The sequence below is a fragment of the Bosea sp. PAMC 26642 genome (assembly GCF_001562255.1).
Lineage (GTDB): Bacteria > Pseudomonadota > Alphaproteobacteria > Rhizobiales > Beijerinckiaceae > Allobosea.
The window spans coordinates 4,158,331-4,271,178 of record NZ_CP014301.1 but is presented as its reverse complement, the minus strand read 5'-3'; the positions used below and the strand labels follow the sequence as shown (position 1 = coordinate 4,271,178).

Annotated in this window: 110 protein-coding genes, 1 tRNA gene, 1 other RNA gene and 2 pseudogenes (2 of these 114 cut by a window edge); 43 read left to right on the top strand and 71 right to left on the bottom strand. The window is 62.6% G+C overall.

The features are described 5' to 3' along the window. The 8 genes from recQ to AXW83_RS20505 form a co-directional block, all read right to left on the bottom strand. Positions 1–897, bottom strand: the beginning of a protein-coding gene (recQ, locus tag AXW83_RS20540; protein WP_066616600.1) for a DNA helicase RecQ. 936 nt of this gene lie to the left of the window's left edge; 897 of the gene's 1,833 nt are visible here — the first part of the coding sequence; its start codon is at positions 895–897; the stop codon falls past the left edge of the window. A gap of 84 nt (positions 898–981) precedes the next feature. Beyond that, on the bottom strand, positions 982–1,635 hold the full coding sequence (locus tag AXW83_RS28305; protein WP_442855255.1) for a methyl-accepting chemotaxis protein: 654 nt from the start codon (positions 1,633–1,635) through the stop codon (positions 982–984). Positions 1,636–2,391: 756 nt separating this feature from the next. Next, on the bottom strand, positions 2,392–3,519 hold the full coding sequence (gene recF / locus AXW83_RS20530; protein WP_066616595.1) for a DNA replication/repair protein RecF: 1,128 nt from the start codon (positions 3,517–3,519) through the stop codon (positions 2,392–2,394). A gap of 15 nt (positions 3,520–3,534) precedes the next feature. After that, a complete protein-coding gene (gene dnaN / locus AXW83_RS20525; RefSeq protein ID WP_066620949.1) occupies positions 3,535–4,650 on the bottom strand; it encodes a DNA polymerase III subunit beta in 1,116 nt (371 codons plus the stop codon). 159 nt (positions 4,651–4,809) lie between these two features. Next, complete coding sequence (dnaA, locus tag AXW83_RS20520; protein ID WP_066620946.1) at positions 4,810–6,297, bottom strand: chromosomal replication initiator protein DnaA; 1,488 nt, start codon at positions 6,295–6,297, stop codon at positions 4,810–4,812. Between the two features lie 861 nt (positions 6,298–7,158). Then, positions 7,159–7,425, bottom strand: coding sequence for a 30S ribosomal protein S20 (gene rpsT / locus AXW83_RS20515; protein WP_066616593.1), 267 nt, complete (start codon positions 7,423–7,425; stop codon positions 7,159–7,161). 184 nt (positions 7,426–7,609) lie between these two features. Continuing rightward, complete coding sequence (locus tag AXW83_RS20510; protein WP_066616590.1) at positions 7,610–8,608, bottom strand: threo-3-hydroxy-L-aspartate ammonia-lyase; 999 nt, start codon at positions 8,606–8,608, stop codon at positions 7,610–7,612. A gap of 122 nt (positions 8,609–8,730) precedes the next feature. Then, a complete protein-coding gene (locus tag AXW83_RS20505) occupies positions 8,731–9,504 on the bottom strand; it encodes an enoyl-CoA hydratase (protein ID WP_066616587.1) in 774 nt (257 codons plus the stop codon). 205 nt (positions 9,505–9,709) lie between these two features. Between AXW83_RS20505 and AXW83_RS20500 the strand changes: the two genes are divergently transcribed. Next, positions 9,710–10,264, top strand: coding sequence for a lipocalin family protein (locus tag AXW83_RS20500; protein ID WP_066620938.1), 555 nt, complete (start codon positions 9,710–9,712; stop codon positions 10,262–10,264). An 11-nt stretch (positions 10,265–10,275) separates the two neighbouring features. On the opposite strand, the gene mutM is transcribed toward AXW83_RS20500, so the two are convergent. Beyond that, entirely contained in the window at positions 10,276–11,178 is a 903-nt protein-coding gene (gene mutM / locus AXW83_RS20495; RefSeq protein WP_066616584.1) for a bifunctional DNA-formamidopyrimidine glycosylase/DNA-(apurinic or apyrimidinic site) lyase, read from the bottom strand. Positions 11,179–11,289: 111 nt separating this feature from the next. Between mutM and ubiE the strand changes: the two genes are divergently transcribed. Beyond that, a complete protein-coding gene (gene ubiE, locus AXW83_RS20490) occupies positions 11,290–12,051 on the top strand; it encodes a bifunctional demethylmenaquinone methyltransferase/2-methoxy-6-polyprenyl-1,4-benzoquinol methylase UbiE (RefSeq protein ID WP_066616581.1) in 762 nt (253 codons plus the stop codon). Positions 12,052–12,154: 103 nt separating this feature from the next. Next, positions 12,155–13,711, top strand: coding sequence for a 2-polyprenylphenol 6-hydroxylase (gene ubiB / locus AXW83_RS20485; RefSeq protein ID WP_066620936.1), 1,557 nt, complete (start codon positions 12,155–12,157; stop codon positions 13,709–13,711). A 107-nt stretch (positions 13,712–13,818) separates the two neighbouring features. Here ubiB and typA read toward each other — a convergent pair whose 3' ends face one another. The 4 genes from typA to AXW83_RS20465 all read right to left on the bottom strand — a co-directional run bounded on the left by typA (position 13,819) and on the right by AXW83_RS20465 (position 19,604). Continuing rightward, complete coding sequence (gene typA, locus AXW83_RS20480; RefSeq protein ID WP_066616579.1) at positions 13,819–15,642, bottom strand: translational GTPase TypA; 1,824 nt, start codon at positions 15,640–15,642, stop codon at positions 13,819–13,821. A gap of 164 nt (positions 15,643–15,806) precedes the next feature. Then, positions 15,807–17,006, bottom strand: coding sequence for an O-antigen ligase family protein (locus AXW83_RS20475; protein WP_066616575.1), 1,200 nt, complete (start codon positions 17,004–17,006; stop codon positions 15,807–15,809). Between the two features lie 10 nt (positions 17,007–17,016). Beyond that, positions 17,017–18,216: a glycosyltransferase family 61 protein gene (locus AXW83_RS20470; RefSeq protein ID WP_066616565.1), complete on the bottom strand. Its 1,200-nt coding sequence runs from the start codon at positions 18,214–18,216 to the stop codon at positions 17,017–17,019. Positions 18,217–18,317: 101 nt separating this feature from the next. Next, the gene (locus AXW83_RS20465) at positions 18,318–19,604 is read right to left on the bottom strand and encodes a TAXI family TRAP transporter solute-binding subunit (RefSeq protein WP_066616563.1); all 1,287 of its coding nucleotides are present in this window, start codon (positions 19,602–19,604) and stop codon (positions 18,318–18,320) included. A 105-nt stretch (positions 19,605–19,709) separates the two neighbouring features. On the opposite strand from AXW83_RS20465, the gene AXW83_RS20460 reads away from it, so the two are divergent. The 3 genes from AXW83_RS20460 (at position 19,710) to AXW83_RS20450 (ending at position 22,470) form a co-directional block, all read left to right on the top strand. Further along, the gene (locus AXW83_RS20460; protein ID WP_066616560.1) at positions 19,710–20,396 is read left to right on the top strand and encodes a phosphoribosylanthranilate isomerase; all 687 of its coding nucleotides are present in this window, start codon (positions 19,710–19,712) and stop codon (positions 20,394–20,396) included. After that, the gene (trpB, locus tag AXW83_RS20455) at positions 20,393–21,613 is read left to right on the top strand and encodes a tryptophan synthase subunit beta (RefSeq protein WP_066616558.1); all 1,221 of its coding nucleotides are present in this window, start codon (positions 20,393–20,395) and stop codon (positions 21,611–21,613) included. Before AXW83_RS20460 ends, trpB begins: the two co-directional genes overlap by 4 nt. Before the next feature lie 122 nt (positions 21,614–21,735). Continuing rightward, positions 21,736–22,470 carry an SIMPL domain-containing protein gene (locus AXW83_RS20450; RefSeq protein ID WP_066616556.1) on the top strand — a complete coding sequence of 245 codons (735 nt, stop codon included), beginning with the start codon at positions 21,736–21,738 and terminating at the stop codon, positions 22,468–22,470. Positions 22,471–22,477: 7 nt separating this feature from the next. Here the strand turns inward: AXW83_RS20450 and AXW83_RS20445 are convergent, their stop codons facing one another. Both AXW83_RS20445 and AXW83_RS20440 read right to left on the bottom strand, forming a co-directional pair. After that, the gene (locus tag AXW83_RS20445) at positions 22,478–22,930 is read right to left on the bottom strand and encodes a PIN domain-containing protein (RefSeq protein ID WP_066616554.1); all 453 of its coding nucleotides are present in this window, start codon (positions 22,928–22,930) and stop codon (positions 22,478–22,480) included. Positions 22,931–22,933: 3 nt separating this feature from the next. Then, positions 22,934–23,179, bottom strand: a complete 246-nt coding sequence (locus tag AXW83_RS20440) for a type II toxin-antitoxin system Phd/YefM family antitoxin (RefSeq protein ID WP_066616552.1) — start codon at positions 23,177–23,179, stop codon at positions 22,934–22,936. A 103-nt stretch (positions 23,180–23,282) separates the two neighbouring features. On the opposite strand from AXW83_RS20440, the gene AXW83_RS20435 reads away from it, so the two are divergent. The 6 genes from AXW83_RS20435 (at position 23,283) to AXW83_RS20410 (ending at position 28,561) form a co-directional block, all read left to right on the top strand. Then, on the top strand, positions 23,283–23,669 hold the full coding sequence (locus AXW83_RS20435; RefSeq protein ID WP_066616550.1) for a DUF488 domain-containing protein: 387 nt from the start codon (positions 23,283–23,285) through the stop codon (positions 23,667–23,669). Between the two features lie 49 nt (positions 23,670–23,718). Then, positions 23,719–24,564 (top strand): tryptophan synthase subunit alpha, encoded by an 846-nt coding sequence (gene trpA / locus AXW83_RS20430; RefSeq protein ID WP_066616547.1) that lies wholly within the window; start codon positions 23,719–23,721, stop codon positions 24,562–24,564. A 37-nt stretch (positions 24,565–24,601) separates the two neighbouring features. Continuing rightward, positions 24,602–25,498 carry an acetyl-CoA carboxylase, carboxyltransferase subunit beta gene (accD, locus tag AXW83_RS20425; RefSeq protein ID WP_066616543.1) on the top strand — a complete coding sequence of 299 codons (897 nt, stop codon included), beginning with the start codon at positions 24,602–24,604 and terminating at the stop codon, positions 25,496–25,498. Between the two features lie 41 nt (positions 25,499–25,539). Then, entirely contained in the window at positions 25,540–26,862 is a 1,323-nt protein-coding gene (locus AXW83_RS20420) for a bifunctional folylpolyglutamate synthase/dihydrofolate synthase (protein ID WP_066616536.1), read from the top strand. Between the two features lie 46 nt (positions 26,863–26,908). Further along, positions 26,909–27,754, top strand: coding sequence for an aldo/keto reductase (locus tag AXW83_RS20415; RefSeq protein WP_066616534.1), 846 nt, complete (start codon positions 26,909–26,911; stop codon positions 27,752–27,754). Between the two features lie 174 nt (positions 27,755–27,928). After that, positions 27,929–28,561, top strand: a complete 633-nt coding sequence (locus AXW83_RS20410) for a L,D-transpeptidase (protein ID WP_082767282.1) — start codon at positions 27,929–27,931, stop codon at positions 28,559–28,561. Positions 28,562–28,565: 4 nt separating this feature from the next. On the opposite strand, the gene AXW83_RS20405 is transcribed toward AXW83_RS20410, so the two are convergent. The 3 genes from AXW83_RS20405 to AXW83_RS20395 all read right to left on the bottom strand — a co-directional run bounded on the left by AXW83_RS20405 (position 28,566) and on the right by AXW83_RS20395 (position 32,094). Then, positions 28,566–29,456, bottom strand: a complete 891-nt coding sequence (locus AXW83_RS20405; protein ID WP_066616532.1) for an aldose epimerase family protein — start codon at positions 29,454–29,456, stop codon at positions 28,566–28,568. 86 nt (positions 29,457–29,542) lie between these two features. After that, positions 29,543–30,754, bottom strand: a complete 1,212-nt coding sequence (gene hemA / locus AXW83_RS20400; RefSeq protein WP_066616531.1) for a 5-aminolevulinate synthase — start codon at positions 30,752–30,754, stop codon at positions 29,543–29,545. Positions 30,755–30,834: 80 nt separating this feature from the next. Then, the gene (locus AXW83_RS20395) at positions 30,835–32,094 is read right to left on the bottom strand and encodes an allantoate amidohydrolase (RefSeq protein ID WP_066616530.1); all 1,260 of its coding nucleotides are present in this window, start codon (positions 32,092–32,094) and stop codon (positions 30,835–30,837) included. A 220-nt stretch (positions 32,095–32,314) separates the two neighbouring features. On the opposite strand from AXW83_RS20395, the gene AXW83_RS20390 reads away from it, so the two are divergent. After that, entirely contained in the window at positions 32,315–32,692 is a 378-nt protein-coding gene (locus AXW83_RS20390; RefSeq protein WP_066616529.1) for a glyoxalase superfamily protein, read from the top strand. Between the two features lie 60 nt (positions 32,693–32,752). On the opposite strand, the gene AXW83_RS20385 is transcribed toward AXW83_RS20390, so the two are convergent. Continuing rightward, positions 32,753–33,499 (bottom strand): SDR family NAD(P)-dependent oxidoreductase, encoded by a 747-nt coding sequence (locus tag AXW83_RS20385; protein WP_066616526.1) that lies wholly within the window; start codon positions 33,497–33,499, stop codon positions 32,753–32,755. 343 nt (positions 33,500–33,842) lie between these two features. On the opposite strand from AXW83_RS20385, the gene AXW83_RS20380 reads away from it, so the two are divergent. Continuing rightward, positions 33,843–34,679, top strand: coding sequence for a WecB/TagA/CpsF family glycosyltransferase (locus AXW83_RS20380; protein ID WP_236841726.1), 837 nt, complete (start codon positions 33,843–33,845; stop codon positions 34,677–34,679). Beyond that, positions 34,676–35,569, top strand: coding sequence for a DUF6492 family protein (locus AXW83_RS20375; protein WP_066616524.1), 894 nt, complete (start codon positions 34,676–34,678; stop codon positions 35,567–35,569). Before AXW83_RS20380 ends, AXW83_RS20375 begins: the two co-directional genes overlap by 4 nt. 15 nt (positions 35,570–35,584) lie before the next feature. Here the strand turns inward: AXW83_RS20375 and AXW83_RS20370 are convergent, their stop codons facing one another. Continuing rightward, complete coding sequence (locus AXW83_RS20370; RefSeq protein WP_066616521.1) at positions 35,585–36,847, bottom strand: lipopolysaccharide biosynthesis protein; 1,263 nt, start codon at positions 36,845–36,847, stop codon at positions 35,585–35,587. A gap of 122 nt (positions 36,848–36,969) precedes the next feature. Between AXW83_RS20370 and AXW83_RS20365 the strand changes: the two genes are divergently transcribed. From AXW83_RS20365 to AXW83_RS20355, 3 genes are all read left to right on the top strand, one after another. Beyond that, on the top strand, positions 36,970–38,025 hold the full coding sequence (locus AXW83_RS20365) for an endo-1,4-beta-xylanase (protein WP_066616519.1): 1,056 nt from the start codon (positions 36,970–36,972) through the stop codon (positions 38,023–38,025). A 100-nt stretch (positions 38,026–38,125) separates the two neighbouring features. Beyond that, complete coding sequence (locus AXW83_RS20360; RefSeq protein ID WP_066616516.1) at positions 38,126–40,570, top strand: exopolysaccharide transport family protein; 2,445 nt, start codon at positions 38,126–38,128, stop codon at positions 40,568–40,570. Then, positions 40,567–41,871, top strand: coding sequence for an O-antigen ligase family protein (locus AXW83_RS20355; protein ID WP_066616514.1), 1,305 nt, complete (start codon positions 40,567–40,569; stop codon positions 41,869–41,871). The genes AXW83_RS20360 and AXW83_RS20355 overlap by 4 nt, the downstream gene beginning before the upstream one ends. A 16-nt stretch (positions 41,872–41,887) precedes the next feature. Here AXW83_RS20355 and AXW83_RS20350 read toward each other — a convergent pair whose 3' ends face one another. From AXW83_RS20350 to AXW83_RS26735, 9 genes are all read right to left on the bottom strand, one after another. Further along, positions 41,888–42,865, bottom strand: coding sequence for a type II secretion system F family protein (locus AXW83_RS20350; RefSeq protein WP_066616511.1), 978 nt, complete (start codon positions 42,863–42,865; stop codon positions 41,888–41,890). A 10-nt stretch (positions 42,866–42,875) separates the two neighbouring features. Next, positions 42,876–43,853 carry a type II secretion system F family protein gene (locus AXW83_RS20345; protein WP_156640239.1) on the bottom strand — a complete coding sequence of 326 codons (978 nt, stop codon included), beginning with the start codon at positions 43,851–43,853 and terminating at the stop codon, positions 42,876–42,878. 28 nt (positions 43,854–43,881) lie between these two features. Next, positions 43,882–45,330: a CpaF family protein gene (locus AXW83_RS20340; RefSeq protein WP_066616509.1), complete on the bottom strand. Its 1,449-nt coding sequence runs from the start codon at positions 45,328–45,330 to the stop codon at positions 43,882–43,884. Between the two features lie 94 nt (positions 45,331–45,424). Further along, the gene (locus AXW83_RS20335) at positions 45,425–46,684 is read right to left on the bottom strand and encodes a CpaE/TadZ family protein (protein WP_066616507.1); all 1,260 of its coding nucleotides are present in this window, start codon (positions 46,682–46,684) and stop codon (positions 45,425–45,427) included. Beyond that, the gene (locus tag AXW83_RS20330) at positions 46,684–47,427 is read right to left on the bottom strand and encodes a CpaD family pilus assembly protein (RefSeq protein WP_066616505.1); all 744 of its coding nucleotides are present in this window, start codon (positions 47,425–47,427) and stop codon (positions 46,684–46,686) included. The genes AXW83_RS20335 and AXW83_RS20330 overlap by 1 nt, the downstream gene beginning before the upstream one ends. Positions 47,428–47,462: 35 nt before the next feature. Beyond that, complete coding sequence (locus tag AXW83_RS20325; RefSeq protein WP_066616502.1) at positions 47,463–48,914, bottom strand: type II and III secretion system protein family protein; 1,452 nt, start codon at positions 48,912–48,914, stop codon at positions 47,463–47,465. Beyond that, a complete protein-coding gene (gene cpaB, locus AXW83_RS20320) occupies positions 48,911–49,684 on the bottom strand; it encodes a Flp pilus assembly protein CpaB (protein ID WP_066616496.1) in 774 nt (257 codons plus the stop codon). The genes AXW83_RS20325 and cpaB overlap by 4 nt, the downstream gene beginning before the upstream one ends. A 134-nt stretch (positions 49,685–49,818) precedes the next feature. Continuing rightward, on the bottom strand, positions 49,819–50,331 hold the full coding sequence (locus AXW83_RS20315) for an A24 family peptidase (RefSeq protein ID WP_066616493.1): 513 nt from the start codon (positions 50,329–50,331) through the stop codon (positions 49,819–49,821). Positions 50,332–50,453: 122 nt separating this feature from the next. Further along, complete coding sequence (locus tag AXW83_RS26735) at positions 50,454–50,630, bottom strand: Flp family type IVb pilin (RefSeq protein ID WP_082767280.1); 177 nt, start codon at positions 50,628–50,630, stop codon at positions 50,454–50,456. A 465-nt stretch (positions 50,631–51,095) separates the two neighbouring features. On the opposite strand from AXW83_RS26735, the gene AXW83_RS20310 reads away from it, so the two are divergent. Next, the gene (locus tag AXW83_RS20310; protein WP_156640584.1) at positions 51,096–51,572 is read left to right on the top strand and encodes a pilus assembly protein N-terminal domain-containing protein; all 477 of its coding nucleotides are present in this window, start codon (positions 51,096–51,098) and stop codon (positions 51,570–51,572) included. Positions 51,573–51,714: 142 nt separating this feature from the next. Here the strand turns inward: AXW83_RS20310 and AXW83_RS20305 are convergent, their stop codons facing one another. The 14 genes from AXW83_RS20305 to rpmH all read right to left on the bottom strand — a co-directional run bounded on the left by AXW83_RS20305 (position 51,715) and on the right by rpmH (position 63,516). Beyond that, a complete protein-coding gene (locus tag AXW83_RS20305) occupies positions 51,715–53,214 on the bottom strand; it encodes a phosphomannomutase/phosphoglucomutase (protein ID WP_066616490.1) in 1,500 nt (499 codons plus the stop codon). Between the two features lie 216 nt (positions 53,215–53,430). Beyond that, positions 53,431–54,339: a ribokinase gene (locus tag AXW83_RS20300; protein ID WP_066616487.1), complete on the bottom strand. Its 909-nt coding sequence runs from the start codon at positions 54,337–54,339 to the stop codon at positions 53,431–53,433. Continuing rightward, positions 54,336–55,220, bottom strand: coding sequence for a 2-dehydro-3-deoxygalactonokinase (locus tag AXW83_RS20295; protein ID WP_066616484.1), 885 nt, complete (start codon positions 55,218–55,220; stop codon positions 54,336–54,338). The genes AXW83_RS20300 and AXW83_RS20295 overlap by 4 nt, the downstream gene beginning before the upstream one ends. 97 nt (positions 55,221–55,317) lie before the next feature. Next, positions 55,318–56,511, bottom strand: coding sequence for an O-succinylhomoserine sulfhydrylase (locus tag AXW83_RS20290; RefSeq protein ID WP_066616478.1), 1,194 nt, complete (start codon positions 56,509–56,511; stop codon positions 55,318–55,320). Between the two features lie 117 nt (positions 56,512–56,628). Continuing rightward, complete coding sequence (locus AXW83_RS20285) at positions 56,629–57,366, bottom strand: pyrimidine 5'-nucleotidase (RefSeq protein WP_066616475.1); 738 nt, start codon at positions 57,364–57,366, stop codon at positions 56,629–56,631. A gap of 216 nt (positions 57,367–57,582) precedes the next feature. Next, a complete protein-coding gene (gene argB, locus AXW83_RS20280; protein ID WP_066616471.1) occupies positions 57,583–58,479 on the bottom strand; it encodes an acetylglutamate kinase in 897 nt (298 codons plus the stop codon). 103 nt (positions 58,480–58,582) lie between these two features. After that, on the bottom strand, positions 58,583–58,870 hold the full coding sequence (locus AXW83_RS20275; protein WP_066616464.1) for a BrnA antitoxin family protein: 288 nt from the start codon (positions 58,868–58,870) through the stop codon (positions 58,583–58,585). Continuing rightward, positions 58,821–59,102 carry a BrnT family toxin gene (locus AXW83_RS26730; RefSeq protein ID WP_082767278.1) on the bottom strand — a complete coding sequence of 94 codons (282 nt, stop codon included), beginning with the start codon at positions 59,100–59,102 and terminating at the stop codon, positions 58,821–58,823. Before AXW83_RS26730 ends, AXW83_RS20275 begins: the two co-directional genes overlap by 50 nt. A 58-nt stretch (positions 59,103–59,160) precedes the next feature. Then, positions 59,161–59,532 carry a DUF423 domain-containing protein gene (locus AXW83_RS20265; protein ID WP_066616458.1) on the bottom strand — a complete coding sequence of 124 codons (372 nt, stop codon included), beginning with the start codon at positions 59,530–59,532 and terminating at the stop codon, positions 59,161–59,163. Positions 59,533–59,536: 4 nt separating this feature from the next. Continuing rightward, positions 59,537–60,202, bottom strand: a complete 666-nt coding sequence (gene yihA, locus AXW83_RS20260) for a ribosome biogenesis GTP-binding protein YihA/YsxC (RefSeq protein WP_066620925.1) — start codon at positions 60,200–60,202, stop codon at positions 59,537–59,539. A gap of 99 nt (positions 60,203–60,301) precedes the next feature. After that, positions 60,302–60,934: a CatB-related O-acetyltransferase gene (locus AXW83_RS20255; RefSeq protein ID WP_066616456.1), complete on the bottom strand. Its 633-nt coding sequence runs from the start codon at positions 60,932–60,934 to the stop codon at positions 60,302–60,304. An 86-nt stretch (positions 60,935–61,020) separates the two neighbouring features. Continuing rightward, complete coding sequence (gene yidC / locus AXW83_RS20250; protein ID WP_066620922.1) at positions 61,021–62,883, bottom strand: membrane protein insertase YidC; 1,863 nt, start codon at positions 62,881–62,883, stop codon at positions 61,021–61,023. Positions 62,884–62,921: 38 nt separating this feature from the next. Beyond that, positions 62,922–63,329 carry a ribonuclease P protein component gene (gene rnpA / locus AXW83_RS20245; RefSeq protein WP_066616450.1) on the bottom strand — a complete coding sequence of 136 codons (408 nt, stop codon included), beginning with the start codon at positions 63,327–63,329 and terminating at the stop codon, positions 62,922–62,924. 52 nt (positions 63,330–63,381) lie between these two features. Beyond that, entirely contained in the window at positions 63,382–63,516 is a 135-nt protein-coding gene (rpmH, locus tag AXW83_RS20240; protein ID WP_066616447.1) for a 50S ribosomal protein L34, read from the bottom strand. 226 nt (positions 63,517–63,742) lie between these two features. On the opposite strand from rpmH, the gene ffs reads away from it, so the two are divergent. The 4 genes from ffs to recR all read left to right on the top strand — a co-directional run bounded on the left by ffs (position 63,743) and on the right by recR (position 66,924). Then, an RNA gene (ffs, locus tag AXW83_RS20235) (signal recognition particle sRNA small type) lies at positions 63,743–63,839 on the top strand. An 88-nt stretch (positions 63,840–63,927) separates the two neighbouring features. Further along, positions 63,928–65,781, top strand: a complete 1,854-nt coding sequence (locus tag AXW83_RS20230; RefSeq protein WP_066616445.1) for a DNA polymerase III subunit gamma/tau — start codon at positions 63,928–63,930, stop codon at positions 65,779–65,781. Between the two features lie 18 nt (positions 65,782–65,799). Continuing rightward, the gene (locus AXW83_RS20225; protein WP_066616442.1) at positions 65,800–66,120 is read left to right on the top strand and encodes a YbaB/EbfC family nucleoid-associated protein; all 321 of its coding nucleotides are present in this window, start codon (positions 65,800–65,802) and stop codon (positions 66,118–66,120) included. A 198-nt stretch (positions 66,121–66,318) separates the two neighbouring features. Further along, a complete protein-coding gene (gene recR / locus AXW83_RS20220; RefSeq protein WP_066616439.1) occupies positions 66,319–66,924 on the top strand; it encodes a recombination mediator RecR in 606 nt (201 codons plus the stop codon). Position 66,925: 1 nt separating this feature from the next. Here recR and AXW83_RS20215 read toward each other — a convergent pair whose 3' ends face one another. Then, positions 66,926–67,630 carry an outer membrane protein gene (locus AXW83_RS20215; protein ID WP_066616437.1) on the bottom strand — a complete coding sequence of 235 codons (705 nt, stop codon included), beginning with the start codon at positions 67,628–67,630 and terminating at the stop codon, positions 66,926–66,928. Positions 67,631–67,888: 258 nt separating this feature from the next. Between AXW83_RS20215 and AXW83_RS20210 the strand changes: the two genes are divergently transcribed. From AXW83_RS20210 to AXW83_RS20200, 3 genes are all read left to right on the top strand, one after another. Then, positions 67,889–68,938, top strand: a complete 1,050-nt coding sequence (locus AXW83_RS20210; protein ID WP_066616435.1) for a YihY/virulence factor BrkB family protein — start codon at positions 67,889–67,891, stop codon at positions 68,936–68,938. Between the two features lie 4 nt (positions 68,939–68,942). Further along, positions 68,943–70,184, top strand: coding sequence for an NAD(P)/FAD-dependent oxidoreductase (locus AXW83_RS20205; protein ID WP_066616432.1), 1,242 nt, complete (start codon positions 68,943–68,945; stop codon positions 70,182–70,184). A 121-nt stretch (positions 70,185–70,305) separates the two neighbouring features. Continuing rightward, positions 70,306–71,169 carry a VOC family protein gene (locus tag AXW83_RS20200; protein ID WP_066616430.1) on the top strand — a complete coding sequence of 288 codons (864 nt, stop codon included), beginning with the start codon at positions 70,306–70,308 and terminating at the stop codon, positions 71,167–71,169. Positions 71,170–71,171: 2 nt separating this feature from the next. Here the strand turns inward: AXW83_RS20200 and AXW83_RS20195 are convergent, their stop codons facing one another. The 7 genes from AXW83_RS20195 to apaG all read right to left on the bottom strand — a co-directional run bounded on the left by AXW83_RS20195 (position 71,172) and on the right by apaG (position 76,557). Then, positions 71,172–71,627 carry a GNAT family N-acetyltransferase gene (locus AXW83_RS20195; protein WP_066616428.1) on the bottom strand — a complete coding sequence of 152 codons (456 nt, stop codon included), beginning with the start codon at positions 71,625–71,627 and terminating at the stop codon, positions 71,172–71,174. Beyond that, positions 71,624–72,610, bottom strand: a complete 987-nt coding sequence (cysK, locus tag AXW83_RS20190) for a cysteine synthase A (protein WP_066616425.1) — start codon at positions 72,608–72,610, stop codon at positions 71,624–71,626. Before cysK ends, AXW83_RS20195 begins: the two co-directional genes overlap by 4 nt. Positions 72,611–72,696: 86 nt before the next feature. Then, positions 72,697–73,149, bottom strand: a complete 453-nt coding sequence (locus AXW83_RS20185; protein ID WP_066616422.1) for an RrF2 family transcriptional regulator — start codon at positions 73,147–73,149, stop codon at positions 72,697–72,699. Further along, the gene (gene dut / locus AXW83_RS20180; RefSeq protein WP_066616419.1) at positions 73,146–73,628 is read right to left on the bottom strand and encodes a dUTP diphosphatase; all 483 of its coding nucleotides are present in this window, start codon (positions 73,626–73,628) and stop codon (positions 73,146–73,148) included. The genes AXW83_RS20185 and dut overlap by 4 nt, the downstream gene beginning before the upstream one ends. A gap of 5 nt (positions 73,629–73,633) precedes the next feature. Then, entirely contained in the window at positions 73,634–74,899 is a 1,266-nt protein-coding gene (gene coaBC / locus AXW83_RS20175) for a bifunctional phosphopantothenoylcysteine decarboxylase/phosphopantothenate--cysteine ligase CoaBC (protein WP_066616417.1), read from the bottom strand. Between the two features lie 90 nt (positions 74,900–74,989). Further along, positions 74,990–76,120, bottom strand: coding sequence for an acetylornithine deacetylase (argE, locus tag AXW83_RS20170; protein WP_066620914.1), 1,131 nt, complete (start codon positions 76,118–76,120; stop codon positions 74,990–74,992). A gap of 44 nt (positions 76,121–76,164) precedes the next feature. After that, positions 76,165–76,557 (bottom strand): Co2+/Mg2+ efflux protein ApaG, encoded by a 393-nt coding sequence (apaG, locus tag AXW83_RS20165; RefSeq protein ID WP_066616414.1) that lies wholly within the window; start codon positions 76,555–76,557, stop codon positions 76,165–76,167. Positions 76,558–76,678: 121 nt separating this feature from the next. Between apaG and AXW83_RS20160 the strand changes: the two genes are divergently transcribed. The 3 genes from AXW83_RS20160 to AXW83_RS20150 all read left to right on the top strand — a co-directional run bounded on the left by AXW83_RS20160 (position 76,679) and on the right by AXW83_RS20150 (position 78,761). Further along, the gene (locus AXW83_RS20160; protein ID WP_066616411.1) at positions 76,679–77,284 is read left to right on the top strand and encodes a CDP-alcohol phosphatidyltransferase family protein; all 606 of its coding nucleotides are present in this window, start codon (positions 76,679–76,681) and stop codon (positions 77,282–77,284) included. Between the two features lie 70 nt (positions 77,285–77,354). Continuing rightward, positions 77,355–78,527: a 2'-deoxycytidine 5'-triphosphate deaminase gene (locus AXW83_RS20155; RefSeq protein ID WP_066616408.1), complete on the top strand. Its 1,173-nt coding sequence runs from the start codon at positions 77,355–77,357 to the stop codon at positions 78,525–78,527. A gap of 159 nt (positions 78,528–78,686) precedes the next feature. After that, positions 78,687–78,761: transfer RNA gene (locus AXW83_RS20150), tRNA-Gly, on the top strand. A 161-nt stretch (positions 78,762–78,922) separates the two neighbouring features. Here AXW83_RS20150 and AXW83_RS27885 read toward each other — a convergent pair. Then, positions 78,923–79,120, bottom strand: a pseudogene (locus AXW83_RS27885) (helix-turn-helix domain-containing protein); the annotation flags it as partial. Between the two features lie 247 nt (positions 79,121–79,367). Between AXW83_RS27885 and AXW83_RS20140 the strand changes: the two are divergent. Next, on the top strand, positions 79,368–79,730 hold the full coding sequence (locus AXW83_RS20140; protein ID WP_156640237.1) for a hypothetical protein: 363 nt from the start codon (positions 79,368–79,370) through the stop codon (positions 79,728–79,730). Between the two features lie 88 nt (positions 79,731–79,818). On the opposite strand, the gene AXW83_RS28300 is transcribed toward AXW83_RS20140, so the two are convergent. After that, positions 79,819–80,202, bottom strand: coding sequence for a BLUF domain-containing protein (locus AXW83_RS28300; RefSeq protein ID WP_442855254.1), 384 nt, complete (start codon positions 80,200–80,202; stop codon positions 79,819–79,821). 149 nt (positions 80,203–80,351) lie between these two features. Further along, positions 80,352–80,552, bottom strand: a complete 201-nt coding sequence (locus AXW83_RS27250; RefSeq protein ID WP_156640235.1) for a hypothetical protein — start codon at positions 80,550–80,552, stop codon at positions 80,352–80,354. Positions 80,553–80,646: 94 nt separating this feature from the next. Between AXW83_RS27250 and AXW83_RS20135 the strand changes: the two genes are divergently transcribed. The 3 genes from AXW83_RS20135 (at position 80,647) to AXW83_RS20130 (ending at position 85,389) form a co-directional block, all read left to right on the top strand. Then, positions 80,647–80,958 (top strand): DUF6894 family protein, encoded by a 312-nt coding sequence (locus tag AXW83_RS20135; RefSeq protein ID WP_066616402.1) that lies wholly within the window; start codon positions 80,647–80,649, stop codon positions 80,956–80,958. A gap of 1,762 nt (positions 80,959–82,720) precedes the next feature. Then, positions 82,721–83,512 (top strand): alpha/beta hydrolase, encoded by a 792-nt coding sequence (locus AXW83_RS28295; protein WP_082767273.1) that lies wholly within the window; start codon positions 82,721–82,723, stop codon positions 83,510–83,512. A 29-nt stretch (positions 83,513–83,541) separates the two neighbouring features. After that, positions 83,542–85,389, top strand: a complete 1,848-nt coding sequence (locus tag AXW83_RS20130) for a tetratricopeptide repeat protein (RefSeq protein WP_236841977.1) — start codon at positions 83,542–83,544, stop codon at positions 85,387–85,389. 114 nt (positions 85,390–85,503) lie between these two features. Here the strand turns inward: AXW83_RS20130 and AXW83_RS20125 are convergent, their stop codons facing one another. From AXW83_RS20125 to AXW83_RS27235, 6 genes are all read right to left on the bottom strand, one after another. Continuing rightward, positions 85,504–86,148, bottom strand: coding sequence for a hypothetical protein (locus AXW83_RS20125; RefSeq protein WP_156640230.1), 645 nt, complete (start codon positions 86,146–86,148; stop codon positions 85,504–85,506). A 272-nt stretch (positions 86,149–86,420) separates the two neighbouring features. Beyond that, positions 86,421–87,380 carry a tyrosine-type recombinase/integrase gene (locus tag AXW83_RS20120; RefSeq protein WP_066616393.1) on the bottom strand — a complete coding sequence of 320 codons (960 nt, stop codon included), beginning with the start codon at positions 87,378–87,380 and terminating at the stop codon, positions 86,421–86,423. Next, the gene (locus AXW83_RS20115; protein WP_066616390.1) at positions 87,371–88,147 is read right to left on the bottom strand and encodes a TIGR02391 family protein; all 777 of its coding nucleotides are present in this window, start codon (positions 88,145–88,147) and stop codon (positions 87,371–87,373) included. The genes AXW83_RS20120 and AXW83_RS20115 overlap by 10 nt, the downstream gene beginning before the upstream one ends. A gap of 276 nt (positions 88,148–88,423) precedes the next feature. Further along, a complete protein-coding gene (locus tag AXW83_RS27245; protein WP_156640228.1) occupies positions 88,424–88,867 on the bottom strand; it encodes a hypothetical protein in 444 nt (147 codons plus the stop codon). Between the two features lie 131 nt (positions 88,868–88,998). Further along, positions 88,999–89,262, bottom strand: coding sequence for a hypothetical protein (locus AXW83_RS27240; RefSeq protein ID WP_156640226.1), 264 nt, complete (start codon positions 89,260–89,262; stop codon positions 88,999–89,001). A 737-nt stretch (positions 89,263–89,999) separates the two neighbouring features. Continuing rightward, positions 90,000–90,512, bottom strand: coding sequence for a hypothetical protein (locus AXW83_RS27235; protein ID WP_156640224.1), 513 nt, complete (start codon positions 90,510–90,512; stop codon positions 90,000–90,002). 180 nt (positions 90,513–90,692) lie between these two features. Here AXW83_RS27235 and AXW83_RS27230 point away from each other — a divergent pair, with 180 nt between their 5' ends. After that, positions 90,693–91,205 (top strand): hypothetical protein, encoded by a 513-nt coding sequence (locus AXW83_RS27230; RefSeq protein ID WP_156640221.1) that lies wholly within the window; start codon positions 90,693–90,695, stop codon positions 91,203–91,205. A gap of 52 nt (positions 91,206–91,257) precedes the next feature. After that, a complete protein-coding gene (locus AXW83_RS20110; protein ID WP_082767272.1) occupies positions 91,258–93,324 on the top strand; it encodes a caspase family protein in 2,067 nt (688 codons plus the stop codon). A 1,163-nt stretch (positions 93,325–94,487) separates the two neighbouring features. Here the strand turns inward: AXW83_RS20110 and AXW83_RS27880 are convergent. After that, positions 94,488–94,752: pseudogene (locus AXW83_RS27880) on the bottom strand (IS5/IS1182 family transposase); the annotation flags it as partial. A 946-nt stretch (positions 94,753–95,698) separates the two neighbouring features. Here AXW83_RS27880 and AXW83_RS26710 point away from each other — a divergent pair. From AXW83_RS26710 to AXW83_RS28285, 3 genes are all read left to right on the top strand, one after another. Then, positions 95,699–95,890, top strand: coding sequence for a caspase family protein (locus AXW83_RS26710; protein WP_168166124.1), 192 nt, complete (start codon positions 95,699–95,701; stop codon positions 95,888–95,890). After that, on the top strand, positions 95,857–96,015 hold the full coding sequence (locus tag AXW83_RS28290) for a hypothetical protein (protein WP_442855199.1): 159 nt from the start codon (positions 95,857–95,859) through the stop codon (positions 96,013–96,015). The genes AXW83_RS26710 and AXW83_RS28290 overlap by 34 nt, the downstream gene beginning before the upstream one ends. Positions 96,016–96,280: 265 nt before the next feature. Beyond that, entirely contained in the window at positions 96,281–96,679 is a 399-nt protein-coding gene (locus AXW83_RS28285) for a DUF4189 domain-containing protein (protein WP_156640219.1), read from the top strand. Between the two features lie 212 nt (positions 96,680–96,891). Here the strand turns inward: AXW83_RS28285 and AXW83_RS20105 are convergent, their stop codons facing one another. From AXW83_RS20105 to AXW83_RS20095, 3 genes are all read right to left on the bottom strand, one after another. Then, positions 96,892–97,458: a hypothetical protein gene (locus AXW83_RS20105; protein WP_156640217.1), complete on the bottom strand. Its 567-nt coding sequence runs from the start codon at positions 97,456–97,458 to the stop codon at positions 96,892–96,894. 293 nt (positions 97,459–97,751) lie between these two features. Next, on the bottom strand, positions 97,752–98,159 hold the full coding sequence (locus AXW83_RS20100) for a tautomerase family protein (protein ID WP_066616379.1): 408 nt from the start codon (positions 98,157–98,159) through the stop codon (positions 97,752–97,754). Between the two features lie 848 nt (positions 98,160–99,007). Continuing rightward, positions 99,008–101,599: an ATP-binding protein gene (locus tag AXW83_RS20095; RefSeq protein ID WP_066616377.1), complete on the bottom strand. Its 2,592-nt coding sequence runs from the start codon at positions 101,597–101,599 to the stop codon at positions 99,008–99,010. 362 nt (positions 101,600–101,961) lie between these two features. Between AXW83_RS20095 and AXW83_RS20090 the strand changes: the two genes are divergently transcribed. The 3 genes from AXW83_RS20090 (at position 101,962) to mddA (ending at position 104,008) form a co-directional block, all read left to right on the top strand. Further along, positions 101,962–102,240: a DUF4242 domain-containing protein gene (locus tag AXW83_RS20090; RefSeq protein WP_066616374.1), complete on the top strand. Its 279-nt coding sequence runs from the start codon at positions 101,962–101,964 to the stop codon at positions 102,238–102,240. Positions 102,241–102,331: 91 nt separating this feature from the next. Beyond that, on the top strand, positions 102,332–102,835 hold the full coding sequence (locus tag AXW83_RS26705; protein ID WP_082767269.1) for a GNAT family N-acetyltransferase: 504 nt from the start codon (positions 102,332–102,334) through the stop codon (positions 102,833–102,835). 378 nt (positions 102,836–103,213) lie between these two features. Then, the gene (gene mddA / locus AXW83_RS20080; RefSeq protein ID WP_066616369.1) at positions 103,214–104,008 is read left to right on the top strand and encodes a methanethiol S-methyltransferase; all 795 of its coding nucleotides are present in this window, start codon (positions 103,214–103,216) and stop codon (positions 104,006–104,008) included. Positions 104,009–104,727: 719 nt separating this feature from the next. On the opposite strand, the gene AXW83_RS20075 is transcribed toward mddA, so the two are convergent. The 6 genes from AXW83_RS20075 to AXW83_RS20055 all read right to left on the bottom strand — a co-directional run bounded on the left by AXW83_RS20075 (position 104,728) and on the right by AXW83_RS20055 (position 110,263). Continuing rightward, positions 104,728–106,344 (bottom strand): globin-coupled sensor protein, encoded by a 1,617-nt coding sequence (locus AXW83_RS20075; protein WP_066616367.1) that lies wholly within the window; start codon positions 106,342–106,344, stop codon positions 104,728–104,730. Between the two features lie 61 nt (positions 106,345–106,405). Next, the gene (locus tag AXW83_RS26700; RefSeq protein ID WP_082767268.1) at positions 106,406–106,555 is read right to left on the bottom strand and encodes a hypothetical protein; all 150 of its coding nucleotides are present in this window, start codon (positions 106,553–106,555) and stop codon (positions 106,406–106,408) included. Between the two features lie 186 nt (positions 106,556–106,741). After that, positions 106,742–107,077 carry a hypothetical protein gene (locus AXW83_RS20070; protein ID WP_066616365.1) on the bottom strand — a complete coding sequence of 112 codons (336 nt, stop codon included), beginning with the start codon at positions 107,075–107,077 and terminating at the stop codon, positions 106,742–106,744. Positions 107,078–107,853: 776 nt separating this feature from the next. Next, the gene (locus AXW83_RS28280) at positions 107,854–107,988 is read right to left on the bottom strand and encodes a hypothetical protein (RefSeq protein WP_442855253.1); all 135 of its coding nucleotides are present in this window, start codon (positions 107,986–107,988) and stop codon (positions 107,854–107,856) included. A 355-nt stretch (positions 107,989–108,343) separates the two neighbouring features. Further along, positions 108,344–109,558: a site-specific integrase gene (locus tag AXW83_RS20060; protein ID WP_168166123.1), complete on the bottom strand. Its 1,215-nt coding sequence runs from the start codon at positions 109,556–109,558 to the stop codon at positions 108,344–108,346. A gap of 447 nt (positions 109,559–110,005) precedes the next feature. Continuing rightward, a complete protein-coding gene (locus AXW83_RS20055) occupies positions 110,006–110,263 on the bottom strand; it encodes a DUF6894 family protein (protein ID WP_066616359.1) in 258 nt (85 codons plus the stop codon). A 325-nt stretch (positions 110,264–110,588) separates the two neighbouring features. On the opposite strand from AXW83_RS20055, the gene AXW83_RS20050 reads away from it, so the two are divergent. Next, positions 110,589–111,014 (top strand): DUF1236 domain-containing protein, encoded by a 426-nt coding sequence (locus AXW83_RS20050; RefSeq protein ID WP_066616357.1) that lies wholly within the window; start codon positions 110,589–110,591, stop codon positions 111,012–111,014. A 174-nt stretch (positions 111,015–111,188) separates the two neighbouring features. Then, the gene (locus tag AXW83_RS20045) at positions 111,189–111,638 is read left to right on the top strand and encodes a BLUF domain-containing protein (protein WP_066616355.1); all 450 of its coding nucleotides are present in this window, start codon (positions 111,189–111,191) and stop codon (positions 111,636–111,638) included. A 30-nt stretch (positions 111,639–111,668) separates the two neighbouring features. Here the strand turns inward: AXW83_RS20045 and AXW83_RS20040 are convergent, their stop codons facing one another. Continuing rightward, a protein-coding gene (locus tag AXW83_RS20040; protein ID WP_066616353.1) for an OpgD/OpgG family glucan biosynthesis protein crosses the window boundary here: on the bottom strand, positions 111,669–112,848 show its 3' portion. The gene runs 491 nt beyond the window's last position; 1,180 of the gene's 1,671 nt are visible here — the last part of the coding sequence; the start codon falls outside the window, past its right edge; the stop codon is at positions 111,669–111,671.

Below are 112,848 nucleotides of genomic sequence, written 5' to 3'. Positions count from 1 at the left end.
GGGCTTGTTGATGCCCATGCCGAAGGCGATCGTGGCGCAGACGACGACGCCGTCCTCCTGCAGGAAGATGTCCTGGTTTCTGTTGCGCTGCGTCTGCTCCATCCCGGCATGATAGGGATAAGCCTTGTAGCCCAGCTCGCTCAGGCCCTGCGCCAGCTTTTCCGTGCGGTTGCGCGACGAGCAGTAGACGATGCCGGAGCCGCCGCGATGGCGCTTCAGGAAATCCGCGATCTGGCGGCGCGGCTGGTCCTTCGGAGCGAAGGCGAGCTTGAGATTGGGCCGGTCGAAGGAATGGACGACGCTGTGCGGCAGCTTAGGAAAGAGCTGCTGGGCGATGTCCTCGCGCGTCTGACGGTCGGCGGTCGCGGTCAGCGCCGTGACCGGCACACCGCCCAGCGCCTCGCGCGCCTTGGCGAGCAGGCGGTATTCAGGCCGAAAATCATGGCCCCATTGCGAGACGCAATGGGCCTCGTCGATGGCGAGCCGCGTCACGCCGAGCCGGCGCAGCCGCGAGACCAACCCCTCGCCGGCCAGCCGCTCCGGCGAGACGAAGAGCAGTCGCAGATCCCCGGCGTTGAGCCTGTTCCAGGCTTCGGTCGCCTCGGATTCGGTGTTCATGGAATTGAGCGAGGCCGCGGCGACACCGGCCCGGGTCAATTGCCCGACCTGATCGCGCATCAGTGCGATCAGCGGCGAGACCACCAGCGTCAAACCGCCGGCGACGAGGGCCGGCAGCTGATAGCACATCGATTTGCCCGAGCCCGTCGGCATCACGGCGAAGACGTCGCGGCCATCGAGCGCGGCCTCGATCACCTCCCACTGTCCGGGGCGGAAATCGTCATAGCCGAAGACGGATTTGAGGATCGCGCGGGCGTCTGATTCGCGGGATTGCGGCATGGGCAAGGGGTTTGCCGGAAACGCGAGCGGATGGCCAGCCGGGGCACAGGCCACACCGGCTCAACCGCAGCCGATCCAGAGGATTTATCGAACCAGCTTGTGGACAGCGGGGCGATGCTTGTCGGCCCGTGCCTGCGCGACATCGCCGAGGAAGGTGCCGATCGAGCGCTCGAGTTCGCGGGTCAGCGCCGAGGTCGCCTGGACGCGCTCGTCCATCTGATGCGCCAGCGTGGCGGCCTCGCCGGCAAGGCCTTCGACCAAGGCGGCGTTGCGGGCGATCGCGTCGACCCCTTCCGACGAGCTTTCGGCTTTTGCGGCGATCGCATTGATGCGGCCGGCCTGGTCGGCGGCGGAATGGGCGACGACGCGGGCGCTGTCCTGCATCGCCTGCATGGTCAGCGTCAGCTGCGCCACGGCGCTGTCGATCGCGAGCCCCGCGCTGACGACCTCGTTCACGCCGTGGCGGATCGTTTCGGTTGCGCCATTGGTCGCGGTCGCCAGCGTCTTCACCTCGGCAGCGACGACGGCGAAGCCGCGCCCCGCTTCGCCGGCCCGCGCAGCCTCGATCGTGGCGTTGAGCGCAAGCAGATTGGTCTGGGCGGCGAGGTTGCGGATCATCTCCACCACGCTGGCGATGCGCTCGTTCGCCTGCTGCAGCATGGCGACGTTTTGCGTGATGCCGCGGCATTCCGCGCCCGCCTCGTCGGCGGCCGTGCTGGAGGTGGCGGTTTCGATCATGATCTCGGAACAGGAGGAACCGAAGGCGCGCGTCGCCGCCACGATTTCGGCTACAGAGGCTGCGACCTGCTCGGGCCGGCGCTGCGTCATTCCGACGGCCGAGAGGGTTTCGCTCGCCTTCGCCGAGAGATGACTGGAAAAACCCGAGACGTCGCTCATTCGGGCCTCGATGGCGGAAATACGCTCGGCGATGCCGTTGCGAAAGGCGCTCTCGATGCCGTTGAGGCGTTCGCCCATCTCGACCTCGATCGCTTCGTCGAAGCAGGCGAGCGAGAACGAGATATCCGTCAGCATCAGCCTGGAAAAGACGCTCAAGGCTTCGTCGACCGGTCCCCAGCGCCGTTTCCAGCGCGCCACGATCACGCTGAGAAACTTGGAAAAATCCTCGGCGAAGAACTGGGGATAATCGGCCAGATTGACCTTTTTGCTGTTTGCCCGTGTCACGATCCGCAGCTTGGCGGCGACATATTCGTCGTCCATCTCCAGCAGGAACAAGCGGCGGTATTTCATCGCCTCGTCGAGATAGGTCTCGGGCTGGCGGACGATCGCCGGGTTGCCGAACTTCTGGATATAGAGCTTGCGCACCGAGGCATCGAAATGCGGCTCCAGAATCTCAAGCAGACGGCTTGCGATTCTCGATTCCGACGCTGAGAAGCTTGGTCTGGCGGGTTGCATCGCCCGAACAGTAGCTAAAACTGGTTAAGCATCCCTCAAGGCCGCAATCGGGGCGTGCAGCACCTGCCGACGCAACTCGGTTTAGTCGATCGGCGAAATATGTCCCGGCTGCACTGCCAGCCGCAGCGCTCCGGCAGGCAAATCGGAAAACAGCGCCGGGTCGGCCCCCGTCATCCAGATCTGGCAGCCGAGCCCGATCAGCCCGTCATAGAGCGCAGCGCGCCGGCGCGGGTCGAGATGCGCGGCGATCTCGTCGAGCAGCACCAATGGCGGCAGCCCGCTCATCGCCGCGACGAGCCGCGCATGGGCGAGGACGAGCCCGATCAGCAGCGCCTTCTGCTCGCCCGTCGAGCCGAGTTCGGCCGGCAGGTTCTTCTGCGCATGACGGACCTTGAGGTCCGACGCCTGCGGCCCGACCAGTGTGCGCCCCGCCGCACGGTCGCGCGGTCGGCCCTGGCGCAGCAGCAGCCGATAGCCGTCCTCGGCATCCAAGGCCGAGCGGCTCATCACCAGGGCATCGATCTCGCCTTCGAGTGCGATGGATGCGTGCGGGAACGGTGAGGCGTCGTCGGCTGTCTCGCCGATGATCGCCGACAGCCGCGCCACCGTCTCGGCACGCGCGGCAGCGACCGCGACACCGAGTTCGGCGATCTCGCGCTCGACCGCCTCCAGCCATTGCCCCTCCTGCGGTGTTTCCTCGAGGATGCGGTTGCGCGACCGCAGCGCCCGCTCCAGCGCGTTCGAGCGGGTGGCGTGGCCGGGGTCGACCGCCAGCACCAGGCGATCGAGAAAGCGGCGGCGCTCGCCGGCCGAGCCACGGAACAGCCCGTCGAGATCGGGCGTCAGCCAGACGATGCGCAGATGGTCGCTGAAGGCGAGCGCTGAGCCCACTGCGACGCCGTCGATCCGCGACAGGCGGGATCGCCTGCCCTCCACATCGGCCGGGCCCAGACCCATGCCGAGACGATGGCCATCCTCGCCAAGCGCGATCGAAACGGCAAAGCCGCCCGCTCCGCCCTGGCGCGCCATGTCAGGTAGATCGGTGCGGCGCAGGCCGCGGCCGGGCGCGAACAACGAGAGGGCTTCCAGGATATTGGTCTTGCCCGCACCGTTTTCGCCGACGAGCGCAACGATTTGGCCCTCGACGAGAAGGTCGAGGGCCTCATAGGAGCGGAAATCCTGAAGGATCAGGCGCGCGACGGCGGCCACTGGCGAGCTTTGCGCCTAGACGCGCATCGGCATCAGCACATAGAGCGCCGAGGCCCCCTCGCGGTCCTGGATCACGGTGGGCGAACCAGGGTCGGCGAGCTTGAGCAGGGCGGTATCGCCGTCTAGCTGCGCTGCGATATCCATCAGATATCGGGCGTTGAAGCCGATATCGAGCGGGCTCGCATCATAATCGACCTCGATCTCCTCGGTCGCCGAGCCAGAATCCGGGTTGGTCACCGAGAGCGTCATGCGGCCATCGGCCATGGAGAGCTTCACGGCCCGGCCACGCTCCGACGAGATCGTGGAAACACGATCGACGGAGGCCGCAAAATCGCCCCGGTCGACGGTCAGCCGCTTGTCGTTGCCGCTGGGGATGACGCGCTGGTAGTCCGGGAAAGTGCCGTCGATCAGCTTCGAGGTCAGCACGACGTCCTGCGTCGCGACCCGGATTTTGGTCGCCGACAGCTCGATCGTCACCTGGCTCTCGCCATCCTCCAGCAGCTTCTGGATCTCGGCGACGGCCTTGCGCGGCACGATCACGCCGGGCATGCCGGCAGCCCCCGCGGGCGCCGCCATGTCGACGCGGGCGAGCCTGTGGCCGTCGGTCGCGACGGCGCGCAACAGGCTGCGGCCTTCGACCTCGATGGCGTGGAGATAGATGCCGTTGAGGTAGTAGCGCGTCTCCTCGGTGGAGATCGCAAACTGCGTCTTGTCGATCAGGCGCTTGAACTCGCCTGCCGGCAGCGTGAAGCGATGCGCCATCTCGCCGGCTGTGATGTCGGGAAAGTCGCTTTCCGGTAGCGTCTGGAGCTGGAAGCGCGAGCGGCCCGAGCGCAGCACGAGCCCGGTCTCGCCGGTCGTCTCCAGCGAAACCTGCGCGCCGTCAGGCAGCTTGCGGACGATGTCGTATAGGGTGTGCGCGGGCACCGTCGTCGCGCCGGGCTCGGCCACGTCGGCGGGCACCGTCTCGACGACCTCGATATCGAGGTCGGTCGCCTTCAGCTTCAGGCCGGCCTCGGTGCCGCTCAAAAGCAGATTCGACAGGATCGGGATCGTGTTGCGGCGCTCCACCACGCGATGCACGTGGCCCAGCGACTTCAGCAGGGTGGAGCGTTCGACGGTAACCTTCATCGTCTTCAGTCTTCTGGCGTGCTTGCGCCCGAACGCGATCTGCGCGGGCGGCGGAATGGCCCGCGACATTGCCGGAGGCGTGCCAGCGGCGCAAGGGCGTCGCGATCGGCAATCACAGTCAAAACGCCGCCTGCCGAACGCGGCAAGCGGCGCGGTCGCTCATTCCTGCAGCATCCGCTTGAGCAGATCGACCTCGTCATGCAGCGAGCGATCTTCGGTGATCTGCTTTTCGATCTTCCGCACCGCATGCAGCACGGTGGTGTGGTCGCGTCCACCGAAGCGGCGGCCGATCTCCGGCAGCGAGCGCGGCGTCAGCGCCTTCGACAGATACATCGCGATCTGGCGCGGCTTGACCACGGCCGCCGTGCGGCGCTCCGACAAGATATCGGCCCGGCTGACATTGTAGCGGGTCGCGACCAGCTTCTGGATATCCTCGATCTTGACGCGGCGCGGCTCGCGGGTGCGCACCAGATCGCGGATCGCGGCCTCGGCCGTCTCCATCGTAACCGGTTGGCCCGACAGCGTGGCGTGCGCCAGCAGGCGGTTGGCGGCGCCGTCGAGATCGCGCCCATTGGTGGCGACGACGCGGGCGACATAGGTCACCACCTCGGGATTGACCTGGAAATTGGCGTGAGCCGCCTGCAGTGTCGCCAGCCGCGAGGTCAGGATCTTCGCGCGCAGGGTCTCGTCGAGATCGCCGACCTCAACCACGAGCCCGCCGCCGAGCCGCGACCGGATGCGCTCGTCGAGCGCCTCCAGATCATTGGCGAGGCGGTCTCCCGCCACGACGATCTGCTTGCCGGCGTCGATCAGCGCATTGATGGTGTGACCGAACTCCTGCTGGATCGACTTGCCCTGAATGAACTGAACGTCGTCGACGACGAGCAGGTCGATGCCGCGCAGCTTCTCCTTGAAGGCGAGCGCGGTTTGCGATTTCAGCGCCGCGACGAAGCCGTACATGAAGCGGTCTGCGGTGAAATAGGCGACGCGCTTGCCGCCATTGCGTGCCTCCTGGGCGATCGCCTGCAGAAGATGCGTCTTGCCGAGGCCAACTCCGGCATGGATGTACAGTGGATTATAGGGCGCCGAACCCGCGGGGGCCGCCGCGATCCGCTCGGCCGCCGCAAAGGCGAGCTGGTTCGATTTTCCGGTGATGAAGCTCTCGAAGTTCATGCGCCGGTCAAGCGAGGTGCCGCAGGCATCGACGAGATCGCGTTCGCCCGGCGCTTCGCTCCCGACGGCCGGCTGAGGAGCGCCGGCGAAGCGCATCTCGACGGCAGCGGAGCCGGGCCTAGCGGCTTGACGCACCGGAAGGACGGAGGAGGCACCGGGCATCGGGGCCGCCTCGCGCGACACCTGGCGCACCGACAGGACCAAGCCATTGGGGGCCGGAAGCTCGGCCGTGCAGTTGACCCGCAGCCGCTCGGCGTAGTGCGCCTCGAGCCAGCTCTTCAGAAAGCGGGTGGGAACGGTCAGATAAGCGACGCCGTCGGCGATGCCACCGAGTTCGACGCGGGCGAACCAGCTCGAAAAGACGTCTTCGCCGAGTTCGGCCCGCAGGCGCCGCCTGACACGATCCCAGGCTTCGGTGAGAAACGCCTCGGTCGGCACGGCCTGGCTGATGTGCACGTCGTTCGCCTCCGCCATCAGAGCCGCGACGACCGGCGTCGCAACCGCCGTTACATCGATGCCCTCGCCCCTGTCCTGCCGTTCAAACATCCATCTGCCCCATCTTGAAAAATCTGATCGTGCCGGATCTTCAGCGGCCGCGATGCGGCCGCTGCGCCAACACTTGTGACTTGCGAACGGGGGTGCCGGTCCCGTGTGGCGCTTCCTGCCCCACAGGTTCGGCAAATCCCGGTCTGATCGATTACGCTTGGAAGGCCCGCCGATGAACGAGGCCGCGTTTCATCTCAACGCATCAAGACAAAAGGCAGCATCCTCCAACCCTCCTCCGGTCGCGAGCCAAACACCGATACTTTCGGAAATCCCCGGCGGTCATTGCTGCCCGACCGGCGATGAAAAGACCTTACAGGGCGCTCTCGAACGGGAGCAATATGCTTGCCGCGCGGCGCCCCTGACTCAAGGCCATCGCGGCCCTAGCTGACCGACCGGCAGGCGCCCTGCAATTGGTTGGGGAACTTAAGGATTTCTTTACCAGGGGCTCGTGGTGGCGTGCCTGAATCTTTTTTTTCCGATCAGGCGGCGGGCGGGCGGCGGGCTCGTGCGAATCCCTGCCTGCAAATCCTTTGCCCGCTAAGATCATGAAAAATATGGGCTTTATCTGCGCGGTCAAAACCCAGGCAAGGGCCCGATTCGCGCCCGAAAATCGCCTCGAGAGTCAAGCGCGCAAAGCAGTGGAAAGATTGCGAAATCGCCTTGTCTCGGCACGAATTTCTGGTCTCGGCGCAGTGTGGCGGTGGGGCCACATCACATCTGCAGCCAACGAAAAACCCGGCCTCGCGGCCGGGTTTGCAACAGTCGAAAACAGTCCTGGTCGGGCTGGCTTCAGGAGGCGAGAGCGCTGACCCGATGCGCCAGACGCGAGACTTTCCGCGAAGCCGTGTTCTTGTGAACCACACCCTTCTGGGCGGCTCGCATGATCTCCGGCTGGGCGGCCTTCAGGGCGTCGGCCGCGGCGCTCTTGTCGCCGGAGGCGATCGCCTCCTCGACCTTGCGCAGGAAGGTGCGCATCCGCGAACGGCGCGCCTTATTGACCTCGGTGCGACGCACGATCTTGCGCGTGGCCTTTTTGGCCGACGTCGTATTGGCCATCGAATACGTCCTCGTTGTCATCGCGTCCGCGCGCCTTCGGCTCTGCGCCTGGCGGGGTCGGAACGCGACCGTGATGGAAAATCCTAGGCAGCGGCCGATGCTTGCGCAGGCCGTTGCGAGAGGCTGGCGTATAGTCGCTCGAATGCGCCCCGTCAACGCCGGAATGACATCGGGCGGCGGGATTTCACGCAGGCGGCGCGATGAAGCGGGCGAAGCTCGCCAGATCGACATTGCCGCCGCTCAGGATGACGCCGACGCGATTGCCTTTCACCGGCACCGCGCCGGTGAAAGCGGCGGCTGCCGCCAAGCAGCCCGTCGGCTCGACCACGAGCTTCATGCGCTCGGCGAAAAAGGCCATGGCCTCGACCAGAGCGGCGTCGCTGACGGTAACGATATCCTCGACAAGAGCCTGGATGATCGGAAAGGTATAATCGCCGAGGAACGGCGTCTGCGCCCCGTCGGCGATGGTCTTGGGCACCGCGATCTTGACGATTCTGCCGGAGCGGAAGGATTGCTGGCCGTCATTGCCCGCCTCGGGCTCGACGCCATAGACCTTGCAGGCCGGGTTCAGCGCCTTGGCGGCGAGCGCCGCGCCCGCCAGCAACCCGCCGCCGCCCAGGCAGACCAGAAGGATGTCGAGCGGGCCGGCATCCTCGATCAGCTCCTTCGACGCCGTACCTTGGCCGGCGATGACGTCGGGGTGGTCATAGGGCGGGATCAGGCTGAGGCCGCGTTCGGCGGCGAGCCTGGTGCCGATTTCGAGACGATCCTGCGTATAGCGGTCGTAGAGCACGATCTCGCCGCCATAGGCCCTGGTCGCGGCGACCTTCGCAGCCGGGGCGTCCTCCGGCATGATGATGGTGGTCGGCACGCCGAGAAGCTGCCCCGACAGGGCGATCGCCTGGGCATGGTTGCCCGAGGAGAAGGTCAGCACGCCGGCCTTCTTCTGCGCCGGCGTCAGCGCCGAGATCGCGTTAAAGCCACCGCGGAACTTGAAGGCGCCCATGCGCTGCAGGTTCTCGGGCTTGAAGACGAGGCTCGCGCCCGTCCGCTCGTCGGCGGTGCGCGAGGTCAAGGCCGGCGTATGATGGGCGACGCCCCTGATCCGGCCGGCGGCAATCTCGACATCGGCATAGGTCGGCAAGACGAGGCCGCTCGGGGCGGAGGCAAGCGCGGCAGTCATGACGATAATCCTGCTTGGAATCTGAGGCCGCCATCGTGCCGGCAGAAGACGGGACGGTTCAAGTCAAAGAACGTCACGCCCGCCATGCATGATGGTGATCGGTCGCAACCTTCGAACGCCGATTACCGGTTCTTGAACTCGGGCTTCCGCTTCTCGACGAAGGCGGCCATGCCTTCCTTCTGATCCTGCGTCGCAAACAGCGACGAAAACACACGGCGCTCGAAGCGCAGGCCCTCGTTCAGCGTCACCTCGAAGGCGCGGTTGATCGCCTCCTTCGCCATCACGACGGAGGGCAGGGATTTCGATGCGATCGCCTCGGCGGCCTTCATTGTCTCCGCCATCAGTTCGGCCAACGGCACGATCCGCGCGACGAGGCCGGCCCGCTCGGCCTCGGTCACGTCCATCATCCGCCCGGTCAGGCACAGATCCATCGCCTTGGCCTTGCCGATCGCATGGGTCAGGCGCTGGGTGCCGCCGGCGCCGGGAATGACGCCGAGATTGATCTCGGGCTGGCCGAATTTCGCGTTGTCGGCGGCAATGATGAAATCGCACATCATCGCGAGTTCGCAGCCGCCGCCGAGCGCAAATCCCGCAACCGCGGCGATGATGGGCTTGCGGCGCTGACCGATGCGGTCCCAATCGGCGAAGCGGTCGTCGAGATAAGTCTCCGGGTAGGTCCGATTCTGCATCTCCTTGATATCGGCGCCGGCGGCAAAGGCCTTCTCGGAACCCGTGATTACGATGCAGCCGATGCCGGCATCGGACTCGAAGCCGTCTATCGCCGCATTGACCTCGCCGATGAGCTGGCCGTTCAGCGCGTTCAGGGCCTGTGGGCGGTTCAGCGTGACGACGCCGACCTTGCCCTTCGTCTCGACGAGAATGGTCTCATAAGCCATGGCGGCCTCCCGGATGCTTGCTGTTGAGCGAGCTTTAGCGGGGAGAGCGCGTCCAAGTCCATGCGCGCCCGCGCAAGGCAGGCTGCGCCATCGCGGACGAGCCGGGCAAGGGGCGATGGATCCGAAGACCGCCTTCGCGCGTAAATCTGATGAAGAACAGTGGCCGATCCGGTCGCCGGCGCTGGGGGCAGCGGAGAATTTCTCGATGAAGCGACACATCCTCACAGCCCTTGCCGCCGGGATGCTGCTGGCGGGCTGCGCCGGCGGCGCCATGCCCGAAGCGGTTGCGCCGCAGCCGGCCAGGGCTATCGATGCCGGCCGTCTCTATACGGGCCTCTGGCACGAGATCGCGCGCCGCCCGATGGCGATCACCGATGGCTGCGTCGCTGGCGCGACCGAATACAAGCGCAGCGCGCTAGGCCGGATCGAGGTGCTCGATTCCTGCCGGATGGGCACGCCGGCCGGCGAGCCGAAGACGATCGGCGGCCCCGGCGAGATCCTCGACCCCGGCACCAATGCCAAGCTGCGCGTGACCTACACCGTGCTCGGCGTCGTGCCGGTCGTGCGCGACTACTGGATCCTCGATCGCGCCGCCGACTACAGCTGGTTTATCTCGGCCGACCCGACCCTCAAGGATCTCTATATCTTCACCCGCAACCCGCAGATCGGCGAAGCGCAGCGCCAGCGGCTGGTGAAACGCGCGAGCGAACTCGGCTACCACGTCTCGAAGCTCGAATTTCCGGAACAGCCGAAGCGCTGAGTATCGGCCTGTCAGCCGCGCTTCGCCGCGCGCGGCTGACAGCTCTCGCAATAGAAGGTCGAGCGGCCGGACTGGACCAGGCGCTTCACTGCCATGACGCAGCCCGGCGCCGTGCAGGGCTGCCCCTCGCGGTCGTAGACCTTGAAGCGATGCTGGAAATAGCCGAGCGAGCCGTCCGTCTGGGCGAAGTCGCGCAGCGTCGAGCCGCCCGACAGGATCGCCTCCTCCAGCACCTCGCGGATGATCCGCGCCAGCTCATGGGCCGCCGGACGCGGCCGGCCCGTGGCTGTCGCGATCGAGCCGGCCGGCGCTTCCGGATGGAGGCCTGCGCGGAACAGCGCCTCGCAGACATAGATGTTGCCCAGGCCCGCCACCAGCCGCTGGTCGAGGAGCGCCGCCTTCAGCGGCGCGAATTTTCCGGCGAAGAGTTTCGCCAGCGTCTCGCCGGAAAGCTCGTTGCCCAGCGGCTCGATGCCCATGCCCGCAAAATGCTTCGAGGCGGTGAGATCGGCGCGCGGCACCAGGTCCATGAAGCCGAAGCGGCGCACGTCGTTATAGGTGACGCGCGCGCCCGAGCCGAGATGGAAGACGACATGATCGTGCTGCAGGTGCCGGCCGATCTCGTTGTAATAGGCGCCGGGCTCGACCGGCGGCGTACCGGGCGCCTCGACGACGAAGCGCCCGCTCATGCCCAGATGCATGATCAGCGCCTGCCCGTCGTCGAGATCGGCGATCAGGTATTTCGCGCGACGCGAAAGCGCCTCGACCTTGCGGCCGGTCAGGCGCTCGACGAAGCGCTGCGGCAGGGGAAAGCGCAGATCGGGCCGGTTCTGCTCGATGCGCGCGAAGACCTGTCCGAGCATGGCGGGCTCCAGCCCGCGCCGGACGGTCTCGACCTCGGGAAGTTCGGGCATTCCGGTTCACTCTGTAGGCTGCGTCGAGACGGGCCGCGACAAGCCCCGCTCGTTTGGCTATTCATCGCATCGGGCGAAAACAAGATAGTCTTGCACAAGAGCAGCCGAGCCGTGACAGCAGCCTCCGACACCACCCATTTCGGCTTCGAGACCGTGAAGCTCGACGAGAAGCAGGCCAAGGTCGACGACGTCTTCCACAAGGTCGCGGGCCGCTACGACCTGATGAACGACCTGATGTCGGTGGGCCTGCACCGGCTCTGGAAGGACGCGCTGATCACCACGCTGAAGCCCGCCAAGGACCGGCCCTTCCGCCATCTCGACGTCGCCGGCGGCACGGGCGACGTCGCCTTCCAGGTGCTGGATGCGGGCGGCCCGCAGACCGACGTCACCGTGCTCGACATCAATGCGGAGATGCTGGCCGTCGGGCGCGAGCGTGCCGAAAAGCGCTTTCCCGGCGACGAGCGCATCCGCTTTGTCCAGGGCAATGCGGAAGAGCTCGGCCTGCCCGACGCTCATTTCGACGCCTACACCATCGCCTTCGGCATCCGGAACGTGCCGCGCATCGACAAGGCGCTGGCCGAGGCCTTTCGCGTGCTCAAGCGCGGCGGGCGGTTCCTCTGCCTCGAATTCAGCCATGTCGATGTGCCCCTCCTCGACAAGGTCTACGAGGCCTATTCCTTCAACGTCATTCCGCCGATGGGGCGGATGGTGACGGGCGAGGCCGAGCCCTACCAGTACCTCGTCGAGTCGATCCGCAAGTTTCCAAGGCCGCAGGCCTTCGCCGCCATGATAGAGGATGCCGGCTTCCGGCGGGCGAAGTTCACGCCGATGACCGGCGGGGTCGTGGCGCTGCATTCCGGCTGGAAGCTGTGAGGATGGCCATGGCGTCATGGTCGGGCTCGACCCGACCATCTCGGTCAGGCGGCCTCTTGCGGAGGGAGATGGTCGGATCGAGCCCGACCATGACAATCCGCGCATGATCACCTCGCTCTTCCATCTCGCCCGCACGGCGCGCGTCGGCTTCGTGCTGGCGCGCGAGGGCGCGCTTGCGTTGGTCGATCCGTCCGTGCTGCCGCCGCTGGCGCGGGGCGCGATCCGGCTCGGGCGGCTGATCGAGCGCAAGGGCGCGGGCTCCTCGGCGACAAGGCTCGCGGCTGCGCTGACGCGGCTGGGCCCGTCCTACGTCAAGTTCGGCCAGTTCCTGGCGACGCGGCCCGATGTCGTCGGCATGAAGATCGCCTCGGATCTCTCGGCACTGCAGGACCGGATGGCCCCGTTCCCCATCGAGCAGGCACGGGCCGCGATCGAGGCCGCCCATAACCGGCCGGTCGAGGCGATTTTTGCCGCGTTCGGGCCGCCGGTCGCCGCGGCTTCCATCGCGCAGGTCCATCGCGCCCGGCTGCAGGACGGCTCAGAGGTCGCGGTCAAGGTGCTCAGGCCCGGCATCCGCGACCGCTTCCACCGCGATCTCGCCGCGATGCGCTTCGGCGCGGAACTGGCGGAAGCGCGCTCGGCCGAGGCGCGGCGGCTTCGCTTTTCCGGCATCGTCGAGACGCTGGCGCGCTCGGTGACGATGGAGATGGATCTGCGGCTGGAGGCGGCCGCCCTTTCCGAATTCGCCGAAAACACGAAGGACGACAGCGATTTTCGCGTGCCGGTGCCCGACTGGCAACTGACCGCCCGCGAGATGCTGGTCGACGAATGGATTGACGGCACGCGGCTGTCGGATGTCGAGGGGCTGGTCGCGGCGGGCCACGATCTCCAGGTGCTGAGCCGCACCGTGATCCAGTCCTTCCTGAAACATGCCATTCGCGACGGCTTCTTCCATGCCGACATGCATCCCGGAAACCTGTTCGTCGATCCCCAGGGGCGGCTGGTCGCCGTCGATGGCGGCATCATGGGCCGGCTCGGCCTGAAGGAACGGCGCTTCCTCGCCGAAATCCTGCTCGGCTTCATCACCCGCGACTACACCCGCGTGGCCGAGGTCCATTTCGAGGCCGGCTATGTCCCGGCCCATCATGCGGTCGCGGACTTCGCCCAGGCGATCCGCGCCGTCGGCGAGCCGATCCACGACAAGAGCGCCGACCAGATCTCGATGGCGAAAGTCCTGACCCTGCTCTTCGAGATCACCGGCCTGTTCGACATGGCGACCCGCACCGAACTGGTGATGCTGCAGAAGACCATGGTCGTGGTCGAGGGCGTGGCCCGCACGCTCGATCCGCAGCTCGACATGTGGACGACTGCCGAGCCGGTGGTGCGCGACTGGATCACCCGCAATCTTGGTCCGCTCGGCCGGATCGAGGAGGCAGGGCGGGGCGCGCGTTCGCTCGCCTTCAGTCTGGCGTCCCTGCCGGAGACGGTCGGCCGGGCCGAGCGCGTGCTGGGACAGCTCGAAGAATCCTCGCGCCACGGCTTCTCGCTCGATGAACGCTCAATCGCCGCGATCGGGCGTGCCGAGGCGCAGCGCAACCGCTGGGGCAACTGGGCGCTGTGGCTGATCGCGGCGCTGCTGGCCTGGGCGGTGTTCGCGTAGGCCGGCATTCCCGTCTTCGCCGGGCATCCCAAAAACGAAAATGGCCGGGACGAGCCCGGCCATGACGTGGGAACTGCCGTAACCGGCAGCTCGCGCTGGAAAGTCGCTTACGCCACTTCCTGCTTCATCTTCTGCGAGCGCTTGCGCTCGTTGGGGTCGAGCACGCCCTTGCGCAGGCGGATCGACTTCGGCGTCACTTCGACAAGTTCGTCGTCGTCGATCCAGGCCAGCGACCGCTCCAGCGTCATCCGGATCGGCGGGGTCAGGCGCACCGCCTCGTCCTTCGAGGTGGTGCGGATGTTGGTGAGCTTCTTGCCCTTGAGAACGTTCACCTCGAGATCGTTCTCGCGGGTGTGCTCGCCGACGATCATGCCCTGATAGACCTTCCAGCCGGGCTCGATCATCATCGGGCCGCGGTCTTCCAGGTTCCACAGCGCATAGGCCACGGCCTCGCCGGTCTCCATCGCGATCAGCACGCCGTTGCGGCGGCCGCCGATCTCGCCCTTGTAGGGGAGATACGCATGGAACAGCCGGTTCATGATCGCCGTGCCGCGCGTGTCGGTCAGGAGTTCGCCCTGATAGCCGATCAGGCCGCGCGTCGGGGCGTGGAAGACCAGCCGCAGGCGGTTGCCGCCCGAGGGACGCATCTCCAGCATGTCGGCCTTGCGCTCGGACATCTTCTGCACGACGACGCCGGAATGCTCCTCGTCGACGTCGATGATGACCTCCTCGATCGGCTCCAGCAGCTGACCGCCCTCGTCGCGCCGCAGCACCACGCGCGGACGCGAGACGCCGAGCTCGAAGCCCTCGCGGCGCATCTGCTCGATCAGGATGGCAAGCTGCAATTCGCCGCGGCCGGAGACGATGTAGCTGTCCTTGTCCTTGGCCTCCTCGATCTTCAGCGCGACATTGCCCTCGGCCTCCTTGAGGAGGCGATCGCGGATGACGCGGGTGGTGACCTTGTCGCCCTCGGTGCCGGCCAGCGGGGAATCGTTGACCATGAAGGTCATCGACACCGTTGGCGGATCGATCGGCTGGGCTTTGATCGCGATCTCGACGCTCGGATCGCAGAAGGTGTCGGCGACCGAGCCCTTCACCAGCCCGGCGATGGAAACGATGTCGCCGGGGATGGCTTCCTCGATCGGCGTGCGCTCGAGGCCGCGGAAGGCCAGGATCTTGGTGATGCGGCCGCTCTCGACCAGCGTGCCGTCGCCCGACAGCACCTTGATCTGCTGGTTCGGCTTGGCCGAACCCGAGACGACGCGGCCGGTGATGATGCGGCCGAGATAGGGGTTGGCTTCGAGCAGCGTGCCGAGCATCCGGAACGGGCCTTCCTCGATGCGCGGCTCGGGCACATGGCTGAGGATGAGGTCGTACATCGGGGCGAGGCCCTGATCTTGCGGACCGGCGGGGTCATGGGCCATCCAGCCCTGCTTGCCCGAACCGTAGAGGATCGGGAAATCGAGCTGCTCGTCATTGGCGTCGAGCGCGGCGAAGAGGTCGAAGACCTCGTTGATGACTTCGGTGACGCGGGCGTCGGGCTTGTCGACCTTGTTGATCGCCACGATGGGCCTGAGGCCGAGCTTCAGCGCCTTGGAGACCACGAACTTGGTCTGCGGCATCGGGCCCTCGGCCGCATCGACCAGCACGATGGCCGAGTCGACCATGTTCAGGATGCGCTCGACCTCGCCGCCGAAATCGGCGTGGCCGGGGGTGTCGACGATGTTGATGCGAACATCCTTCCAGACGACCGAGGTCGCCTTGGCCAGGATGGTGATGCCACGCTCCTTCTCCAGCTCGTTGGAGTCCATCACGCGCTCGATCACGCGCTGGTTGTCGCGGTAGGTGCCCGACTGCTGAAGGAGCTTGTCGACCAGCGTGGTCTTGCCGTGGTCGACGTGGGCGATGATGGCGATATTGCGCATGGACATGCGGGTAAGGGCCTTTGTCATGGCCACAAGCCGGCGAGGATCAAAGCCCTGCCGGCGCAGCCCGTTCACGAGGAATCTGGAATTCGCTGCGCTGCACATAAACGCTGGAGGCCGTTTGGGCAACGGCATAGGCGGAATTTGCGCATCCCGCCTCGCGCATTGCCTTAACGGGCAGCGGAGTAAGCGGCCGGTGCGGCGTTTTCCGCCGGCGCCGCGAGGCCGAAGGCGAGCGGCAGCCAGAGAAACAGATAGTGCATGTTGGCGAAGGCGAAGGGGTTCGAGAGGTCCGATCCCATATAGCCGAAGCTGAAGATCACCGCACCGGAAGCAAAAATGCCGATCTCGGCGCTGCGGCTGGCGAGATGGCGGCTGTAGATCAGCGCCAGCGCAAGAAACAGCGCCAGTCCGGGGATGCCGAAGAACATCATCGTTCCCAGCAGCCCGTTATGGGGATGGTTGAAGGTCGAATCGTCGAAGCGGTAGACCGGCGTCAGGCCGAAGATCGGGTTACGGACGACATGGTCGGCGACCCAGCCCCAGATCTGCAGCCGCGCCGACGGCCGGCAGAAATTGATCTCGTCGATACACAACAGAGAGCGCAGATAGGGATCGGCAAAGATCAACCCCGTCACCAGCGCCCAATTCACCAGTGCCAGGATCGCGAGCCGGCCGGCCGACAGCCGCCATGGCGCCAGCATCGCGACAAGCGCGACAGCCACCGCGATCATCGGTCCCCGGCTCTGGGTCATGACCACGGCCGTCACAATCGGAACCAAAGCTGCTAGCAGCAGTGACCGCCGGCCCGGCGAGAGATGCCAGAGGCCGCGCAGCACTGTCGCTGCCGCGATCAATGCGAGGCACAGCCCGCCGGCGCCGGGAATGGCGTTGCCCGGACGTCCGAGCGGTGTCAGCCGGCCTGTCCACCCCTGCCCCTCCAGAAGGTGTAGCCCGATCGACGCCAGCGCGCTCAGGGAGGCGACGGCGATGATCGAGAGGCAGATCATGCGCAGTCCGCAACAGGCGATCAGGCGTCGTCCTGCCAGAATGACGATCCCCAGCAGCAGGAAGCTCGCGACGACCTCGCCGGCGCGGCCCCATGCGGTGCCATTGGCGATCAGGCCCAGCATCGACCAGGCCGCAAAGGCGGCAAGGCCGAACAGGCCCGCAGCGACCGCGCGCGGCAGGCGATCGCGCAGCAAGGTCGCATCCGTCGCGACGATGACGACCAGCGCGGCGATCATCAGCTTGGCCGAGGTGTTCTTGCCGATGAAATAGGCGAAGACGAGCAGGCTCAGGAAGGCCGCCATGCAAACGATATCACGCAGCGGAGCGCCCGCCGGCAGATAGAACCGCTTCATCGTCATCGACGGTAACTCATCGCGGCTGAAGCCCGTCCGCCGCTGCGATAATCGCGCGCGCGGTCTCCTCGGGATCGATCGCGAAGGACTGCCTGCTGCCCTCCTTGCCACCGAAGACCGGCACATAGCGCGCGCCTACCGCCGCCGACCAGTGCAGTCCGGTCGATTTGCGGCCATCCGTCGCCATCAGCTCGATCACGGTCGCGCCGGGCTTGCAGAACAGGACATTGGCCAGTGCCGCGCCATGAACCGCAGCGATAACGTCGGCGCCTGCGCAGGCCGAAATCTGGTCGGCATGGTTGGTCCAGTCCGGTTCCAGCACCGAAAACCCCGCCTGCTCGAGCCGCGCGACCAACGCATCCTCGCCAGCGACGACACGCTGGCGATGGCCTTTTCGCTTGAGATAGACGCGTCGCGAGGCAGCCGTGGCCGGCTTGCTGCGATAGGCGGCCTGAAACAGCGAAAGCGCAGTGGCGCAGGCCTCGGGCACGCCGAAGATCTGCTCGATGTTCGGGGAATGGCTGCGCGCATAGAGATAGCGGTCGGTGACGACATGCTCCGTCGGCGCCAGCGGCATCCGCCTGACGCGAAGGCCCGTGGCCCTCATGCCGTCGATGAAGGACGAGACCAGCGGCGGATGGTCGCCGGTGAAGACCACGAGTTCTTCCCGATCGGTGATCGCGCCGATCCGGATCGCCTCGCAGATCGGCATCAGCACATCCGTCATCAGATGCCCGTAATGCCGGATCGGCGGGATCGCTAGACAAGGCTGGCCCACGGCGATCCGCTTCAGGGCGATGGGGCCGGGATAGGCGAAGGACCAGCGCGCCTTGCCCTGCTGGCCCAGAGAAATCTGGCTGCCGGAGGCTGCGTCGACGGCGGTCAGCGTATGCCCTGGGACGACGACGCCGGCGATCTCGACGATCATGGTCCGAGAGAAACCGGCCTCGCAGGCCGTGTCCAGCGGGTTCAGCACATCCACATTGCGGTCGCAGACCAGCGGCCGGACGGCGTCATAGGCAGGACCGTTGAGCGCGTGCCGCCAGCGCCGATCCTCGAACACGCGCACGCGGCTTGCATCAGGCCAACCGAAATCCGGGAAGAAGCCCGAGAGCAGCCTCGTCCTGGGATAATGGCCGAGCACGGCCTCGCTGAGTGCGAAGGCCTTGGGCTTGAGATCGAACAAGCGGTCGAAGAAGGTGTGATGCCGAGCCAAGCCCGTCTCCTGACCACCGGCCCTGTCGCGCGCATCGATCCTGCGGCGTCCGTGTCGCGGCATACCCGCTGAGATTGCCTCACGCAACCGACGGGCTTGAGCTAGACCTCCAGCAGCAAGCGGCGCCGCTCCGCCACGGCCCGGCCGACCTGGTCCATCACAAGCCGGTATGCCGCGAGCCCCGAGCCGTCGAGATCGCCCTTGGCGAAATCGCTGAGAACCCTCGTCAAGATCGTGTCGGCCTCGCGGTCGAGCCGCGCCAGTTCGATCTCGTCGGAACAGCTGCGGATTCCAGGTAGCAGCGCCAGCAATTCGTCGAGCCCCGACATCGCCCGCCGCCGGCGGGCCGCGCTTTCCTGCCCCAGCAAGCCGGCGGCGCCGGTGCCCAGCATCGAAAGCCCCATCACGCCAAGATAGAACCAGTCGCCGTAGCGCTCGAAGAAGGTCTCCTGCTCGCCGTCGATGAAGGCAGCTGCGCCGGAATGGACCGTCAACGGCGCATCCTTGTCGGTGGAAGGTGTCTCCAGGCCCTGGATCGACGGCAGTTCGGCGGCAAGCGTGAGGCGTAGGCCGAGCACCTCCTTGACGACGAGACCGACCAGATTGTCGTCGAGGTTCTGGGACGCCATCAGCCGCGAGGTCACCGAGATCGTCGGCAGGTTCTCCAGGGGGCGGGGCGGGTCGCCGCCCAGCGCGCCGCGCACGATCTCGCCGGTCTCGATCGCACGGTAGCGGGCCTTGATCGCCTCGGCCTCGCGGATGGGGATCAGCACGGGGTCCTCGCCCCAGGCAGACCGAAGACGGTTGAGGCCCTCGTTGTTGGTCAGCGAGCCGACGGCGTTGACCGAGAAGAAGGCGTCGATGCGGCCTTCCTTCGCGAAAGGCACGATCTCGTCCTGCGTCACGCCGACGATTTCGACCTCGTCGGGCCTGACCTCGTACTGCGCCAAGACGCGCTGCAGCAGCATGATATTGCCGGCCGGATTGCGCGAAACGCCGATCTTGCGGCCGCGCAGATCGGCGATGCGTCCGATCGCCGTCTCCTTCGTCGTGATAATGAACGGAAAGGTGCGCCTGGTGATCAGCGCTGTATCGCCTTGTGCCGGCAGTGCGATGTCAGGGCGCACGATTGCGAGATCGGCCTGGCCATCGTCGAGGCGCTTGGCGCTCTCCTCCGAGCCCTCGGTCAGCAGCAGCCGGATGCGGATCGACGATTTCTCGCGATTGAGCCCCTGCACGAAGCCGGTCGCCATGCGGGCGTCTTCCGAGCCGAGCGGCCCAACGGCGAGCCGCAGGGTCTTCGGCTGACTGGCGAAGTAGAAGACCGCCGCCGTCACGCCAAAAATCGCCAGCAGCCCCGCCATAGCCGTGAAACCGCGCCGCCCCATCCCCAACGATCCTGACCGTTCCGTCGTCGCCTCGACCACAGCATGGCTTCGACGGCCATCATGTCGCAAGTGCGGCGGCGTGCACGATCATGCTATGGCGGGCGCATGAACGATGTTGAAACCGGATTCCTGGTGAAGATCTGCGGTCTCTCGACTCCGCAGACCCTGACGGCCGCGCTGGAGGCAGGCGCCGAGATGATCGGCCTCAACTTCCACCCGAAGAGCCCACGCTATGTTGCGCTCGAGCGCGCCCGCGAACTCGCCGCCATCGCCCGCGGCAGGACGCAGATCGTCGCGCTCATCGTCGATTGGGACGAGAAGGAGGCGGTGGCGCTGGCCGAGACGCTGAAGCCGGATTGGCTTCAGTTGCACGGCCGCGAGACGCCGGAGCAGGTCCGCGCCATCAAGGCCGCGACGGGCCTGCCGGTGATGAAGGCGCTCGGCATTGCCGGCCGCGAGGACCTCGCGGCGATCGAAACCTATCGTGGGAGCGCCGACCTGATCCTGCTCGACGCCAAGCCGCCGAAGGACGCGGCTTACCCGGGCGGCCATGGCAGGACCTTCGACTGGACGCTGCTCGCCGGCCTCGACCCCGCTTTGCGCTTCATGCTATCGGGCGGGCTCGATCCCGCGAATGTGGCCGAGGCGATCCGCATCGCAAAGCCGGCCGGCGTCGACGTCTCGTCGGGCGTCGAGAGCGCTCCGGGCGTCAAGGATGCCGGGCGGATCAGGGATTTCGTCGTGGCGGCGCGCGCCGCGCAGAGTTCGAACGAAGAGGCAGGCCGGACATGAACGCGCCCCAGAACCCCAACACCTACCGCTCCGGCCCCGACGAGAACGGCCGCTTCGGCATCTTCGGCGGCCGCTTCGTCGCCGAGACGCTGATGCCGCTCGTGCTGTCGCTGGAGGAGGCCTATGCGGCGGCCAAGGTCGATCCCGGCTTCCAGAGCGACATGGCGAGCTACCTGAAGCACTATGTCGGCCGGCCCTCGCCGCTGTACTACGCCGAGCGCATCACAGAACATCTCGGCGGCGCCAAAATCTACTTCAAGCGCGACGAACTGAATCACACCGGCGCGCACAAGGTGAACAACGTGCTCGGCCAGATCCTGCTGGCGCGGCGCATGGGCAAGAAGCGCATCATCGCCGAGACCGGCGCCGGCCAGCACGGTGTCGCGACCGCGACGCTCTGCGCCCGCTTCGGGCTGGAATGCATCGTCTATATGGGCGCGGTCGACGTCGCCCGGCAGGCGCCCAACGTCTTCCGCATGAAGATGCTCGGCGCACAGGTCGTGCCCGTGCAGTCGGGCACCAAGACGCTGAAGGACGCGATGAACGAGGCCCTGCGCGACTGGGTCACAAATGTCGCGACCACCTTCTACTGCATCGGTACCGCGGCGGGCCCCCATCCCTATCCGGCGATGGTGCGCGATTTCCAGTCGGTGATCGGCAACGAGACCCGCGAGCAGATGCAGGAGGCCGAAGGCCGTCTGCCCGATTCGCTGATCGCCGCCATCGGCGGCGGGTCGAATGCGATCGGCCTGTTCCACCCCTTCCTCGACGATCCGAACGTAAAAATGTGGGGCGTCGAGGCGGCAGGCCACGGGCTTTCGACCGCACAGCACGCGGCCTCGCTCACCGGCGGACGGCCCGGCGTCCTGCACGGCAACCGCACCTATCTGCTGATGGACGATGACGGGCAGATCAAGGACGCGCATTCGATCTCGGCCGGGCTCGACTATCCCGGTATCGGCCCCGAACACGCCTGGCTGCACGATTCCGGCCGCGTCAGCTACATCTCGGCGACCGATCAGGAGGCGCTGGACGCCTTCCAGCTTTGCGCCAAGCTCGAGGGCATCATCCCAGCACTGGAGCCGGCCCACGCTTTGGCGAAGGTGATCGAACTCGCGCCGAAATTGCCCAGGGACCACCTGATGGTAATGAATCTCTGTGGGCGCGGCGACAAGGACATCCCGCAGGTGGCGGAGATCCTGGGCGGGATGGCATAACCGGACGATCGGGCAACTGTTTCGTCCGGTTTGCCCCACGCCAAACACATTGGATGACAATAACCGCCGCCCTTATCTCAGACCGGTCGTGCCGTTGGCGCGATCGAAAATGGAGCCGGTCGGTGGCAATCATCAAGAAGTCGATCCTGTTTGCGGCCCTGCTGGCCATCTCGGGCCATGCGGAGGCCCAAAGCCGAGATGCCGCTCCGGCCGAAGGCATCGTCATCCGCACCGAGGGCGAAGTCCGGCTCAGGCCCGATCTCGCCGTGCTACAGGCCGGCATCGTCAGCGAAGGCAAGACCGCCGCCGAAGCGCTCGGACAGAACACGCCGGCGCTCGCCCGGCTGGTCGAAACGGTCAAGGCGGCGGGCATCGCGCCTGCCGACATCATGACCTCGCAGGTCTCGCTGACGCCGCGCATGACGCAAGCCCCGGCGCCCGGTCCCAAGCCCCCGCGCGCGGCGACGATCGACGGCTACGAGGCCCGCACCGGCCTGACCGTGACCATCCGCGATCTCGCCAAGGCGGGCCCCGTCATCGACGCGCTCGCAAAGGCTGGCGCCAACGAGATGTCTGGCATCAGCTTCGGGCTCGCCGACGAGAGCAAGGCAAAGGACGCCGCGCGACAGAAAGCGGCGGAAGCCGCCCGCGGGCGGGCCGAACTCCATGCCAGGGCGCTTGGGGTCAAGGTCGGCGACCTCGTCTCGATCGTCGAGGCTGAGGCCGAAGCGCCCAACCGCAACGCCGGCGACATGCGCGCCTTCCGGATGGCTGCGGGGGCGGCTCCAATCGCCATCGAGCCCGGCGAAATCACGGTGACAAGTTCACTGCGCACGGTCTGGCGCATCGAGAAATAGCGGGCAGTCACCTGAGATGTCGTAGAGCATCGGTGAGCAACGGATGCATGGGCCCCGCGAATGGGTTGATCACGGTGACCCCGCGATGGACGAAGCCGTGCTGCATGTCCTCGGACAGGAGCGCCGTACAATGTGCGTCGGCTGCTGTCGCGAGGATCACGGCATCCCATATTTGCAAGCCGGCCTCGGTGGCGAGGTCGATCGCATGCGCGAACGTCCCTTCGGTTGCTGCACTCGAAACGCAGGTGTCTATCCACTCCTGACAAATGCTACGCGACCGATGAAGGTCCATACGGTATTTGCGGGTGAGGACATTGTAGAATTCGCCCACGACTTGAGACGGCAAGAATATCCTGGCCCCTCCGAGCTTCGCACGAATCTCCTTCGCCCGAGTCTCGCGCTGTGGATCGTTCAGGCCTTCGGCATAAACAAGAATATTCGTGTCGAACGCGACGAGCATGGCTCATTCATACATGTCGTCGCGCGTCGCGCGCGGCAGGTTTTGAGCTGTTTGGCTGTTGAGCCGCCGCGTCAACTCATCAAAAGCCTTCTGTCGTCGCGCCGTTTCGCTGTCTGCATCGTCGGCGCGCACAATCTTGACTTTTGGCTGCCCGCGCGACGTCACCACGACCTCTTCGCCAGCCGCAGCGATCTGCATCAGCTTGGAGAATTCTCGGTTAGCCTGTGCGGCGGAAACGGTTTTGACCATGCCTGCCTCCAAAGTAGTGATCTCACTACATTGGCATATTGAACCCTTCCTCGCAAATCGCAGCCAGGAGTTCCCGCGCCGCAGCCGCGTGCTATCCATACGCATGACCCTCCGCATCGTCCGTCTCGGCACGCCACGCCACCCGCAGGAAGGCCTGCGGATCGGGACCGTGCGCCGGCCGCCGCGCGGCGTGCGCAAGGAGCGCTATGGGGTCGATGACTGGTTCGACGTCTGGTATCCCGAACTCGCACCCAGCGCCGAACTGATGGCGAAGGGGCAGGCGGCCGTTACCGTTGCCGAATGGACGAGCTTCGCGCGAGCGTTCAAGGCGCAGATCTGCGAGCCGGGGCCGAGCCGCACGCTCGATCTCATCGCCGCATTATCCCACAGGACCGATCTCTCCGTGGGCTGCTATTGCGAGCAGGAGGAGCGCTGCCACCGCTCCATCCTGCGGCAGCTCCTGTCCGAGCGCGGCGCCGACATCGCCTGAGGCGCAAGCCTCTCGCCAAGCCCGGCCCCGCCATGCTAACCGCAGCCTCATGACGACAGCCCCGACCCGCATCCAGACCCGCTTCGCGACCTGCGCCTCGGAGGGCCGCGCCGCGCTGGTGACCTTCGTCACCGCCGGCGATCCCGATTTCGACACCGCCTCGGCGATCCTGCACGCGCTGCCTGCGGCCGGGGCCGACCTGATCGAGCTCGGCGTGCCCTTCACCGATCCGATGGCGGACGGCATTCCGGTCCAGCTGGCCGGGCAGCGCGCGCTTAAAGGCGGCCAGACCCTGAAGAAGACGCTTGCGATGGTCACCGCTTTTCGCAAGACGGGTCACGACACGCCAATCGTGCTGATGGGCTATTACAACCCGATCTATGTCTATGGCGTCGAACGCTTCCTGCAGGATGCCAAGACCGCCGGCGTCGACGGCTTGATCGTCGTCGATCTGCCGCCGGAAGAGGATGCCGAGCTCTGCCTGCCGGCATTGGCCGCAGGCGTCAACTTCATCCGTCTGGCGACGCCGACGACCGACGACAAGCGCCTGCCGAAAGTGCTGCAGAACACGTCGGGCTTCGTCTATTATGTTTCGGTGACCGGTGTCACGGGCGGCACCATCGCGAACTACGACGCGGTCGGGGACGCGGTCGCGCGGATCAAGCGCCATACCGACCTGCCCGTCGCCGTCGGCTTCGGCGTCAAAACGGCGGCCGACGCCATTGCGATCGCGAAGGGTGCGGACGGCGTCGTCGTCGGCTCCTCGCTGGTCGAGCGCGTCCGCCTCTCGCTCGATGCGGACGGCAAGGCCACGGAAAAGACGGTTTCGGCTGTCACTTCGCTGGTCGCCGAACTCGCAGCCGGCGTGCGCCAGGCCGCGAAGGCTGCCGCCTGAACCACCCCGAACGCCTGAAATTCTCGAGGATGATCCGATGAACTGGATTTCCGAAGTCGTCCGGCCGCGGATCAAGACGCTGTTCAAGCGCGAGAGCCCGGAGAATCTCTGGATCAAATGCCCCGATTCCGGGCAGATGGTCTTCCACAAGGATGTCGAGGCCAACGGCTTCGTCATCCCCGGATCCGACCACCACATGCGCATGACCGCGCCCGACCGGCTGCGCCTGACCTTCGACGAAGGCAAGTGGATCGACGTGGCTCTGCCCGAGGTCGCCACCGATCCGCTGAAGTTTCGAGACGAGAAGCGCTATCTGGATCGGTTGAAGGATGCGCGCACCAAGACCTTGGCGCAGGACGCCTTCAAGATCGGCTATGGCCGGGTTAAGGGCCTGGCCATGACGCTCGCGGTCCAGGATTTCCACTTCATGGGCGGTTCGCTCGGCATGGCGGCCGGCGAGGCCTTCATCAAGGGTGCGCAGACCGCGATCGAGAAGAAAACGCCCTATGTCGTCTTCGCGGCATCCGGTGGTGCGCGCATGCAGGAGGGCATCCTATCGCTGATGCAGCTGCCCCGCACCACCGTTGCGGTGCGGATGCTGCGCGCGGCCGGGCTGCCCTACTTCGTCGTGCTGACGAACCCGACCACGGGTGGCGTCACGGCCTCCTATGCCATGCTGGGCGATGTCCATATCGCCGAGCCCGGCGCGTTGATCGGCTTCGCCGGCCCGCGCGTCATCGAGCAAACCATCCGCGAGAAGCTGCCCGACGGCTTCCAGCGCGCCGAATATCTCAAGGATCACGGCATGGTCGATATGGTCGTGCACCGCCACGAGATTCCGGAGACGCTGGCCCGGCTCGGACGCCTGCTGACCAAGCAGCCGGCGCCGGAGGCCGCAGTCAAGCCGCTTCCCGACACTGCCGAGGCTGCCTGAGGAATGGCGAGCCCGGCGCGGGTGGGAGCCTGGACGGCACGATGAGCTCTTCCGACACGCTGCTGGCGCGCTTCCTGGCGCTGCATCCAAAACTGATCGACCTCTCGCTCGGCCGCAGTCTCAGATTGCTGGAACGGCTTGGCGATCCGCACAAGCGCCTGCCGCCGGTGATCCATGTCGCCGGCACCAACGGCAAGGGCTCGACGATCGCCTTCATGCGGGCGATCCTGGAGGCGGCAGGGCTGAGCGTCCATGTCTACACCTCGCCGCATCTGGTGCGTTTCCACGAGCGCATCCGGCTCGGCGCGACCGGCGGGGGCCGTTTCGTCGACGAGGCCGTGCTGGTCGAGGCGCTGCAGCGCTGCGAAAGCGCCAATGCAGGCGAGCCGATCACCTTCTACGAGATCACGACGGCGGCCGCCTTTCTGCTGTTCGTCGAGCATCCCGCCGATGTCGTTCTGCTCGAAACCGGGCTCGGTGGCCGGCTCGACACGACCAACGTGATCGCCCACCCGGCCTGTACGGTGGTCACGCCGATCTCGCTCGACCATGCCGAATATCTCGGCGACACCGTCACCAAGATCGCGGCCGAAAAGGCCGGCATCTTCAAGCGTGGCGCGCCGGCCGTGATCGCGCCGCAGGAGCCCGAGCCCACAGCGGTGCTCGAAGCGACGGCCGAGCGCGTCGGCGCCTCGAAAATCCTGATCGGGGCCCAGGATTTCAACGTCCATGAGGATGGCGGCCGGCTGGTCTATGAAGACGGCGAGGGCCTGCTCGACCTGCCCTTGCCGCGGCTCGCCGGCCGGCATCAGCACGTCAATGCCGGCACCGCGATCGCGGCCCTGCGCGCAGCGGGCTATGGCGGCCTGCCGGCGCGCGCTTTCGAGCAGGGCATGCTGACCGCCGACTGGCCGGCGCGGCTGCAGCGGTTGCCGCGCGGAAAGCTCGTCGAACTCGTGCCGCCGCGCGCCGAACTCTGGCTCGACGGCGGCCACAACCCCGATGGCGGGCGCGTGCTGGCGCAGGCCATGGCCGACCTTGCCGATCGCAACCCGGCACCGCTGGCGATGATCGTCGGCCTGCTTTCGACCAAGGATGCGCGCGCGACGCTCGCCCATTTCAAGGGGCTGGCGCAGGCGCTCTTCGCCGTGCCGATCCAGAACTCGCTCGCCGCCCGTCCCGCGGAAGAAGTGGCGATGCTGGCCCGCGAGGTCGGGCTCCAGGCTGAGATTTCAGGTTCGGTTGAGCAGGCCCTGCGCGAGATCGGCGCCCGTAACTGGACGGCCCCGCCGCGCATCCTGATCTGCGGCTCGCTTTATCTCGCCGGCGAGGTGCTGTCGGCGAACGGGACGCTGCCAGTGTGAGGCTTGGCTGGCATGTCCGTTAGAAAGACTTATCGTGGAGACGACCGTGACCCAGAACCGCTTCGGATCAATCGGCCGTGACATCCCCGCCATTGGCCAGGGCACCTGGAACATCGAGATGTCCGACCGGCGCGAGGCCGTCGCGGCCCTGCAGCGCGGGCTCGATCTCGGGCTGAGCCATGTCGACACCGCGGAGATGTACGGCTCCGGGCGCTCCGAGGAGATCGTCGGCGAGGCGATCGCCGGGCGGCGCGACGATGTCTTCCTTGTTTCGAAGGTGCTGCCCTCCAACGCATCCAAGGCCGGGGTGCGCAAGGCCTGCGAGGATACGCTCAGGCGTCTGCGCAGCGACCGGCTCGACTGCTACCTGCTGCACTGGCGCGGGTCCTATCCGCTGGCCGAGACATTTGCGGCTTTCGACGCGCTGCAGGCGGAAGGGAAGATCCTGTCCTGGGGCGTCAGCAACTTCGACGTCGACGATCTCGACGAGGCGCTTTCAGTTGCGGGACCCGGGCGCATCGCCTGCAACCAGGTACTCTACCATCTGCTTGAGCGGGCGATCGAGCATGCCGTCATTCCGTGGTGCGAGCGCCATGGCATTGCCGTCACCGCCTACAGCCCCTTCGGACAGGACGATTTCCCGCCAGCAGGCAGCGCAGGCGGCAAGGTCCTGGCCGAAATCGCCTCGGCGCATGGCGCCAGCGCCCGGCAGGTCGCCCTCGCCTTCCTGACGCGGCGGCCCTCGGTCTTCGCCATCCCGAAGGCCGCCAGCGTCGCCCATGTCGAGGATAATGCCGGCGCATTGTCGCTGCGCCTTACCGAGGAGGAGGTCGCCCGGATCGACGCCGCCCTGCCGCGTGGAGCAAAGCCGCGCTCACTGCCGATGCTGTAAGATCGAAAACGCCTGCCATAGCCGGGGACGCTCCTGCGATTTCGGAAACCACATTTCGGCTTGGCGCTTTACAAGGATGCGCCTTGCAGAGTTTCATGATGGCAATGGCAGCGGAGCCTTTACGCCCGACAACGCCGTGATCGTTGCAACAGTTGCGTTTGTCGGAGAGTGGTGATGCGTCGCGTATTCGGCATCCTGGCCGTGTTGTTCCTGTCTGTCTTGGGCAGTGCCTCCGCCCGGGCCGGCATCGAGGTTCGCGTCGATATCGCCGCCCAGCGTATGCAGGTGACGACGACGGACGGCGAGATCCACAATTGGGCGATCTCGTCGGGCCGCAAAGGTTTCCGCTCTCCCAATGGCGTGTATCGTCCGGTCCGGCTGGAGAAGAGCTGGTATTCCCGCAAATATGGCGGCGCGATGCCCTATGCGGTGTTCTTCCGCGGCGGCTATGCGATCCATGGCACGAATGCGGTCGGGGCGCTCGGCCGTCCCGCCTCGCATGGCTGCATACGCCTGCACACCACCAACGCGGCCAAATTCTTCGCACTGGTGAAGAAGCATGGGGCCGGCCAGACCCGGATCGCGCTCAACGGCTCTGCCCATGACGGCCTCTCGCAGTTCGCCAAGGCGTCGGGCGGGACCAAGTCCAAGCTCGCCAAGGCAAAGGCCAAGGAGCGCGCCGCGATCGCCCAGCAGCGCAAGGCGCCCAACTGGGACGCCGCGCGCGAGCAAATCCTGCTGCGCCCGGCGCTGCCGGCTGGCGCGATCGGCTTCCAGCCCTACCAGACCGGTCCGACCTGGCGGTAGGGCTTTAGATCGCCTCCGGCGCGATCCGCAGCCAGCCTGACAGGGTCTCGCCCGGAGCCAGCCGCTTCAGCGGCGATATCGCCCGCACAACTTCTTCGCTCGGCGAACCGATCGCATGGCTTTGCGGCTCGACGCAGAGAAAATCCGCGCCCGCCGGGGCCCAGACGACCGGGCAGCGCAGGCTTTCGCTCGCCGTCAACGTGATGGCGAGCCCCTGCGACGGCGTCTCGATGCGGGCGGTTCCGCCCCACTCCAGAAAGCTCCAGGCTGACTCCGAGCCCGTCGCGAAGACCGGCGCTGCGGCATAGGGGCCGTCTTCGGAAAGCTGAGCGCAGCCCGCGGCGCGAAAACCCTCGCCGAAAACCAGCGCCCGCCTTGCGGTCATACCGAGCCTGGTATCAGCGGCGCAGGGAAACCACGGATGATGGCCGATCCCATAAGGTAGGGCCAGGTCCGCCTCGTTGGTCACGGAGATTTCAATGGTCATACCGGCTTCTTCGAGTCTGATGTCCTGCTGCGCCCGGTAGCGATAGGGGTCGGGGCCCCCGCTGCGGCGATGCTCCAGAACGGTATGGCCACGGTCGTACCGCAGCACCTCCCAGTCCGCCTGCCAGCCGAAGCCGTGGATGTTGCCCTCCCCGCGCAGGTTGTTCTCAGGCACGAGAAAGCGCTGTTGCCCATCGTCGACGACGCCCCCGAAGGCGCGGTTGGCGAAGGGAACCATCGCCCAGGTGCCGAACGGGTTGGGCACGGATGTCGAAGGAACGACGCCCTCGGGCGAACGCAACAGCTCATGGACGCGGCCGTCGGGCCCGCGCCATTCCAGCGCCGTCACGATGCCGCCGGCCTCGGGCACGATGCGGGCGGAGAGCGGTCCGGCGGCGAGTTCGATCATCGGGGTCTCTTTCGGCTCAGGGAATAGCGAGCAAGTTCCTGTCGACGATGTCGCGACCCTGCCCGCGCATTCCGTATCAGGTCGTCCTAAGCCGCGCGTTTCAGCCCGACCTGTCCCCAGATCGTGGTCAAGGCGCCGATGAGGTGGTCGATGTCGGCGTCCGAATGCAGCGGCGACGGCGTGATGCGCAGGCGCTCGGTGCCGCGCGGCACGGTCGGATAGTTGATCGGCTGGACATAGATGTCGAAGCGCTCCAGCAACTCGTCGCTGATGCGCTTGCACAGCACCGGATCGCCGACCATCACCGGCACGATATGGCTGGGATTGGGGAGATGCGGGATGCCGGCAGTGTCGAGCCGCGCACGAACCCCCGCGACGCGATCGCGCTGGCCGGCGCGCTCGGCCTGGCTCGTCTTGAGATGGCGGATCGAGGCGAGCGCGCCGGCCGCCAGCGCCGGCGGCAGGGCGGTCGAGAAGATGAAGCCGGAGGCGAAGCTGCGAATGAAGTCGCAGGTCGCGGCCGACGCGGCAATATAGCCGCCCATGATGCCGAAGCCCTTGGCGAGCGTGCCCTCGATCACCGTAAGGCGATGGCCGAGTCCGTCGCGCTCGCTGACGCCGCCGCCGCGCGGGCCGTACAGGCCCACCGCATGGACCTCGTCGATATAGGTCATCGCGCCGAACGCGTCGGCGATGTCGCAGAATTCAGCGATCGGGGCGATGTCGCCATCCATCGAGTAGACCGATTCGAACGCGATCAGCTTGGGCCGGCCTGGATCGATCGCCTGCAGCTTGCGGCGCAGATCGTCGGGATCGTTATGCGCGAAGACGACCTTGTCGGCTCTGCTGTGGCGAATGCCCTCGATCATCGAGGCGTGGTTGAGCCCGTCGGTCAGCACGACGCAGCCGGGAATGCGCGCGGCGAAGGTCGAGAGCGAGGCCCAGTTCGACATGTAGCCGGAGTTGAACAGCAGCGCCGCCTCCTTGCCGTGCAGGTCGGCGAGCTCGCGCTCGAGCAGCACGTGGTAGTGATTGGTGCCGCCGATGTTGCGGGTGCCGCCGGCGCCGGCGCCGCAGCCGTCGAGCGCCTCGTGCATGGCCGCGAGAACGTCCGGGTGCTGGCCCATGCCGAGATAGTCGTTCGAGCACCAGACGGTGACGTCGCGCGGGCCGTCGGGGCCGTGCCAGGTCGCACGCGGAAACTGGCCGGCCTTGCGTTCGAGATCGGCGAAGACCCGGTACCGGCCTTCCTTGTGCAGCCCGTCGAGCTCCTTGCGGAAGAAGTTCTCGAAATCCATCGGCAGCCTCCTGCGAATGCGACCGGTTCTAGACACCCGGGACCGCGCCGGAAACGGCACGCGGTGTCGCGGGGTGGCCTTTATCCGTGATTGCGCGCCAGTTCCAGCACGGTCTCCAGCAGCACCTTGATCGCGATGCCGGCATCCGACTCTGTCATGTTCTCCAGCGGCGAATGGCTGATGCCCTTCTCGTTGCGGACGAAGAGCATCGCCGCCGGGCAGAGCTTTGCCATCATCATCGCGTCGTGGCCGGCGCCCGAGGGCAGCCGCCGCGCGCTCAGATTCGAGCCGGTGCGGGCAATGCCGGCGGCGAAGGCCGCCTGCAGCGCCTCGTTCATCGGGGTGGCGTCGTCCTGCGAATAGGGCGTGATCGTCAGCCCGACGCCACGGCGCGTGGCGATCTCGGCAAAGCGTGTGGTGATGGCTGCGTCCATGCTCGCCAGCGTATCGTTGCGCGGGCTGCGGTAATCGATGGTGAACTCGGCCGCGCCCGGCACGACATTGGTGGCGCCGGGATCGGGTCGCAGGACACCAACCGTACCGACGGCGTTCTCATGGCCGGCGGCGATCGCCTCCAGCGCCAGGACCATTTCGGCTGCGGCCGTCAGGGCATCCTTGCGCAGGCTCATCGGCACGGTGCCGGCATGGCCCGCCTCGCCGGTGACGCGCACGCGGGCACGCTTCTGGGCATTGATCGCGGTGACGATGCCGACCGGCTCGTTGTTGACCTCCAGCACCGGCCCCTGCTCGATATGCACCTCAAGATAGGCCAGGATCGAGCCCGGCTTGCGGACGAGCGCGGGGATGCCGGCGGGATCGCTGCCGAAACCGAGAAGTGCGTCACGCACCGTGATGCCATCGGAGTCGCGCGCATCGAGCCATTCGTCGCGATAGGCGCCCGCCAGCGCATTCGAGGTCGAGAACGAGGTCGGGAACCGCACGGTCTCCTCATCGCCGAAGGCCACCACTTCCAAAGCGAAGGGCAGCACGACCCCGGCGTCGCGCAGCGCCTGTGCGGTCAGGATACCGGCGACGACGCCGAGATTGCCGTCGAAGCGGCCGGCGTCCTTCACCGTGTCGATATGCGAACCGATCATCACCGCCGGCCCGCCCGGCGCCGGACCCTCGCGCCGACCCTGGACGGAGCCCGCCGCATCGATGAAGGCGGTCAGGCCCGCCACTTCCATCGCGCCCTTCGTCCATTCCGCCGCCTGCCTGTGCGCCGGCGAGAGATAGAGCCGTGTGAGCTTGCCGGGTTCGTCGGTAAATCGATTGAGCCCCTGAAGCGCGGCGAAGGCGCGTGCACCGAGCACGGCGGCGGAGGGAAGCGTCTGGGTCATGGCGCGAAGTTTAAAGCCCAACCCGACCGGCGGGGGAAGTGGGGTCGGCGCCGGAAAAAGGCGCGACAGCCGTCTTTTCCGCCGTGCGGCGCTGGCGGCGATGCGCTTCCTCTTGCTAGAAGCGCCTTGGAGCACCGTCTCTCATCGACCAACCAAGCAGAGGCCCATCCGAGCCGCACCGCCGGCCGCGTGGCTCCCTCGCTTTCGAGAGACACAAGACATGACGAATGAGAACGACCACGGCATCCGCTTCGGACGGATTGCCGCCATGCTCCCGGTCCGCGACATCGGCAAGGCAGAGGCCTTCTACACGAGGGTTCTAGGCTTCCGAAAAACCTTCGAAAACGGCGATCCCGTCGGCTTCATGATCCTGAAGCGCGACGATGCGGAACTGCACCTGACCCTGCAGAAGACGCACGAGGCAGCGCCGTTCAACGTAGCGCATTTGCTCGTCGACGATGTCGATGAGCTGCATGGGATCTGCCGGCGCGAGGGCCTGCGCATCATCAAGGGCCTGCGCGACCACGATTATGGCTTGCGCGCCTTCGTCTTCGCCGACCCCGACGGCAATCGCATCGATGTCGGCCAAGCCATGTAGAAAAGCTGAATCCAGGGGAGCCGCGAGCCCGATGGCCCGCGGCTCCCGGGTTCGACGACGTCAATAGGTCGCCCGGCCGCCCGAAAGGTCGAAGACGCCGCCGGTGGTGAAGCTGTTCTCCGACGAGGCCAGGAAGGCGACCATCGATGCGACCTCATCCGGCTGCAGGAAGCGCCCGCGCGGGATCTTGGCCAGCATGTAGCCGATATGCTCTTCGCTCATCTGGTCGAAGATGCGGGTGCGTGCCGCGGCAGGCGTAATGCAGTTGACCGCAATGTCCTGCGTGGCCAGTTCCTTGCCGAGCGATTTGGTCAGCGCGATGACCGCCGCCTTCGAGGCCGAATAGGCTGAGGCGTTGGGATTGCCCTCCTTTCCGGCGATCGAGGCGACGAGCACGAGGCGTCCGTAGTTGCGCTTGATCATGCCGGGAATGACCGCCTGGCAGCAATGCAGCGTGCCATCGACATTGAGGCGCATGACGCGGGCCCATTCGTCGAGAGGGTATTCCCAGGTCTTGAGGTTCGGCCCGGCGATGCCGGCACTGGTCACCAGAATGTCGATACTGCCCGCTTCGGCTTCGAGCGCGTCGGCCGCCGCCTTCACGGCGACCGCATCGGTGACGTCGATCGCAAGTCCGCTCGCGCCATCGCCGATCTCGGCTGCGGCCTTGCGCGCCAGATCGCCGTCGAGATCCCAGATCGCAACCCTTGCGCCGCTTTCGGCAAAGCGGGCGGCAACGGCGCGGCCGATGCCCTGTGCGCCGCCGGTGACGATGGCGACGCGGCCGTTCAGATCGATCTGGTTCATGGATTCCCTCGAGCCTTATGTTCGAAACAGCCTAGACCATGCCGGTCGGAACGGGGAATCGGTTTTCAAAGAGCCTTCATGCGCCAGACGAGTGCCTGCGTCCTGGGATCTAAGGATCCGGACATGTTCCAATTCGGAACAAAGAGAGGCGCGCTATGCAATACAAATCGCAGCCACCCTGGCATATTGTAACGAAATGAAACGTATGATTCCAGTTAACCTGACATAAACCAAGGTGCCGTCCCGGATCTTGATATAGCTCGTTCACCTTCATTTGGAGTTAAGCTTGATCTGACCGGCTATCTGAGGCTGACGTATCCTATCGATCGCTGGAAAGCATACGGTGATACCTGCCTCCCTGACATTCGCGCTTCAGGAGAAGACGAGTTCGACTCTCCCGGAGCCGAATGCGGATGCTGCACGGCGTTACGACATCGCCAAGCGCGACATCGGCGGCATCGGCGTCGCCGTATTCCGCCAGGAGACCGCACTGGCCGAACTGGACGATGCGCTGTCGAAAAATCGGCACGTCAAGCTCGCCTTCTGCAACGCTCATATCGTCAATCTTGCTGCGAACGATCCTGTGCTTCAGCAACTGCTGTCGCAATTTCTCGTTCTGGCCGACGGCGTCGGCGTCGATTTCGCCTCGAAGCTGCTGCATGGGGCCAGGTTTCCGGCGAATCTGAACGGGACGGATTTTATCCCGTTCTTCCTGGCGGCGCAGTCACGCCAACTTCGCGTGGCCCTGCTCGGCGGTAAGCCGGGCGTCGCAGAACGGGCCGCCCAGCGTTTTGCCGCGGACCATCCCCAGCATCGCTTCACCGTCATCGGCCACGGCTACGTCGCCGGCGACGAAGAAGCCGCGATGCTGTCGAGGCTCGATGCCGACCCCGCCGATCTGCTGCTCGTCGCCATGGGCAACCCGCGACAGGAGCGCTTCATCGCCGAGAAACTCGGCGGCCAACACTGCACGGTCGCGGCCGGCGTCGGCGCCCTGTTCGACTTCATCGCAGGCGATGTCCCGCGGGCGCCGGAGCCCATCCGCGAGTTGCGCCTGGAATGGCTCTACCGACTCTGGGTCGAGCCCGGCCGGCTGTGGCGGCGCTATATCTTCGGCAACCCCGTCTTTTTGCTGCGGATATTGAGACTCCGCCTGTTTCATCGCAAACTTGCCGGATGAATCTCAGCTATGCCATCGCGACGCCGAGCTATGCCGGCGACCTCGAACGTTGCCGTCTGCTCTGCGCGAGCATCGACCGCTTCGTCACCGGCTACCGCATGCATTACATTCTGGTCGAAGATCGCGACCTGCAGGCGTTCAGGACGATGGAAGGCCCCAGACGGCGGGTGATCCCCGAATCGGCGCTGCTGCCGTCCTGGCTCAAGGCGTGGCCCGACCCTTTCACACGCGGCAGGCGGCGCGTCTGGACGGGCCTGGGCGCATTGCTGCGAGGCGTGCCGCCGCTGCGCGGCTGGCACGCGCAACAATTGCGCAAGCTCGCGCTGCCGCGTCTGGCCGAGGAGGACGTCATCCTCTTCGCCGATTCCGACATGCTCTTCCTGCGACCCTTCGATCTGGCCAGCCTCGCCGATGAGGGCGGCGTCCGGCTCTACGTCAAGCCCGCGGCCATCACCAGCGAGATGGCCGAGCATGCGGGCTGGTGCCGCGGTGCAGCCGAACTGCTCGGCCTGCCGCCGCCCGCCTTTCCGAGTCCCGACTACATCAACAATCTGATCAGCTGGCGGCGCGAGACCGCGCTAGCGCTGCTCGCCCATATCGAAAAGCTCAGCGGGCGCGACTGGGTCTCGGCGATCGCGGCCAAGCGCGGCTTCTCGGAATATATCATCTACGGTTATTTTGCGGAGCGCGTGCTCGGGCTCGCGGCAGCCGGACAGCGCGCCGAAAGCGCCGAGTTGTGCAAGGTCTACTGGGGGGGCAGCGATGCCGACGGCATCGCCAGCCTGCGCTCCTTCGAGGAGGTGCTGGAGAAGGGGCAGGTCGCCGTCGGCGTGCAATCCTTCATCGGCCAGCCGGTAGCGCAGCTTCGGGCGCTGTTCGAGGCGCAATAGCGCCGGGCGAACGCTTCAACGGGTGACTTGACCGAGCAACCGGTAGGTCACCGACGCCGAGACGATGTAGATCGCGCCGAAGACGGCATTGAGCCAGAGCGCCCACGCATCATCGGCGGCAAAATGGGTCATCACCCAGGTCATGAGCGCAGCCTTCAGCGCGGTTACGGCGCAAAGCAGGGCGATGCGTGAACCCGTGCGCTCGCGGGCATAGAGCAGCTCGGCATGATACTCGACGAGATTGCGGAAGGCCGGCACCGCCAGCATCGGCAGGAAGAGATAGGCAGCCTCCGAAACGTTGCGCCCGAGCGCTCCGGGCCAGGGCTTCAACAGCAGGATGATGGCGGCGAGCCCCCCGATCGAGACCGCCGTGATGGCGACCTCCACCAGTGCGCGGCGGCGAAGGCCGCCTCCCAGCCGCCGCTCCTTCATGATCTTCTGGACCAGCATCTGGTTGAAGCTGCGCACCGGCATCGCTGTCAGATCGACGACCCTGAGCGCGATCGCGTAGAGCCCGGCCGTGCGCTCGCCGGCAAGTGCCAGAACAAGCAGCTTGTCGAGTTCGGCCTGGATGTAGAACAGGATATCGGCCGCGCCCGCCGAGAGTGCATCCGTGAGCCTGCGCGGATAGAGCCGCCAGACCAGCCGCCAGCGGGCCGCCGGCAGGAAGAAGCCGAGCGCGATGGCGGCCGACAGGGCCGTGGCGCCGAGATAGGCCCAGATCCAGGTCGTCAGGCTGGTCTGGCCGAGCCAGAAGAAGGCCAGCGCCGCGACGGTGCGCAGCGCCGAGCCCAGGATCACGAGAATGGCCGACTGGCGGAAGCGCCGCAGGCCGTTGTTGACGATCGCGACCACCTCGACCAGCCGCCAGCCCAGAACCTCGGCGAGGATGATCAGCGAATAGGGCAGGATCGCGAGCCGCCCGGCGAAGAGCAGGTGGTAGAGCAGGCCCGCCACCAGCGCGATCACGGGCAGCGAAGCCAGTCCGAAGCCGGCAAAACCGGCCAGATAGGTGCCGAGCAGGCGCGGCTTGACGGTCGCCACGCGATAGAGCGGCGAGACGAATCCGAAGGCGAGCAGGCGCGACAGGATCAGGCCTGTTGCAGAGGCGGTGGCGAAAAGGCCGAATTCGCCGAGGGTCAACGTATTCGCAACGATGAGGAAGTACACAAGGGAGATGACGAGGCGGCCGGCGGAGCCGCTCAGGATCGTAAGGTAGGCTGTGATGGCGGCGCGATCAGGCAAGTTGAAACCCGTTATGGCGGTGATCGCTGGCATGGCGCATGCCCGCGCCAGTTCGCTCTTCGCCTGTTCCATAGTCCAGAGGCATTGAGCGACCCTAAACGAAACGGAACTGTGCCAAAGCCATGCAACCGCCGAAACCGGATCGAGACCTCGCGATGATGACGCGGCGCCAGGCGCTCGCCGCCGCGGCAGGGTTGTCCGTCGCCGGCATCGGCGCTTGCCCTGCTATGGCCGCCCGCGCGCCGATCGCTTTCGGTTCCGCCGCCGAGATCGGCGTGTTTCGTGACGATCCGCGCTATCGCGAGGCGCTCAAGACGCATTGCGACATCGTCGTGCCGATGAACGACCTGAAATGGGAGGCGTTGCGGCACGAGCGGGCGTCGTTCGACTTTTCCGGCGCCGACGAACTCGTCGCCTTCGCAGCGAGCAACAAGCAGGCGCTGCGGGGCCATACGCTGCTCTGGGGCGAGGCGCTGCCGCCCTGGGCCAAGACGTTGAGCACGCGGGCCGAGGCCGAACGCGAGCTGATCGGCCATATCGAGGTCGTGGTTGACCGCTACAAGGGCAAAATCGCGACCTGGGACGTCGTCAATGAGGCGATCAGGTTCGATCCGCGCGAGGGCGGGCCCTTCCGCGATACGATCTGGCAGCGCCTGCTCGGGCCCGAGCATATCGAGATCGCCTTCCGCACGGCCGCCAGGATCGACCCCAAGGCCCGGCTGGTGTTGAACGATTTCAGTTTCGAGGAGGCCGATGGCGGCACCGCCGAGCGGCGCAAGGTCGCGCTGTCGATCCTCCGCCGCCTCAAGGACAAGGGCATCCCGGTCCACGGACTTGGTATGCAGGCGCATCTCTACGGCGACAAGACGATCGACAGCCCCGGCATCCAGCAGTTCATGCGCGATCTGGCCGCGCTCGAAGTCGAGGTCGAGATCACCGAACTCGACGTGATCGACTGGAAGCTGCCCGCTGACGCCGCCACGCGCGACCGGGCGGCCGCGAGCCTGGTCTCGGCCTATCTCGATGCGGTCGCCTCGGTGCGCCAGCCCAAGGCGATCGTGACCTGGGGCCTGAGCGACCGCCATACCTGGATCGACGAGACCTTTCCCCGCAAGGACGGCGCCAAGGCCCGCCCTCTGCCGCTGGACGTGGACTACAAGCCCAAGCCGATGATGAGCGTGCTCAACCGCTACCGGCGGGGCGCAAGCTGAACGAAAGACCCGCCGCGTGCGGGATAGGACTGCCGCCAGAACGAGCGGACGCGGGCGTCGCCCGCGCCCAGGCCGAGTGTGAAGAGTGAAGCGTAGCGTGATGTTCACCACCGAGACCGCCAAGGCCGAGCGGAGTCCCGATCAGGAGCGTCGCGCTCCCGCGGCGACGCGCGCCGACGATGCGCCCGGCCAGCCCGCGCCGCTTTCCCGCCTGACCGATCCGGCCTGGCTGATCTCGACGCTGTGGCGGCGCAAGGGGCTGATCCTGCTCTGCGCCATCCTCGGCATCGGGCTGGCCGGCCTCGCCAGCCTTCTGATCACGCCGAAATATGTTTCGACCGCACAGCTCTTCATCGACCCGCGCGACCTGCGCGTGCTGCAGAACGAGGTTTCTCCCAACGCCGTCAGCGGCGATCCGACCTCGATCACGGGCTATCTGGAAAGTCAGGCGCGCGTCATCGCGTCCGACAGCATCAAATCGCTCGTGGTCGATAGCGAGAAACTGGATACCGATATCGAGTTCGGCGGCCAGGCGCCCAAGACCGGTCTCGCCCGCCTGATCGCCGACCTGTTGCCGAGCAGCGGGGCTCCCCCGCATGACGGCAAGCTCTATGCGCTGGCGGCGCTGGACAAGAACGTCGCGGTGCGGCGCGGCGAGCGGACCTTCGTCATCGACATCGCGGTGACGTCGCGCGAGGCGACCAAGGCCGCCCGCATCGCCAATGCGCTGGCCAATTCCTATCTCGAAAACCAGGCCACGGTCCGTGCCGACGCCGCCCAGCGCGCCACCAGCGCGCTGACCAGCCGCCTCGAAGAACTGCGCAACCGGCTGCGCATCGCCGAAGAGAAGGCCGAAAAATACAAGGAAGCCAACAACATCGTCGGTGTCGGCGGAAAGTCGATCGGCGAGGAGCAGCTGGCACTGAACAACGCCCAGCTCGTGGCCCTACGAACCCGGCTGACCGAGGCTAAGGCCAAATACGACCAGACGCTGGCCACCCGCCCCTCCAGCATCGAGGCCGGCGCGGTGCCCGAGGCCGTCGCCTCCAACACCATGACGGCGCTGCGCTCGCAGCTCGGCGCGGCGCTGAACAAGGAGGCCGACCTGCTCGCCTCGCTGGGTTCGCGTCACCCGTCGCTTGCCGCGGCGCAGGCCCAGGTACGCGACGCCCGGCGTCAGATCGCCGAGGAGCTCTCGCGCATTGCCCGCGCCGCCAAGACCGAATTTGACCGCGCCGCCGAGGCCGAGCGTCAGATCACGCAGCGGGTCGATCAGCTGACCCGGGCGCATTATGCGGCCGGCCGCGCCTCGGTCGAGCTGCGCGAGCTGGAGCGCGAGGTCGAATCCTCCCGCGTCGTCTATGACGCCTTCCTGCGCCGCGCCCGCGAGACCGGCGAACTTGCCGGCATCGATACCACCAATGCCCGTATCATCAGCGCCGCCATGCCGCCGCTGGAGAAGAGCGGCATCACCCGGCGCACCGTCGCCCTGATGGGCGGTTTTGCCGGCGGGGGCACCGGCGCCGCTATCGCTATCGGGCTGGCGCTGCTGGCCGCCACGCCGGCGCGCACACCGGCCGAGCCGGAGACAAGAACCTACACCGGAGGCTTTCGGCTGTGGCGGCGGCGCAAAACGCCTGCCACCGTCACCGAGGCCGCCGTGAGCGAAATACCGGCCGCTGCGCCAGCGAGCAGCCCTACCCCGGAGGCGGTCATCGTGCCGCCGGTCATGCCCGCAGACCCGCCGATGCCCAAGCCCGCCAGCGGCAAATCCGGCTGGCGGCGCTTGGCCGCGATCGAGGGCGGGCAATCGGCCAAGCTTCCGGAATTGCTTCAGGCTATGTCGGTCCCGCTGCTCGCGACGCTGCCGGCCGTGCGGCACCGGCGCTGGCGGCGCGAGGATGCCGAGGCGCGCTCGGTCTTCCAGTCCAAGGCGTACCTCGTCGATGTGCTGGACAAACCCAACGCCGCCTTTGCCAAGGCTATCCATGCCGTGCGTGCGGCATTCGAGGGCCAGTCTGGTTCCGATGGGCCTCGCCGTATCCTGGTCGTGGGCCTGCGGCCGCACGCCGGCGCCTCGACTCTGGCGCTCAACCTTGCGCTCGATGCCGCCGGCGAGGGGCAGCCGGCGATGCTGGTCGATGCGGGCCTGGGCGAGGTCAGCCTGACCCATGTCTATGCGCCCGAGGCGCGGCTCGGCCTGCATGACGTCGTCACGGGGGCAGCCCGCGTGGTGCGGACGGCTCTGCAGGACGAAGGCACCGGCCTGTTCTTCCTGCCGCGGGCTGGCCGCGTCGATCTGGTCACGGCCGAGCAGATCGGGCGAGATTTCCTCGGCGCGACGCGCCGCTTCAGCCCGATCGTGATCGACGGCGGAACGGTCGGCGGCGACGCCCTCTCGCAAGGTTTCGCGGACGCCGTCGACGACATCATCCTGGTCGTGCGCGAAGGCGGGATCGCCGCCGGCGACCTCGAACAGGCCGAGACGGCGCTGGGCGAGAATGCCAGCAAGATCCGCGGCTTCGTCGTCAACGAAGCGTTATGAGCGCAGCCGGCCTCGGCGATGGGACGGGCACGAGCGCAACAAGCGCCGATCCCGGCTACTGGCTACGCAGCGTCGTCGTCGTTGCATCGCTGCTGCTGGTCTGGGTCTCGCTGGCGCCGTTCAAGGGCTCCTACGAGGTCGAAGCCGAGAATTCCAGCAACGTCATCAACCAGATCGGCTTCACGCTGATGGCGGTGCTCGGCATCGCCTGCGCGGTCAAGTCGGGCGGACGGGCGGCCAAGGCCTATCTGCGGCCGAGCTGGCTGTTGCTGCTCGTCTGGATGACGATCGGTGTGCTCCAATCGGCCAATCCGGATGTCTCGATGCGGGCCTTTCGCTTCACGCTGGTGGTGCTGACGATCGCTGGAACGGCCATTTTGCTGCCGCAGGGCCAACGCCATTTCGCGGCGCTGATGGGCATAGCGGCATCGATCGTGCTGTTCATCTGTTATGCCGGACTTGTGGTCTATCCCGATATCGCGATCCATTCGGGCGGCGACGTGCTGGAACCCGAACATGCCGGCGCCTGGCGTGGCCTGTTCGACCACAAGAACGTCGCCGGCGCGATGATGGTGATCATGATGCTGATCGGCATCTTCGTCACCACCGCCTATTCTTTTCGCTTCGGCCTCGTCATCACCTTGCTGGCGGCGACCTTCCTGTTCTTCACTGGCTCGAAGACCTCGATGGGGCTTGGGCCCTTCGTGGTGCTGGTCGGCCTCGCCTGCGCCCATATCCGCGGCCTGTGGCTGAAGGCGCTGATCGCGCTCGGCCCTTTGGCGGTCCTGCTGACGGCGACGGTGGGCTCGGTCCTGTTCAAGCCGGTGGACGAGATCGTGCAGTCGGTCAGTCCCGGCCAGACCTTCACCGGCCGGACCGAGATCTGGAGCTTCGCGCTCGATCGTCTCTGGCTGAGGCCTATCTTCGGCTATGGATTCGAGGGCTTCTGGCAGAGCGATTTCGTTCGCTATGCCGAGATCGGCGAGAAGGAGACCGGCATCGCGCAGGGCATGGTCCATGGCCATAACGGCTATGTCGATCTCGTCATCGGACTGGGCATTCCGGGTCTTGCGATCGCGGTCCTCGTGCTGATCCTGCTGCCGCTACGCGACCACCACCGCGTTATCCGCACGGTCGAGAACAAGGCGATGGCCGAGCTGTTCTTCCGGATCTGGCTGTTTGCGATCTATTCGGCCTGTCTGGAGAGCTTCTTCTTCCGCCGGGCCGATCCGGTCTGGTTCGCGCTGCTGCTCTCGGTGATCGGGCTCAGGCTGACGGCAAGCTACAAGGTCGCGCCGTAGCGCCCGCCGCAATCCGTCACTTCCATTTGAAGACCTGGACCAATGCCGGCGTCAGGATCACGACGAACAGCACCGGCAGGAAGAACAAGATCATCGGCACCGTCAGCTTGGGCGGCAGCGCGGCGGCCTTTTTCTCGGCCTCGTTCATGCGCTGGTCGCGGCTTTCCTGCGCCAGGGTGCGCAATGCGGTGCCGAGCGCCGTCCCATAGCGCTCGGCCTGGATCAGCGCCGTGGAGACCGCTTTCACACCTTCCAGTCCGGTGCGACGGGCGAGGTTCTCATAGGCCTGTCGGCGTTCTGCCAGATAGGAAAGTTCGGCCGTGCACAGCCCGAACTCCTCGGCCAGGGGGACCGACTGGTTGCCGATCTCGCCTGAGACCTTCCGGAAAGCGAGTTCGATCGACATGCCGGATTCGACGCAGATCAACAGCAGATCTAGCGCATCGGGGAAGGCCTGCTTCATCGAGGCCTGGCGCTTGGAGATCTGGTTGGAGAGAAAAACCTCCGGCGCCTTGATGCCGATATAGGCGCCAGCGATCGCGATGCCGAAGCGGATCGCCGGCGGCTGGCCGAAATTGTTGATAACGAAGACATAGAACAGGGCAAAGCAGAACAGCCCGATCGGCGTCACCAGGCGGAAGAACAGGAAGCCGATCTCGGCCTGCTGGCCACGATAGCCGGCCATGGCGAGTTTTTCCTTGGCGGTCTCCGTGCCGAGCCAGTCGCCGAGCTTCAACTGGTCGACGATCTGACGCATGAACTGCTTCGGCTCATAGCGCAGCGTGACCTTGTCCTTGGGCCGGTTGAGCCTTTCGCGCTCGCGCGCCCGGATCTTGTCGCGCTCCAAGGCGACATCCTTCATGCGCTTGTCGAGGGTGTTGCCCTCCAGCAGCGGCATGGCCAGCGTCAGCACCGTGGCCACCGCGGCGATAGCCGCCAGCATCGAGACCAGGAACTGCGTATCGGCTAGCTTGGATGCAATGAGGTCGATCATCGGTGTCGCCTCAGATGTTGAAGTTGATCATTTTTTTCATGACGAAGATGCCGACCAGCATCCAGACGGCGCTGACGGCGAGGCCGACCTTGCCGGCGCTGGTGAGCCAGAGCAGCTCGATGTATCGCGGGTTACTGAGATAGACGAGGATGCCGACAATCACCGGCAGCGAGCCGATGATCCAGGCCGAGGCCTTGGCCTCCATCGAGACCGCCTGGATCTTGTCGCGCATCTTGCGGCGCTCGCGGATGACCCGCGACAGGTTGCCGAGCGTCTCCGAGAGGTTGCCGCCGGTCTTCTGCTGGATCGCCAGAACGATGCCGAAAAAATTCGATTCCGCGCAGGGCATCCGCTCGAACAGCTTGGCCGCCGCCTCGGTCAGCGGCAGGCCAAGCGCCTGACTCTCGATGATCATGCGGAACTCTGACCCGACCGGCTCGGGTGACTCGCTGGCGACGATGCGCAGGCAGTCGTTCAGCGGCAAGCCGGACTTGATGCCGCGCACGACGATATCGATCGCATTGGGAAATTCGAGCGCGAACTTCTTCAGGCGCCCCGCCTTGCGGCGCTTCAGGAACCAGGACGGGAGACCCAGACCGCCGACGAAGAGGCCGACGAAGAAGAAGATCACGTTGCCGGTACCGATGAGCAGGCCGAGACCGAGGACGACGCCGCTGATGGCGCTGACGACGTAGTATCTGCGGCGGCTCCAATTCAAACCGGCCTGCAGGAAACGCGTTTCAAGCGAGACCTTGGCCTTAGGATTCTCCCGGCTCTCGATCTCCTTCAGGCTCTGTGCGATCTGGCCGCGCTTGGCGCGTGTCTGGGCCTCGCGATCGTGGATGCGCGTGGCGACGGGAGCCGAGAACTCCTTGCGGCGCTTCTCGGCACGGGACTGGCCGCTGAGCATCGGGTAGAACAGCGCATAGACGACGCCGCCGGCCGCAAAAGTGGCCAACGCGATGACGGCGATGAGGCTCATATCCATGGGCTGCCGCTCCCCTCAGCCGGTGCCGTCAGGCGGCATCGGGCGCACCCTGCGCGGCGAGCTGATCGAGCGCGGCGGCCAGCCGCTGCTCCTCGCCGTAATAGCGGGCGCGCTCCCAGAAGCGGGGCCGGCCGATGCCGCTCGACTTGTGTCGGCCGATCAGCTTGCCTGCGGCGTCCTCGCCGAGCACCTCATAGGTCATGAGATCCTGGGTGGTGATGATGTCGCCTTCCATTCCCATCACCTCGGTGATGTGGGTGATGCGGCGCGAGCCGTCACGCATACGCTGGGCCTGGATGATCACGTCGATCGAAGAGCAGATCATCTCGCGCAGCGTCTTCGAGGGCAGGCTGAAGCCACCCATGGTGATCATCGATTCGATACGGCTGAGACATTCGCGCGGCGTGTTGGCGTGGAGCGTGCCCATCGAGCCGTCATGGCCCGTATTCATCGCCTGCAGCAGGTCGAAGGCCTCGGGTCCGCGCACCTCGCCGACGATGATCCGCTCGGGCCTCATGCGCAGGCAGTTCTTGACGAGATCGCGCATGGTGACGGAGCCGGTACCCTCGAGATTGGGCGGGCGGGTCTCGAGACGCACGACATGGGGCTGCTGGAGCTGCAGCTCGGCTGCGTCCTCGCAGGTGATGACGCGCTCGTCATGCTCGATATAGTTGGTCAGGCAGTTCAGCAGCGTCGTCTTGCCCGAGCCCGTGCCGCCCGAGATGACGATATTGCAGCGGACCTTGCCGATGATCTTCAGTATCTCGGCGCCGGGCGGCGAGATCGCGCCGAAGCGCATCAGCTGATCGAGGGTCAGCTTGTCCTTCTTGAACTTGCGGATGGTGAGCGCGGGGCCGTCGATCGCCAAAGGCGGGGCGATGACGTTGACGCGCGAGCCGTCGGCGAGGCGAGCGTCGCAGATCGGCGAGCTCTCGTCGACGCGCCGACCGACCTGGCTGACAATGCGCTGGCAGATGTTCATCAGCTGCGCGTTGTCGCGGAAGCGGATGTTGGTCAGCGTGATTTTGCCGGCGACTTCGATGAAGGTCCGCGTCGCGCCGTTGACCATGATGTCGGCGATGTCGTCGCGCGCCAGCAGCGGCTCGAGCGGACCGTAGCCGAGCACGTCGTTGCAGATGTCGTCGAGCAGTTCCTCCTGCTCGGAGATCGAGAGCACGACGTTCTTCAGCGAGATGATCTCGTTGATGATGTCGCGGATTTCCTCGCGCGCCGATTCGCCGTCGAGCTTGGCGAGTTGCGAGAGGTCGATCGCCTCGATCAGCGCGCCGAAGATCATGCTCTTGGTCTGGTAATAGTCTTCCGAGCGCGGAATCTCGGCCGGCGCGATGGGTGCCGGGGGTGGCGCGCGGCGGGCCTCCTGAACGGCCGGCTTGGCCTCGAACTGGCGCACTGGCGCGCTTTCGGCCCTCTGGTCGAGGGCCGGGGCCGCGCCAGTCGCGGATCGCTTACCGAACATGGCGCCCTCCCATCCCGGCCGCAAAGGCAGGCCGTCGCGGCCGATGGCGGAAGCCGGAACTCAGGAATGACGGATTGTACGCGCGCCTCATCGCTCAGGCCTTCTTGCGCGTAAGCTTAGCCACGAGCGGCTCGAACAGGCTTCGCTTGCTGCGCTTGGCCTCGCCACGGCCGGTCACCGTGCTGGCGATGTGGACGAAGGCTTCATTGATCTTCCCGCCCGACTGCACCTCGGCGATCATCTGGCCGTTATTGGCGGCCGTCCCGAAGAGCTGCGCGTCGAAGGGGATCGAGGTCAGCACCTCGACGCCGAGCGCCTTGGCAAATTCGGCCGCGTCGATCTCGGGCCGCTTGGGCATTCCGACCTGATTCAGCACCAGCCTCGCACCGGAATCGTTGGGGCGGTTGGCACGGGCAAGATCGATCAGGTTCTTGGCGTTCCTGAGCGAGGCGAGCTCGGGCGCGGCGACGACCACAACCTCGTCGGCGCTGATCAGAGCACGACGCACCCAAGCACTCCAGATATGGGGCACGTCCAGGACGACGCAGGGCACGCTGGCACGCAGCAGGTCGAAGAGCTGGTCGAAGGCCTCCTCGGAGAGATCGACCGTACGGTCGAGCATGGCCGGCGCCGCCAAAAGTGCGAGGTTGTCGCTGCAGCGCGACAAGAGCCGGTCGAGCATATTGGCGTCGAGCCGATCGGGCGCGAACACCGCCTCGGCAACGCCTTGGGGCGGATCCTGATTGAAATCGAGGCCGGCGGTGCCGAAGGGGATGTCGAGATCGACGATGACCGTCGAGGCGTCGAGATTGCGGGCGATGGCCCAGGCGACATTGTGGGCGACAGTGGAGGCGCCGACGCCGCCCTTGGCGCCCATCACCGCGATGATGCGGCCGAGATTGCGGGCCGAGGGCGAGACATAGAGTTCCGACAGCGTGCGCAGGACATCGAGCGTGCCGAGCGGCGCGATCAGATACTCGCTGACGCCGCGCCGGATCAGGTCGCGATAGAGCTGGACGTCGTTGACATGGCCGATGACGACGACCTTGGTGCCGGCATCGCAGCTCTCGGCCAGCGCGTCGAGATGCCTGACCAGGGCGGCCGGCTCGGACACGGTCTCCAGCAGAATAATGTTGGGCGTGGGCGCCGAGCGGAACGCCTCGACGGCCGCCGCGGGGCCGCCCATCTGGATGCGCGCATGGGCCTTGTCCATGCGCCGGTCGGCGATGACCGCCTGCATGGTCGCGGCGACGCCTGGCGTCTCGCAATAGGCCTGCAGCGTGATGCGCGGCAAAGGCGCGATAACGCCATCGCCCGCAGTCCCCGTCGACTCGAAGCCCTGGTCGGTCTCCATCAGCGTCCACCCCCGACGGCGGAGTTGATCGAGGTCTGCTCCTGACGGTACTGGGTCGAGGGATCCTTGCCCTCTCGAAGCTTGGCGATGGCGTTCATGCGCTTGACCATGTCGACGCGGCCTTCGCTGCGGCCGCGCACGAGATCAATGGGATCGGCGACCTGGGCGGCGAGCATGGCCTGGCTGGCGCAGCCGAAATTCCATTGCGACGCATTGGACGCGTCATGCTTGTAGCTCGAGACGCCGGCATCGTCGGGCCATTGCCCGCAGGAATGCGGCAGGCCGGCCTGGAGCGAGGCGAAGGTCAGCCGGATCGGCGAAGCCAGCAGCGTATCCCGCACGGGGTAGGTCGCGACCGAGAGATGCGCCGGCGAGACGCCGCTGCGGGCGAGCGCAGCGCGAATCCCGTTCAGCGCGTCATGGGCAGCAATGTCGCGACGCGTGCCGGCGGGTACCTGCGCGACGAGGCCGCCGCGACCGGAGCGACGGTATTCCTGGGCAAATTGAGTCACGTCTTCCGCTTGACGCGGATCGAGCCCGCTCCCGGCGCGCCCGATGAAGACGTCCAGCGTGCGCGGGGCATCGCGGAGCACGATGGGGTGCCGCTCCCGTACGTCCTCGGAGACGATCGAGCCGGTGACGTCGCCCTTGCCGGCGCAAGCGCCGAGCATGAGCGCGACCGACAGCGCCGCCAAAACTGAGCGGCGCTTGCGCCTTGTCGTGTTCATTGCCTGAGATGTCATGGTTCGGCGATCCCTCACGCGCGTTCTGGATGCCGTTAGTCGGCGATGAAGCCGACGCGGCCCTTATAGGCCTGCGGCGCTGGTCCGCCGGTGGTTCCGTAGATCTTGTTCAGGCGCCCGAGCAGGATCGTCTGTGCGTCATGCGCATCGACGAAACCGTCGTCAGGACGCTGGATCTGGTTCGGCTCGATCGGCTTGGCGATGTAGGGCGTCGCGGTGATCATCAGCTCGGTTTCCTCGCGCTGGTAGTCGCGGGAGCGAAACAACGCGCCGATGATCGGGATGTTCATCAAGCCCGGCAGACCGTTGATCGACTGCTTGGAGACGCGCTGGATCAGACCTGCCGTCGCCAGCGTGCCGCCTGACGGCAGCTCGACCGTCGTGTCCGACTTGCGGACGCGGAAGGCAGGAGCGTTGACCACTTCCTGATTGTTGTTCGACGTTCCGGCGATGCCGGTATTGGTCAGCCGGAGCTGATTCTCGAAATCGAGTTCGGTGACCTCGGTCGCGATGCGCATGCTGATCTTGTTGTCCGACAGCACGATCGGTGTGAAGTTCAGCGAGACGCCGATCGGCTTGTAGGCGATGCCGAGCGTACAGCCACCCACCGCCTGGCAGGTATAGCCGGTCGGAACGGGGACTTCGCCGCCGGCGGTGAACTTCGCGCTCTCCCCCGAGATTGCCGTCACCGTCGGTTCGGCCAGGACACGCGACAGGCCGGCGCGTTCCAGGGCGCGCATGGTGAAATTGGTCGAGTTGCCAATCCCTGCCGCGATCGCGGTCGTGGACAGGGCCTGGGGCGATAGCGGCAGCGGATTGTCGAGCGAAGGTTTGAGCGAGAAGTTGCCGAGCTTCCACTCGCCCGTCGAGTTGATGCCGAGCTGCTTGATCGCCTTGCGGGAGACCTCGGAGACCACGACCTTGACCATGACCTGGTCGCGGCCGCGAACCGTCAGGGAGTTGATCACCGCGCCCTTGGTTTCGGACTTCTCCGAGACGCCGACGAAGGCGTTGGCGATGTCGACGGCCTGCGTGGCTTCCGACGCGTTGGCGACGCTGCCGACGAGCAGGATCGAGGTTCCCGCCGGCTTGACCTCGATGCGGGCATTGGGCATCGCGCTGCGAAGAGTCTGGCGCAGGACGTTGAGATCGCGCCCGACCTCGATCTCGAGTGCCGAGATCTGCCGGCCCTCGGCATCGATCACGAACATCGATGTGCTGCCGTCGGCGATGCCGATGATGAAGATCTTGCGGGCCGAGCGGACGACAGCGTTGGCGACCTTCGGATTGGCGACGAAGACCTCCTTGGCGTCACGCGGCAGTTCAACGACGAGCGAGCGGCCGATCGAGAGATCGAGCTTGCGAGCGATGGCATGTTCGCTGGAGCCGACATTCAGCACGGGCGCCGGCCCGGTCGACTGGGCGCCGGCCGGGCTTGCGAGCAGCAGTGCCAGAGCGGCGGAAATCGCGATGCGCTGCACGGTCATTGTTTCACGCTCTTGCTGGTGACGCCGTAACGTACGAGCGTCATGGCACCTTCTTCCGAAGGCCTGCCGGCCTGGCCCGCATCCTTGAGGCTGCGTAGGGCCAACGACAGCGCGCCGGTCTTCTGCGCCTGCACGACGACCTCAACCTGGCGCGGGTCGAGTTCCAGCGTCGCGGTCTCGCCGACGACCACCTTCTCGCCGTTGCGCTCCTGAATGTTCTGGCCGATCGCCAGCACGCGGACATTCGTCAGCGTTGTCTCACTCAGGTAGTTCTCCGACTGGCCGCCCGTGCTGTCCTCGCGGAAGGTGCGGATCACGTCGACCCGGTCGTTTGGAAGAATGAAGCCACCCGCGGTGTTGGCGCCGCGCGCGTCTGTGGTGATGGCGACGGCCCGCCGACCGGCGGGCAAGACGGCGGACAGGAAGCCGGTGCCGTCCGTCCTGATCAGCTTCTCGCGGCGGACCGGCTCGGAGCCGAGAATGGCGAAACGTGCAAGCTGGCCGGAGAGTTCGGTCACGGCCTCCGGCGCCTCGTCCTTGCGGATGACGCCTGCGGGGACGCTCGCCAAAGGCCAGTCGATCCAGCGGACGTCACCCGCCGCGACCGTATTGCCGACCGGGATATCGGCGGAGGCTACCAGGACCGGGACAGTGGGAAGCGCTTCGCGTGGGGCCGAGGCCACCGGCCCGCTCGGTCGCTGCATCAGCAGAGCCGCGCCGAGACCGGCGACCAGCGCGACGACCAGAATGATGATGCGGGCGGGACTCATGACGGACGATCCTCGGGCAAAAGCACTCGGCTCTGCTCCGGGATGGTGCGTCTCGAATCGTCAACTTATGGTTAACCGGACGTATATTTTTTTCGCGATCCCGGCTGTTGGGGGGCAGAGGGACGACCGGCCGTTCAGAGGCCTATGCCTGCCCGCCATATCTCCGTATCGGGCAGGACGAGCAGCGCCGAGAAGGCAAGTGCGATGCCGTAGGGCACGCCCGAATTGGCAGCGTGCAAACGCCGCAGCCAGCCCCAGTTCTCGGCCACGATCGGAAGCGGATGCCCGCGCAGCTTCAGAATGACGAGCGTCATGACGCCGCCGAAGACCGACGCGATCAGAAGATAGGGCAGCAACTGCCCGAAACCGAACCAGAGCGCGGTGGCGGCCGCGAGCTTGGCATCGCCTCCGCCGATCCAGCCGGCGGCGAACATGCCAAAGCAGATCGCGAGCACCAGCCCGCCGGCGGCGAAATGGAGACCGATCTGCGACAGCGAGAGCGGCACGGCAAACGCACAAACAACGAATGCGGCGATCAGTATCAGGCTGAGCTTGTTGGAAATCGTCATCGTGAGGAGGTCGCTCGCCGCTGCAAAAGCCATGGCCGCCGGGAAAATGACGATGATGACGATCATTGAAACCGGCATAGGGTTGTTCCCGACGTGAAAGCGATATCTTTTGGCGTGAAACGCTCACCAGAGACTTACTAGATGGAAATGAAAACGCCCCGGATTGCCGGGGCGTTTTCGGTCGTCCGAGCGGAACGCGCTCAGGCAGCCTTGCCGGCGAGCTTGGCCGAGATGCGTGTAAACAGCGAGCTGATGTCAGTGCCGAGCTGGGTAGCGGCCGTGATGATGGCGACGGCGATCAGGGCGGCGATCAGGCCGTATTCGATGGCGGTGGCGCCGGACTCGTCCTTGGCAAAGCGAGCGAAGAGATTGGTCATCGGAGAACTCCTTGTTGAACCACGGTTGACTGCTGCCTTCGCTCTGAGCGGCTTCGGTCAGCGACAAATGGACATTACCGCGAGCCTCTTGCTGATCGGTTAAGGGGCTTGAAGAATTCAAGGCGTATCCGGAACATCGATTTGATGGTTAACGACGTATTTAGGCGATATTATACTATCACAATCGCTGTATATCTACTTTTTTGTTTATTAAAATGGCAGTCTATTTGGCTATGTAGGCCTCTGAGTTATAATCATAGGCCATGATAGTTGGAATGTGTCGCATTTTAGCAGATTATCATCTTCGTCAATTGCAGCGATATCGATGCGCCAGCGCCTCACCGCCGGGCGCTTAGCGATTGATTCATCATTTTCCGCTTTGCTTCCGCTGTTGGAAATCTTGGGGCGCCCGCCATGTCCGTTCTTTCGCCCGTCGGCCGGCGCATCGGCACCGTGAAGGCGTCGATGATTTTATCCACGGTGGCGGGTCTCGCCGTAGCGCCGCTGCTGGCCGTTCCGGCCGCTGCGCAGAGCACGGGCGCTACAACCAAGCCCGAAACCGTGCTGGTAATGGTCGATCACGCGAAGGTCATCCGGCTGCCGGAGCGGGCTCAGACCGTGATCGTCGGCAATCCGGGCATCGCCGACGTGGCCGTCCAGAAGAACGGCGTGATGATCGTGACCGGAAAGAGTTTTGGCGTGACCAATCTGATCGCGCTCGATTCCGGTGGCGCGCTGCTGGCGGAATCGCTGGTGCGCGTCGGGGCGGCGTCCGATTCGGTGCTGACGGTCCAGCGCGGACTGGAGCGCGAGAGCTATTCCTGCACGCCGACCTGCCAGCCCTCGATCCAGCTCGGCGACGCGCAGAAGTATTTCGGCGAAGTCGGCGGCCAGACCACGAGCCGCAACTCGATCGCGACCGGCGCTCCGGCCGGACGATAACGTATCCGGGCGCTTGGATAGCCTGAGCCCTTGCCGGAATAAGGTGATTTTCCGAGGAAACACCGCCGTCATTCCGGGGCTTTGCGCAGCGAAGAACCCGGAATGACGATGCGTGTCCGCCCCGGATCAAGGAGCCCCGGCCTCAAATGGTCTGGTTGTAGGCGCCGACTTCCGGATTGGTGCGCAGCAGGCCGTCGATCGCGGCGAACATTTCGCGCATCCTCGCGTCCGAGATCGGGCTTTCGCAGACCACGACGAGCTCGGGCTTGTTCGACGAGGCCCTGACCAGTGCCCAGCTTCCGTCCTGCGTCGTGACGCGCACGCCGTTGACGGTCACGACGTCGCGGATCGGCTGGCCGGCAAAGTTCGCGCCCGATGCCTGCATCGCCTGCACCGCCTTGGTGACCCGCTCGGCGACATCGTATTTGATCTCGTCGGCGCATTTGGCCGACATGGTCGGCGTTCCCCAGGTCTTGGGCACGGCGGCATAAAGCTCGGCCATCGACTTGCCCGGATTGCGGTCGAGCATGTCGATGATCGCGATGGCGGTGACGAGACCGTCGTCATAGCCGCGCCCGATCGGGGCGTTGAAGAAGAAGTGGCCCGACTTCTCGAAGCCCGCTAGCGCGTTCAGCTCCTGTACGCGGCGCTTGATGTGGGAGTGGCCGGTCTTCCAGTAGTCGGTCTTCACGCCGAGCTTCTGGAGCTCGGGATCGGTGTCGAACAGCCCGGTCGACTTTACGTCGACGACGAACTGCGCGCCGGGATGCAGCGCGCCGAGATCACGCGCCAGCATGACGCCGATCTTGTCGGCAAAGATCTCCTCGCCATGGTTGTCGACGACGCCGCAGCGGTCGCCGTCGCCGTCGAAGCCGAGCGCGATGTCGGCGCCATGCTCCTTCACGGCGTCGGCCATGGCATGAAGCATCTTCATGTCTTCGGGATTGGGATTGTAGCGCGGGAAGGTGTGGTCGAGTTCGGCATCCATCGGGATGACCTCGCAGCCCAGCGCTTCGAGGATCTTCGGCGCGAAGGCGCCAGCCGTGCCGTTGCCGCAGGCGGCGACGACCTTGAGCTTGCGCTTGATCTTCGGGCGGCTGGTCAGATCCTTGAAATAGACCTCAGGAAAATCGGGCACGAAAGCGTAGGAGCCGCCGCCGACGAGGTCGAAATCTCCCGCCAATACGATGTCGCGCAGGCGTCCCATTTCTTCCGGGCCGAAGGTGACGGGGCGCTGCGCACCCATCTTGATGCCGGTCCAGCCATTGTCGTTATGCGAGGCGGTGACCATGGCGACGCAGGGCACGTCGAGCGCGAACTGCGCGAAATAGGCCATCGGCGACATGGCGAGCCCGATATCGTGGACCTTGCAGCCCGCCGCCATTAGGCCGGTGACCAGCGCCATCTTGATCGACGAGGAATAGCCGCGGAAATCATGGCCGGTGACGATTTCGGGCTTGATGCCCATGCGGCGGATCAGCGTGCCCAGCCCCATGCCGACGGCCTGGACGCCCATCAGATTGAGTTCCTGGCCGAAGAACCAGCGCGCGTCGTATTCGCGGAAGCCGGTCGGCTTCACCATCGGCAGGGACTCGTATTCGAAGGTGTTGGGGAACAGTTCGGGCAGGGGCTTGGGGAACATCGGGTCATCCATGGCTAGGGAAGCGGGTTCTAGTGAAGATGTCGGAACCGCGATCATCGCGGCCATGTTGCAGCGCGGCATGACCGGCTTAAACGATCGCCCCCCGGATGGGAACGTACGCGCACGCCAAGCCCGCCGCCAAGGTTAGCGTTCGGTACCTCTGGGCCGGTGGAACGCCAGGATCGACAATGGGACCTCCGGCTGCGCTTACCGGGCTCAGAGAAAACTCGTCCCGACCAGCGCCTCGATCGCGTCGCGACGCGGTATGCTCGGTTGCGCGCCGCGCCCGGTGCAGGCAAGCGAGCCGGCCGCGAGACCACGCTGAAGCGCCCCTGAAAACCCGTAGCCGGCAGCGAGCGCAGCGGCAAAGGCGCCGACGAAACTGTCGCCGGCCGCGACCGTGTCGAGCGCCTCGACCTTGGGGGCCTCCAGCCGGCGACGGACGCCGTCATGCCAGCCGACGAGGCCGTCGGCCCCGAGCGTGACGATGCAGGCGAGACCGCGTTCGGAATCGATGCGCTGCGCGAAGGCATATGGCTCTAGCGCCGGCCAGCCGAAGGCGGCGCCCAGCAGGGCAGCCTCGTGCTCGTTGACGACCAGGATGTCGACCAGCGCAAGCAATTCCGCTGCCGGCGGGCCGGCCGGCGCAAGGTTGAAGATGACACGTCCGCCAGCGTGCTTCATCAGCGCGGCTGCGGCAATGCATTCGGGCTCCGGCACCTCGCGCTGCAGCAGCAGGATGTCGGCATCGCCCAGCACCATCCCGCCGATCGACTCCGCCTTGGCTGCGGCGTTGGCGCCGGAGGCGACGACAATCTGGTTGGCGCCCGAAGCGTCAACAGCGATGAAGGCGGCACCGGTCGGCTCGCTAACCCGCGCGACGCGCGACAGATCCACGCCATCCGCCGCCAGCAGCGACAGCGCGATCTCGGCGAAGCCATCGTTTCCGACAGCCCCGACCATCACGACCTCGGCGCCGGCCCGGCGCGCGGCGAGCGCCTGATTGGCGCCCTTGCCGCCGGGATGGAGCGCGTAGGCCGGACCGATCACGGTCTCGCCGGGGCCGGGCAGGCGCTCGACCTGCGTGACGAGATCGACGTTGAGGGAGCCGAAGACGACGATCATGAGGCCAGCCGCATCACGCCGGCGACGAAGGCCGCCTCCGGCGTGGTCAGGGTGAAGCCGAGGCCCGCGGCCCTCAACGCAGCTCCATAGCTTTCAGCCAGTGCGCCGTCGGCGACGAGATGCACCGGCCCGAGCGAACCGACCAGGGCTTGTGCGCCGGCGATCTCCTGACCGACCAGCAGCGCCGAAAGATAGGGTCCGACAGCGCCGCCCTTCATATGGCCGGCCAAGACCTCGGTACGGGCCGCGAAGGCCGCGTTGAGCAGGCCGCCGGGACGTTGCGCCGCTGCGAAGCCACGGCGTGCGCCCTCGGCCGCATCCTCAGGCAAGGGTTCCTCGGCGAGGCGTGCCAGGATGGAGTGCTGCCGCAGCAGGCCATAGACCTCGCCGGTCATGAAACTGGCGAAGCGCTGGATGCGGCCGGCCTCGACCCGCGCCCATTTGGAATGGGTTCCGGGCAGGCAGACGATGCCGTCACCGAGGCCGAGGCCGACGATCAGCGTCTCCTCGCCGCGCATCACGTCGAAGGCGCCGTCATCGCAGGAGAGGCCGGGGATGATCGTGACCGGCGTGCCGTCGGCAAGCGCGACCGGCATGGCGGCCGCGACGATCTCGCCCGGCGCCGCCGGACAGGCGACATAGGGCGCCTCGACCCAGCCATTGCGGCTGCCGACCATGCCGGCAAGCACGATCCGGGCATCGGCGCGCGCGCGACGAAACTCTCCGGCGATCGCTTCGAAGGCGGCCGGAAAACCACCCGGGGGGATAGACTGGATGCCCTGCTCCGCGACATGCCGACCGAGCACCTTGCCCTGCTCGGAGATCAGGAAAGCGCGGGCGCGGGTCGTGCCCCAGTCGAGCGCGATCAGGGGGTGAGGCATCGGGAGCTCCGGCGTGACGTTGCGCTCGTGGCAGCCCGCGAGGTTTCGCCACCGTCACGTCAGGGTCAAGCCCTCATCGTCGTTGACGACTGCGGTGCTAGGCCGCCAGCGCCTGCGCGAGATCGGCGATCAGGTCGTCGGGATGTTCAAGCCCGATCGAAAGACGGACCATGCCGTCGGTCACGCCCATCGCCGTCCGGACCTCCGGCGTGAAGCGCTGATGCGTCGTCGTGGCGGGGTGGACGATCAGGCTCTTTGCATCGCCGAGATTGTTCGAGATCCGGATCAGCTTCATCGCATTGAGCAGCCTGAAGGCTGCGTCCTTGCCGCCGGGCACCTCGAAGGCGATCAGCGTCGAGGGACCGCTCATCTGCCGGGCGATGATCTCGGCCTGCGGATGGTCCTTGCGGCCGGGAAAGATCACCTTCGACGGTCCGGGCTGCTCCGCCAGCCAATCGGCGATGATCGCGGCGCTCTGCGCCTGGCGCTGCACCCGCAGCGGCAGCGTCTCCAGGGCCTTGAGCATCACCCAGGCGTTGAACGGCGACATCGCCGGGCCGGTCTGGCGCAGATAGGTCTGGATATGCGTTTGGATGATGTCCTCCGACGAGACGATCAGACCGCCCAGGCAGCGGCCTTGCCCATCGATATGCTTGGTCGCCGAATAGACGAGTACATCGGCGCCGAGCGTCAGCGGTCGCTGGAAAAGCGGTGTGGCGAAGACGTTGTCGACGACAAGGAACGCGCCCACCTCCCTGGCGAGCGCCGCCACGGCCGCGATATCGATCACTTCCAGCGTCGGGTTGGAGGGGCTCTCCAAGAAGAACACCTTGGTGTTGGGACGCACGGCCTTGCGCCACGAGGCGATGTCGGTGCCGTCCACCAGCGTCGATTCGACGCCGTAACGCGGAAGATGGTCCTCAACGACGTATCGACACGAACCGAACAGCGCCTGTGCCGCCACGACATGATCGCCCACGCGCGTCAGCCCCATCAGCACGGCCGTCACCGCCGCCATGCCGGTGGCGGTCGCCCTGCAGGCTTCGGCGCCCTCGAACGCCGCCATGCGCTGCTCCAGCATGGAGACGGTCGGGTTGGAGAAGCGGGCATACTGAAAGCCCGGGTCCTTGTTCAGGAAGCGCGCCTCGCATTGCTCGGCGCTGTCGTAGACATGGCCCTGCGTCAGGAACAGCGCCTCCGAAGTCTCGCCGAACTGCGAGCGCATCGTCCCGGCATGGACCAGCCGCGTCTCGGGATGCAGGGCGGCCGCGCCCGCTTCGGAACCTGACATCGTGACGCTCCAGTCGTTCGATATAACGGATGGAGGGAATATCAGCTTCGTTTCCGTTCGTAAAGACGAACGATTATCCTATTGGAGGAACGAGAACGGAGCCAGAGTCGAGAGGGCTCAAGCCACCGGGGTAGCGAGCCCCAGCGGCGCCAGAAATCCCGCCAAGTCGCTGGTCACATAATGCACGTGCCCGGCTTCGATCGCCGCCTGCTCCCAGGCTTCCCGAAACGGGTCGGGCGTTTGCGGTATCACCAGCACGGTCTTCATGCCGAGCGTGCTGGGCACGATCAGGTTCTTCTCGATATCCTCGAACATCGCCGCCCGGCCCGGATCAACGCTGTGCTTGGCGAGGAAGTTCTCATAGGTCGCGCGCTCGGGCTTTGGCACGAAGCCGGCATGGACGATGTCGAAGATGTCCTCGAAATGCGCGAGGATGCCGAGCTTGCCGGCCACGTTGCGGGCATGGGCGACGGAGCCGTTGGTGAGAATCAGCTTGCGGCCGGGCAGGCCGGCGATCGCCGCACCGAGCGCAGGATCGGGCTGGAGCAGGCCCAGATCGATATCATGGGCGAAGTCGAGGAAGATGTCGGGGTCGATCTGATGCTCCAGCATCAGCCCGTTCAGCGTCGTGCCGTAGCGGTGGTAATAATACTGCCGCAGGGCATAGGCGGAGAGGCCGTCGAGCCCGAACAGATCCTGGAGGAACAGCGTGATGCGCTCGTTGACCTGCGGCCAAATCCGGCTCTCATGCGAATAAAGCGTGTTGTCGAGATCGAAGATCCAGTGATCGACATGCGCGAAGGCCTCCGTCTGGAGCGGCGGCGCGGCAATGGGGATGGCGGCGTGCGTATTCATCGGGGACCCGAAATGGCGAGGCCCAGCCTGACATGCAAGTCCCCTGCTAAGGCTTAAGCCCGGTCTCAAACATCGCAGGGTATCTCGCCGTCAATTCCGGGCGTAGCGAAGCGGAGACCCGGAATCCATCGTAAGGCGCTGTCGTGCTCAGTGATGGAGTCCGGATCGGCGCTGCTACGCAGCTTGTCCGGAATGACGGCGGATTCCAGGATAGGATCACCGCCGAATGATCGTGCCCGAGCCGGTATCGGTGAACAGCTCGATCAGCGCCGCGTGTGGCACCTTGCCGTCCAGGATGACGACCGCTTCGACGCCCTTTTCCAGCGCGTAAATGCAGGTCTCGATCTTCGGGATCATGCCGCCCGAGATCGTTCCGTCCGCGATCAGGCCGCGGCACTGCTCGATCGTCAGTTCCGGGATCAGGTTCTTGTCCTTGTCGAGCACGCCGGGCACATCGGTCAACAGCAGCAGGCGCTTGGCGTTGAGCGCTCCCGCGATGGCGCCGGCGAAGGTGTCGGCGTTGACGTTGTAGGTCTGGCCGTCGGCGGCGGCGCAGACAGGCGCCAGCACGGGGATGAGTTCGGCCTTCAGCACCGCGTCGAGCACGGCGGTATCGACCTTGTCGGGCTCGCCGACGAAGCCGAGATCGAGCACCTCCTCGATCTTCGAATCGGGATCGACGATGGTGCGCGTCACCTTGCGCGCCGTGACCATGTTGCCGTCCTTGCCGCAGAGCCCGATCGCCTTGCCGCCCTCGCGCGAGATGTAGCCGACGATCTCCTTGTTGACCGAGCCGGCCAGGACCATCTCGACAACGTCGACGGTCGCGGCGTCGGTGACGCGCAGGCCCTGCTTGAACTCGGACTGGATGCCGAGCTTGGTCAGCATCCGGGCGATCTGCGGCCCGCCGCCATGGCAGACCACGGGCTTGAGCCCGGACTGCTCCAGCAGAACGATGTCCTCGGCGAAATCCTCGGCCGTCGCGGCGTCGCCCATGGCGTTGCCGCCATATTTGATCACGATGATCTCCTGATCGTAGCGCTGCATATGCGGCAGCGCCTGAACCAGAAGGTCGGCGGCTTGCGACGGCGTCAGGAGAGCGGGATTGATCATCGGGCAGGCTCCGCAAGACGCAAGGCAACTGCGCCGGAGCGCCTTCTAGCGGAAGTCGGCGACATGCGGAAGAACGTTGGCGGCTCGCGCCTGCGGGACCGGCTCAGCGCCTGCCGGCCGCCTTGCGGATCGCATCTGCCATCCGGCCCCGCCAATCCTCGCCGTCGTTCTTGTAGGCTTCTATCAGGCTGGGCTCCAGTCGCAGCGTCACGACCTGTTTTGCGTCGGCCAGCTTCGGCCGGCCGGGGCCGCGCGTCAGCGTGCCCTGCGCCGGGCGGATGATTTTGCCGCCGATGGCGAATTCAGCGCGTGCGAACTGATCGTCAGTCCATTCCGGGCCGTCATCGGGATCGACGAAGCTGGTGCTGGAATTGAGCTCTTTCACGGTCATTGCAGTGCCTCATGGATATGACATGGCAAGCATGTCCGCGCGGTGTCCAGACGACGACCACCAGCCGGTCAATAGCAAGGCCGTAGGTCAGAAAGCGGTCTTCGCCATAATCCTTGCGGTCATCGACCATCGTCAGCACGGGGCCGGCGAACACCTCCGCCGCATCCTCGAAATCGAGACCGCGTTCCTTCAGCGTCGCTTCGCGCTTGGCCGGATGGTACGTGATCTCCATACCGGCTCAGGTTAGATGCAAATCAGGCCGGGCGCAATATCCGTAATACGAAAACCTGTCAGGTGCGCTTCGCAAACAGCGCCGCGAGCGCCAGGCCGAGCCAGCCCCCGACCATCAGGAAGCCCCCGATCGGGGCCGCGCGAGGAAACAGCGCCTCGCTGGCGAAGCCGCGCCTCGCGAGGTCGGCGGCAAACAGTGCGACGCCGAGGATGACTACCGAGATCGCGACGCGGCTCAGCCAGTCGTGCAGGAACCCGGCCTTCCGCGCCGCAGTCGCGCCGATCACAGTCGGAGCATGGAACAGCAGCATCTGTCCCGCGGTCTGGACATTCGTCGTGCCGGTGACATGCGCCGCTGCGGCAAGCAGCGCGACGCCGGCAAGCCCCATCAGGGCGGCCAGCGTGAGATGGATGCGGGTTGCAGTTATCATGTTGTCAGGCCCGCTCCGCCAGCACGCGTCCCACCGCCGCACGCAGATCGGGAACCCCAAGGCCCGTCTCGCTCGACGTCAGCAGCACCTCGGGAAACGCCGCCGGGCGGCGCTTGATCTCGTCATAGGTCGCCTCGCGCATGAACTGCTGGTCGGCGGGCTTGAGCGCATCGCCCTTCGTCAGCACGACCTGATAGGACATCGCCGCCTTGTCGAGCGTTTCCAGCACGGCGTTGTCGACGTCCTTCAGCCCATGCCGGGCATCAATCAGGAGATAGACCCGCATCAGGTTGGGCCGCCCGCGCAGGTAGTTGTGGATCAGGTTGGTCCAGGAGGCGACCTTGGCCCGGCCGACCGCCGCATAGCCATAGCCGGGCATATCGACGATGGTCAGGCGCTCGTCGGCGCCGACCTGGCGGAAGAAGTTGAGCTGCTGCGTCCGGCCCGGCGTATGCGAGGTCCGCGCCAGCGCGTTGCGGCGGGTCACGGCGTTGATCAGGCTCGACTTGCCGACATTGGAGCGGCCGGCGAAGGCGATCTCGTGACCGACCATCGTCGGCAGGTCGTCGACATGCGTCGAGGCCCAGACAAAGTCCCACGGCCCCTCGAAGAGCTTTCGCGCGGATTCGATCTCGTCGTCGCTGTAGGGTGTGGCGGTACTGCTGGTCATGGCTTCTGCCTGCTTGAAAACAGAAGCCCTCATCCTGAGGAGCCGCGAAGCGGCGTCTCGAAGGATGCTCAGGATGAGGGCTGAGGATGTGACGCGGTCTTACACGGCAGCGCGCAGCGCGTCGATGTCGGCAGCCCCGATAGCAGCGATATTGCGCGCAATCCGTTCAGCGTCCCAGTCCCACCAGGCGATCGCGAGCAGATCCGCGACGATCTCCGGCGAAAAGCGCAGCTTCACCACTTTGCCGGGATTGCCGACCACGACCGCATAGGGCGGCACGTCGCGCGCGACCTGAGCCCGCGTGCCGATGATCGCGCCGTCTCCGATCGTCACGCCCGGCATGATCACCGCCTCGCGGCCGATCCAGACGTCGTTGCCGATGCGGGTGTCGCCACGAAAGCCGGTCTTCGTCGTCTTGTCGTCAGGCGTGCCATCGAGGCCGAACATGCCGAAGGGATAGGTGGAGAAGCCGCCCATCGGATGGTTGGCGCCGTTCATGATGAACTGCGCGCCCTGCGCGATCGCGACGAATTTCCCGATGATCAGCCGGTCGCCGATGAAGTCGAAATGGTAGCGCACGCAGCGCGCAACGAAATGCTCAGGCCCGCGCGAGTCGTCGTAATAGCTGTAATCGCCGACCTCGATCAGCCGATGATCGACGATCGCCTTGAGAAAGGCGGTGCCCTTCCAGCCGGGAATGGGGTGGCGGGTGAGGGGATCGGGAAGGGGCATGGGCTTCGCCGGGCGGTCGGAAATGGGCAGCGGGCAGTCGAAAGACGAGGATCTTCCCTACTGCCGACTGCCCACACCCGATTGCCTCACTTCTTGTTGCTGTTGGCCGGTTTGTCCGGCGCTGCCACGGCAGTGGCCGGCTTCTTGCCGAACATGCCCTTGATGTTGTCGAACAGTTCGATCTTGGCGCCGTGCTTTTTCATGATGTAGCCTTGCTGGCTCACCGAAAGCAGGTTGTTCCAGGTCCAGTAGATCACCAGGCCGGCCGGGAATGAGCCGAGCAGGAAGGTGAAGAACACCGGCATCCAGGTGAACATCATCTTCTGCACCGGGTCCGGCGGCTCGGGATTCATCTTCATCTGGATGAACATCGTGATGCCCATGAAGATCGGCCAGATGCCGATATGCAGGAAGCTCGTCAGTGCCGCCGGCAGGAAGAAGAAGACGTTGGTGGGGTCGGGCGCGGCCAGATCACGGATCCAGCCGAAGAACGGCGCATGTCGCATCTCGATGGTGATGAACAGGATCTTGTAGAGCGCGAAAAACACCGGGATCTGCAGCAGCACCGGCCAGCAGCCGGCGATCGGGTTGATCTTCTGCGTCTTGTAAAGCTCCATCAGAGCCTGCTGCTGCTTCATCTTGTCGTCGGCATAGCGTTCGCGGATCGCCACCATCTCGGGCTGGACCGCCTTCATCTTGGCCATGGACGCGTAGGATTTGCTGGCGAGCGGGAAGAACAGCAGCTTCAGCAGCAGCGTGACGCCCAGGATCGCGATGCCGAAATTGCCGACATGCTTGTAGATCCAGTCCATCACGAAAAACATCGGCTTGGTGATGAAGTAGAACCAGCCCCAGTCGATCAGCAGTTCGAAGCGCTTGATGCCAAGGTTCTTTTCGTAGCCATCGATGGCCGCGACCTCCTTGGCACCGGCGAAGAGCCGGGCGTTCGACGAGCCGTTGGCGCCTGGAGCGACGGTCACGGCCTCGGCCAGGAAATCGGCCTGGTAGGTGCGGGCGCTGCCGGTCTGGACCGAGGAATAACGACCCTCGTATTTGCGGGCCTGATCGGGGACGACGGCGGCCGCCCAGTACTTGTCGGTGATGCCGACGAACCCGCCGACGGCATCCTTCCAGACCTTGCCGTTGGTGCCGGTGCCGAGCGCCGGTTCCTTGTCGACATGGTCGTAGGTGAACTCCTGCAGGCCCTGCTCGCCGAGATTGCCGATCAGGCCTTCATGCAGAACGTAATAGCCCAGCGTCGCCGGCTTTCCGTGCCGGACGACCTGCCCATAAGGGAACAGCGTCACGGGCCCCGCGCCCTTGTTCTCGACCTCGTCGCGAAGCGTGAACATCGCGTTCTCGTCGATCGTGACGACGCGCTTGAAGAGAAGGCCCTGGCCGTTGTCCCAGGACAGCGTCAGCGGCGTGCCCGCCCGCAGCACCTGCGCATCGGCGCTCCAGACCGTCGTCGCGTTCGGCAGCGGCACGGCGGTACCAGGCGCGCCGACCCAGCCGAAATCGGAGTAGTAGGCGTTCGGCCCGCCCAGCGGCGAGAGCAGGATGATGTTGGGGCTGTTGGGATCGACCGTCTCGCGATAGGCCTTGAGCGAGACGTCGTCGATGCGTGCGCCGGTCAGCGCGATCGAACCGGCGATCTTGGGCGTGTCGATCTGGACGCGCGGGCTGCGGGCGAGCGCCTGGGCACGGGTTTCCACGGCGGGCGTCGCTGGCACGGCTCCGGGCGCCGTCGTTCCAGCCACACCGGGTGTTCCGGGCGCGGGAACGGCGGTGGTGCCGGGGGCCACGCTGTCTGTCTGCGTCTGCCGGTTCTGCTGCGCGATCTGCTGCTGCTTCTCCATCTGCGGCTTGGCGTAGAAGTATTGCCAGCCGAGCAGGATGACCACGGAGAGTGTGATCGCCAGAAGCAGATTGCGGTTGTCTTCTTTCATCATGATCGGAAACTGGTCTCGCTGACGCCCTTGAGGGACTAGGATTTGGCCGGCGCGCTGCGGGGAACCGCCGGGCGGCGCTTGTCGGAAGAGCGGCCAGGGCCTGCCGGCCGGGCGCGGTCGAGCGCCACCGACAGATCGGCGATGAGAGCCTGAAAAGCTGCGGTCAGCGTCTGGGGCCGCGCGACGATCACCACGTCACAGGCACGTCCGGCCTGTTCGGAAAGAGCGGCGCCGGCAGCAGCACGCAGACGGCGGCGGATGCGGTTGCGCTTGACCGCGTTGCCGACCTTGCGGGACGCGGTCAGGCCAAGCTTCAGCCCGTCGCGGCCGGGTTCGCCGGTTGCGTCGCGCACCTGCACGGAAAACGCGGACGAACGAAAACGGCGGCCATGTTCGGCCGCCGCCAAAAACTGCTTGCGTTGGGTCAGACGGGCGAGGCGCATGGCGATTTGCCAGTCTTCCGGAAGAGGCGCGCGAGGATCACGCGCCGTCGGCTCAGGCCGAGAGCTTCTTGCGGCCGTGCGCGCGACGGTTGGCGATGACCTTGCGGCCGCCGACAGTCGCCATGCGAGCGCGGTAGCCGTGGCGGCGCTTGCGGACCAGCTTGCTGGGTTGATAGGTTCTTTTCACGGTTCGTCTCCGGGGCCTTGGTGGCGCGGCGGTCGCGGCTTCCCAGTGGAAGCGTGGCCATTCGCGCCTGTCATGCAAAAGGTTCCGCGCCGCCATGGGCTGCGCAAGTCGCGGGCTTATGGCGGAAGGCCGGGTCCAAGTCAATGCCGGATGGCAAGCCGCGACATCCTGCGCCGGCCGTTCCGAAGCGCTTGCGCTCCGGCGCCAAACCCCCGATATAGCGCCCGGGAGGTTGGCGAGGGACGTCTCACTCGCCAACCGGGTCAGGTCCGGAAGGAAGCAGCCCTAACGAGACCGAACGGGTCTTCGTCCAGCCTCCCACCTCAGCTGCTGCCACGCGCCGACAGGCGTTGCAGCTTATGTCGCGAAACGGGCGTTGACCCTCGCGCATCGAACCGCCAAACCAGATTCATGAGCGACGAGATTCCAGACGCAGCCCCCGTCGACGAGCCGGGCTTTGCCGGCTTCGACCCGGTGCCAGCGCCTGCGGCCGCCAGCCCTTATCGCGTGCTGGCGCGAAAATATCGTCCGGCCCATTTCGGCGACCTGATCGGCCAGGATGCGATGGTGCGCACCCTGACCAACGCCTTCGCCGCCGGCCGTATTCCGCAGGCGTGGATGCTGACCGGCGTGCGCGGCGTCGGCAAGACGACGACCGCCCGCATCCTGGCGCGCGCCCTGAATTTCCAGACGGAGGACGGCGGCGGCGCGCCGACGACCGACCTCGTAAAATTCGGCATCCACTGCAAGGACATCATCGAGGGCCGCCACATCGACGTGATGGAGATCGACGCCGCCTCCAACAACGGCGTCGACAATGTCCGCCAGATCAACGATGCGGTGCGCTATGCCCCGGTCTCGGCGCGCTACAAGGTCTACATCATCGACGAAGTCCACATGATGTCGACGGCGGCCTTCAACGCGCTCTTGAAGACGCTTGAAGAGCCGCCGCCGCACGCGAAATTCATCTTCGCCACCACCGAGATCGGCAAGGTGCCGATCACCGTGCTGTCGCGCTGCCAGCGCTTCGACCTGCGCCGGATCGAATCCGGAACCCTGGTTTCGTATCTGGCGAATATCGGTCGCCAGGAGGGCATCGAGGCCGAAGATGAGGCGCTCGCGGCCATAGCTCGCGCGGCTGAGGGATCGGCCCGCGATTCGCTCTCGATCCTCGACCAGGCCATCGCCCATGCGGCCGGCACGATCACGCTCGAAGACGTCCGCTCGATGCTCGGCCTCGCCGACCGCGCCCGCATCATCGACCTGTTCGAGCAGGTGATGAAGGGCGACATCGCGGCGGCTCTCGGCGAGTTGCGGGCGCAATACGATGCCGGCGCCGATCCGGCAGTTGTGCTGGGCGATCTCGCAGAATTCACCCATCTGGTGACGCGCCTCAAGCTCGTGCCCGAGGCGCTGAAAGACAACAGCCTCAACCAGGCCGAACGCGTCCGCGGCGGCGATTTCGCCGAACGCCTGTCGATCCGCGTGCTCGCCCGGACATGGCAGTTGCTGTTGAAGGGCCTGACCGAGGTCAGGCAGGCCGACAGGCCGATCATGGCCGCCGAGATGGTTCTGGTGAGGCTCGCCCATGCCGCCGACCTGCCGACGCCCGACGAGGCGCTGAAGGCGCTCCGCGACGGTTCCGGGATGGGCAATGGCGGCAATGGCGCACCCTCGTCCGCGCCGCGCCCGCCTTCGGGAGGCGGCAACACCGCGCTCGCCGCCCGCCCGGTTCTTGCCAGCGCCAATCCGATGCCGTCGGCCGCGCCCCGCGCCATGGCCCAGCCGCAGGTTCTGGTCGCCTCGCTGGAAGATGTGGTGGCGCTCGCCTCGCAGCATCGCGACATCACGCTGAAGCTCGCTCTGGAACGCGATGTCCGGCCGGTGCGCTTCGAGCCGGGGCGGATCGAGTTCTCGCTGGCGTCGGGCGCTTCGCGCACGCTCGCCACCGACCTCTCGCGCAAGCTCAAGGAATGGACCGGCCAGACCTGGATGGTCGCCGTCGTCAATGGCGAGGGCGGCGCGACGCTGCGCGAGCAGGCGGAAGCCGTAAAGGGCAGGCGCGAGAGCGATGCAGCCTCGCATCCCGCGGTGAAGGCGGTGCTGGAACGCTTTCCGGGCGCCCGTATCGTCGACGTCCGCGATCCGCGTGCGGCGGCTGCTGCCGAGCCGCCTCCGACGCTGGCCGGCGACGACGACGATCTGCCCGAAGCCGAGCCGCTCTTCGACGACAGCGAGCCGGATTTCGACGGCATCGATTTCTGATACGTGGGAGCACGAGACATGCGCGACATGATGGGCCTGATGAAGCAGGCGCAGGAGATGCAGCAGAAGATGGCCAATGTTCAGGCCGAACTTGACACGATCGAAGTCGAGGGTGCAGCCGGCGGCGGCATGGTCAGCGTGACGATGACCGCCAAGGGCGCGCTCAAGGCGGTCAGGATCGATCCGTCTTTGATGGTGCCCGACGAGCGCGAGATCATCGAGGATCTGATCGTCGCCGCCTGCGCGGACGCCCGCGTCCGGGCCGAGCGCGTCATGCAGGAGCGCATGGCCGAGATCACCAAGGGCCTGCCGATCCCGCCCGGCATGAAGCTGTTTTGAGCTTGGAGCGCGCCTCCCATTGTCATTCCGGGGCCTCGCCCTCGGGTCCGACCTTTGGTCGGCCCAAGGATAAACCCCGCGAAGAACCCGGAACCCACGACCGGGTGAATCCGCTTGCCGACCCCTATCCGGACGGGCTTACCCGGTCGTGGGTTCCGGGTTCGGCCTGCGGCCGCCCCGGAATGACAGAGTAGGTCCATGTCCCGCGCCATCGCCGGCCCCGAGATCGAGAGGTTGATCCAACTCCTGGCCAAGCTGCCGGGGCTCGGGCCGCGCTCGGCCAGGCGCGCGGCGCTGCATCTGGTCAAGAAGCGCGAGCAGCTGCTAGGGCCGCTCGCCGAGGCGCTGGCGCTCGCCCGCGAGCGCATCGTCGTCTGCTCGACCTGCGGCAACATCGACACCTCCGACCCATGCTCGCTCTGCCGCGACGCCCGACGCGACGACGGGCTGATCGTCGTCGTCGCCGATATCGGCGATCTCTGGGCGCTGGAGCGTTCGGGCGCGGTGCTTGGCCGCTATCATGTGCTGGGCGGCATTCTCTCGGCGCTGGACGGCATCCGGCCCGAGCATCTGACGCTGGACGCGCTGGTGGCGCGCGCCGCGCAGCCTGAGGTCAAGGAGGTGATCCTGGCGCTCAACGCCACGGTCGACGGCCAGACCACCGCCCATTTCATCACCGACCGGCTCGCCCACCTCCCGATCAGGGTGACGAAGCTCGCCCATGGGGTGCCGGTGGGCGGCGAACTCGACTATCTCGACGATGGAACGCTCGCCGCAGCCATCCGCCAGCGCACGGGGTTCTAGCTCAGAACTTGTAGCTCAGGCTGGCGCGCACCGCCTGCATCGCCGGTTCCTGCTCGCCGATCAGGCCGGCGAAGGCGCCCTGCCCGACATGGTCGAAGCGGCCGTAATCCGTATAGCGATATTCGATGCTGCCGATCACCGCGTCGGTGAAGGCGTAGGCGATGCCGATGCCGGCGGTCCAGCCGGTCTTCGAGGCCTGCAGCCGCTCAGCGAGCCCAGTCACGCCGTTGCGATAGGAGAATGCGAATTCGGTGAAGGATGCGCCGGCCGTGCCATAGACCAGCATCCGGTCGAAGGCATAGCCGATGCGCCCGCGCAGCGACGCCTGCCAGTCACGCCGGGTCGCGCCGACGCCAAGCGCGTCCGAGAAGCTGCCCTGCGCGTTCACCGCCTCGACATCGCCTTCCACGCCGATCACGATGGACCCCATCTGGTAGTTGAAGCCGGCATGGCCGCCGCCCAGCGCCGTGTCGGAAGAAAAGCGTGCACCGAAGCCCGTCGCGAAACGGCTCGGTGCGGCAAACTCCTGGATCCGGTCGCGCTCCCAGGAATAGCCGGCCTGACCGCCGACATAGAAACCCGTCCAGGAGTAGAAGGAGGGCAATTCGGGGATGGGAGGCAGCGACCTGCCCGAAGGCAGGTCTCCGGCCGCAGCCGCGCCCGCGAACAGGAGGCCGGCCAAGCTGGCTTTCAGGGCGATCTTCATGGCGGTCACTGCTCTCGCAAGATCTGTCAGGCGGTCCGTACGGCCACTGCTGTATCGGCGGGGCTTGCCGCGCGCCGGCATCGGACTAGTTCACGATCAGAAGAAAGCGTTAAGGTTAACAAACGTCTAAACACGGGCATCCGTCGCGGGCGGCGGGAACAAAGATGGACGGCGGGGTGTTGCCGCCACGCTGGCGTCCCAACGCGATATGACGGACAGCACGACGGTCGACACGGTCATTCTGACGGATTCCTGCCGATGGCATTCCTGAAACGGATCACGGGCGCAGCCGGCGCAGGGGTTGCGTTGGGATATTTCTACGAGGTCATCTCGAAGCGTCTGTCGCGACCTTCCGAGGAGGTTGCGCGCGGTCGTGCCGCTGTGTGGCCGTGGCAAATGACCTGGCTCGGCTGGAAAGATGTGCTGCTGCGATTCGGCAGCAATGTCGCTGATAACCGCCTGATGTCGCTGGCCGGCGCCGTCGCCTTCTTTACGCTGCTCTCACTCGTGCCGGCGCTGTCCCTGCTGGTGACGCTTTACCGCTCCTTCACCGACCCCTTCACGATCGCTGAACAGCTCGACACGCTGACCACGGTCTTCCCGCAGGCTGCCCGCGATCTGATCCATGAACAGGCGGTGCGGCTTGCCACCCAGGAGGCCTCGACCCTGTCGCTGACCTTCCTGATCAGCCTGGGCGTCGCCACCTGGAGCGCCAACGCCGCCGTCAAGGCGATTTTCGATGCGCTCAACATCATCTACCGCGAGACTGAAAAGCGCAGCTTCCTGAAACTCAACGCGATGTCGCTGATGACGACGCTGAGCGGCGTCGTGCTGCTGGTCGGCGCCCTGATCATCATCGCCAGCGTGCCGGTCGTCACCGCCTTCTTCCCCTTCGCCTTCGAACTCGAACGACTGCTGCGGCTGGTGCGCTGGCCGGCCTTCTTCGTCATCGCGGCGCTTTCGATCGCGTGTCTCTACTGGATCGGGCCGAGCCGCCATCCGGCCCGCTTCACCTGGGTCCTGCCCGGCGCCGTTGCTGCGGCACTGCTCTGGGCAGGCGCCTCCTTCGCCTTCTCCTGGTATGTCGGGACGCTCGGCAACTACACGGCCGCTTACGGTTCGCTCGCGACCGTCGTCGTCTTCATGACCTGGCTCTGGCTCTCGGCGACGATCGTGTTGGCCGGCGCCGAGCTTAACGCCGAGCTCGAACATCAGACCGCCCGGGACACCACGATGGGTCGCGCCAAGCCTCTGGGCCAGCGCGGCGCCACCATGGCCGATTCCATCGGACCCCCTCTCGCGGATTGACCCCATGCTCGATGCAGCCACGACCACCCAGGCCGAACTTCGCAGCGGCCGGAGCCCCTGGCTCGTCGGTCCGGCCCGGCCGCCGGGCGAGAGTCTCGATCACGACATCCGCTGCGACGTCGCCATTATTGGCGGCGGCATCACAGGCGCACTGCTCGCGGAGCACCTGACCGCTCAGGGCCATGCCGTCGTACTGGTCGATCGCGAGCAGGAAGGCTTCGGCAGCACGGCGGCGAGTACTGCGATGCTGCAATGGGAGATCGATCTGCCGCTGCGCGAGTTGACGGTGCTGTACGGTTTCGAGCGTGCGGCCGACATCTACCGCCGCAGCTTCCGGGCCGTTGAAGGCTTGCGCGATCTGGTCGGCCAACTCGACGCGCCCTGCGGCTTCATCCCGCGCGACACGGTCTATCTGGCCGCCGGCGATGTCGGCCCGCGCGAATTGCGGGAAGAATGGACCCTGCGCGAGCGCGCCGGTCTGCCCGGCACATTGGTCGGACATGACCTGCTGCTCGGCGAATTCGGCTTCGACCGCGCCGCCGCGATCGTCTCGCCGGGCTCCGCCGAGGCCGATCCGCTCAGCCTCTGCCATGCCCTGCTTGCTCAATCGGTGCGTCAGGGCGGCCGGCTGCTGCGCGACGAGGCGGTCGCATATGACGGGACCGGCCGCGCGGCGCTGGTTCAGCTCGCTTCCGGCCGCACCATCGAGGCCGGCCATGTCGTGCTCGCCACCGGCTATGTCATGCCCGATTTCGTGAGAAGCGATCTCCATCGCGTCGCCTCGAGCTTCGCGGTCGCGACCCTGCCGCAGCAGCCGGCCGCGCTCTGGCCCGGCCCGGCTTTGGTCTGGGAGGCGTCGGAGGATTATTTCTACTGCCGCACCACCATCGATGGCCGCATCGTCATGGGTGGCGAGGACGAGGAGACCGATGATACCGTTTTGCGCGAAAGTCTCGCTCCCGCCAAAACGCAGGCGCTTTTGGCGAAGCTCGCCGCCTTCCTGCCGCGCGCGGAGCCCAGCCTCGGCCACGCGTGGAACGGCGCCTTCGGCCAGACCTCCGACGGCCTGCCGCTGATCGGCCGCGTGCCGGGCCAGCCACGTATGCTGGCGGCTTATGGCTATGGCGGCAACGGCATCACCTTCAGCTTCATGGCCTCGCGGATGCTCGGCGCGCTGATCGGCGGCACCGAAGCGCCCTGGTTCAGCCATTTCGCCATCGACCGGCCCGATCCCGCTCGACCCTGACGGCACGCGGCGATTGCGCCCGTGCAATCCTGAATTTGCCGGTCCGGGGGGCGACAAGCCGTCGCAATCACGCCATCTCTCTGGGCAGGCGGCCGCCCGGCCGTATCCTCCGGAGGCTGCCATGCACGCGGTTTCGAATGCCACACCCGTCTTGCTCGAAGCGCTGGACGCGCCCTATTACATCGGCACCGTCGCGCTGCGGGTGAACGACCTCGCAAAGCTCGAGGCGTACTATCGCGATGCGATCGGCCTCGCCTTGATCGAGGAAGGTGCCGGCTTCGCCGCGCTCGGCGTCGATGGCGTCGCCCTCGTCCGGCTGGAAGAAGGCGCGGCGCGTCCGACCTCGCCGGCCGGCCTGTTCCATCTCGCCATCCTGTTGCCTTCGCGCGCGGCGCTGGCGGACTGGGTCGGCCACGCCGCAAAGGCCCGTGTCCAGATCGAAGGCGCCTCGGACCATCTCGTCAGCGAGGCGCTCTATCTGTCCGACCCGGAAGGCAACGGCATCGAGATCTATCGCGACCGTCCGCGCGCGGACTGGCCGCGCCGCGACGGCGCGATCAAGATGGCGACCGACCGGCTCGATCTGCAGAAGCTCCTGGGCGAGGCCGGCCCCGGTGCCTATGCCGGGATGCCCAGCGGCACCCGCATGGGCCATATCCATCTGCGCGTCGGCGACACGGCTGAGGCGGAAGCGTTCTATTCCGGCGTGCTCGGCTTCGACCTGATGGTGCGCTATCCCGGCGCGAGCTTCCTCTCTAGCGGCGGCTACCACCACCACATTGCCGGCAATATCTGGAACAGCCGCGGCGCCGGCCTGCGCAAGGCGGGCGAAGCGGGGCTGGCCTGGTTCGAACTGGTGGCGCGCGATGCCCCGGACTTCGCCGCGATGCGCGAGCGCATTCTCGCGGCAGGCGGCAGCGAGGTTGCTGGTGGCCCGACGCTCGCCGATCCGTGGGGCAACACGATCGTGCTGAAGCAAGGCTGAGGCTAACGCGTCAGCAGATGCGTTCGCTGTGCATCGCTGTCGTCGGGCCGGAAGCCCTGAGCCGTCCAGAACGCGGATGCGGCGGGGTCAGCGGCACGGAGCGACAGCCGTGATGCTACGGAAAGCCCCTGCTGTATCAAGGCGGATGCGATGACGCGCCCGACGCCGCGCCCACGATGATCGCGGCGGACATAGACATGGCGTAGCCGCGCCAGATCGGGCGCGGGGTCGTAGGGGTCGGCCGTCAGCGCGCCCAGCCCGACGAGTTGGCCATCTGCAAAAACCCCGAACAAGACGGGCAGATCGCAATCGGCATCGGCGTAGTCGCCGCGTGCGATCTCGTCGGCGAGCCGATCGAGAAAGACGTAGCCTTCCCCGACCGCTTCCAGACGCAAGTCCTCAAATCCCTCGGGCGGGGTCTCCGTGACGCGAACGACCTGGACGGACGCGCCGCTCAAAGCCCCTCGAAGAGCGCGCTCGAAATGTAGCGCTCCGCAAAGGAGGGAATGATCACCACGATCGTCTTGCCGGCGTTCTCAGGCCGCGCGCCAACCTCCAGAGCGGCCGCGACGGCAGCGCCCGACGAAATGCCGGCCGGAATGCCTTCGTTCTTGGCGAGAGCGCGTGCGGTCTCGAAGGAGGTCTGGTTGCCGACGGTGACGACCTCGTCGATCACCGAGCGGTCGAGGATGCCCGGTACGAAGCCCGCCCCGATGCCTTGAATCTTGTGCGGGCCGGGCGCGCCGCCCGACAGCACAGGCGAATCCTCGGGCTCCACCGCGATGATCTTCACGCCGGGCTTCCTGGCCTTCAGCACCTGGCCGACGCCGGTGATTGTGCCGCCGGTGCCGACGCCGGAGATGAAGATGTCGACATTGCCGTTGGTGTCGTTCCAGATCTCCTCGGCGGTGGTCTGGCGGTGGATCTCAGGGTTGTGCGGGTTCTCGAACTGCTGCGGAATGATCGAGCCCGGAATTTCGGCCTTGAGTTCCTCGGCCTTGGCGACTGCGCCGCGCATGCCGCCGGGTCCCGGCGTCAGCACGAGTTCGGCGCCGAGCAGCGCCAGCATCTTGCGTCGTTCCAGCGACATCGTCTCGGGCATGACCAGGATCAGCCTGTAACCACGCGCCGCCGCAACGAAGGCGAGGGCGATGCCGGTATTGCCCGAGGTCGGCTCGATCAGCGTGCCGCCGGGCTTGAGCGCGCCGGATGCTTCGAGCGCGTCGATCATGTTGACGCCGATGCGGTCCTTGACGCTGGAGATCGGATTGAAGAATTCGAGCTTGGCCAGGATCGTCGCCTTGACGCCGCGCTCCGCCGGCAGCCGGTTCAGACGTACCAGGGGGGTATCGCCGATCGTGTCGGTGATCGATTCGTAGACGCGGCCGCGACCGGGAGACTTGGTCGGAGCGGGATGCAGTTTGCGGACGGCGTCGGTCATGGGATCCTCCTCGGGATGATCTTTTGATTTAAGGTGACGCTAACGCAATTCACAGGCCTTGTCGATAAAACGAAAAATCCACATCACTATATTGTAAAATCACCATGGGCCGGTCTGTCGCCGAACACGGCCTCCCGCTCGGCTTTAAGGCAAAGCTCCGCGACAGTAACGCCGTCGAGCACGGTCAGGAAGGAGTCGAGCGCCCTTGAAACCTGCGGCTCTACGATCTCGTCGATCAGGCGCGAGCGCGGCAACGGCCCGAGCGTGTCGTCGCCGGCCTCCTGCATCGCCGCCCTGGCGATCTCGCCAGCGGTGATGCGGCGCCGCTCGCGCGCCAGCTCGTAGCCGCCGCGCGGCCCGCGCACGCCCTTGAGGATGCCAACCCGGACCAGCGCCTGCAGCAGCGTCTCGAGATGGCGCGGCGGCAGTTCGTGCCGTGCCGCCAGGAGCTTTGCCGAGACGGGTGAGGGCCGCGCGTGCAGGGCGATGTCGACCACCGCCGCGATGGCGAGCAGACTGCGGCGCGAGAGCAGGTTCATGACGCCGCGTCCCGCGATGCGGTCGTGATGTCCGTAACGCCGGTCGAGCCGAAGCCACCGGTTCCGCGCGGGGTTTCGTCGAGCGCCGCCTCGACCAGCGCAGCTCGCGTCACCGGCGCGATAACGAGCTGCGCGATGCGGTCGCCATGTCCGATCGCCAACGCCTCGCTGCCATGGTTGATCAGGATCACCTTGACCTCGCCGCGATAGTCGCTGTCGACCGTGCCGGGACTGTTCAGCACGGTAACGCCATGTTTCGCCGCGAGCCCCGATCGTGGCCTGACCTGGGCCTCGAACCCGTCGGGCAGTTGCAGAACGAGCCCGGTCGGCACCAGCGCCCGCGCACCGGCCTCCAGTACCAGCGGCGCCTCTCCGGCCAGCGCAGCGCGCAGATCCATGCCGGCCGCGCCGGCCGTCTCGTAGGTCGGCAGCGGCAGGTCGGCGCCATGCGGCAGGCGGCGAAGCTTTATCGTCGTCACGGCGCTTACACCTTCGCCGGCGGCGGGGACAGTTGCACCAGATGGGCAACGAGCCGGGTCGCGACCTCGGATTTTGCCAGCGTCGGCCAGGTCTCGACGCCGTCCTTGCCAACGAGATGAACCGTATTGGTATCGCCGCCCATTACGCCGGTCCCGCCGACATCGTTGGCGACGATCAGGTCGCAGCCCTTCTTCGCAAGCTTCGCCCGGGCGTGCTCGATGACGTGCTCGGTCTCGGCCGCGAAGCCGACAACGAGCGGCGGCCGGGCGCTCGTCCGGCCTGAGACCGTCGCCAGGATGTCGGGGTTCTCGACCAGCGCCAGCGCCGGCGTCCCGCTTGCGCCCTTCTTCATCTTTTCGGGCGCGGTTTCGGCAACGCGCCAGTCGGCCACGGCTGCGGCGAAGATCGCGATATCGGCCGGCAGGGCCGCCTCGACCGCCGCCAGCATCTCGCGGGCAGATTCGACCCGCGTCACGCTGACCCCGGCCGGATCGGGGATCGCGACAGGGCCGGAGACCAGCGTCACGCGCGCGCCGGCCTCCGCCGCAGCGGCGGCGATCGCATGGCCCTGCTTTCCCGAGGAGCGGTTGGCGATGTAGCGCACCGGGTCGATCGGCTCGTGCGTCGGCCCCGAGGTGATCAGCACATGGCGGCCGGCGAGCGGCCCGGGGCCGCCCCCGCCCGGCAGCCGCCCGAGGAAGCCGATCGCGCGCGGCGAGGTCTCGCCCGCCAGCGCCTGCTCGATCGCCGCGAGAATTTCCGCCGGCTCGGCCATGCGGCCGACGCCGCTCTCGCCGCGCTCGGCCATGGCGCCGGAGTTAGGGCCCACGACGAGCACGCCGTCCTTCTCAAGCTGCGCCATATTGCGCCGCGTCGCCGGGTGCGACCACATGCGAGGGTTCATCGCGGGCGCGATCAGGACGCGCTTGTCGGTCGCGAGCAGAGCGGTGGAGGCGAGGTCGTTGGCGAGCCCCGTCGCCATTTTCGCGATCAGGTCGGCGGTCGCGGGCGCCACGACCAAGAGGTCGGTCGAGCGCGACAGGGCGATATGACCGATATCGGCCTCGTCGGTCAGCGAGAACAGATCGGTAAAGCAGCGCTCGCCCGCCAGCGACGAGACCGAAAGCGGGGTGACGAATTCCTCGCCGGCCTTGGTCAGGATGCAGCGCGAGGTGATGCCGCGATCCTTCAGCCGCCGGATCAGCTCCAGCACCTTGTAGGCGGCGATGCCGCCGCCGATGATCAGGAGAACGGAGCGGGAGGCGGACAAGGCGGGACTCCTGAGCCGGAAGGCTTCTCCCCTAGCATCCGGGGGGATGGGCTGTCATCGGGGCGAGGGAAAGAGTGCTCCGTCCGTCCCTCACGCCCTGCAGCTCTCCATCAGCCGGCGCAGGAAGGCCTCGCCGGCCTCGAACTGCTCCAGCGTGATGTATTCGTCGGGCTGGTGCGCCTGGTCGATCGAGCCGGGGCCGCAGACGATCGTCGGCAGGCCGGCGCGCTGGAAATGTCCGGCCTCGGTGGCATAGGCGACCGCGATCGTGCTGTTGCGGCCGGCGAGCCGCATCACCAGCGTCTCGGCCTCGGAGCCCGGATCGGGCGCCAGTCCCGGGACATCCGAACTCATCACCGTCTCGATCGTCGATGACGGCCCGGTCTTGCGCATCTTCGCCAGAACTTCGTCCGACAGCGCCTTGAAGCGCGCCGGCACCGTCTCGACGTCGGAGCCGGGCAGCGTGCGGACCTCCCAGGAGAGATCGCAGCGATCGGCCAGGATGTTGCGCGCGATGCCGCCGTGGAATTTTCCGACATGGACGGTGTCGTAGGGCGGATCGAAGCGCCCGCTCGTATCGGGCCTGGCCTCCAGTTCGTCCGCGATCTTGACCAGCTCGGCCGCCAGCCGTGTCCCGGCATGAACGGCGCTGGCGCCCAGATGCGGCTTCGACGAATGCGCCGGCACGCCCGTGATCGTGGTGAAGAAGGTGCGGATGCCCTTATGGGCGTCGGCCAGCTCCAGCGAGGTCGGCTCGCCGACGATCACGGCGCGTGGGCGCGGCAAGTCCTTACCCATCCGCGAGATGCCGTCGACGACACCGAGGCAGGTCACCTCCTCGTCATAGGACAGGAAAATGTGGATCGGGGTCTTGAGGTTCGCCGCAAGAAAGTCCGGCACCAGCGCCAGAGCGAGCGCATCGAAGCCCTTCATGTCGACCGCGCCGCGGCCATAGGCCCGCCCGTTCTCGACATGCAGCGTGAACGGATCGCGGCTCCAAGCCTGGCCCTCGACCGGCACGACGTCTGTGTGGCCCGACAGCACGATGCCGCCGCGATCCTGCGGGCCGATGGTGGCGAAGAGCGCAGCCTTGTCGCCCGCGGCGTTGGGGAAGCGCACCGAGGGCACGCCCCAGCCGGCGAGATAATCCTCGACGAAGGCGATCAGCGGCAGGTTGGATTTGTGGCTGACCGTGTCGAAGGCGACGAGACGGGCAAGCATGTCGAGCGGCGCATAGCGCTGCCCCGTGGCTGCGGGAGAGGCGTTCAATGCAGGACCTTCTTCACATAGGGCGAATCGAGCGGGAACAGCGGCACTTCGACATCGAAGATCACGCCGTCCTCGCCCAGCATGGCGTAGAAGCCGCGCATCGAGCCGTCCGGCGTCATCAGCGGGCAGCCGGAGGTGTAGCTGAAGCTCTCGTCGGGCCGCAGCACCGGCTGCTGGCCGATCACGCCCTCGCCGCGCACCTCATGGACCTCGCCGCGGCCGTCGGTGATGAACCAGTGCCGCGTCATCAGCTGGATCGTCTGCTGCGACAGATTCACGATCTCGATCGAGTAGGCCCAGAAATAGCGTCCCTGGGCATGTGAGGATTCGCTTTCCATGAATTTCGGCGCCGCGGTCACGCGCACGCCATGCGTCTCCGCCTGATACATGAGGGCCGCTCCGTGGCTTTCCGCCTGCCCGCTGGATGGCCGGCAGAGGTTGCGTCTGTTATGGGCCGCTGGCCGGCAGCGTCAATATCGTCGCTTGCCGCGATGACGGGCTACACGCCTCATGTTCGACGGTCGCCTGCGCCGCCTCATCGACCCTACTCTCGACAAGATCGGCCGCTCCCTGACCCGTCGCGGCCTCTCGGCCGACAGGGTTACACTTGCCGGACTGGCGCTTGGCCTGCTTTGCGCGCTCGCAGTCGCCCGCCGTCTCGACGTGCTGGCGCTGGCCCTTCTCGCCGTCTCGCGGATCTGCGACGGGCTCGACGGCGCGATCGCTCGCGCCACCGCCCCGACCGATCGCGGCGGCTTCCTCGACATCACCTGCGATTTCGTCTTCTACGGCGCGGTTCCACTCGCTTTCGCGCTGCGCGACCCGGCCCCCAACGCGCTGCCGGCCGCCGTCCTGCTCTTCGCCTTCTACGTCAATGGCGCGAGCTTCCTCGCCTTCGCGGTGATGGCGGCCAAGCGCGGCCTGACCACCATGCAGCGCGGCGCGAAATCGCTCTATTTCACCGCAGGCCTCGCAGAGGGTGCAGAGACCATCGCCTGCTTCGCCGCGATGGTGCTCTGGCCGGGCCATTTCGCCTGGTTCGCCTGTGGCTTTGCGGCGCTGACGCTGGTCACGGCTGTGAGCCGCGCGATTCTTGCGTGGACAACGTTCGACTAGCTTGGCAAGAACCAATCGTGCCTGCGAGCCTACTATGACAAGTTGCGAGCGATATGACTGAGCGCCCTTAATGGCCGTTTCCCCTGAATTCTTCCCGCCGGGCATCGAGGCCTCCAACTCGGTCGCCGGACCTTCGGGCGTGCTGCCGCGTCAGGACATTCGCAAGCTGGTCGCGCGCCGGATGATCTGGTCGCGCGCAGGCGACATTCTCGACGCACAGTTCCAGCCGGCGAGCCTTGACCTGCGCCTTGGCGGAAAGGCATACCGCGTCCGCGCCAGTTTCCTGCCGGGCCCCGGCAAAAGCGTCGAGCAGGCGCTGACCGATCTGACCCAGGACACGATTTCCCTAGATGGAGACGGCGCGATCCTCGAGCGCAACTGCGTCTACGTTGTCGAACTGATCGAGGCGCTGGATCAACTCCCCGAAACCATCTCCGCCTTCGCGAACCCGAAGAGTTCGACCGGACGCCTTGATGTCTTCACGCGGTTGATAGCCGACAGGGCGGAGGTGTTCGACACCGTGCCTGGTGGTTACTCCGGCAAGCTATATGCCGAGATTTCGCCGTCCAGCTTCCCGATCCGCGTCCGGCGCGGCAGCCGGCTGAATCAGCTCCGTTTCCGCCGGCGCAATCCGGCCCAGGACGAGGCCGTAGGGTTCCGGGTCTCTGACCGCGATCTGCGCCAGATCCACGAGCAGGCCCCGCTGGTCGACGGGCAGGCAACGATCCGCAACGGCCTCGTCTTCCGCATCCATCTCGCCGGCGCGCATGACGGTGAGGTCATCGGCTTCCAGGCGCAGCGCTTCACCGACGTGATCGACATCGACAAGGTTGCGGGTTACGCGATCGACGATTTCTGGATTCCGATCCCGGCCAAGCGGGACCGGCGCCTGATCCTCGATCCGCATCAGTTCTACATTCTCGCTTCCAAGGAGAAGCTTCACATCCCGGCCAATATGGCGGCCGAAATGGCGCCTATCGACCCGACCATGGGCGAGTTCCGCGTCCATTATGCCGGCTTTTTCGACCCTGGATTCGGCGTGGGGGCCGATGGTGCTCCCGGCAGCCGCGGTGTGCTCGAAGTGCGCAGTCACGAGGTGCCCTTCGTGCTGGAGGACGGGCAGGTCGTCGGGCGGCTCGCCTTCGAGCGCATGGCTGCCGAGCCTGACGCCCTCTATGGGCAAATCGGCACGTCCAACTACCAGGGCCAGGCGCTGAAGCTCTCCAAGCATTTTCGCGACTGAGGGCCCTTCGAGGGGATCGCCGCCTTGCTGTCTTGTCGCGACCAGCTGGGCTATTCACCCAAAACGATGTCAGGACGCATCAATGGGAGATGACTCGCTGCCGCGATGCCGCTAAGAGTTTTTGCGTCGGCGTCAGGCAGGTTCTGCCGGACCGGCCTCGCGGGCGTAGTTCAGTGGTAGAACGTCAGCTTCCCAAGCTGAATGTCGTCGGTTCGATCCCGATCGCCCGCTCCAACATTTCAATGAGTTAGCTGATTTTCCTGATCCACTGATTGTCACCAGCTACGTCACAGCTACATTCCTGATCGCGTTTTGGACGCCTTTTTCAGCGCTGATTTCAAGCTTGAACTCGGAGCCGCATCTTTCGCGACGCCCTCCGAGATGCTGCTCTCGGCTATCAGATCCGCAACCCGCACGCCGATCGCGTTGGCAAGCTCATATAGCGAGATGATCGTCGGGTTCCGCCGCCCGCGTTCCAGGCTGCTGATGTACCATTGGCTGAAGCCTGATCGCTCCTCGACCTGCTCCTGAGTGAGCCCGCGCTCTTTGCGCAATCTCGCAAAATTTTTCCCGACGAGTTCGCGCATATCCATGCGCTTAGAGCTGGCAATTTCTCTCGAGTTCGATTACCAATTATAGTTGGTATTCACGCTTCGCGCGTGCTGGGGAATTGAAAATGCGGTGGGCGATTGGGCGTCGAATTGCGGTTCCTAGGTGCACTACGATCAGTATCTCAAGCAAATCTTTCATAAATCCAAGTATCGTTAGTAATCAAACTTAAACAATCAAATAGCAATTGAAATTAAATCGAACTGTAGATCACAATTCTGGAGATATGACATGCGACTGGCAGTTCTAATCATAGGTCTTTGTTTGACCGGGATTCTCGGCATTCAATCACTTGCGATCGTTGCAGGAGGTAATCTGGCAGGGAAAGAAGCAATGGCCCAAGGAGGCGCGGCCGGCCTGCTTATGGCTTTCATGTTCGTTCTCGGTTCGGCATTCGTGATGAATTATCCGAGAGCGTCTGGAATTATTTTCAGCTTAGCTGCTGTGATCGGCTTCCTTACGGCAAGTTCATCGGGCTTCAAGGACCTCCAGATCTGGGGAATTGTATCACTGGGCCTAGCTATAATGTCGGATTTCGGCAGAAAACAGCTAATCAAGATGCGAACGGTCACTACGAGCGAGGTTAGAAAATAACATGCGGCGTGTATTGCGATTTCTTTCCAGTTTAACTGTAGCGTGTTCGCCAGCTTTAACCTATTGGCTGCCCGACGTGAGAATAGACCTATGTTGAATTGATACCGTTTATCGTAAGAGCGCTCAGCGAGATAATTTCATGGAACAATGGAATAAGCCTATCGGATGAAAGCTCATGCGACTGTATGCGACCATTAAATCCGTGTTTTGAGTATACGTCTTCTTGTATTGGAGTTCTTAGAGAGCCCGCCATGGACCAGTTCGTGAATTGCCTTGGCCCGCATGCGACGAGTTCGACCAATTGAATTTCGCCGTGGCGGCCGTCTAATTGTATTCTCTGAAATGCACTCCAGATTAAATGGCGTTGCCCTTCCAGGATCTGAATAAAATATAATCGATCGAATACAAGAACGCCAGTTATATCGTCTCGCAAGTTATTTACTCGCGAAGAATCCAAAATAGATTTGAACACAGCAATAGAAGAGCCATGGACGATTTCTGTGCTGATTCGAGAGACATAGATCAATCTATGTATCGACGTAGGGTGCAGCGTTGTCACAGATTTATGCTTTCAGCACTCAGCTCAGAGCGTCAGAGCGCTCGACGGGTGACCTCCTGCTTTTAGTTGGAGAGCCGGACGATCCAAACGTGGCGCTGCGGCATCGCGGTGATTACGTGAGGATAAAGGCTAATTAATGTTTGCGTCAAAACGACGAGATTTTTGAAATTCCCAGCCAAATCAAGCGCCGTGTAGGAAGCGATCGCCGCGATCAAAATCGAGAGCGCGGCAAGCGATGGACTGTGAGTTCCGGTGATCAGCAAGCAGGCCAGTTTTTGTTCAGCTGCACCGAAGAAAGCGAAGGGAGGAACATGCGCGGGCCGATCTCAGTTGCAGGAAAGCAACCGGAGCGCGCCCATGCCAAAGTTTTATTTCACCACCGAAGACGGCCAACGGGTCGAAGCCAATGAAGACGGCGTGGAGCTTGCTGACGAATTCGCGGCAAAAGACGAAGCTCAGAATGCCTTGGTTGATATGGCCCGGGAGAAGTTGCCAAACGGGAAGCACGCGGACTTCGCCATCACCGTGCAGGACGCGGCTGGAAACAGTTTCTACCGCGCCAAGATGACATTCGACGGGCAAAATCCGAAAGAGGAGGACCGGGAGAACTCCGCTTCCTTCGACGCAGCCGTTGATCAGATCTCGAACATGCTCAAGGAAATGAAGTAAGCTGCTAGCCTTGGCGGAGGAGACGATTACGTCCGGTCGATGGATGGTTGTCCCTCTGGTCGAGTGCCAGGACTCCGCACCCGGCCACCGCGAGTCTCCTGCTCGACTATCCCCATTTGAGATACGAGCATTTGCTACCGTTACAGGCAGGCAGTAGTCGATGGGTCCAACGACTGAACCCGCCCCGAATGTCATATGGATGTATCGCCTTCAGGATGCGGCCGCCGACTGGACATCGGCCGATTTCTGCCGTCGTCGCGGTCACTTGCTTGGTGTCCGAAGCCCAGCCAGGGACATTGTCGTATGAATGATGCCGCCGCATCCCTTAGCTGACATAGCAAACTACGAGCGGTTATTAGTTCTCCAGCACGCGACCGCAGCAGACGCTTTCCATACGCCATTGGCCTTGCAGCCAGTCATGCTGGTAGAACAGATACGTGCAACGCAAGCGCTGGGATTATTCCCATTCTGACAATTTTTCTCACACGTAGCGTTCATCTGCGAGCAAGAAGCCGTAACTGTTTTGCATCCGTCTTGAGCAGCCAAGGGCGTGGATGCTAGTACCGTAAGCGCGAACATTGGGGCAAGTATCAATATAGAGCGCATTCTTCGTACCTCCCGTTAAGTCAAAAGAGTGCACTACAGATCAGCTGAAGAGTCCAGTATCAAGTGACAAGCTATCGCGGGGCCCGTGCGAACTGCACGATGGCGCCCGCCGCGGCAGTCGTACGACCATTGAAGGTGTGTGGTGTGTTGGGCCGGCAGGGTGGGCCAAAGCCGCCGCCGCCGGTTACCCAGCTCGCACGTGCTTTCCCTCTCGACCACCGAACGAACTCCGGTACCGCCTCAGGTGGCGTCATCACGCAGCCGTCGTCGCGATGGTGCAGAACAAGTGTTCGTGGCAACCGCGACGGATCTCCTAGGGCCTCAACGACCGAACCGTTTGGCGTGCCCGGGGGAAGCAGGCCGCCAGCTGCGAAGACGACTGCGTCCGGCCGCGCACCTGACGCGATTGCTTGTGCAGCGGTAACAGCTCCGAGGCTCATTCCTACTAGGACAACGCGCATATTCGCCCCCTTGAGCCGGTCGATTAGCGAGGACGCTTGGCTTGCGCTTGTAGTGTATTCGATTGTGAACCCAGCCGCCTCGAATGTTGGCTGGCTTTGGACGAGGAAGTCCAATGGATGGATACCGCCCGCACCCGGCATTAAAACGAGTGCCACTGGTTGGCGGCTTGTCTGTGCTATCGCCGACGACACGAAGACGAAGAGCAAAATTGAGGCCATGGCAAAAATTCGCATAATCGTCGCCCCAGGAAATTATCCCCGTGCGATAAAGTAGGCTCGTGACATAGCTTCGTGCAACTGTTCGTGACGCCAGCGTGTGGACTACTTGCCGTAAGCGTGTGGAGATGTCGCCTATTCACCTCGATAGGCCTTCAGTGGCGTGCGACCCAACAACCGTGCGTGGTGGGATCGCTCTCAATCTCGCATTCGTTGGCAATCCTCGTCGATCGTGGCCAAATCGATGCAACCAAATCGGTTTTGCTGCGACCGATGAGGATGCATTCGGCCGCGTGCAGTAAAACTCCGACAGAATCCAGCGCGTTGGCGTCCTTGCCTCCATCATGGGCTTTTCCGATAGCTTCTGCCGAAGCTGAAGCAGCCAGTTGACTGAGATTGTCGCCGCAGAGATATTGAAATAATAACGTTTAGGTCCGCGATTTCGCTCTTTGCGAAATACCCAAAGGGGCTGCAGCCATATGCCAATGTCCGCGATTTCTCGCCGCACGTTCGCCTTGGGGCTTGCGACGACAGCTTCAGCAATGTTTGACGGTGCGTCAGCTCAAAACGGTCGGACCGGCGTAGTCCTGCTTCACGGCAAGAAAGACAATTCTTCCGGCTCTCTAGCGGCTGTTGCTTCTGCGCTTTCGAGCCATGGCATGTTGACCTCAGCGCCAGACTTGCCCTGGTCCGGAAGTAGGTATCTTTCAGGCACGTGGTCTGATGCAATGGGTGAAATATCTCAAGCGATCAGCCAACTGAAAGGCCGTGGTGCCGTTAAGGTTGCTCTTGTAGGGCATAGCATGGGATGCCCGGCAGCCATGTCATTTGTTGCATCACAGCGAGGTGTCGCAGCGGTTGTCTTAACCGCTCCAGGTCACTCGCCGCGTCTATACTTCAATCAACCGCCAATGCGGGAAAGTATTTTACGCGCGAGATCCATGGTCAAAGCTGGCAATGGCCGAGAGCGATCGGAATTTCTGGACAACAATCAGGGGAACATGTTCGGCGTCCAAGCTACCGCCGCGCAATATCTCAGTTATTTCGATCCAAGCGGCCCCTGTGAGATGTCAAACACGGCCGGTCGCATAAACTGTCCCACGTTATGGATTGTAGGAAGTGAGGACGGGGCTGCTGACTGGGGGGCACCGATCGGCCGCCGACTAACAAGGCGGCCAAACAGCCGATATATCGAAGTTCCTGGTGCTCGGCATCGTAATACGCCATCAATCATGGCTGGAGAGATTGCGGCCTGGCTTGCTACTGTGTGAGGCTTCCTCATAGATGCGAGAGCTTGGCCGTGCCGGAAGTCCGCTATCCAGCCCCGTATCGCTCGATCCCAGAAAAACCGCGTGGCGGGTTCCTCGCGTTACTCGGAAAGTTGCGACAATTTTTGATCGATACCGTGATAGTCGGCGCTGTCGCCGGGCTTGGTGTCGCCGTTGGGCCAAGCTTGCTACGACCATCCGTAATTATCGAACCCATCAACGTACCTTCGTCGCTTGAAGAGCGCGGCTACTCCGGCGAGGTCGTAGCCCGGCGATTGCGCGATGAGCTCCGTGATATCTTTGCGACCGCACGCCCTACGATTTTGACGTCGCTGAAGCTGTCGGATGTAGCCGTAGAACAGAGATTGCCCGACATCGAGGTCCCTGGAGGACTCAATCTCCGCTCAATCGTAAGCACAATCCGCGAACTGCTCGATCTAAACGACATTTACGTTTCAGGCGAGCTGACCGTAGATCGCCGACCGGACAATCAATTACCCAAGAAGCCCAAGACAAGCGACGAAGAGGATGTCGAAAAGCCCGAAGTGCCTCCATCGTTCGTACTCAAGCTACGCTCCCGAAATACGGGGCCGTTCTATCAAACGAAGGAGCCCACCGAGGACTTGCAAGCTGCGTTCAGATCCGCGGCTGTGGCAATCCTGGAGATTTCAAATCCGAGCTTAGCTGGTCGCCACTTTGAAATGCAGCGACAATACGACGATGCGGCTCGCATCGCTCGGCTATTAATAGCTTCTAACAAGGTGGGAGAGGCCGAGAATGGCTTGATACTACGAGGGAACGTTAGTCTTCGTCGTCAAGACTACGACGCGGCCATCAAGGATTTTGAAGAGGTGCTAAAACGTAACCCGCAGAATGTTTTGGCGGCAGTCAATATTGCATGGGCCAACTTCCGAGCGGGACGCTATGATGCTACGATCGCATCTGCCGAAAGGGCCATTGCTATCGATCCAAAGGCAGCAAGTGCTCATGCCCACAAGGCCAATGCGTTGAGGATGCTTGGCCGTGCCAGAGAAGCTGCTGAAATTGCGCAAGGGGCTGTCGACCTCGAACCGACGAATGGGCAGCCTCTGACTGCGTTGGCTGCTGCGTACAACGCAATGCGTAGGCCCCGTGAAGCACTAGAGATCGGCCTCCAAGCCGTAGAACGCGACCCAAACTATGGCTCGGCTCATCTGGTGCTCGCCGTTGCGTTGAACAATCTCGGTCGAGGCGAAGAAGCACTGCCGCGCTACAAAAAGGCTGTGGACCTTGATCCAACCTATTCTCGCGCCTGGTACGCATATGCCCAAGCGTTGAAGCGAGCAAAACAATGGCCTGAGGCGCTGCTTAATTTTGAAGAGGCGGTAAAACGCGAACCTGACAACATGGAATACGTAGGAGAACGTGGTCTTGTCTTAAGCGAGATGCTCAAGCATGGGGATGCCATTCCGCCGTTGCAACGAGCGCTCGATTCTGGATATCGGCCAGCGGTTACAGCCCTTGCTTTAGGTCGGTCGCAGCTAGCGCTAAAGCGGCTCTCCGAAGCTATCGCTAACTTCGATCGCTCAACGTCAATCGATAGTCGCAATGCAGAAGCCTGGCTTGAATGGGGGCAAGCGCTCATCAAATCTCTTCAGCCAGCTGACGCCGATAAAGTGCTGGCTCGCGCGCGAGAAAAACTGCCGGGTAACGGTATTCTCGCCAAGCTACACGGCGACGCCTTGCTTGCTATAAAGGATGACCAGAGGGCGCTGGATGCCTATGAGACAGCAGTCAGGCTAGATCAGGCTTTAGCACAAGCCGTCGGCAAGACGATTACCCGCCTCCGCAAAAAGCGTCCTCAACTGAACGCGAAGTTACAGCCAAAATTGGCTCCATAAGCCCTCGTGAGAGCTTACTTTAGCTACGCGCCGCCCAGGCCCACAACCTGTATATACATTCGGGGCGGATCCAACGACTGAACCCGCCCCGAATGTCATTTGGAATGTATCGCCTCAGGATGCAGTCGCCGATTGAACGGTCAGCGCCTTATGCCTGCGTGGTTTGACGACCTGAAGGGTGCCATCCTTCCAGTCGGACTTAGGCCCGATGAGCCCGAATTCGTCATATCCGCCTTTGACGAACCCTGTTTTCCATAGAACGCCCTTGCAAGCGTACTCGGTCACCCGTTGGACGTCTGTTGTGGCTCCATTCAATTTCTCCATGTGAATGTCACCTGAGAAGCCTTTGGCATCGAAAGCAGCCTCGAAGCGCTTTTTCCAAGCCGGGTGCACGACCACCACAGCGTGAATATGAAGACCTTTCTTCGATCGCGCTTTTCCGACTTCGCTGCCATCGTGATCCACAAAATAGAAGCCCGCGTGCTGGTACGGGAGGTAGCGATCGACGCGCCGTGAAATCCGCCTCATCAATTCGAAGTTGGCTTTTTCGAAGGCGTCCATCTGCTTCCGAGGAGACGATGTCTTCGCCCGGAAGGTTAGTAGATAGACGCTGTCGTTAAATTTGGTTTGGTCATAATTTGACGGACCGCCCACATGGCGTGTATAAGTGTTGGACATGAAGTCGACTGCAGCGTCTACTACTTGAGATTTGGTCAGTGGTATCGCTGCGCCTGTTTTATTTTGATAACTAATTTTCATTTTGAATCCTTTCGTTGAAAATATTTGGACAAGTTTCTATAATACGCCGGCCTGGCGGCCACCGTTTGGTCTGGAATTTTGAATTTTCAAGAAATCGAGGAACCGCTCAGAAATTTTTTGAATATATTCGTTTTCTACGTTGGCCGTCGCTTGACGATTTCTGTATGGTAGCAGTTCTATTGGGTGAAGTCAAGTATAAAATCGCATCCGGCATTATTTCATCTAAATAAGCGTGGATTTATTTAGGTGAAATAAATCGCCGTTCAGGCAAGCTAGATAAGAATCCGCTCGACCTCATCCAACGTGATGTCGCCCGAGCGCCGATCGTAGAGTTGCGTCGTACGCGTTGATGCGTGATTGGCCATCGACGCCGCCTTTTCCAGTGTCCCGCCATTGCTGAGGTAGGCGGTTATCCCAGTGGCTCTGAACGTGTGATTGCCGATCTTGGTGGCGATGCCCGTGGCTTCAGCACGGCGCTGAACCATCTGATAGGCACTGGCTTGCGGCATCGGGTTTCCGCTGAGCCTGCCGGTGCCTCGGCCGATGGTCTGGAATAGCCACGCCTGCGGTGACGAGGCCATTTCAGCATGTTCCATATAATCAGAGAGGTAGCGTTCGAGGCTGTGATGGCAGGGCATCTCGTGGCGCTTTCCGCCCTTCTCATGCAGCCGGACCCACAGCCGTCGCTTTTGCACGTAGACGTCCTCGGCCTTCATGCCGACAGCCGCGCCTATGCGAGCGAAGGAATAGACCATGAGGCCGATCAGCGCCTTATCGCGGAGACCGACCGTGGTGCTGACATCAATGCTGTCGAGAAGCTGTCGTGCCTCGTCGGGAGCCAGTACTGGCGTCTTGCCCGTCTTGACCGAGTAGCGCGGTCCCCGAACAGCCGTCGCAGGATTGAAAGCGATAATGCCGCCGGTGGCCAACCAATCCAGCATGGCTCTAACGCCAGCCAGTCGCTGCTTCACCGTCGGAGCAGGATGCCGCCGCTGAAGCTCTTCCACGTATGCTGCAACCACGAACGAGTTGATCTCTCGGATGTCCACCACACCGCGATGATCGAGCCATCCCATGAAATCTGAGACCGCCCGCATATAGGAGCGTCGCGTGTTTGCGTTGCGGACTTGGGCGGCGAAGAATTCTAGGAACCGGTAGGAGGCGCGCTCGCCGGCAACTTGGACGACGGCTGGGGTTCGCTGGACGGCGACATTGGCAAGAGCTAGATCCAGGACTTGGCCTCCATGCCGTTCGCGGCAGCACGGGCGTCGACAATCCTCAACAGATGGTTTGCTAGGAGCACGATTTCGCTTGCCTCCTGCGGATCATCGAGCGCCACGTCGCGGTGCGAATGTGGATTCTTGTAAGAGCCGATCGCGCCTGCGAACAGCTCCATTCGAGCCACTCGTTCACCGGCCTCGGCCGTTCGGTCTGTTAACGGCCCGTCTTCGGGTTTGAAGGCTGCCCGCATGAGCCGGACGCCGATCATTTCAGATCCTAGCGCTGAGGCTTGCCGAACTGCCACCTCGACAGCCTTCATGGCCTGAAACACTGCGGTGTCGAACTCTCCCCTTATCAGCGCGCTCCAAACGCGGTGACGCATGACAGGATGTAGGGACTCCTTGGGCAGACGCCGAGCAGCTATGAGCGAGGCCATCTCGCCTTCATCGTCCATGCGCTCTGCTCGACGACTTAAAATGCGAAACCCGCTTTGACCATTCGATCCAGGAGCCGGGACCAGCAAGCCTTGGACCTCCAGCCAGGACCAGGCCTCCGCACTCGCGCGATAAAACTCGTCGCGTCTGCTGTCAGGATAGGTCGCTCTGCCATCGCTCCGATTTCCGAATGGTTCAGATTGATAATTGCTCAGGTTGGCGCGGTGATTGACCTCGTTTGCCCGGCGAGCCTTGATCAAAAAAAGAAGCTTCGTGCCCAGCTCCTCGGGCTCCAATGCGAGGACCGTGGCGATATCAGGTATATCCCTCGGCAGCTCAAACATCACGAATCCTTTGTATGATAAACGACATTATCATATATATCCAAAACATGTAAGCGAAGGCAATTCGTCCCGCTGCTACGCATCGATGACAGAATGCTCGTGAAAACCTGACTAACCTGACTGCCTGAACCACGCCGACAGACTGTCTAGGCACGATAGCCGGCCAGCGTCGGTCGCATGAGGCGATCTAACAAATGGAACTTTTATGCGGCGTTTGATTTCTCCGGGCGATCGAGAAAGAGCCGGGTGTGACCTAGGCCGATCGTTGTGCTGCGACTAGGCATTTTTTTCAGTATCTGTACTAACTTTGTCGTCTGGAAGTTTCTCCCAGTCGATGCCTTTGCATTTCGCCATTTGTAAATTCACAAAAGCATCCGCGTTCAAACCCGTCTCCAAGCGCCATTCCTTAGCTGCAGCGAAAATATTTCCAACAGCTCTATCAGGATGTTTTCGATTTTTTGCGCTAACGACCATAACATTCAAAAGGGGGTAATTGTTAATACTGCAATATTCACCGACCCGTCCAAGCGTTTTTTTTATCAAATACCTGCTTGTGTGGTGCTTCCATTTTACGTCAGGAAAAAATGCGTACCATAAATCACCAAATGTCGTTAGTCCATCTTTGGACTTGCTGACTAATTCTCCGAGTTTGTGCGTTAGATCCCGAGAGCTATATAGATCCAGCCTCTCCTGGAAGTTATCATATTGGACGTCAGCCATGGCTATATTGTTCCTCAATTTGGCAACGTGCGAATCAGCACATGATCTATAAACTATCAACACATATCGCGCTTAGACCAATAAACCTTGTCTAGCCTATCTATTAGCGCCGTTGCCGAGCTGCCCATTTGTCAAAAAAGTGCATTGGCGGCGATGCAGATGATGGTAATGCCGTTCAAAGCCAGAATTGAGCCACCGTAGCTGATTGGCAAATAGCTGGAAGGCCAGTTTTGCGGATAGCGTAGCCCGGTTTGACCGATTGTGTTGAAAAAGTCCGGTAAGTCTGAACTCTCAGCGAGCATATCAGTCGACGCGGAGATCGGCGAGGTTAGAATAGGAGTCGGCGATAGGATTGTCCATACGACCGTCTCCATCCGGCCGGCGCGGCTCAGCAATTAGCGGGCTACTCCCTCAAGCAAAATATTGCATTCGATAAAGCGTCTTGTCACGCAAAATACCCGAGAGGCAAGCTTCAATTTGTAGGCAAAATTATCTATTATATCTTTCATTGGGTGATAGTTGAGCTTATTACTTCGCAACTACCTGAAATTAAAGTTGGAATTTTGTATTCGTAATTCTCCTTTCGACGAGCAGACCAGCTCATTAGCTCACTCACGCCGGATTTGCGGCGCCACTCGATATCCGTGATGCATCGCCCCTCCGGCGTAGTACGGATCCATAGAGCTGTCGTGTGGGTCTGGCGAGCGAGTAAACGCACGATTGTGGTCGAGTTTACAACTTTCCAAGCTCCCCTAGCTTCCAGAGTATCAAAGTCTTCTCCAAGAGTAACTACGCGCGACACATCTCTTGATGATCTCGGCCCGCCCGGACCACCAAATTGTACAACCTCAGATATCTTATTATTGCCCTTTAACGTAACCACCGACGATCGTTTTACTCGCCTGATCTCGGTCCGCGGAAATATTTCCTCAGTTATCCACTCCAAGTTTATCTTAAATATAACATCAGCAAATGAAATTTTTGTAAACGCAATAATCGTAAGTATGATAAGAGTCGACGTTAGCGATATTTTGTAAAGGATGTACATAATTCCTCCATTGTCATGGGTGCGCCTCGCTCTAATATCACTGAGCTCGCGGCTTTTAACCGACCACAGTGAAACAGTCCGACATTAATTAATTATGGCCCGGCATGAAGTGAAAATGTCAGTTGGTTCTGTAAAGCGGAATTCCTGCTTAAGCCTGGAGGCCCAGCCAACATATTCGGTTTGACCAGGCTTCAACTTCCATTCCATCGTCACAGTACAGCGTTTTTGGCCGTCGGTCCTCAGCCAGATCACCCAACTGTAGGTCTTGCGATCTTGGACCCGCGCCAAGGTGTTCGCGTTAACCACCTTCCAGGCGCTCTTTCGGCGTTCACCGAATTCCTCGCCCAAGCCTCCCTGGCGACTAAAATTCAGTGCTCTACTAGCGTTGCCGTCGACGGTATTGAGTATTGATTCCTCGACGCGGTTGCCGGGTTTTAGCGTAACGATGATGCTGCGTTGATTTTGCCGACTCTGCACTTTCGGAGATACCTGGTGATGGATCCACGCCAGCGACACCTCGAAGCGGACTTCTTCTGCCAAAGCAGCTGAGCATTGAAGGAGGCAAAATGCGACCAGAGGCAATACGGCACATTGCATTCAGCTTCGCCTGCCTGATAGAAGAAGCCGAGGCTATGGCTAAACGGATGGTTATGCAAGTTACCGGGGTAGCTTGACGTAATTTTCCTATAGGCGATGTGCTCAGGCGTCTAATATGATGATTGCGACTGACTAGGCTGAGTTTCGATGCCAGGCAGGCAGGCAGGTGCGAGCGTAGATATGTCGATCGCGCGAGCATTAGTTATCGTCGCAGCTGCGCTTTTTCCGACGGTCGCGGTGGCGCAGAATGCCCAATTCCGGCTGACCATGGCCTGGACGCAGGATCCCACCGAAGCCGGTGAGCGTTCGCGGTTGGTCATGTCAAGGTTGCTGGTCACATTGATGCCGGGTGCTAAGGTGTTGGAAAGTTACACTCGCCTGCGTGGAGGAAGGCCCGGCAGGCGTACCAGAGTACAAGAGGGTGAGCTCGGTGAGGATTTCTCAGGCGTTATCGTTGGTCGCTGGCGAGTTCTAAATGCGCACAGTCTGATACGGCTTGCCGCCCATACTACCCATACCTTCACAATCCGGCTGACGACTGATGGGCTACGGTCGTGCTCAATTGCACTTGAATGGCGCGCCAAGGACGGCGTTTCCACGCTCGTCGAACAGCGACAAACTCGGCGCGGGCCACGGGTTGACAGCTTCACCCAACCGACAGTTCATCAAGCGAATTGCGAAGTGATGGGATGACGATATCGATCCAAGAAAATAAGCCCCCTTCAACCGGTATCAGCGGTACCTCATGATACTTGCGCGCCTACTGATCATCTGTCGCTTGGCCATCGCTGTTGGCGTTGGGTTCGTGACCGTCGTTGAGGCCGCTCCCGGCGAGACGTCCGAACGACGTGTAGCACTCGTCATCGGCAACTCAACCTATAGAACCGTCCCTGCACTTCCGAACACGGCCAACGATGCCAGCGATGTTGCAGAGGGCCTTCGGAACAATGGTTTTGAGGTTATTGAAGCCCGCAATCTTGACCGACGAGGAATGGGTGAAGCTCTCGGCCGTTTCGCGAGACTGGCGGACGGAGCCGACGCCGCGCTGTTTTATTATGCAGGTCACGGTTTGCAGTTTCGCGGTGAGAACTATCTCGTCTCGACCGACAGCGCGCCGTCCGACGAGTTCGGAATACCATACGAGACGACGAGAGTCGCCGACGTGATAGAGGCTTTGAGTAACGCTAAGGGCCCGCGTATCCTCATATTGGATGCATGCCGTAACAATCCGCTTTCAGACCGTCTTGCGCGCGCGCCGCGGACAAGAAGCACCGGCGAGACACGTGGCTTAGCGCGGATCGCACAGAACCAGGGAATGGTGGTCGCCTACGCAACTCAGGCGAATGACGTGGCAGCTGATGGAGCCGGTCGCAACAGCCCATTTACAGCAGCCTTCGTCGAGCAACTTCGCGAGCCCGGGGTTGAGGTTGGACAGCTCTTTCGGCGCGTGGCTGTCGAAGTGAACAAGAAGACCGATGGCCGACAGACCCCAGAGTTGTCGATCTCTCTGCTCGGCGACTTCTACTTTAATCTCCGCGAGACGGACGTGACCGCATGGTCGAAAGTTCGCGCTAGTGGAGATGCGCCTGCCTTAAAAGGCTTTTTGGAGCGGTTTCCAGCAAGCGTTCTGGCCGATGCCGCCAAAGCGCGCCTTGACGTCCTGGAAAGGACCCAGCGAGAAGCTACTTTGCGAAGGCAGCTCGACCAGTTCGAGGAAGATCGTCGAAAAGCGGAGAACGCCGCCGAGGCAGCTAACCGTCAAGAGCGCTTGCGTCTCGAGGCCGAACGGCAGGAACGACAAAAACTCGCGGACACGCACGCAGACGTGCTGCGCAAAGCCCAGCAAGATGCCGTCCGCGCACAGGCAGAGCAGAAGAAGCTGCTCGATGCTCGACTAGCACAACTTGAAGAGGAGAAACGCCGCTTCCAGAGCGAGCTTGCCAATCGCGCGACGTCCGAAGAGAAGCGAGCCCAGAGCGACAAGGAGCGCGAACGGCTCAGTGCTGAGCGTGAGCGCATCGCTACAGAGCAGGCCCAGCGATTGAAGGCGGCCGAAACAGCTGCAAGCCGACAGAAGCAGGACGAGGATGAACGCTTGGCTAAGCGCCTTCTTTTGCTGGAGGAGCAGAACCGGAAATCTACGCTTGAACTGTCGGACCGGTTCAAAGCCGAACAGGGTTTGCGAGACGCGGCCGAGCGCGAACGGGTTAAACTGCTCCAGGAACTCGAAGCCGAGAAGCGTCGCGCCAACGAGGAGCTTCTCAGGGTGCAGAAGGAAGTGGCTCTTGCGGCCGAGGCGGCTAAAACCGCAGCGACAGCGAGCTCCACGCAGATGGCATCGTTGCCGCGCGCGGTTGACGCCGAAGAATTGCCAACGCCTCAGGACTCCCGCGTCCTAGCGCGCACGATCAATCTGGAATTGTCCCGGATTGGTTGTTTTAATGGGGCCGCTACCGAGGGATGGACGAGCCCCAACGTCAAAGAAGCCGTTCAACTGTTCATCAAGCTAGCTAACGTCCCCGCCCCAGAACGACCGGATCCGAACTTCTTAAACCTCTTACAAAAACAAGATGAGCGCGTCTGCGCCCCGACCTGTTCTGTCCACCAACTGCTTCGCGGAAACGCCTGCGTCGCAAAGACCTGCCCGCGCGGCGAGACGCTGAATGGCGATGGCGGTTGCGTTGCGGACAAAAAGCGAGTGGTGAGGCAGGTTCCTTCAAGACCCGCTCCGGCTATCCGAGCGCCGGCGGCGCCGAAGTCGACGCGATCTGGACGGTGCTTCAGTTTCAATGGTCAGTCGTTCTGTGAGTGACAATAAGCCCTGCCTGAGAACCGCATCGCTCCAGAGGGTCACCTCCTCGTAGATAATCGTGTCAATAAGTTTGTTTTTTGCCGCAGGCATTGCATCGGGTAACGCAATATTCGCGTACGGAGCGCCGAAATGGCATTTGAACCTGATGAAAGGCTAACCGCCCAAGTCACCTCCGATGCCGATTGCTGCGGCCACGCGTTTAGAGTGGACGGGCACTGGAGCATGGAGATGCTAGTTGCAAGGAACAAGTCAACGAAGGTTCACTACCTAGATCGGCATAGTGATATAATATTATAACCTCGAGCGCCGCTTTGTAGGTAGGACGACTATGTGATGTAGTTCGCAGACATGGCGGTTAAAAAAAGGAATACGGATTCGCACTTGTCGAATCGATCTATCGGCAAGTGATGTCATATATTGTGACAACTACTTACATCCGGCCTTACGACGATAATTGGCCCGTAGGCAGTTCATAGTAACACGTTATAATTGGAGAATAGAAATGTTAATCATGTCCGAACAACGGCTTAACGTAGAATGGCAAAAACTATTGAAATTTAATCCGAAGTTATGCCATATAATGATTCAGCTTTCATCACATATGAAATCGAAACGCAAGGTTGATCTTTATGTGACATGCATATTTAGATCTCAGGATGAGAACGATAAAATATATATAATGGAGAAAGGAAAAAAGACAGCTCACTCTGTGTGGGCTGCGATCGACTTAAGATCACGGGGAATTGAACAATACATCCCGGAAATGTTACGGATACTAAATTCTTATAATGTCTCTAATATAAATAAAACAAAAGACGGAAGAACGGCGTTCCACCATGAAATTAATGGTCACGGCGCGCATTTTCATGTACAATATCAATCAAAAAAGATATCCTAGAGAAAATATTGGCGGTTTGATGAGGTTTAGATTTTGTCATGCGCTGGTGTGTCGAATACTGGTGTGTCGAGTATAAACATGATTGTCTAAGATGGTAGGCTGGTGACCTAAACTGAAGTCATAGGCATTTGCCCTCAAATCGGAAAGTGATCGATAGGGCCACAAATTTTCTCGATGCACCATCTAAAGTTGCAACCAAATCAGAATAATCATCGGCTCCCAAAAGATGTGATCAAATTTTCTAATCGTAATCAACGTTGGTGCAATGGCGCTTGGAGTTCAGTCCGCCCTTGGTGCGCCCGATACGACTGGGAAGAGCCCCCTTTTTAACAGGCCCGCCGCCGTGCGGTGCGCCTTCAGATGCGTCGCGTTGATCATGATCCGCTCCGGCTTGGGCCCTTTGCCGGCAAGCCCGGCAAAGATCCGGTCGAAGACACCGAGCGGCTCCAGCGAATGAAGCGGTTGTAGAGCGTCTTGGGCGGACCTTAGCCTTTGCGTGCGCCCTTCCACTGCAGGCTGTTGCGGGTCACGCGGCAGGACGGCGAACCTTGGCGGATCCCGTTTCGAATGGGCGCACGCCGCGCATTTGCGCGCCGGCAGGCGCCGGTGCGAAGACGTAGCGCAACCATCCGTCCAGACTTTAGAAGACGCGCTCTTGCGCAGCCGCCACTTAGTGCTGATAATTCCGAATGTCCAGCCGACCTGATCCTTTCATAGTTTCAGCGCGCCGCAACGAACATCGATCCTTGACCGTTCAATTTTATCGTGATCAGCCTTGGTGAACTTCCACAGCAATGAGATACATTTTTGCACTAACGCTTCTTTGGTTGCCTACCGTATCACTGGCAAAGGAAGTGCAATTTCGGCTGACGATGGCTTGGACAGAATCCGAGCTGGAAAGTCGCTCCCGATTGATCAGTTCGGTACTGACCGTGACGCTAATGCCGGGAGGCAATATCTCCGAATCATATAGGCGTATACGGCGCGGCCGAACAGGTAGAGGGCGACTTCAAGAAGGTGACCTTGGTGACGACCTGAATGGACATATACCGGGTCGTTGGAAGGTTCTGAATGAAAGAACCCTAATGAGACTCCAAGCCGAATCGTCGCACACGTTCGCGATTATGCTAAAGACGGACGGTGCCAGCTCATGCTCAGTCTCATTGGAATGGAGGTTGAAGCCCGGTCGCACATCGTTTGAACGTTATGCGCGGAGACGCGGAAGACATGTCGAGTTCCATCGTCCTGAAGTCCACCAAGCGAGCTGTGAGGTGCTTTGAGATGGTGAGGCAACAAAAGCAAAACTAGTCGGCCAGCGCGATCTCAGCCACTGGACGTCAGAATTCCAATTCTGTCTCAAATATATTTCTCTTTTTTTCGATTTTTATTTGCTTTGCGTAAACTTCTGCAGTTTTAGCTGCGTCTCCGACCGAAAGACGCGTAGCGCTGGTTATTGGCAATTCGAATTACCTCACGGTGCCGGCGCTGCCAAACACGGCTAACGACGCGTCAGATTTAGCTGAAGCTTTGCGATCCAACGGGTTTGTGGTTTTCGAAGCGCAGAAACTCAATCGACGCGCCATGAGAGAGGCGCTGACGGCACAGGCCGCAACAGTCCGTTCACCGCCGCATTTGTGGAGCAGTTCCGTGAGCCTGGATTGGAGGTAGGTCAGCTGTTCCGTCGCGTGGGGGTTGAAGTCAACAAGAAGACAAACGGTCGGCAGACGCCCGAGCTGTCCGTTTCGCTGCAAGAAATTTCTATTTCAACCGCGCATGGGTTCCGTCGGCTTTAGCTAGGACCAGCAACGTCGAGATCACAAGGGTAGGCTGCTATCAGGGTTCCCTGGATCGAGAATGGTCCAGCAGAAATCTAGTCATTTTCCTCTCTAAATCTGGCGTACGACATCGAATCGTCACCGGTTTCCTGCCTACGCCAGATTAATACCGTCGATTATAATATGAACCTGTCAGCAATTTAAGCTATCCCGCTCATGAAAGCCCGTTCATCCTGTGGGCATTTTGCCTTGTTTCCGAAACTGTATCGACTAAGATTAACGAATGGCCACGGGAACTGCGTTATTGATACAATCTTTGCGCACTGCGATTTTGTTAGCTGGTCTCGCAACCTTCCTCCACGCGGATTTTTCCTTCGCTACGGCGGCAGAGTACGGCGCCCTCGCTGTTGTTCCAAAGCAAGGCCGTGTATTTCGCGGATTTGGAACTGCGGCGACTGCCGGAGAAGCGCGTAACTTGGCATTGTCTGAGTGCAAGAACTCTCGCTGCGTTGTTGCCCAAGAGTACCAGCCTGGGCAGTGCGCTCATGTTATACTAGGACGAGGGCAGATATATTGGAATAACGCTGTGTTCACTCGTCGACAATTGTCAACTATAGTGTCGGGATGTATTAGTAATGACCATGATTGTAAGTTGATATTGTCACACTGCTTTCTCGAATAAATCCGCACCTTAGTGAGAGGGTCGATTGTTTTACGGCTCGCATAATTCAACGGCCTGGCGTCCAGGGATTGCCGTAGTGCGAGTAAACGCGCGTTGTGCCGCGGCGCAATCCAAGCCTTGAGCGCATGTCTGCTTTCGAGCGGAGACCTAAATTCCGCACTTGGCGCGTCCTGTCAGGCTATGTAACCGAGCGCGCTCTATAGGACCGAATTTTAGCCGCCAACGCAGACGTCCTTTAGGGCTCTAGCTGCCGAGGTATCCTTCCCTTTTCCGCCCCTGGAAGAGTTTTGGCCTAGAACGACAAACATGGGCTCAACGTTTTCGAACATCGCGATCGATGCCCGAACGCCGTTTGCCAACCATCGCCATTGGGCATCTGGATCACCTGGATCGATATCGCACTTGGCGACTGTCAGACCGCTTCGACGCTCGAAAAGTGCGGTAGACTCTCGCACAAAAGAGTCGACGGCTTGCGGTTCGACCATCACCAGAGCGCGTATAAGACCGGTTTCCCGTATAGGGCTTCTGGCGAGGTACCCAATCCCGTAATGCCGCTGATGTCCGAGTCTATAAGCCTGTCGTTCCAGCTTTTCATTGGCGTCAACGAATGCCTCGAACAGCTCGTTGATGTCGTAGCCTGCTGCCCGAAATTCGATGACGAATAGCGAGTCCAGGAAGCCGACGATCGTACCGCATCTGGCGAGCCACCAATCCCGATAAAAGCGTATGATCGCATCGGTAACTGATGGATTTCGAACCCGAACCTCTAGATCGACCATAATGCGCTCCCTAACGAAACGCATTATAACAGGATATTATTCCTATATCAACGCCAGATGCCGCTCTCGGGTGAGGACATCTGGCGTCTGCGTGCTAGATAGGGCGCGCCACGCACGGCTGCCTCAAACGTCGTCGTGCATAGCTATCAGAATTTAGCGTTCGGAGATCTTTCGCTCATGGACAACCCGTCCCCGCACATAATCACCTATGGCCTTCCCGAGGCGGAGGCCATCGACCGAACCGCCCGCCGTCTGAATGCGCGACCGTCAGCTAGTGGTCATAGGACCAAACCCTAACCGTCAGTACCGCGCTGTTGGGCGATCGCCATAGCGAATACACCATTTCCGACGCTCCAGTCCGAATAGTCATTCTCGTGCATGAAAATAAAAATGTCTTTAGGCGATACAGTCGCCGTCGCTTCGAGATTTCGGCTGATGGCAGCATAAAGATCGCGTTTCATGGCGTCGCTTCGGCCTCTGCGCATCGTGATTTCAACAACGATCAGGGTTTCAGAACGGGCTATACCATTGAAACTTCGATTATAGAAGAACTCACCGTCCCCATATTCAGTGACTAGGTTGAACAGCTCATCTTTTGGCATTCCGATACTTTCAACTAAAGCTTCATGAATCCCTTGCACGATCCGCAGTTTTTGGGTCTGCTCTGTTCCCATAGGCATTGATGTTCTGACAAATGGCATGTTTCACCTCGTTATTTCAATTGATGTATACCGAGTGCTTGGGTATAAAGCGCGCCACCTTATTGCCTAATTCGCTAAACAGTATGGAGTGACTCGGCGGTGTCGCGCAGGCTCCCAATTTCTTGGGGAGCCTGCGCGACACCGTCCCTTGGCAACGTGGACAACATCAATTATTCGACAGGCAATAGCTGCCCAGGTCCAAATCGGCTTCTGTCTCGGCTCTTTTCAGCTGGCGCTGCGGCGTTAGCAAAGTCGAACAATCATCCCCCGACTTTGTGGAAGATGCAGCGAGCGCTCCGGCAACCGCGGCGATGCCAATCTCCCGGAAGCGAAGCGGCGGCGCCGTAACGTATAGAGTTGTTACATTTGATCTTATAGCTGCCCCAGCGGAGCCGTGACCATCGCTAATGCTATCTTTAGGCATAAACAAAATTTCCTCTATATTGATATATATTAGTTCAAAATTATAGTTCATTAGCAACGATAAAAACTATGATTTGCATACAACACTGTATTTAATGAATTCCAATGTCTTTTCGAATACGTTCCGGCATCGCATTAAATTTTTTTATAACGGAGTAAGAAATCCTGCCGGGTTTGGGTGTCTTCCCCAAAAGTAAACATTTGAGTATTTTGCGGAGAGAGATATTCTTAAGATGATATACAATTGTTTTGAGAAGCATGATTAATATGTAACTCGGCAAAATGAGACACGGGAAGCATCTTTACGGATATAGCGATATGGATAATTTGTATCGATCGTGAGGATTTAATAGCTAAGATTATTTATTGGCGCATCGGGGAATATCCCTATTTTTATTTGTGCCATTCTCCCAATTTTTTAACAGTCACTGATCATATAGCCCAGCGGTGCGGGCAAGGGCGGCGGCTTGACCGCGCGATTTTGCGTTCAGCTTTGATAGAATCGCGGAGATGTGGTGGTCGACCGTCTTAGCGGTGACAAAGAGCAAATTTCCGATCTCTTTATTTGATTTTCCAAGTTCGACAAGCCGGAGTACATCCATTTCGCGCCTTGTTAGACCAGCGGCATTTGCCTTGGTGCTCGCGCGGGGTCCTCGAGGGGCGACGCGGCCAGAGCGCCTGCGAATAAGATCTCGAATCTGCTCAGCCACGGGGTCCGCGCCAAGTCTTCCGAAAATTTCCAGCGCTCGGTACAACGCGTCAACGTCGCCGGCGAGCAGTGCTAGGGCGCTTTCATAAGGGAAGTCAGCGGCCTGCCATACCGTAGCTGCCTCCTGCCACTCACCGGTGACAAGCATTCGAAGAGGAGGCGCCAGTCCCTGCGTGGCAGTTAGACCGACATCCCCATCGAGCATGTATTTCCAGAATAGGACCTCAGATATGTAAACGGGATCCGGCGCCATTGACTGCGCTTTTTCAAGCAAAGTGGAGGCCGCCTGCCTGTCGCCAAGGCCGAGCCATGCCCGCTCTGCCATTAGGCTCGCATAGGGCACAAGGCGCTGCAACTCCATCCCAGCATCCAGAAATTGCGACGCTTCGTTCAGGAGGTCCTCAGCGTCGATGCCGCGACGCGTCCGAATTCTCGCAAATGCTATGACCGACGGGTATCGTGCCAGTGCACTAGCAGTCTTGCCTTCGACGACAGAGCACGCAATGCGTTGGGCTTCGTCCCAGCGCCCACGTTGGATCAGAAATTCTGTAAGGTAGCCGCGCATGAAGTCACGCCAGGTATCGAGATCGTGCTCTGTACAATAGGAAATACCATCGGCTAGAAAGCGCGCGGCATGTCGGTTTGGAAACTGATTCAGTTCAAGCCAGGATCGATTTGTGAACGTACGTGCAGCATGGTCCTGGAAGCCATTCGCGAGCGCAATCTCAAGGCTACGCGCAAGGTAGGATCTACCGCTATCTGCATCGTGCCAATGGATCGCGCTACCAACGTTATTGAGCGCATGGCAGAGGATATCTGGCCTGTCACAGATCAATGGCTCGGACATTTGCAAAGCTCTATTCCCGAAGGCCGACGCCGACTCAACGTCGCTGGCGAGCATGGCAAGATGCGACAGATTGGAGTAAGCCATCGCGAGTTCCGGACTTGGACCCAACGGTTCCAACAGTGATAACGCTTCTTGACCAAATTGGTCGGCGTCAATGCGATTTCCAGCTAAATAGCTCAATCTCGACAACCAGCGCCGGCCGTCGCCTTCCTTTGCCCGATCACCGGATGAAATTCGAAGAGCCAATGCGCTTTTCTGAGCAACGATCGCTCGCGCGATCTCTCCAATTAAATGGCATTCAAAGGCGTATCGCTCGTAGAGGTCCGCGCGCACATTGGCATCTAGCGACGACGCGTGCGTTAGCGCAGCCTCGTAGTGCCGCACCGCCTCTCTGTGTGCACTCACGCTCGCTGCTTGCTCGGCAGCCAACGGTGCAAGCTCGCACACGGCAGCGATATCGTTCGCTTCGCGCGCGTGATGGACAAGCTGAGCGAGCGGAGCGTTCTCGACGCATCGCAACGCCTTCAAAGCTTCCGTGTTGAGAACTCGCCGCCGTGATATCGGCAAGGCTTGCTCAATGACCTGACGGGCAATTTCGTGTTGGAATGCATATTGGCCGTCCATGCAACGCAGAAGCCCGTAGTCGATACAAATATCCAAGGCTAATATTGCGCCCGCTTTCAGCACTGATTCTACGATGGCAAGTCCCACGCCGGCTGGAAAAATAGAAACTGCGTTTAGTGCGTCTCTTCCATTGGATGGAAGATATGAGGCTCTCGTGAGCACCGCGTCCCTAACGGAAGCCGGCATGCTATTCTTCGTTTCACGGAGTAGCTCCGTTACAAAGAAAGCGTTACCACCGGTGATTCTATGAATCTCTCTGCCGTCAAGGGCCTGCGCCTCCGCGAGCTGAATGACTCCGCTTTCGCTGAATGGCAGCACCTCGATACGCTCCGCTCTGTCTGCGGGAATGTCCGCAAGCGCGTGTCGAAGTTTCGACAGTGATTTCGTATCGTCATTGCGCGCTGTTATGAGCAGCAGGATTTTTGAGCTACGGATGCGACGTCCCATATAACGAATGAAGTCAAGCGTAGCGCCATCTGCCCATTGAATATCTTCAATGACAATTAGGTTATAAGTTGCCGTATTATTGAACAGACTAAATGCTTCGGAGAATGCAGCAAGGCGGCCATCTCGTCTCAGGACACTCTGCATATCCCATTTTACTTGCCGAGCAAGATCGTTGACTGCCCCTAAAGGCTCGGCGATGGCGAAGTCATCGCATGCTCCCCACAGCACGCGTCCTTCCGGGTCTGCTACGGTTTGCGCTGCCGCCGCCAGCGTGGATTTGCCAACGCCCGCAGGGCCGACTATCGCCACAAGGTGTCCCCTGCCTTCCTTTGCAGACTCCATCAAGTATCGAAGACGTTCAAGGGAAGAATCTCGTTCTATAATTACCATGTAGTTTCCCTCAGATGTAGCCGCAGATGCCGCGGTGAACTAGAGGTAAGCCCTGTGTGAGGGAAGCGAGAAAATGATCGTGGTCATGCCAGGAGATTCCTCCAGATCCGCTGTTCTGCCTGTTACCCACGTGACAGCGCGCTACAACGGATCGTGACAAGGTATAGGTTTTTCCGTCCGTCTGCGCACATCCGCTTTGAGCGGTGGCGTCATAGGCGATCTGTCGGCAGGGCAACAAGTCCCTGGGCAATATTTGGGGGAACACCGCGGCAAATATAGGGAATTCTGCCGTGGCGGGTCAGCTGATATTGTTCCTATTTATTAGTGCTCGGATTGAGTAAAACCAATGAAGGAACGCATCAATGCCCAAGTTTTTGATCGAGAGAAATATCCCCGGCGCGAGCACCCTTAATGCTGACCAACTTAAAGCCATTTCGCAGAAGTCGAACGCGGTCGTTGCTGGCCTGGGAGTTCCCTATAATTGGGTAACGAGTTATGTGGCAGGTGATAAAATCTACTGCCTACATGAAGCCGACAGCGCAGAAATTGTGTACAAGCACGCCAGCGAAGGCGGATTCCCGGCCGATTTGGTGACTGAGGTTACGACGGAAATCGGCCCGTCGACTGGCACAGCCAGGTAAAATATCGCGAGCGGCCGCGGAGGGATGGTCTTTCTCGGTCGCTATTCGAGCGGTTCAAGCACCTGCGATTCTAATAAAGACGAGTTAATCGATGTTCCTCAAAATTGCTGCCGAAACCGGCGATTTGGATAATTCACGGTCACTGATGCGCTCGTTCATCGAGTGGCACCGAGAACGCCATCGCGAAGACCTCGATCTCATCAATAGCTATTTCAATGAGGTAGAATTTGAAAAAGAACTAGCGGAACTGCCAGGCAAATTCGCGTCCCCGGCTGGCCGACTTTACGTCGCTTACGAAGGCAACTCACCGGCAGGCTGCGCAGCGTTGCGTGCTCTAGGTGGTGGCAGATGCGAAATGAAACGCATGTTCGTTGCAGCCCAGTTTCGTGGGAAAGGGATTGGCGTCGCCCTCGCGACCCAGATCATAGCTGACGCCGAACAAATTGGGTATCGCACGATTCGGCTTGATACGAGCCATCGTCAAACGGAAGCAATAGCGCTTTACGAGAGGCTCGGATTTCACGAGATCGACGCCTACTATGAGGTCAGCGGCGCGATGCGAGCGTGGCTTCGATTTTTTGAGCGGGCAGTTTGATCGATTTTCATTAATGCGAAGGTCTAGGCTTTGAGCCGCTGACGACGCCAGCCAGAGCCCACAATCTAACGGCAAGGCCGAGCCTTCGTGCGAACAACAAGGGCGTCTACGCAGGCGAAAAGGAATATATAGTTTCAGGATTAGCTTGCGCCGCAAGGGTGATTTCGGAAGCACACACGCTGACAAAACATAACAGATGCTACCGGTGACTGTGATGTCAATCACAGATTCCTGACGGAATTCTGCCGAAGACAACAGTGCCTGCGAGGCTGATCGCGATGTTCTGGGCTCGATCGCGGTATCCAAGCACTGCGACCGCGCAATGGCGCGCGACGCAGGCCGACTATTTATTCATCGCAACCGACCGAGGTACTCGCCATGCGCAAGGCCACTATCCTCCTCTATGGCCTCCTGTCATATGCCTTCTTCTTCGTAACCTTCATCTATGCGGTCGGCTTCGTCGGCGGGCTTCTCGTGCCGAAGGGGATTGATGACGGATCGGCAACGCCTATCGTGCAGGCGGCCCTCATCGACCTCGCATTGCTGACGCTTTTCGCGTTCCAGCACAGCGTTATGGCTCGTTCATGGTTCAAGCGCTGGTCGCTGGGTTGGATCGATCCTGCGCTTGAGCGGCCAACCTATGTCCTGCTCGCTACGGCTGCCCTGGCACTCTTGATGTGGGAGTGGCGGCCTTTGCCGCAACTTCTTTGGAGCGTGACGGACCCGACGCTGTCGGCCGCTCTGACCGCGCTGTCCCTGTTCGGCTGGCTGCTCGTACTGCTTTCGACCTTCATGATCAGCCATTTGGAGCTTTTCGGGTTGAAGCAGGTATTCCTGAGATTTTCCGGGCGTAGCATGCCCGCGGCCGATTTCCGGACGCCAGGCCTCTACAAGCTCGTTCGGCATCCGATCTATCTCGGCTTCATCATTGCCTTCTGGGCGACGCCCGTCATGAGCCAGGGTCATCTGATCTTCGCGGCAGTCACGACCGGCTACATCCTGATCGGCATCATGCTGGAAGAGCGCGATCTGATCGCACTCTTCGGTGACGACTACCGGCGTTATCGCGAGCGTGTCTCAATGCTCCTGCCGTTTTCGCGCAAAGGCGCTGTCCGCCGCAGCAGTCTCGCATCAGCCCCCACACATGATGCGAGGCGAAAATGGCCGCGCTGACTTTTAGATGGCTCGCGCCGCTGGCTAGTGGTCGACTCAGACGCCCGCACGCTGGCCTTGGTGATGGGCGTGCTCGTGAATGGCCTGACAGCCTTCTTCATTTCAATCAAGGACTGCTGAGGGCTGGGGCCGTTCCGAGATTGCTGCCATCAACAGCCTTGGTCTGCTCAGACTGGCGGCCCGCAGTGTCGTCATGGGCTTTGTCGCAGATCGCGTTGTCATCCCCGGTCGATCTGCCTAATCGCCGTGACCACGATGGGAGCCTGCCTCTTGCTGACCGCGCAGGCGCATACGCTCTGGCAGATTTACCTGCAGCGACTGTGGTAGCCGGTGCGACGCATGTGTGCCCCGGCTTCTGCCTATCGTCAACATCCCGCCTGCCGAGGCTGAGGAACTCCATAACGAACAAATAGTCCAGGTAGCCGACGATCGCACCGCATTTGGCGAGCCACCAGTCCCGGTAAAAGTGTATGATCGCGTCGGTAACTGATGGGTTTTGAACCGCGGCTGCCAGATCGACCATAATGCGCTCCGAACGAAACGCATTGTAATAGGACTATGATCCTATTACAATGCTCAAGTCGGCTTTGCTCGCCGAGGCCCGCTCGTGTCAGGTGTCACTTGCCATTGGCGATGCACCTCGTGCCGTACACCGGAGGTTTAGCGCAGCTGGCATTTGAATGCCTCTGACGATCGCCGTGAATCGCAGCCATCTCCGCTTAGAATTCTGACCAGCCAACCTCGCTGCGGCTGCCGGCGACCTTGCGCGGGGCCGGGCGATCGCGGAAGGCAGCCTTAGCGACATCCTGAAGCTGGCGAGGTCCCTTGGCTGCCAGAACCGGCTTCAGGACATTGCTGGCATGCTCGGAGCTGATGCGGAATTGGCTCATCAACTGGTCGAGGCGCTTGATTTGATCGTCGAGGGTAATCGCCGATGCGGCGCTTTGCTCTGCGAGAGCGGCGTTCTGCTGCGTGATGCCGTCCATATGGCTGACTGTCTGCGCCATTTCGTCGATGCCGTTGGCCTGCTCTGAAGATGCGGCCGAGATTTCCTTGACCGTTAGCGAGACGCGGTTCGAGGCTTCGACGATCTCGCGCAATGTCTTGCCGGCCTCCCTGACGAGCTTGACCCCGTCCGAGACCTGCTGGTCGGACGAGGCGATCAAGGCGGTGATGTCCTTGGCGGCGTCGGCCGAGCGTTGAGCGAGCGTGCGGACCTCGGCAGCCACGACCGCAAAGCCGCGGCCGGCATCGCCAGCGCGAGCAGCCTCGACGGCCGCATTGAGCGCAAGCAGGTTCGTCTGGAACGCGATGCCGTCGATGACCGTTGTGATCTCGGAAATCTTCTTCGACGCTTGTTCGATCCGCTCCATGGCGGCGATCGCATCCTGAACGATGACCCCGCCCGATTGGGCAACGCGTGACGCCTCGTCGGCGAGTGTGACCGATTGGCTGGACGACTGAGACGCAGCCTTGACCGAAGCCGCGAGCTGTTCGGTAGTGGCGGCGGTCTCTTCGAGCGCGGAGGCCTGCTGCTCGGTGCGCTGGGAGAGATCCTCGGCGCCTGCATTGATCTCCTTCGAGGAGTCGGAAATCTGCGTTGAGGTGGCCTTGATCGTGCCGATCATGCCTTCCAGGCGCTCCATGGCGCGATTAAACTGCTCGCCGATGACAGCGTACTCGACGGGGATGTCGCTGGGCATGCGGTAGGTCAGATCGCCGTCTGCCAGGGCTGACATCGCTGTCGTGACATGGGCGACCGCCTTCTCCCGTTCCTCGGCCTTGCTCTTCTCGACCCGTTTCGCTTCCTCTTCCAATTTGAGGCGCGCCGCCTCCGAGGCTTCGAGGTAGACCGAGATCGCGTAATCCATGTCCAGAAGTGCGGCTTTGACAATCGCGCTCACCTCCGCGGATCGGTCCTCGGCTCCGGGCATGACACTCCCGAGCATATTCTTCGGCCAGTTCGCTTTCAGCACATGCGAGAGAACCTGCTCCAGGATCAATGCGTAGCCACCGATGTACCAGCGCGGCTCAAGCCCGATGCGGGCGTGGATCTGCCCGACCTTGGTGACCGCCGAGACGAAGTCCTGGTCGAATTCACCTTTTGCGATCCGGTCCCAGTGGCTCGTCTGCCGGGACTTCGCCCCGTCGATATGAGCCTCGCTTGTGAAGAACTTGGCGGTCTCGGGATTGCCCTTGAGCTGGCTGTAGAAGGCACCTAGTGCGGCAGGCAAAGCTTCCCGGATCTGGGCCTCGACTGACTTGATCCGCTTCCTAGTGGCCGCGTCGAGCTTCATGAATTCGAGACGTTGGTCGAGTGCTTCAACCTGGCGCATGGACCATTTCCCTATATCAAAAATTACACTGCTTTCCTGTGAAATATATGACCGTTAAAAATTAAGGAACCATGTTCAATAATGAAGCATCTACCGGTTCGCCCCGGAGCAAGGCTGAAGCGCCAAAAGCGGTCGCGATGTCAAAGGTCAACGATGCCAGCGTCAGACCCACATCATACCTGATGCTGAACGCCGGATCGGAGCCGAGCATAGCGATGAAATGCGTTATCCAGAAGCCTGAACCAACGGCGGCTCCAGTGGTGGCCAGTCAAATTAAAGCGGCCCCGCTCGACCGAATGAAGGTTTGACTTGGCGCTGTGAGATCCGCACCTCGACTGCCAGATCAACCATGATGCGCTCCTTGGTAGAAACGCATCATGAGGATCGTGATCTTAATTCAGTGCTGAAGTTGCCCGGTTTTCACTGACTTCGCCATCTCGGGCATGACGAAAGGCGAGGGCGTCTGAACGGGGAATCTGAAGGGAATTGAAGCGTTAGGACCCAAGGGACCCCATTCGTCGTTGCCGCCGGGATAAAACCCGTTTGCGTGCATGATGCCCTTCACGCTGTAATGGATGACGTCCCGGATCGATTTCTTGGGATCGAACCATTCCCAATGAAATCCACGATTGTTGGCCATAATTCCGTTATAGGACGAAGTGTTATCACCAGCAGCTGATGCGGAGCCTCCAGACAACTGCATTTGGGTCAATCGCAGCTGATCAGCGATCATGGCCTTGGTTTCGGGATGTAAGACCCACAATGAATGGATATGTGGACCGACCTTAGAACTAACGCCTCGTCCACAACGACTACCATCATAGTCCATCGCATAAATTCCGACAGGTTGACGTTCGTAAGCCCAAATCCGGTCGGCCCGCTGCGATGCCAATGATCTAATAAAGCCTCGACTCCATCGTTCAAAGCCTCGCAAGAATGAATCGTTCGGCGAATGAAGATCGAACCTACGGTACGTAATGAATACGGTATGATCTGCGATTGGATATGCAGATTCGTCTATTTGCCAATAATCGTAATAGACTGATTTAATCGTATTAAATATGTCGCTTGAAAATCTATCTTGTGTAAAATTTGTGTTATGCAATTATGTACTCCTGAAACTTTGCATGTCAAACCATACCTATTGCTTGGCAATAAGTATTTTGTAAATTTTGTAGAATCTCGCATCTCCCCCTGGTTCGACTATGAGACAAAAATATGTTTTCATTATTTATTTGAAAATTTGCCCATCAACATCAGCGTAAATGCTGTTGTTTATCTTTTAATTGTAGGGCGAAACGGCGTCGCTGTCAAGAATTAATTGACGTATACTTCACTTATAAGATAATTATTTCACATTCCCGACGCTTTGTCAAGTATCTTCTTGTATCTCATCATAACTAATCATAGCGATGCGAACGGCTGCGCTCAGATGAGAGCGCAGCCCATATAGTGATGATTTGTGGATTTGCTGGCTGGCCAAAGCGCCTGGGCTGAGCCGTGCAAACGCTAGGAATCGCGACCATACTCGGAAGTGGACGAATAGATTCGCCGGTCTATCCACTCCCGGAGGTCTTCCTGCCTATAAGCGATCCTGCGTTTAGAAACTCGGGCCCATTTCGGGCCGTTCCCGCGCAACCGCATGGCCTCAAGCGTCTTCGTGCTAATGCACAGGGCTTTGGCCGTATCCTCTGGTGACAGCAATTGAATTATCATAACAAAAATCTCCTCGAAATCGACAATGAACTCCTTCGTGCTGAAGTGAAAACAGCATGCCCAACAGCCGTAAGCCCGTCAACAATCCTAATTCTTCACTTAATTCGATTTCGACGTTTAAGAAACTGCTGTGCCCTGTACCGGGGTAGCCGCTCGCGGCAATTTCTTAATGCTGACGCTCTGAACGCTTGGAACAGGGCTTTTATAAATGTGCCCGCGCCGCCACACCTTTAGGGTTTCTATGCGGTGAACGCGATCGGGCCCAAAAACGAGGTCCGGCGCTTCAGTTCGAGTCGGCAACGGTCGGCTTTGAGCCCAGCGCCGATGAAAGCAAATTGCCGATCTTCTCGCTCTCCGCCGCAACGTAGCTGTCAGCCAAATGGGCATATCGGAGCGTTGTCTCGCTGCTGCGGTGGCCAAGCAGCTTGCCGATGACCTGGATCGAGACGCCGTTGCGGATCGCCAACGAGGCGAAGCTGTGTCGAAGGTCGTGTATCCGGACATCCGACAGTCCCGCCTCTTTCCGGATGCGCTGCCACGGTCTTTGGAGATCGACCAAATGGCAGCCATGACGTCGGCCCACGATCACAAAAGGGTTGTCCGCAAGCCGTGGAATCGTTTTGAGAAGCTCGATAGCTGCCGCCGCGAGTTCGATTGTCTTGGCTCCTGTCTTGGAATCGGGCAGCCGCAACCGTCGGCGATCGAGCTGGACGTGCTCCCATCGAAGCGTCAGGACTTCGCTCAACCGTGCACCCGATAGCGTTAGCAGACGAATAGCCGCGATGGCGTAGATTGATTCGAGCCCGTCCTTCTCAAATTGATCGAGTACCGATCCCAACCGGAGAAACTCATCGCCCGTTAGATAGCGCTCCTTTGGCGCTTCCCGGTACCGCGTCACGTCTTTGACAGGATTGCTGCCTTTCGGGCGGATACCCCAACGTTCTGCGACGTTAAAGATTGTATGAAGCAGCGTCAGGCATCGATTAGCAACGCCAGGCCCGCCTCTGACAACAATCCCGCCGCCTTGTTGTCTCCTTTTGAGACGAGGATTTTTTGGAGCCGTCTTGCCGGCCTTCACCGCATTCTTGAAGACCTCGATATCGCTCGATTTAATCAAATCAGCGAACTTATTCCCCATCAGCGGAATGACATGGTTCGCTATGTTTTTGCTATCAAGAGCGACGCTTGATGCCTTCTTTTTTGGGATGGCATATTGTTCGAGATATCGACGACACAGTTCGTCGATGCGGATCTTATCGGCGAATTTGTCCTCCGTCGGGTCGTGGCCCTGTACGATCTCTCCTAGCAGCCGCAACGCCTCAGAACGAGCGGCATCGGGCGTCCACGGTGATCCATGTCTTCCAATGGTAATCCATCGCTGCCGGCCCAGGATCGCTGTTTTCAGAACGTAGGCTTTGCTATTAGCTTGCGCGCGAACGCCGAAGCCTTTCACCTCGGCATCCCAGATGTCTGTCCCGGGCGTGAGTTCATCGACCACACGCTTCGTAATCCGAACGGAGCTCCGCTTCGTCATAGCTTTCCCTACCCCAAGCCAGCTACGTCACAGCTACAAGCCTACAGAGAAAGCACAAGGGATTTTAGGGTCTTTTGCGAAGTTATCATAACGAAATGGCCATTTCTCGGGCCAAATAGGGCTAATATCAATTATACATTATGATTCCCAAGCTGAATGTCGTCGGTTCGATCCCGATCGCCCGCTCCAACATTTCAATGAGTTAGATCGACCTGAAAACGGCAGCGGTGGGAGTAGCTACGTCAGAGCCTAATCCAGGCGACGTTCGCTCCCCGCACCTGACATGTTCACGTAACGGCCGCCGCTGGCGCCCTAATGTGGTCGGCCTTCAGCCACCGATCGCCTATCCTCTATCAAAGGCTAAGGCTGCGTATCGCGGTGATGCAAGCTGAGGCTGCTCCTCCCGTCGCGTCACTCGCAGCCTGGCCATTGCGCGTTGGATGAGCCGCCCTGCAGCTTCATTTCAGCAGAATAAACAACTTTACCGCGCTCGTCGCGCGCGCACACCCGGAAGGTCCGGTTGTCGCCGTCGGGCATCTTGTCCCGTGCCATGTCTGGAAGCGCGTCCAGGGCCTGCCAACGGGCGGCGCCATGATCGGGCAGATCCATGCCCTCGTCGTCGATAACCAGCGTCTCATCGTCGTCCGTATCGATGAAATATCGTGGCATGTCGCATCCTCGCGCTTCCCGTATGATGCAAAGCAGCGGACACCCGGATAGTTCCCCGGCTATGCGCTCAGTCGCATCGTCAGTCGCTGCGTCGATCCCGTGAATGAGACCTTCACCCTGGAAACTGTCGTTCCGAGGCTCCTTCGCTCGAACCACCTTTGAACCGGACAGCCGGGCAAGGCAGCTGCCGCGGGGATACAACTCAAGGGAAAACGCCTCGGTGAATACACGTGCTAAGTCATTCATTATGAACGGCTATTCATGGAACAGCCACTCCATCTGGCAGTTTAGTTCTTCGGCAGGGGCCATGAAAGGGAGAAGAACCATGATCAAGAATCTTGCTCTGATCGCCGCTCTCGCCGTCATTCCGGCGACGGCATTTTCGCAATCGAACTCGGGCGCAGCCGGTGGAGCCGCGAGCGGCGCAGCCACAGGCGCTGTCGGCGGCGCGATCGTCGGCGGACCTGCCGGGGCAGCCGTGGGTGCTGTCGGTGGTGCGGCTGCCGGCGCAATAGTCGGCGGTATCGCCGGGGATCAGCGTACCGAGTTCCGCACCTATGTGAAGGAGCAGAAGGTGCCTTCGGTGGCTTATCGCGAGAAGGTCGTGGTCGGCGCGACTTTGCCCGACACGGTCACCTATCGCGAGGTTCCGGCTCGCTACGGCAAGACCGAATATCGCTACACCGTGGTCAACGACCAGACCGTCCTGGTCGAGCCGAAGACCCGCCGGATCGTGCAGATTATCGAATGATCAGTGAGGAGCCCACCCAACCCGGTGGGCTCCTTTCTTCCTCAGGTCAAAGCATTGGAAGCTGCCTTTTGTCTTATCATCATCGGCGCAGTCTCAGATACGGCTTGATGTCGACTGTTTGGCAGGCGCGATCAAAGAAGACGTCGTTGTCTTCCACATCGGTGGACGCCCGACATGAATGAGTTCCCGATCGTTCAGCTGATTTACGCTTCGACCCATACGCCTGGGCGGATCACCAGCCCTCAAGCGACCTATCGCGACATCCTTTCGACGGCTCAGCGCAGCAATGCGGCGTCCGATATTTCAGGCTGTCTCATCTTCGACGGGCAGACGTTTATCCAACTCCTGGAAGGCGACAGGGCCGCAATCGGCGCCACGTTCGAACGCATACGACGCGACCGACGACATCGAGACATTCGCGTTCTCGGCTCGCAGTCTTGTCTCCATCGCACTTTCGCGGGCTCGCCGATGAAGGGCTTCGTGCGGTCATCCGCGCTCGAAAGCGCTCTCACCGACGAAGGGCTGACGGGTATTCTCCACCCAAGAAGCCTCGATGGCGATGTCGTTTTCTCTCTGGCTGAACGGCTTGCATCGTTTGATGGAAACTCGCTCAGATATACTTAGAGAAATCGTCGAACCCGATAGTTGAAATTCTCAATTCTTGGCTGAACTTGCCGGTTGGACGGGACCTGGTTGCGGGACAGACCATGTACTGGTCCAGGTTTCAGAGAGCGTGCGACCGCGCGATTTCAGATAAATCCGCAATTCCGCAGTTTGCCCATTTGGAAGCGTTGCATCGATGATGGCGCGGAATCCTTTGATCTCCGGGTTGGCGATGAGAATGGTGGATACGACCGTGCCGGTCGTGGTCGATGCCGCGATTTCGACGCGCGCAGGATCACTCACATAATAAGCCAAATCTCCGCCGGCAAAATCGATGATGAAGCGCTTCTTTCCTATTTCACCGACCTGATCGTCCTCGATATCTGCGCCGCTGAAGCTGTTTTTGGTCTGTGCGTATGGGTGAAGGTGCCCGGTCGTCGAAAGAGCGGAAATCCGGTAGCGGAATTCTGTCGGCTGGCCGACCGGCAAGGGGGTCTGGGGTGTCCAGCAGGCGACGACGTTGTCGAAAGCCTCGCCGTCCGTCGGAATTTCGATCAGATCGACGCGCCCTTCACCCCAGTCACCATCAGGTTCGACCCAATAGCCGGGGCGCGCATGATAGTGAGCTTCGAGATCCTGGTAGTGGCCGAATTCGCGATCCCGCTGCATCAGCCCGAATCCGCGAGGGTTGCGATCACCGAAACTCGAGATGCGAAGCGATTTCGGGTTCTTGATCGGACGCCAGATCCATTCGCCGCTGCCGGTCTGCATCATCAAGCCGTCCGAGTCGTGTATCTCAGGCCGGAAATCTGTTCGCTGCCCAAGATCGCCTTCGCCAGCCAGAAACATCGAGGTCAGCGGCGCGATGCCGAGACGAGCGATGCTCGTCCGGGGCACGATCGTCGCGGTCACCTCGACATTCGTCTCCTTGCCGGGCGTCACGACGAAACGATAGGCTCCCGAGACTGAAGGGGAATCCAGCAGGGCATAAATCACGAGTTGCGTGCTGTCGCGCGACGGCTCTTCCAGCCAAATCGAGCGCAGAAACGGAAATTCCTCGGGCTGTTTGCCACCGACATCCATGGCGAGCGAACGCGCGGAAAGCCCGTAGCGCTGGGCACGTCCGATCAAGCGGAAGTAGCTCGCTCCCAGAAACGAAATGACCTCGTCCTGAACGTTCGGATCGTTCAGATTGGTGGTGACTGCGAAGCCAGCAAAGCCCAGGCTCGGC

Excerpts from the sequence above, each read along its gene's own strand:
- AXW83_RS20110 (WP_082767272.1), top strand. The coding sequence starts at position 91,258 with ATGATACTTGCGCGCCTACTGATCATCTGTCGCTTGGCCATCGCTGTT.
- AXW83_RS26735 (WP_082767280.1), bottom strand. The coding sequence starts at position 50,630 with ATGACCAATCTCTTCGCTCGCTTTGCCAAGGACGAGTCCGGCGCCACC.
- AXW83_RS20350 (WP_066616511.1), bottom strand. The coding sequence starts at position 42,865 with ATGATCGACCTCATTGCATCCAAGCTAGCCGATACGCAGTTCCTGGTC.
- AXW83_RS20345 (WP_156640239.1), bottom strand. The coding sequence starts at position 43,853 with ATGGATATGAGCCTCATCGCCGTCATCGCGTTGGCCACTTTTGCGGCC.
- AXW83_RS20390 (WP_066616529.1), top strand. The coding sequence starts at position 32,315 with ATGACGAATGAGAACGACCACGGCATCCGCTTCGGACGGATTGCCGCC.
- AXW83_RS20200 (WP_066616430.1), top strand. The coding sequence starts at position 70,306 with ATGCACGCGGTTTCGAATGCCACACCCGTCTTGCTCGAAGCGCTGGAC.
- AXW83_RS20070 (WP_066616365.1), bottom strand. The coding sequence starts at position 107,077 with ATGATCGCTGATCAGCTGCGATTGACCCAAATGCAGTTGTCTGGAGGC.
- AXW83_RS20410 (WP_082767282.1), top strand. The coding sequence starts at position 27,929 with ATGCGTCGCGTATTCGGCATCCTGGCCGTGTTGTTCCTGTCTGTCTTG.
- accD (WP_066616543.1), top strand. The coding sequence starts at position 24,602 with ATGAACTGGATTTCCGAAGTCGTCCGGCCGCGGATCAAGACGCTGTTC.
- AXW83_RS20125 (WP_156640230.1), bottom strand. The coding sequence starts at position 86,148 with ATGAAAATTAGTTATCAAAATAAAACAGGCGCAGCGATACCACTGACC.
- AXW83_RS20315 (WP_066616493.1), bottom strand. The coding sequence starts at position 50,331 with ATGCCGGTTTCAATGATCGTCATCATCGTCATTTTCCCGGCGGCCATG.
- dnaA (WP_066620946.1), bottom strand. The coding sequence starts at position 6,297 with ATGGCGGAGGCGAACGACGTGCACATCAGCCAGGCCGTGCCGACCGAG.
- AXW83_RS20055 (WP_066616359.1), bottom strand. The coding sequence starts at position 110,263 with ATGCCACGATATTTCATCGATACGGACGACGATGAGACGCTGGTTATC.
- AXW83_RS20095 (WP_066616377.1), bottom strand. The coding sequence starts at position 101,599 with ATGGTAATTATAGAACGAGATTCTTCCCTTGAACGTCTTCGATACTTG.
- AXW83_RS20230 (WP_066616445.1), top strand. The coding sequence starts at position 63,928 with ATGAGCGACGAGATTCCAGACGCAGCCCCCGTCGACGAGCCGGGCTTT.
- recR (WP_066616439.1), top strand. The coding sequence starts at position 66,319 with ATGTCCCGCGCCATCGCCGGCCCCGAGATCGAGAGGTTGATCCAACTC.
- AXW83_RS27245 (WP_156640228.1), bottom strand. The coding sequence starts at position 88,867 with ATGGCTGACGTCCAATATGATAACTTCCAGGAGAGGCTGGATCTATAT.
- AXW83_RS20500 (WP_066620938.1), top strand. The coding sequence starts at position 9,710 with ATGAAGCGACACATCCTCACAGCCCTTGCCGCCGGGATGCTGCTGGCG.
- AXW83_RS20155 (WP_066616408.1), top strand. The coding sequence starts at position 77,355 with ATGGCCGTTTCCCCTGAATTCTTCCCGCCGGGCATCGAGGCCTCCAAC.
- rpsT (WP_066616593.1), bottom strand. The coding sequence starts at position 7,425 with ATGGCCAATACGACGTCGGCCAAAAAGGCCACGCGCAAGATCGTGCGT.
- AXW83_RS20465 (WP_066616563.1), bottom strand. The coding sequence starts at position 19,604 with ATGGGGCGGCGCGGTTTCACGGCTATGGCGGGGCTGCTGGCGATTTTT.
- rnpA (WP_066616450.1), bottom strand. The coding sequence starts at position 63,329 with ATGCGCCTCGCCCGTCTGACCCAACGCAAGCAGTTTTTGGCGGCGGCC.
- argE (WP_066620914.1), bottom strand. The coding sequence starts at position 76,120 with ATGCTTGCCCGTCTCGTCGCCTTCGACACGGTCAGCCACAAATCCAAC.
- AXW83_RS20050 (WP_066616357.1), top strand. The coding sequence starts at position 110,589 with ATGATCAAGAATCTTGCTCTGATCGCCGCTCTCGCCGTCATTCCGGCG.
- AXW83_RS20295 (WP_066616484.1), bottom strand. The coding sequence starts at position 55,220 with ATGCCTCACCCCCTGATCGCGCTCGACTGGGGCACGACCCGCGCCCGC.
- AXW83_RS27235 (WP_156640224.1), bottom strand. The coding sequence starts at position 90,512 with ATGCAATGTGCCGTATTGCCTCTGGTCGCATTTTGCCTCCTTCAATGC.
- AXW83_RS20160 (WP_066616411.1), top strand. The coding sequence starts at position 76,679 with ATGTTCGACGGTCGCCTGCGCCGCCTCATCGACCCTACTCTCGACAAG.
- argB (WP_066616471.1), bottom strand. The coding sequence starts at position 58,479 with ATGATCAATCCCGCTCTCCTGACGCCGTCGCAAGCCGCCGACCTTCTG.
- ubiB (WP_066620936.1), top strand. The coding sequence starts at position 12,155 with ATGATCACCTCGCTCTTCCATCTCGCCCGCACGGCGCGCGTCGGCTTC.
- hemA (WP_066616531.1), bottom strand. The coding sequence starts at position 30,754 with ATGGATTTCGAGAACTTCTTCCGCAAGGAGCTCGACGGGCTGCACAAG.
- AXW83_RS20225 (WP_066616442.1), top strand. The coding sequence starts at position 65,800 with ATGCGCGACATGATGGGCCTGATGAAGCAGGCGCAGGAGATGCAGCAG.
- AXW83_RS20045 (WP_066616355.1), top strand. The coding sequence starts at position 111,189 with ATGAATGAGTTCCCGATCGTTCAGCTGATTTACGCTTCGACCCATACG.
- yihA (WP_066620925.1), bottom strand. The coding sequence starts at position 60,202 with ATGACCAGCAGTACCGCCACACCCTACAGCGACGACGAGATCGAATCC.
- cysK (WP_066616425.1), bottom strand. The coding sequence starts at position 72,610 with ATGACCGACGCCGTCCGCAAACTGCATCCCGCTCCGACCAAGTCTCCC.
- AXW83_RS20375 (WP_066616524.1), top strand. The coding sequence starts at position 34,676 with ATGAATCTCAGCTATGCCATCGCGACGCCGAGCTATGCCGGCGACCTC.
- AXW83_RS20215 (WP_066616437.1), bottom strand. The coding sequence starts at position 67,630 with ATGAAGATCGCCCTGAAAGCCAGCTTGGCCGGCCTCCTGTTCGCGGGC.
- AXW83_RS20360 (WP_066616516.1), top strand. The coding sequence starts at position 38,126 with ATGTTCACCACCGAGACCGCCAAGGCCGAGCGGAGTCCCGATCAGGAG.
- AXW83_RS20100 (WP_066616379.1), bottom strand. The coding sequence starts at position 98,159 with ATGCCATTTGTCAGAACATCAATGCCTATGGGAACAGAGCAGACCCAA.
- apaG (WP_066616414.1), bottom strand. The coding sequence starts at position 76,557 with ATGTATCAGGCGGAGACGCATGGCGTGCGCGTGACCGCGGCGCCGAAA.
- AXW83_RS26730 (WP_082767278.1), bottom strand. The coding sequence starts at position 59,102 with ATGGAGATCACGTACCATCCGGCCAAGCGCGAAGCGACGCTGAAGGAA.
- AXW83_RS20340 (WP_066616509.1), bottom strand. The coding sequence starts at position 45,330 with ATGTTCGGTAAGCGATCCGCGACTGGCGCGGCCCCGGCCCTCGACCAG.
- AXW83_RS20305 (WP_066616490.1), bottom strand. The coding sequence starts at position 53,214 with ATGTTCCCCAAGCCCCTGCCCGAACTGTTCCCCAACACCTTCGAATAC.
- AXW83_RS20440 (WP_066616552.1), bottom strand. The coding sequence starts at position 23,179 with ATGGTCAAAACCGTTTCCGCCGCACAGGCTAACCGAGAATTCTCCAAG.
- AXW83_RS20290 (WP_066616478.1), bottom strand. The coding sequence starts at position 56,511 with ATGTCAGGTTCCGAAGCGGGCGCGGCCGCCCTGCATCCCGAGACGCGG.
- AXW83_RS28280 (WP_442855253.1), bottom strand. The coding sequence starts at position 107,988 with ATGCGGTTGCGCGGGAACGGCCCGAAATGGGCCCGAGTTTCTAAACGC.
- AXW83_RS20510 (WP_066616590.1), bottom strand. The coding sequence starts at position 8,608 with ATGACTGCCGCGCTTGCCTCCGCCCCGAGCGGCCTCGTCTTGCCGACC.
- trpB (WP_066616558.1), top strand. The coding sequence starts at position 20,393 with ATGAACGCGCCCCAGAACCCCAACACCTACCGCTCCGGCCCCGACGAG.
- AXW83_RS20285 (WP_066616475.1), bottom strand. The coding sequence starts at position 57,366 with ATGAATACGCACGCCGCCATCCCCATTGCCGCGCCGCCGCTCCAGACG.
- AXW83_RS20420 (WP_066616536.1), top strand. The coding sequence starts at position 25,540 with ATGAGCTCTTCCGACACGCTGCTGGCGCGCTTCCTGGCGCTGCATCCA.
- AXW83_RS20385 (WP_066616526.1), bottom strand. The coding sequence starts at position 33,499 with ATGAACCAGATCGATCTGAACGGCCGCGTCGCCATCGTCACCGGCGGC.
- yidC (WP_066620922.1), bottom strand. The coding sequence starts at position 62,883 with ATGAAAGAAGACAACCGCAATCTGCTTCTGGCGATCACACTCTCCGTG.
- mddA (WP_066616369.1), top strand. The coding sequence starts at position 103,214 with ATGCGCAAGGCCACTATCCTCCTCTATGGCCTCCTGTCATATGCCTTC.
- AXW83_RS20075 (WP_066616367.1), bottom strand. The coding sequence starts at position 106,344 with ATGCGCCAGGTTGAAGCACTCGACCAACGTCTCGAATTCATGAAGCTC.
- AXW83_RS20135 (WP_066616402.1), top strand. The coding sequence starts at position 80,647 with ATGCCAAAGTTTTATTTCACCACCGAAGACGGCCAACGGGTCGAAGCC.
- AXW83_RS20445 (WP_066616554.1), bottom strand. The coding sequence starts at position 22,930 with ATGCTCGTCGCGTTCGACACGAATATTCTTGTTTATGCCGAAGGCCTG.
- AXW83_RS28305 (WP_442855255.1), bottom strand. The coding sequence starts at position 1,635 with ATGATCGAAACCGCCACCTCCAGCACGGCCGCCGACGAGGCGGGCGCG.
- AXW83_RS20460 (WP_066616560.1), top strand. The coding sequence starts at position 19,710 with ATGAACGATGTTGAAACCGGATTCCTGGTGAAGATCTGCGGTCTCTCG.
- AXW83_RS20140 (WP_156640237.1), top strand. The coding sequence starts at position 79,368 with ATGCGACTGGCAGTTCTAATCATAGGTCTTTGTTTGACCGGGATTCTC.
- AXW83_RS20310 (WP_156640584.1), top strand. The coding sequence starts at position 51,096 with ATGATTTTATCCACGGTGGCGGGTCTCGCCGTAGCGCCGCTGCTGGCC.
- AXW83_RS20115 (WP_066616390.1), bottom strand. The coding sequence starts at position 88,147 with ATGTTTGAGCTGCCGAGGGATATACCTGATATCGCCACGGTCCTCGCA.
- AXW83_RS20355 (WP_066616514.1), top strand. The coding sequence starts at position 40,567 with ATGAGCGCAGCCGGCCTCGGCGATGGGACGGGCACGAGCGCAACAAGC.
- AXW83_RS20365 (WP_066616519.1), top strand. The coding sequence starts at position 36,970 with ATGATGACGCGGCGCCAGGCGCTCGCCGCCGCGGCAGGGTTGTCCGTC.
- AXW83_RS20395 (WP_066616530.1), bottom strand. The coding sequence starts at position 32,094 with ATGACCCAGACGCTTCCCTCCGCCGCCGTGCTCGGTGCACGCGCCTTC.
- AXW83_RS20265 (WP_066616458.1), bottom strand. The coding sequence starts at position 59,532 with ATGATAACTGCAACCCGCATCCATCTCACGCTGGCCGCCCTGATGGGG.
- AXW83_RS20255 (WP_066616456.1), bottom strand. The coding sequence starts at position 60,934 with ATGCCCCTTCCCGATCCCCTCACCCGCCACCCCATTCCCGGCTGGAAG.
- AXW83_RS28295 (WP_082767273.1), top strand. The coding sequence starts at position 82,721 with ATGCCAATGTCCGCGATTTCTCGCCGCACGTTCGCCTTGGGGCTTGCG.
- AXW83_RS28285 (WP_156640219.1), top strand. The coding sequence starts at position 96,281 with ATGGCCACGGGAACTGCGTTATTGATACAATCTTTGCGCACTGCGATT.
- AXW83_RS20090 (WP_066616374.1), top strand. The coding sequence starts at position 101,962 with ATGCCCAAGTTTTTGATCGAGAGAAATATCCCCGGCGCGAGCACCCTT.
- AXW83_RS20325 (WP_066616502.1), bottom strand. The coding sequence starts at position 48,914 with ATGACCGTGCAGCGCATCGCGATTTCCGCCGCTCTGGCACTGCTGCTC.
- AXW83_RS20210 (WP_066616435.1), top strand. The coding sequence starts at position 67,889 with ATGGCATTCCTGAAACGGATCACGGGCGCAGCCGGCGCAGGGGTTGCG.
- AXW83_RS20475 (WP_066616575.1), bottom strand. The coding sequence starts at position 17,006 with ATGACGATGAAGCGGTTCTATCTGCCGGCGGGCGCTCCGCTGCGTGAT.
- AXW83_RS20435 (WP_066616550.1), top strand. The coding sequence starts at position 23,283 with ATGACCCTCCGCATCGTCCGTCTCGGCACGCCACGCCACCCGCAGGAA.
- AXW83_RS20330 (WP_066616505.1), bottom strand. The coding sequence starts at position 47,427 with ATGACATCTCAGGCAATGAACACGACAAGGCGCAAGCGCCGCTCAGTT.
- trpA (WP_066616547.1), top strand. The coding sequence starts at position 23,719 with ATGACGACAGCCCCGACCCGCATCCAGACCCGCTTCGCGACCTGCGCC.
- AXW83_RS20300 (WP_066616487.1), bottom strand. The coding sequence starts at position 54,339 with ATGATCGTCGTCTTCGGCTCCCTCAACGTCGATCTCGTCACGCAGGTC.
- AXW83_RS27230 (WP_156640221.1), top strand. The coding sequence starts at position 90,693 with ATGTCGATCGCGCGAGCATTAGTTATCGTCGCAGCTGCGCTTTTTCCG.
- AXW83_RS20370 (WP_066616521.1), bottom strand. The coding sequence starts at position 36,847 with ATGCCAGCGATCACCGCCATAACGGGTTTCAACTTGCCTGATCGCGCC.
- AXW83_RS20105 (WP_156640217.1), bottom strand. The coding sequence starts at position 97,458 with ATGGTCGATCTAGAGGTTCGGGTTCGAAATCCATCAGTTACCGATGCG.
- AXW83_RS20275 (WP_066616464.1), bottom strand. The coding sequence starts at position 58,870 with ATGACCGTGAAAGAGCTCAATTCCAGCACCAGCTTCGTCGATCCCGAT.
- AXW83_RS26700 (WP_082767268.1), bottom strand. The coding sequence starts at position 106,555 with ATGCTCGGCTCCGATCCGGCGTTCAGCATCAGGTATGATGTGGGTCTG.
- AXW83_RS20405 (WP_066616532.1), bottom strand. The coding sequence starts at position 29,456 with ATGATCGAACTCGCCGCCGGACCGCTCTCCGCCCGCATCGTGCCCGAG.
- typA (WP_066616579.1), bottom strand. The coding sequence starts at position 15,642 with ATGTCCATGCGCAATATCGCCATCATCGCCCACGTCGACCACGGCAAG.
- mutM (WP_066616584.1), bottom strand. The coding sequence starts at position 11,178 with ATGCCCGAACTTCCCGAGGTCGAGACCGTCCGGCGCGGGCTGGAGCCC.
- AXW83_RS20505 (WP_066616587.1), bottom strand. The coding sequence starts at position 9,504 with ATGGCTTATGAGACCATTCTCGTCGAGACGAAGGGCAAGGTCGGCGTC.
- AXW83_RS20205 (WP_066616432.1), top strand. The coding sequence starts at position 68,943 with ATGCTCGATGCAGCCACGACCACCCAGGCCGAACTTCGCAGCGGCCGG.
- AXW83_RS20185 (WP_066616422.1), bottom strand. The coding sequence starts at position 73,149 with ATGAACCTGCTCTCGCGCCGCAGTCTGCTCGCCATCGCGGCGGTGGTC.
- cpaB (WP_066616496.1), bottom strand. The coding sequence starts at position 49,684 with ATGAGTCCCGCCCGCATCATCATTCTGGTCGTCGCGCTGGTCGCCGGT.
- AXW83_RS26705 (WP_082767269.1), top strand. The coding sequence starts at position 102,332 with ATGTTCCTCAAAATTGCTGCCGAAACCGGCGATTTGGATAATTCACGG.
- AXW83_RS20335 (WP_066616507.1), bottom strand. The coding sequence starts at position 46,684 with ATGGAGACCGACCAGGGCTTCGAGTCGACGGGGACTGCGGGCGATGGC.
- dnaN (WP_066620949.1), bottom strand. The coding sequence starts at position 4,650 with ATGAAGGTTACCGTCGAACGCTCCACCCTGCTGAAGTCGCTGGGCCAC.